This is a genomic window from Enterobacter sp. 22466, from assembly GCF_052044775.1.
GTDB classification, from domain to species: Bacteria; Pseudomonadota; Gammaproteobacteria; order Enterobacterales; family Enterobacteriaceae; genus Enterobacter; species Enterobacter dissolvens.
The window spans coordinates 113427-226531 of sequence record NZ_JBQENX010000005.1 but is presented as its reverse complement, the minus strand read 5'-3'; the positions used below and the strand labels follow the sequence as shown (position 1 = coordinate 226531).

The 113105-nt window shown below is 56.0% G+C and carries 107 protein-coding genes, 1 other RNA gene and 2 pseudogenes (2 of these 110 cut by a window edge); 65 read left to right on the top strand and 45 right to left on the bottom strand.

Annotated features, from left to right (window positions below; genetic code table 11):
* A protein-coding gene (gene mtr, locus ACTJJI_RS15300; protein WP_014833427.1) for a tryptophan permease crosses the window boundary here: on the top strand, window positions 1–1054 show its 3' portion. The gene continues 191 nt to the left of window position 1, outside the view; only the last 1054 of its 1245 coding nucleotides appear in the window; the start codon falls outside the window, past its left edge; the stop codon is at window positions 1052–1054.
* 84 nt (window positions 1055–1138) lie between these two features.
* Here mtr and ACTJJI_RS15295 read toward each other — a convergent pair whose 3' ends face one another.
* From ACTJJI_RS15295 to ubiU, 3 genes are all read right to left on the bottom strand, one after another.
* Window positions 1139–2146: a luciferase-like monooxygenase gene (locus ACTJJI_RS15295; protein WP_440654699.1), complete on the bottom strand. Its 1008-nt coding sequence runs from the start codon at window positions 2144–2146 to the stop codon at window positions 1139–1141.
* 78 nt (window positions 2147–2224) lie between these two features.
* Entirely contained in the window at window positions 2225–3103 is an 879-nt protein-coding gene (locus tag ACTJJI_RS15290; RefSeq protein ID WP_440654697.1) for a U32 family peptidase, read from the bottom strand.
* 7 nt (window positions 3104–3110) lie between these two features.
* Window positions 3111–4106: a ubiquinone anaerobic biosynthesis protein UbiU gene (gene ubiU / locus ACTJJI_RS15285; RefSeq protein WP_014833424.1), complete on the bottom strand. Its 996-nt coding sequence runs from the start codon at window positions 4104–4106 to the stop codon at window positions 3111–3113.
* A gap of 211 nt (window positions 4107–4317) precedes the next feature.
* Here ubiU and ubiT point away from each other — a divergent pair, with 211 nt between their 5' ends.
* Both ubiT and ACTJJI_RS15275 read left to right on the top strand, forming a co-directional pair.
* Window positions 4318–4842, top strand: a complete 525-nt coding sequence (gene ubiT, locus ACTJJI_RS15280) for a ubiquinone anaerobic biosynthesis accessory factor UbiT (protein WP_440654768.1) — start codon at window positions 4318–4320, stop codon at window positions 4840–4842.
* Window positions 4836–5339, top strand: coding sequence for a GNAT family N-acetyltransferase (locus ACTJJI_RS15275; RefSeq protein ID WP_020687336.1), 504 nt, complete (start codon window positions 4836–4838; stop codon window positions 5337–5339). Before ubiT ends, ACTJJI_RS15275 begins: the two co-directional genes overlap by 7 nt.
* On the opposite strand, the gene ACTJJI_RS15270 is transcribed toward ACTJJI_RS15275, so the two are convergent.
* Window positions 5326–5655 (bottom strand): GIY-YIG nuclease family protein, encoded by a 330-nt coding sequence (locus tag ACTJJI_RS15270; protein WP_440654695.1) that lies wholly within the window; start codon window positions 5653–5655, stop codon window positions 5326–5328. The two genes, ACTJJI_RS15275 and ACTJJI_RS15270, sit on opposite strands and share 14 nt — an antisense overlap.
* A gap of 14 nt (window positions 5656–5669) precedes the next feature.
* On the opposite strand from ACTJJI_RS15270, the gene ACTJJI_RS15265 reads away from it, so the two are divergent.
* On the top strand, window positions 5670–6104 hold the full coding sequence (locus ACTJJI_RS15265) for a YhbP family protein (protein WP_014833420.1): 435 nt from the start codon (window positions 5670–5672) through the stop codon (window positions 6102–6104).
* Here the strand turns inward: ACTJJI_RS15265 and ACTJJI_RS15260 are convergent.
* The gene (locus ACTJJI_RS15260) at window positions 6084–6602 is read right to left on the bottom strand and encodes a type 1 glutamine amidotransferase domain-containing protein (protein WP_013098902.1); all 519 of its coding nucleotides are present in this window, start codon (window positions 6600–6602) and stop codon (window positions 6084–6086) included. The genes ACTJJI_RS15265 and ACTJJI_RS15260 overlap by 21 nt on opposite strands.
* 128 nt (window positions 6603–6730) lie before the next feature.
* Here ACTJJI_RS15260 and ACTJJI_RS15255 point away from each other — a divergent pair, with 128 nt between their 5' ends.
* Both ACTJJI_RS15255 and ACTJJI_RS15250 read left to right on the top strand, forming a co-directional pair.
* A complete protein-coding gene (locus ACTJJI_RS15255; protein WP_014833419.1) occupies window positions 6731–7375 on the top strand; it encodes an NAD(P)H-binding protein in 645 nt (214 codons plus the stop codon).
* Between the two features lie 40 nt (window positions 7376–7415).
* Window positions 7416–8453: a permease gene (locus ACTJJI_RS15250; RefSeq protein ID WP_014833418.1), complete on the top strand. Its 1038-nt coding sequence runs from the start codon at window positions 7416–7418 to the stop codon at window positions 8451–8453.
* A gap of 50 nt (window positions 8454–8503) precedes the next feature.
* Here the strand turns inward: ACTJJI_RS15250 and dolP are convergent, their stop codons facing one another.
* From dolP to ACTJJI_RS15230, 4 genes are read right to left on the bottom strand one after another with little or no spacing between them, the layout of a single operon-like run.
* Entirely contained in the window at window positions 8504–9079 is a 576-nt protein-coding gene (dolP, locus tag ACTJJI_RS15245) for a division/outer membrane stress-associated lipid-binding lipoprotein (RefSeq protein WP_014833417.1), read from the bottom strand.
* Window positions 9080–9088: 9 nt separating this feature from the next.
* Window positions 9089–9679, bottom strand: coding sequence for a DnaA initiator-associating protein DiaA (gene diaA / locus ACTJJI_RS15240; protein ID WP_003861754.1), 591 nt, complete (start codon window positions 9677–9679; stop codon window positions 9089–9091).
* A 21-nt stretch (window positions 9680–9700) separates the two neighbouring features.
* Window positions 9701–10096, bottom strand: a complete 396-nt coding sequence (locus tag ACTJJI_RS15235) for a YraN family protein (protein ID WP_440654691.1) — start codon at window positions 10094–10096, stop codon at window positions 9701–9703.
* Window positions 10054–12213: a penicillin-binding protein activator gene (locus ACTJJI_RS15230; protein WP_440654689.1), complete on the bottom strand. Its 2160-nt coding sequence runs from the start codon at window positions 12211–12213 to the stop codon at window positions 10054–10056. Before ACTJJI_RS15230 ends, ACTJJI_RS15235 begins: the two co-directional genes overlap by 43 nt.
* A gap of 62 nt (window positions 12214–12275) precedes the next feature.
* On the opposite strand from ACTJJI_RS15230, the gene rsmI reads away from it, so the two are divergent.
* The gene (gene rsmI / locus ACTJJI_RS15225; protein ID WP_013098896.1) at window positions 12276–13139 is read left to right on the top strand and encodes a 16S rRNA (cytidine(1402)-2'-O)-methyltransferase; all 864 of its coding nucleotides are present in this window, start codon (window positions 12276–12278) and stop codon (window positions 13137–13139) included.
* Window positions 13140–13144: 5 nt separating this feature from the next.
* Complete coding sequence (locus ACTJJI_RS15220; protein ID WP_047361222.1) at window positions 13145–14125, top strand: Fic family protein; 981 nt, start codon at window positions 13145–13147, stop codon at window positions 14123–14125.
* Between the two features lie 20 nt (window positions 14126–14145).
* On the opposite strand, the gene ACTJJI_RS15215 is transcribed toward ACTJJI_RS15220, so the two are convergent.
* The 9 genes from ACTJJI_RS15215 to kbaZ form a co-directional block, all read right to left on the bottom strand.
* Complete coding sequence (locus tag ACTJJI_RS15215) at window positions 14146–16035, bottom strand: enterotoxin (protein ID WP_440654766.1); 1890 nt, start codon at window positions 16033–16035, stop codon at window positions 14146–14148.
* A 20-nt stretch (window positions 16036–16055) separates the two neighbouring features.
* On the bottom strand, window positions 16056–16928 hold the full coding sequence (kbaY, locus tag ACTJJI_RS15210) for a tagatose-bisphosphate aldolase subunit KbaY (protein ID WP_014833411.1): 873 nt from the start codon (window positions 16926–16928) through the stop codon (window positions 16056–16058).
* Window positions 16929–16940: 12 nt separating this feature from the next.
* The gene (locus tag ACTJJI_RS15205) at window positions 16941–18089 is read right to left on the bottom strand and encodes an SIS domain-containing protein (protein WP_440654686.1); all 1149 of its coding nucleotides are present in this window, start codon (window positions 18087–18089) and stop codon (window positions 16941–16943) included.
* A 246-nt stretch (window positions 18090–18335) separates the two neighbouring features.
* Complete coding sequence (gene nagA / locus ACTJJI_RS15200) at window positions 18336–19469, bottom strand: N-acetylglucosamine-6-phosphate deacetylase (protein WP_440654684.1); 1134 nt, start codon at window positions 19467–19469, stop codon at window positions 18336–18338.
* Complete coding sequence (gene agaF, locus ACTJJI_RS15195) at window positions 19466–19900, bottom strand: PTS galactosamine/N-acetylgalactosamine transporter subunit IIA (protein WP_014833408.1); 435 nt, start codon at window positions 19898–19900, stop codon at window positions 19466–19468. Before agaF ends, nagA begins: the two co-directional genes overlap by 4 nt.
* Before the next feature lie 16 nt (window positions 19901–19916).
* On the bottom strand, window positions 19917–20795 hold the full coding sequence (gene agaE, locus ACTJJI_RS15190; protein ID WP_013098890.1) for a PTS N-acetylgalactosamine transporter subunit IID: 879 nt from the start codon (window positions 20793–20795) through the stop codon (window positions 19917–19919).
* Window positions 20785–21564, bottom strand: coding sequence for a PTS N-acetylgalactosamine transporter subunit IIC (gene agaW, locus ACTJJI_RS15185; RefSeq protein WP_440654681.1), 780 nt, complete (start codon window positions 21562–21564; stop codon window positions 20785–20787). Before agaW ends, agaE begins: the two co-directional genes overlap by 11 nt.
* Before the next feature lie 10 nt (window positions 21565–21574).
* Window positions 21575–22048: a PTS N-acetylgalactosamine transporter subunit IIB gene (gene agaV / locus ACTJJI_RS15180; protein ID WP_014833406.1), complete on the bottom strand. Its 474-nt coding sequence runs from the start codon at window positions 22046–22048 to the stop codon at window positions 21575–21577.
* A 19-nt stretch (window positions 22049–22067) separates the two neighbouring features.
* Window positions 22068–23375, bottom strand: coding sequence for a tagatose-bisphosphate aldolase subunit KbaZ (gene kbaZ / locus ACTJJI_RS15175; RefSeq protein ID WP_440654679.1), 1308 nt, complete (start codon window positions 23373–23375; stop codon window positions 22068–22070).
* Window positions 23376–23614: 239 nt separating this feature from the next.
* Here kbaZ and ACTJJI_RS15170 point away from each other — a divergent pair, with 239 nt between their 5' ends.
* Window positions 23615–24424, top strand: coding sequence for a DeoR family transcriptional regulator (locus ACTJJI_RS15170; protein ID WP_047361225.1), 810 nt, complete (start codon window positions 23615–23617; stop codon window positions 24422–24424).
* 99 nt (window positions 24425–24523) lie between these two features.
* On the opposite strand, the gene garD is transcribed toward ACTJJI_RS15170, so the two are convergent.
* Window positions 24524–26095 (bottom strand): galactarate dehydratase, encoded by a 1572-nt coding sequence (gene garD, locus ACTJJI_RS15165; protein ID WP_440654677.1) that lies wholly within the window; start codon window positions 26093–26095, stop codon window positions 24524–24526.
* A gap of 352 nt (window positions 26096–26447) precedes the next feature.
* Between garD and garL the strand changes: the two genes are divergently transcribed.
* The 9 genes from garL to ACTJJI_RS15120 all read left to right on the top strand — a co-directional run bounded on the left by garL (window position 26448) and on the right by ACTJJI_RS15120 (window position 36728).
* Window positions 26448–27218, top strand: coding sequence for a 2-dehydro-3-deoxyglucarate aldolase (gene garL / locus ACTJJI_RS15160; protein WP_013098883.1), 771 nt, complete (start codon window positions 26448–26450; stop codon window positions 27216–27218).
* A 22-nt stretch (window positions 27219–27240) separates the two neighbouring features.
* A complete protein-coding gene (garR, locus tag ACTJJI_RS15155) occupies window positions 27241–28131 on the top strand; it encodes a 2-hydroxy-3-oxopropionate reductase (protein ID WP_440654675.1) in 891 nt (296 codons plus the stop codon).
* A 59-nt stretch (window positions 28132–28190) separates the two neighbouring features.
* An RNA gene (gene rnpB / locus ACTJJI_RS15150) (RNase P RNA component class A) lies at window positions 28191–28568 on the top strand.
* A 676-nt stretch (window positions 28569–29244) separates the two neighbouring features.
* Window positions 29245–30165: a transcriptional regulator TdcA gene (gene tdcA / locus ACTJJI_RS15145; protein ID WP_083020554.1), complete on the top strand. Its 921-nt coding sequence runs from the start codon at window positions 29245–29247 to the stop codon at window positions 30163–30165.
* Window positions 30166–30285: 120 nt separating this feature from the next.
* Complete coding sequence (tdcB, locus tag ACTJJI_RS15140; protein WP_047361524.1) at window positions 30286–31275, top strand: bifunctional threonine ammonia-lyase/L-serine ammonia-lyase TdcB; 990 nt, start codon at window positions 30286–30288, stop codon at window positions 31273–31275.
* Between the two features lie 9 nt (window positions 31276–31284).
* Complete coding sequence (tdcC, locus tag ACTJJI_RS15135) at window positions 31285–32616, top strand: threonine/serine transporter TdcC (RefSeq protein ID WP_096927617.1); 1332 nt, start codon at window positions 31285–31287, stop codon at window positions 32614–32616.
* Window positions 32617–32646: 30 nt separating this feature from the next.
* Window positions 32647–33855 (top strand): propionate kinase, encoded by a 1209-nt coding sequence (tdcD, locus tag ACTJJI_RS15130; protein ID WP_440654672.1) that lies wholly within the window; start codon window positions 32647–32649, stop codon window positions 33853–33855.
* Between the two features lie 15 nt (window positions 33856–33870).
* Window positions 33871–36165 carry a formate C-acetyltransferase gene (pflB, locus tag ACTJJI_RS15125; protein ID WP_440654670.1) on the top strand — a complete coding sequence of 765 codons (2295 nt, stop codon included), beginning with the start codon at window positions 33871–33873 and terminating at the stop codon, window positions 36163–36165.
* 152 nt (window positions 36166–36317) lie between these two features.
* Window positions 36318–36728 carry a Spy/CpxP family protein refolding chaperone gene (locus tag ACTJJI_RS15120; RefSeq protein ID WP_014833398.1) on the top strand — a complete coding sequence of 137 codons (411 nt, stop codon included), beginning with the start codon at window positions 36318–36320 and terminating at the stop codon, window positions 36726–36728.
* Window positions 36729–37041: 313 nt separating this feature from the next.
* Here the strand turns inward: ACTJJI_RS15120 and ACTJJI_RS15115 are convergent, their stop codons facing one another.
* Complete coding sequence (locus ACTJJI_RS15115) at window positions 37042–37743, bottom strand: pirin family protein (RefSeq protein ID WP_013098873.1); 702 nt, start codon at window positions 37741–37743, stop codon at window positions 37042–37044.
* 104 nt (window positions 37744–37847) lie between these two features.
* Between ACTJJI_RS15115 and ACTJJI_RS15110 the strand changes: the two genes are divergently transcribed.
* On the top strand, window positions 37848–38750 hold the full coding sequence (locus ACTJJI_RS15110) for a LysR family transcriptional regulator (protein WP_014833397.1): 903 nt from the start codon (window positions 37848–37850) through the stop codon (window positions 38748–38750).
* A 41-nt stretch (window positions 38751–38791) separates the two neighbouring features.
* Here the strand turns inward: ACTJJI_RS15110 and ACTJJI_RS15105 are convergent, their stop codons facing one another.
* The 11 genes from ACTJJI_RS15105 to ACTJJI_RS15055 all read right to left on the bottom strand — a co-directional run bounded on the left by ACTJJI_RS15105 (window position 38792) and on the right by ACTJJI_RS15055 (window position 46140).
* Window positions 38792–39157, bottom strand: a complete 366-nt coding sequence (locus ACTJJI_RS15105; RefSeq protein WP_014833396.1) for a DUF805 domain-containing protein — start codon at window positions 39155–39157, stop codon at window positions 38792–38794.
* A 105-nt stretch (window positions 39158–39262) separates the two neighbouring features.
* Window positions 39263–40249, bottom strand: coding sequence for a glutathione S-transferase family protein (locus ACTJJI_RS15100; protein ID WP_014833395.1), 987 nt, complete (start codon window positions 40247–40249; stop codon window positions 39263–39265).
* A 72-nt stretch (window positions 40250–40321) separates the two neighbouring features.
* Complete coding sequence (locus ACTJJI_RS15095) at window positions 40322–40714, bottom strand: DoxX family protein (RefSeq protein WP_014833394.1); 393 nt, start codon at window positions 40712–40714, stop codon at window positions 40322–40324.
* Window positions 40715–40992: 278 nt separating this feature from the next.
* Window positions 40993–41289 carry a YqjK-like family protein gene (locus ACTJJI_RS15090; protein WP_013098868.1) on the bottom strand — a complete coding sequence of 99 codons (297 nt, stop codon included), beginning with the start codon at window positions 41287–41289 and terminating at the stop codon, window positions 40993–40995.
* Window positions 41286–41684: a phage holin family protein gene (locus tag ACTJJI_RS15085; protein ID WP_013098867.1), complete on the bottom strand. Its 399-nt coding sequence runs from the start codon at window positions 41682–41684 to the stop codon at window positions 41286–41288. The genes ACTJJI_RS15090 and ACTJJI_RS15085 overlap by 4 nt, the downstream gene beginning before the upstream one ends.
* Window position 41685: 1 nt before the next feature.
* The gene (locus ACTJJI_RS15080) at window positions 41686–41991 is read right to left on the bottom strand and encodes a DUF883 family protein (RefSeq protein WP_014833393.1); all 306 of its coding nucleotides are present in this window, start codon (window positions 41989–41991) and stop codon (window positions 41686–41688) included.
* Window positions 41992–42020: 29 nt separating this feature from the next.
* The gene (locus tag ACTJJI_RS15075) at window positions 42021–42389 is read right to left on the bottom strand and encodes a DUF1090 domain-containing protein (protein ID WP_440654665.1); all 369 of its coding nucleotides are present in this window, start codon (window positions 42387–42389) and stop codon (window positions 42021–42023) included.
* Window positions 42390–42531: 142 nt separating this feature from the next.
* Window positions 42532–42915: an EnvZ/OmpR regulon moderator MzrA gene (gene mzrA, locus ACTJJI_RS15070; protein WP_047361235.1), complete on the bottom strand. Its 384-nt coding sequence runs from the start codon at window positions 42913–42915 to the stop codon at window positions 42532–42534.
* Between the two features lie 2 nt (window positions 42916–42917).
* On the bottom strand, window positions 42918–43580 hold the full coding sequence (yqjA, locus tag ACTJJI_RS15065; protein WP_014833390.1) for a DedA family general envelope maintenance protein YqjA: 663 nt from the start codon (window positions 43578–43580) through the stop codon (window positions 42918–42920).
* A 343-nt stretch (window positions 43581–43923) separates the two neighbouring features.
* Window positions 43924–44700, bottom strand: a complete 777-nt coding sequence (gene exuR, locus ACTJJI_RS15060) for a transcriptional regulator ExuR (RefSeq protein ID WP_440654662.1) — start codon at window positions 44698–44700, stop codon at window positions 43924–43926.
* A gap of 141 nt (window positions 44701–44841) precedes the next feature.
* Complete coding sequence (locus ACTJJI_RS15055) at window positions 44842–46140, bottom strand: MFS transporter (protein ID WP_063427168.1); 1299 nt, start codon at window positions 46138–46140, stop codon at window positions 44842–44844.
* 474 nt (window positions 46141–46614) lie between these two features.
* Here ACTJJI_RS15055 and uxaC point away from each other — a divergent pair, with 474 nt between their 5' ends.
* Both uxaC and ACTJJI_RS15045 read left to right on the top strand, forming a co-directional pair.
* Entirely contained in the window at window positions 46615–48027 is a 1413-nt protein-coding gene (gene uxaC / locus ACTJJI_RS15050; protein WP_014833387.1) for a glucuronate isomerase, read from the top strand.
* A 17-nt stretch (window positions 48028–48044) separates the two neighbouring features.
* On the top strand, window positions 48045–49532 hold the full coding sequence (locus ACTJJI_RS15045; RefSeq protein WP_014833386.1) for a UxaA family hydrolase: 1488 nt from the start codon (window positions 48045–48047) through the stop codon (window positions 49530–49532).
* Between the two features lie 92 nt (window positions 49533–49624).
* Here ACTJJI_RS15045 and sstT read toward each other — a convergent pair whose 3' ends face one another.
* From sstT to ACTJJI_RS15025, 4 genes are all read right to left on the bottom strand, one after another.
* Entirely contained in the window at window positions 49625–50866 is a 1242-nt protein-coding gene (gene sstT, locus ACTJJI_RS15040; RefSeq protein WP_050859766.1) for a serine/threonine transporter SstT, read from the bottom strand.
* 210 nt (window positions 50867–51076) lie between these two features.
* Complete coding sequence (locus tag ACTJJI_RS15035) at window positions 51077–52042, bottom strand: TerC family protein (RefSeq protein ID WP_046887356.1); 966 nt, start codon at window positions 52040–52042, stop codon at window positions 51077–51079.
* Window positions 52043–52294: 252 nt separating this feature from the next.
* Entirely contained in the window at window positions 52295–53293 is a 999-nt protein-coding gene (locus tag ACTJJI_RS15030) for a Gfo/Idh/MocA family protein (protein ID WP_046887357.1), read from the bottom strand.
* Between the two features lie 70 nt (window positions 53294–53363).
* A complete protein-coding gene (locus tag ACTJJI_RS15025) occupies window positions 53364–53867 on the bottom strand; it encodes a YgjP-like metallopeptidase domain-containing protein (protein WP_013098855.1) in 504 nt (167 codons plus the stop codon).
* 85 nt (window positions 53868–53952) lie between these two features.
* Between ACTJJI_RS15025 and rlmG the strand changes: the two genes are divergently transcribed.
* Window positions 53953–55089 (top strand): 23S rRNA (guanine(1835)-N(2))-methyltransferase RlmG, encoded by a 1137-nt coding sequence (rlmG, locus tag ACTJJI_RS15020; protein ID WP_063427161.1) that lies wholly within the window; start codon window positions 53953–53955, stop codon window positions 55087–55089.
* Here the strand turns inward: rlmG and ACTJJI_RS15015 are convergent.
* The 3 genes from ACTJJI_RS15015 to lsrR form a co-directional block, all read right to left on the bottom strand.
* Complete coding sequence (locus ACTJJI_RS15015) at window positions 55086–57107, bottom strand: oxidoreductase (RefSeq protein ID WP_440654657.1); 2022 nt, start codon at window positions 57105–57107, stop codon at window positions 55086–55088. The two genes, rlmG and ACTJJI_RS15015, sit on opposite strands and share 4 nt — an antisense overlap.
* A 165-nt stretch (window positions 57108–57272) precedes the next feature.
* Window positions 57273–58865: an autoinducer-2 kinase gene (gene lsrK, locus ACTJJI_RS15010; protein ID WP_047361242.1), complete on the bottom strand. Its 1593-nt coding sequence runs from the start codon at window positions 58863–58865 to the stop codon at window positions 57273–57275.
* A gap of 35 nt (window positions 58866–58900) precedes the next feature.
* Window positions 58901–59869 (bottom strand): transcriptional regulator LsrR, encoded by a 969-nt coding sequence (gene lsrR, locus ACTJJI_RS15005; protein WP_013098851.1) that lies wholly within the window; start codon window positions 59867–59869, stop codon window positions 58901–58903.
* Between the two features lie 215 nt (window positions 59870–60084).
* On the opposite strand from lsrR, the gene lsrA reads away from it, so the two are divergent.
* The 6 genes from lsrA to lsrG are packed head-to-tail and all read left to right on the top strand — an operon-like array spanning window position 60085 to window position 65770.
* Window positions 60085–61572, top strand: a complete 1488-nt coding sequence (gene lsrA / locus ACTJJI_RS15000; protein ID WP_440654764.1) for an autoinducer 2 ABC transporter ATP-binding protein LsrA — start codon at window positions 60085–60087, stop codon at window positions 61570–61572.
* Window positions 61569–62600 carry an autoinducer 2 ABC transporter permease LsrC gene (lsrC, locus tag ACTJJI_RS14995; RefSeq protein WP_014833378.1) on the top strand — a complete coding sequence of 344 codons (1032 nt, stop codon included), beginning with the start codon at window positions 61569–61571 and terminating at the stop codon, window positions 62598–62600. Before lsrA ends, lsrC begins: the two co-directional genes overlap by 4 nt.
* The gene (gene lsrD, locus ACTJJI_RS14990) at window positions 62601–63578 is read left to right on the top strand and encodes an autoinducer 2 ABC transporter permease LsrD (RefSeq protein WP_232943012.1); all 978 of its coding nucleotides are present in this window, start codon (window positions 62601–62603) and stop codon (window positions 63576–63578) included.
* 1 nt (window position 63579) lies between these two features.
* Window positions 63580–64581, top strand: coding sequence for an autoinducer 2 ABC transporter substrate-binding protein LsrB (gene lsrB / locus ACTJJI_RS14985; RefSeq protein WP_262761899.1), 1002 nt, complete (start codon window positions 63580–63582; stop codon window positions 64579–64581).
* Between the two features lie 11 nt (window positions 64582–64592).
* A complete protein-coding gene (gene lsrF, locus ACTJJI_RS14980) occupies window positions 64593–65480 on the top strand; it encodes a 3-hydroxy-5-phosphonooxypentane-2,4-dione thiolase (protein ID WP_014833375.1) in 888 nt (295 codons plus the stop codon).
* A complete protein-coding gene (gene lsrG, locus ACTJJI_RS14975; RefSeq protein ID WP_013098845.1) occupies window positions 65477–65770 on the top strand; it encodes a (4S)-4-hydroxy-5-phosphonooxypentane-2,3-dione isomerase in 294 nt (97 codons plus the stop codon). Before lsrF ends, lsrG begins: the two co-directional genes overlap by 4 nt.
* A 94-nt stretch (window positions 65771–65864) precedes the next feature.
* On the opposite strand, the gene ACTJJI_RS14970 is transcribed toward lsrG, so the two are convergent.
* A complete protein-coding gene (locus tag ACTJJI_RS14970; RefSeq protein WP_368529300.1) occupies window positions 65865–66713 on the bottom strand; it encodes a dihydrodipicolinate synthase family protein in 849 nt (282 codons plus the stop codon).
* Window positions 66714–66724: 11 nt separating this feature from the next.
* Window positions 66725–67411, bottom strand: a complete 687-nt coding sequence (locus ACTJJI_RS14965) for a B3/B4 domain-containing protein (protein WP_014833373.1) — start codon at window positions 67409–67411, stop codon at window positions 66725–66727.
* A gap of 42 nt (window positions 67412–67453) precedes the next feature.
* Between ACTJJI_RS14965 and ACTJJI_RS14960 the strand changes: the two genes are divergently transcribed.
* The gene (locus ACTJJI_RS14960; protein WP_440654651.1) at window positions 67454–68056 is read left to right on the top strand and encodes a helix-turn-helix domain-containing protein; all 603 of its coding nucleotides are present in this window, start codon (window positions 67454–67456) and stop codon (window positions 68054–68056) included.
* Between the two features lie 35 nt (window positions 68057–68091).
* On the opposite strand, the gene ygjG is transcribed toward ACTJJI_RS14960, so the two are convergent.
* The gene (gene ygjG, locus ACTJJI_RS14955; protein WP_043951702.1) at window positions 68092–69471 is read right to left on the bottom strand and encodes a putrescine aminotransferase; all 1380 of its coding nucleotides are present in this window, start codon (window positions 69469–69471) and stop codon (window positions 68092–68094) included.
* A gap of 433 nt (window positions 69472–69904) precedes the next feature.
* On the opposite strand from ygjG, the gene ACTJJI_RS14950 reads away from it, so the two are divergent.
* The gene (locus ACTJJI_RS14950) at window positions 69905–71425 is read left to right on the top strand and encodes a methyl-accepting chemotaxis protein (RefSeq protein ID WP_440654649.1); all 1521 of its coding nucleotides are present in this window, start codon (window positions 69905–69907) and stop codon (window positions 71423–71425) included.
* 336 nt (window positions 71426–71761) lie between these two features.
* Window positions 71762–73321, top strand: coding sequence for a methyl-accepting chemotaxis protein (locus ACTJJI_RS14945; protein WP_046887368.1), 1560 nt, complete (start codon window positions 71762–71764; stop codon window positions 73319–73321).
* Here ACTJJI_RS14945 and ACTJJI_RS14940 read toward each other — a convergent pair.
* Entirely contained in the window at window positions 73318–73812 is a 495-nt protein-coding gene (locus ACTJJI_RS14940) for a PadR family transcriptional regulator (protein WP_047361255.1), read from the bottom strand. The genes ACTJJI_RS14945 and ACTJJI_RS14940 overlap by 4 nt on opposite strands.
* A 146-nt stretch (window positions 73813–73958) precedes the next feature.
* On the opposite strand from ACTJJI_RS14940, the gene ACTJJI_RS14935 reads away from it, so the two are divergent.
* Window positions 73959–74723, top strand: coding sequence for a siderophore-interacting protein (locus ACTJJI_RS14935; protein ID WP_248041713.1), 765 nt, complete (start codon window positions 73959–73961; stop codon window positions 74721–74723).
* Here ACTJJI_RS14935 and ACTJJI_RS14930 read toward each other — a convergent pair whose 3' ends face one another.
* Window positions 74724–75893, bottom strand: coding sequence for a DNA repair ATPase (locus ACTJJI_RS14930; RefSeq protein WP_014833366.1), 1170 nt, complete (start codon window positions 75891–75893; stop codon window positions 74724–74726). It lies immediately after the preceding gene.
* 260 nt (window positions 75894–76153) lie between these two features.
* Here ACTJJI_RS14930 and ACTJJI_RS14925 point away from each other — a divergent pair, with 260 nt between their 5' ends.
* The 16 genes and pseudogenes from ACTJJI_RS14925 (at window position 76154) to ACTJJI_RS14850 (ending at window position 101280) form a co-directional block, all read left to right on the top strand.
* Window positions 76154–77827, top strand: a complete 1674-nt coding sequence (locus ACTJJI_RS14925; RefSeq protein WP_440654762.1) for a ShlB/FhaC/HecB family hemolysin secretion/activation protein — start codon at window positions 76154–76156, stop codon at window positions 77825–77827.
* Between the two features lie 9 nt (window positions 77828–77836).
* Entirely contained in the window at window positions 77837–87817 is a 9981-nt protein-coding gene (locus ACTJJI_RS14920) for a hemagglutinin repeat-containing protein (protein WP_440654646.1), read from the top strand.
* The gene (locus tag ACTJJI_RS14915) at window positions 87814–88035 is read left to right on the top strand and encodes a hypothetical protein (protein WP_058684337.1); all 222 of its coding nucleotides are present in this window, start codon (window positions 87814–87816) and stop codon (window positions 88033–88035) included. The genes ACTJJI_RS14920 and ACTJJI_RS14915 overlap by 4 nt, the downstream gene beginning before the upstream one ends.
* Before the next feature lie 172 nt (window positions 88036–88207).
* Window positions 88208–88726: pseudogene (locus ACTJJI_RS14910) on the top strand (VENN motif pre-toxin domain-containing protein); the annotation flags it as partial.
* A 456-nt stretch (window positions 88727–89182) separates the two neighbouring features.
* Window positions 89183–89383, top strand: coding sequence for a hypothetical protein (locus ACTJJI_RS14905; protein ID WP_072207571.1), 201 nt, complete (start codon window positions 89183–89185; stop codon window positions 89381–89383).
* Between the two features lie 84 nt (window positions 89384–89467).
* Window positions 89468–90314 (top strand): annotated as a pseudogene (locus ACTJJI_RS14900) (VENN motif pre-toxin domain-containing protein); the annotation flags it as partial.
* 1 nt (window position 90315) lies between these two features.
* On the top strand, window positions 90316–90825 hold the full coding sequence (locus ACTJJI_RS14895; protein ID WP_440654643.1) for a DUF2247 family protein: 510 nt from the start codon (window positions 90316–90318) through the stop codon (window positions 90823–90825).
* Between the two features lie 16 nt (window positions 90826–90841).
* Window positions 90842–91417 (top strand): hypothetical protein, encoded by a 576-nt coding sequence (locus ACTJJI_RS14890; protein ID WP_440654641.1) that lies wholly within the window; start codon window positions 90842–90844, stop codon window positions 91415–91417.
* Window positions 91418–91738: 321 nt separating this feature from the next.
* Window positions 91739–92098 carry an immunity 8 family protein gene (locus tag ACTJJI_RS14885; RefSeq protein ID WP_440654639.1) on the top strand — a complete coding sequence of 120 codons (360 nt, stop codon included), beginning with the start codon at window positions 91739–91741 and terminating at the stop codon, window positions 92096–92098.
* Window positions 92099–92318: 220 nt separating this feature from the next.
* Window positions 92319–92783, top strand: a complete 465-nt coding sequence (locus ACTJJI_RS14880) for a hypothetical protein (protein ID WP_440654637.1) — start codon at window positions 92319–92321, stop codon at window positions 92781–92783.
* A gap of 570 nt (window positions 92784–93353) precedes the next feature.
* Window positions 93354–93713 carry a DUF6911 family protein gene (locus ACTJJI_RS14875; RefSeq protein WP_440654635.1) on the top strand — a complete coding sequence of 120 codons (360 nt, stop codon included), beginning with the start codon at window positions 93354–93356 and terminating at the stop codon, window positions 93711–93713.
* Window positions 93714–93936: 223 nt separating this feature from the next.
* Complete coding sequence (locus tag ACTJJI_RS14870; protein WP_262787858.1) at window positions 93937–94560, top strand: response regulator transcription factor; 624 nt, start codon at window positions 93937–93939, stop codon at window positions 94558–94560.
* A gap of 2 nt (window positions 94561–94562) precedes the next feature.
* Window positions 94563–97790 carry an ATP-binding protein gene (locus ACTJJI_RS14865; protein ID WP_440654633.1) on the top strand — a complete coding sequence of 1076 codons (3228 nt, stop codon included), beginning with the start codon at window positions 94563–94565 and terminating at the stop codon, window positions 97788–97790.
* Window positions 97791–97852: 62 nt separating this feature from the next.
* Complete coding sequence (locus ACTJJI_RS14860) at window positions 97853–98281, top strand: DUF1090 domain-containing protein (RefSeq protein WP_014833354.1); 429 nt, start codon at window positions 97853–97855, stop codon at window positions 98279–98281.
* Window positions 98282–98344: 63 nt separating this feature from the next.
* Window positions 98345–100459 carry a fimbria/pilus outer membrane usher protein gene (locus ACTJJI_RS14855; protein WP_440654631.1) on the top strand — a complete coding sequence of 705 codons (2115 nt, stop codon included), beginning with the start codon at window positions 98345–98347 and terminating at the stop codon, window positions 100457–100459.
* 137 nt (window positions 100460–100596) lie between these two features.
* Window positions 100597–101280, top strand: coding sequence for an outer membrane protein (locus ACTJJI_RS14850; RefSeq protein ID WP_013098813.1), 684 nt, complete (start codon window positions 100597–100599; stop codon window positions 101278–101280).
* 440 nt (window positions 101281–101720) lie between these two features.
* Here the strand turns inward: ACTJJI_RS14850 and ACTJJI_RS14845 are convergent, their stop codons facing one another.
* Together ACTJJI_RS14845 and ACTJJI_RS14840 are read right to left on the bottom strand one after the other, a co-directional pair.
* Complete coding sequence (locus ACTJJI_RS14845) at window positions 101721–102755, bottom strand: phage integrase (protein ID WP_125366513.1); 1035 nt, start codon at window positions 102753–102755, stop codon at window positions 101721–101723.
* Window positions 102755–103330, bottom strand: a complete 576-nt coding sequence (locus ACTJJI_RS14840) for a phage repressor protein CI (protein ID WP_014833351.1) — start codon at window positions 103328–103330, stop codon at window positions 102755–102757. The genes ACTJJI_RS14845 and ACTJJI_RS14840 overlap by 1 nt, the downstream gene beginning before the upstream one ends.
* A 132-nt stretch (window positions 103331–103462) precedes the next feature.
* Between ACTJJI_RS14840 and ACTJJI_RS14835 the strand changes: the two genes are divergently transcribed.
* From ACTJJI_RS14835 to ACTJJI_RS14755, 17 genes are all read left to right on the top strand, one after another.
* A complete protein-coding gene (locus tag ACTJJI_RS14835) occupies window positions 103463–103726 on the top strand; it encodes a hypothetical protein (protein ID WP_014833350.1) in 264 nt (87 codons plus the stop codon).
* 32 nt (window positions 103727–103758) lie between these two features.
* Window positions 103759–104097, top strand: a complete 339-nt coding sequence (locus ACTJJI_RS14830; protein ID WP_014833349.1) for a DUF5347 domain-containing protein — start codon at window positions 103759–103761, stop codon at window positions 104095–104097.
* A gap of 67 nt (window positions 104098–104164) precedes the next feature.
* Complete coding sequence (locus ACTJJI_RS14825; RefSeq protein ID WP_014833348.1) at window positions 104165–104392, top strand: DUF2732 family protein; 228 nt, start codon at window positions 104165–104167, stop codon at window positions 104390–104392.
* Window positions 104392–104613, top strand: a complete 222-nt coding sequence (locus ACTJJI_RS14820) for a TraR/DksA family transcriptional regulator (protein ID WP_014833347.1) — start codon at window positions 104392–104394, stop codon at window positions 104611–104613. Before ACTJJI_RS14825 ends, ACTJJI_RS14820 begins: the two co-directional genes overlap by 1 nt.
* 1 nt (window position 104614) lies before the next feature.
* Window positions 104615–106576 (top strand): replication endonuclease, encoded by a 1962-nt coding sequence (locus tag ACTJJI_RS14815; protein ID WP_440654626.1) that lies wholly within the window; start codon window positions 104615–104617, stop codon window positions 106574–106576.
* Window positions 106577–106685: 109 nt separating this feature from the next.
* A complete protein-coding gene (locus ACTJJI_RS14810; protein WP_014833345.1) occupies window positions 106686–107126 on the top strand; it encodes a DinI-like family protein in 441 nt (146 codons plus the stop codon).
* Window positions 107127–107291: 165 nt separating this feature from the next.
* On the top strand, window positions 107292–107495 hold the full coding sequence (locus ACTJJI_RS14805; RefSeq protein ID WP_046887394.1) for a tail protein X: 204 nt from the start codon (window positions 107292–107294) through the stop codon (window positions 107493–107495).
* Window positions 107486–107707, top strand: coding sequence for an HP1 family phage holin (locus tag ACTJJI_RS14800; RefSeq protein ID WP_014833343.1), 222 nt, complete (start codon window positions 107486–107488; stop codon window positions 107705–107707). Before ACTJJI_RS14805 ends, ACTJJI_RS14800 begins: the two co-directional genes overlap by 10 nt.
* On the top strand, window positions 107691–108200 hold the full coding sequence (locus ACTJJI_RS14795; RefSeq protein ID WP_014833342.1) for a lysozyme: 510 nt from the start codon (window positions 107691–107693) through the stop codon (window positions 108198–108200). The genes ACTJJI_RS14800 and ACTJJI_RS14795 overlap by 17 nt, the downstream gene beginning before the upstream one ends.
* A complete protein-coding gene (gene lysB, locus ACTJJI_RS14790; protein WP_440654623.1) occupies window positions 108197–108610 on the top strand; it encodes an Rz-like lysis system protein LysB in 414 nt (137 codons plus the stop codon). Before ACTJJI_RS14795 ends, lysB begins: the two co-directional genes overlap by 4 nt.
* The gene (gene lysC, locus ACTJJI_RS14785) at window positions 108510–108755 is read left to right on the top strand and encodes an Rz1-like lysis system protein LysC (RefSeq protein WP_194515989.1); all 246 of its coding nucleotides are present in this window, start codon (window positions 108510–108512) and stop codon (window positions 108753–108755) included. Before lysB ends, lysC begins: the two co-directional genes overlap by 101 nt.
* Complete coding sequence (locus tag ACTJJI_RS14780; RefSeq protein ID WP_046887380.1) at window positions 108718–109185, top strand: phage tail protein; 468 nt, start codon at window positions 108718–108720, stop codon at window positions 109183–109185. The genes lysC and ACTJJI_RS14780 overlap by 38 nt, the downstream gene beginning before the upstream one ends.
* Window positions 109186–109311: 126 nt before the next feature.
* Window positions 109312–109953, top strand: a complete 642-nt coding sequence (locus ACTJJI_RS14775) for a phage baseplate assembly protein V (protein ID WP_043951700.1) — start codon at window positions 109312–109314, stop codon at window positions 109951–109953.
* Window positions 109950–110300, top strand: a complete 351-nt coding sequence (locus ACTJJI_RS14770) for a GPW/gp25 family protein (RefSeq protein WP_014833338.1) — start codon at window positions 109950–109952, stop codon at window positions 110298–110300. The genes ACTJJI_RS14775 and ACTJJI_RS14770 overlap by 4 nt, the downstream gene beginning before the upstream one ends.
* A 5-nt stretch (window positions 110301–110305) precedes the next feature.
* Entirely contained in the window at window positions 110306–111214 is a 909-nt protein-coding gene (locus tag ACTJJI_RS14765) for a baseplate assembly protein (RefSeq protein ID WP_440654620.1), read from the top strand.
* On the top strand, window positions 111207–111737 hold the full coding sequence (locus ACTJJI_RS14760; RefSeq protein WP_063427128.1) for a phage tail protein I: 531 nt from the start codon (window positions 111207–111209) through the stop codon (window positions 111735–111737). Before ACTJJI_RS14765 ends, ACTJJI_RS14760 begins: the two co-directional genes overlap by 8 nt.
* An 11-nt stretch (window positions 111738–111748) precedes the next feature.
* On the top strand, window positions 111749–113105 hold the 5' portion of the coding sequence (locus ACTJJI_RS14755) for a phage tail-collar fiber domain-containing protein (protein WP_440654618.1). 848 nt of this gene lie beyond the right edge of the window; only the first 1357 of its 2205 coding nucleotides appear in the window; the start codon lies at window positions 111749–111751; the stop codon falls past the right edge of the window.

Here is a 113105-nt window from a genome sequence, read left to right as displayed (position 1 = left end):
AGCCAACCTGAACTACCGCATTGGCTCCAGCTTCGACACCATCACGAAAGATCTGCTGGGTAAAGGCTGGAACCTGGTGAACGGCCTTTCCATCGCGTTTGTGCTTTACATCCTGACCTACGCGTACATCTCTGCAAGCGGTTCGATTCTGCATCACACCTTTGCGGAGATGTCGCTGAACGTTCCGGCGCGTCTGGCTGGGCTGTGCTTTGCGCTGGGCGTCGCGTTTATTGTCTGGATGAGTACCAAAGCGGTGAGCCGGATGACGGCCATCGTACTGGGCGCAAAGGTCATCACTTTCTTCCTGACCTTCGGTAGCCTGCTGGGGCACGTTACCCCGTCAACGCTGTTTAACGTGGCTGAAACCAATACGTCGTATACGCCGTATCTGCTGATGACCCTGCCGTTCTGTCTGGCGTCGTTTGGCTACCACGGCAACGTGCCAAGTCTGATGAAGTACTACGGCAAAGACCCCCGGACGATTGTAAAGTGCCTGGTCTACGGTACGCTGCTGGCGCTGGGGCTGTATGTGATTTGGCTGCTGGGGACGATGGGCAACATCCCGCGTCCGGAGTTTATCGGCATTGCGCAGAAGGGCGGTAACATTGATGTGCTGGTGCAGGCCCTGAGTGGGGTACTGAACAGCCGCAGTCTGGATCTGCTGCTGGTGGTGTTCTCTAACTTTGCAGTAGCGAGCTCTTTCCTCGGCGTGACGCTGGGCCTGTTTGACTATCTGGCGGATCTGTTTGGTTTTGATGATTCCGCGATGGGGCGCTTTAAAACCGCACTGCTGACCTTCCTGCCACCGATTGTCGGCGGCCTGCTGTGGCCGAACGGGTTCCTGTACGCCATCGGCTATGCCGGTCTGGCGGCTACCATCTGGGCGGCAATTGTGCCAGCGCTGCTGGCGCGTAAATCCCGTCAGCGCTTCGGTAGCCCGAAATTCCGCGTCTGGGGCGGCAAACCGATGATTGCACTGATTCTGGTGTTTGGTATTGGCAACGCGGTGGTGCACGTGCTGTCGAGTTTTAATTTGTTGCCTGTATATCACTAAACACAAAGCCCGGTGGCGCTACGCTTACCGGGCCTACAGGGATTGCGTAGGCCGGATAAGGCGAAGCCGCCATCCGGCCAAAAACTATCCCACCAATTCTTCTTTCACCTGCATCGCTAAATCAAACGAATGCAAACGCGCCTGGTGATCAAATATCTGGCCGTTAACCATAATCTCATCCGCCTGCGTTTCGCGCAGCACCGCTTCCAGCCCGTGACGCACCTTCGCTTTATCTCCCACCAGCGACATGCTCAGCGCCTGCTGAACGCCATACTGCTCGGAGGCGGACCACAGCTGATGCATATTCTCCACCGGTGGCGGCAACTGGCCGGTCTCGCCGCGACGCAGCTTCGCAAACGCCTGCTGCATGGAGGTAAACAGGAATTCCGCATCGCGATTGCTGTCGGCGGCAATGATGTTGATACACACCATCGCGTACGGTTTCTCCAGCCTTTCAGAAGGTTTGAAGTTCGTGCGGTAGAGATGCAGCGCCTGATGCAGCATATCCGGTGCGAAGTGCGAGGCAAACGCAAACGGCAGCCCCAACTGTGCAGCAAGCTGTGCACTGTACAGGCTCGACCCCAGCAGCCATACCGGGATCTTTTCGCCGTAGCCCGGCACCGGGCGCACGTGCGGGTTCGGGTCACGCGCATCGAACCAGTCCACCAGTTCCGCCACATCACGCGGGAAATTGTCGATGTCACCACTCATATGGCGACGCAGGGCGCGCATGGTTGGCTGGTCGCTGCCCGGCGCACGGCCAAGGCCTAAATCAATACGGCCCGGATAGAGGGTATTTAGCGTACCAAACTGCTCGGCGATCACCAGCGGAGCATGGTTTGGCAGCATCACGCCACCGGATCCCAGGTGCAGGGTGGTGGTGTTCGCGGCCAGATAACCAATCAGTACCGAGGTGGCGGCGCTGGCGATACCGACCATGTTGTGGTGCTCTGCCAGCCAGTAACGGTGATAGCCACGCTTTTCGGCCAGTTGAGCCAGATCGAGAGAGTGCGAAAAGGCTTCTCTGGCCGAGGAGCCTTGTGGGATCGGCGCCAGATCCAGCACCGAAAACGGAAGGGTTTTGTCAGTCATAACAGCTCACTTTGTCGACGGTCAATCTTTAATACTGCATTAAATAATGATAACCGTTGTTAACAAAGTGAGCCTTTTTCAGGCCTGCAGCTCCAGTCCGGCCAGCCGTTTCCAGTAGCCGTTACAGTCACTGTTTACCGTCAGCGGCAGCGGTGACGCGCCATTTTCGTTGGCGCGAAAAGCATCCAGCATGGCAAACACGCTGGTGTCCAGCGGTGACAGACGCACCATATCCACCAGCCCGACCATCGACGCCAGCTCGTTACCCAGGTTATAGACATAGCCGCTCATGGTCTGAATGCCGTTCAGGACAAACACCTGCTGGTTCTCCTGTGACAGCATGCTGCGCCCGTTCGGGTACTTGATGCAGCAGGTCTCGCACTCGTCTTTCGGCCGATCTTCAGAGCGGGCAGTAAAGCAGCGGGCAGAGTACGCCAGCGGCAGATGACCATAGCTCAGCACTTCCACTTCAAACTGATTGCGAATGCCAAGCTCTTCACACTGAGCGAGCAGGTTTGCCAGCCAGTCGCGCGACAGCTCTACCGGCATGCACCAGCGCGTCATCCCCTGTTTCAGCAGCAGGCGCAGGGTCACGGCGTTATAGCAGTTCAGCGCATGGCCCGCGACAAACGGCAGCTTACGTTCAGCGCACATGTTCACCACGCCCAGGTCGCTCGCTTCAATCAGGAATTCACCGTTCTCCACATAGCGTTTTAGCTCACCCAGTTCGGAGGACGCCTGCACCAGCGCCAGCGTGGAGAGCACGACCTGTTTGCCGCTCCCGGCCAGGCTTTTCGCCATCTCCAGCCAGTCGCCCACTTTGGTGGCGCGGCGCTTGCTGCATACCGCTTCACCAAGATAAATCACATCGGCGCTGCTGGTTGCGGCCTGTTGATAAAAAGCTTCCAGCGTCTCTTTTGGCCAGTAGTAGAGCACCGGTCCTAATGAATATTTCATGATTATCTCACTGCCATTTACGGTGATACGCGCCAAGCGTGGTTTGTGTGCCTTCAGACATCGCGCCGAGGGTCTCCATCCAGGCCGACTGTGGGGCGTAGTTCTGCGGGTCTGCCATGCAGCGGTCGATAGCCTGACGCCAGACTTTCGCCACCTGACTGACGTAGGCCGGGCTGCGCTGGCGACCTTCAATCTTCACCGAAGCAATATTGGCGGCCAGCAGTTCCGGCAGCAGTTCCAGCGTGTTGAGGCTGGTGGGCTCCTCCAGCGCGTGATAACGCTCACCGTCAACCAGATAGCGGCCTTTGCACAGCGTCGGGTAGCCGGCGTTTTCACCGTCCTGATAGCGGTCAATCAACACTTCATTCAGGCGAGATTCCAGCCCCTGTGGCGTTTGCTGCCAGCGAACAAAGCGGGCAGGCGAGCAGGCGCCAACGGTATTGGGTGATTCACCGGTTAAATACGAGGAGAGATAGCAGCGGCCTTCAGCCATGATGCACAGGCTGCCAAAGGCAAAAACTTCCAGCGGCACTGGCGTGACGCGCGCGAGTTGCTTAACCTGATGAATAGAGAGCACGCGCGGTAAGACCACGCGGGCCACGTCAAAGTGTTGATGATAAAAACGTACCGCCTCTTCGTTGGTGGCAGAGGCCTGAACAGAGACATGGCGCTCAATATGAGGATAGCGTTCTGCCGCATACTCCAGCATGGCGAGGTCGGCCAGAATCAGCGCATCGGCACCCAGCTGTGCTGCCATATCCACCGCGCGCTGCCAGCGGGCATAGCCATCAGGATGGGCAAAGGTATTGATGGCAATATGCAATTTGCGGCGGTGCTGGTGTACGAAGTTAACGGCTTCCTGAAGCTTTTTCTCCGTAAAGTTGAGGCCAGCAAAATGGCGGGCGTTAGTATCATCTTTCAGCCCGATATAGACCGCATCGGCCCCATTTTCGATGGCCGCCTTAAGCGCCGGAAGGTTTCCGGCAGGGCAGAGCAGCTCCATAATTTATCCTGATGTCGTCGAGAGCAAAAATGTTAACGAGCTGGGATTTTAATTAACCCATACGCGACAATTTTTGATTTAAGGCAGCTAATGGCGTATTGATGGCACCAATAATGAGGTACACCGGACGACGGTTTGTTGATTTACGCCGCTATGTTCTCCTCCGGATATGGCAAAATACCCGGACTATCGCTATCAGGGAGTAAAGCTCGTGCTGGATAAACTGCGTTCACGTCTCGTACAATTTGGTCCATCAATGCTGAGCGTGCCGGTAAAACTGGCGCCGTTCGCGCTTAAACGTCAGGTGCTGGAGCAGGTCCTGAGCTGGCAATTCCGCCAGGCGTTGCAGGATGGAGAGCTGGCGTTTCTGGAAGGTCGCTGGTTAAGCATTGAAGTGCGTGATATCGGTCTGCGCTGGTTTACCTCCGTCGAGAATGACCAGCTGATTGTGCGCCAGTCCGCCGACGCGGATGTGAGCTTTAGCGCCGACGCCTGCGATCTGCTGATGATCGCCGCGCGTAAGCAGGATCCGGATACCCTCTTTTTCCAGCGCCGTCTGGTCATTGAAGGCGATACGGAACTGGGTCTGTACGTCAAAAATTTAATGGATGCCATTGAGCTGGAGCAGATGCCAAAAGCGCTGCGCGTGATGTTAATGCAAATGGCAGATTTCGTTGAGGCCGGGCTGAAAACCCCGCCTGACAGTAAACACACTTCAGTAGGTGAGCCATGCTGATTCGAGTCGAAATTGGGATTGATGCACCGGGTATCGATGCGTTGTTACGCCGCTCTTTTGCGAGCGACGCAGAAGCCCAACTGGTCCACGATCTCCGCGAAGACGGCCTGATCACGCTGGGGCTGGTTGCCACCGATGACGAAGGTCAGGTGGTGGGCTACGTTGCCTTCAGCCCGGTAACCGTTCAGGGTGAAGAATTACAGTGGGTAGGAATGGCGCCGCTGGCGGTAGATGAACACTATCGTGGACAAGGGCTGGCACGTCAGCTGGTGTATGAAGGGCTGGACTCGCTCAATGAGTTTGGCTATGCCGCGGTGGTGACGCTGGGCGATCCTGCTTTCTATGGTCGCCTGGGCTTCGAGCCGGCGGCGCAGTACGATCTCCGCTGTCGCTGGCCGGGAACCGAAACTGCCTTCCAGGTGCACCGTCTGGCGGATGACGCGCTCAACGGCGTAAATGGCCTCGTGGAGTATCACGACCATTTTAATCGCTTCTAATCAGGCTTTCACACAGCGCCTCAAACGATCCGTCTCCGGTGACGAGGCGCTCTTTCTGGCGCTTTGTCAGCTGCTTAATGCGGTATTCCACCCTTAACGCCAGCGATCGGTCACCCACGGGGGCTGCAAAGGCGAGCGTTAATACACCTTTCCCCCGCAGCGCTTTTGCCCCTTTTCCCGTTTGATGCTGAAGAAAACGCCGCGCCACATCGGTGGTGATCCCGGTGTAGAGGGCATTATCGGCGGTACGGACAAGGTAGAGAAACCAGCACACGGTAAACAGATTCAGTATGTTAAGGTGAACGCACCATAGCATGAGAGAGAACGAAAATGGAAACTCTGGCTGCCATTAACCGCTGGCTGGCGAAACAGCATGTTGTCACCTGGTGCGTGTATGACGACGGTGAAATGTGGTGCGCAAATGCGTTTTACTATTATGACCCTGATCGCGTTGCGTTTTATGTGATGAGCGAAGATAAAACGCGCCATGCGCAGATGACCGGGCAACAGGCGAAGGTAGCAGGGACAGTTAACGGTCAGCCTAAAACGGTGGCACTGATCCGTGGGGTGCAGTTTAAAGGGGAGATCCGTCGGCTGGACGGTGACGAGAGCGACGCGCGCCGTAAGCACTACACGCGCCGCTTTCCGGTAGCCGCCGCCTTAAAAGCCCCGGTGTGGGAAATCCGCCTTGATGAGCTGAAATTTACCGACAACACACTGGGCTTTGGCAAAAAGCTGCACTGGCTACGCACCGAGCAGGCGTAGCGCTTCGCGGTTAAACGCGGGCAGATCGTCCGGGGTTCGGCTGGTGATCAGCTGGTCTTTGTCGTTGACCACCTCCTGATCGTAAAACTCGGCCCCCGCGTTTTTCAGATCGACAACGATCGGTTTCACGGCAGTGAGTTTACGCCCGCGCACCACATCCGCGCTGATAAGCAGTTGCGGACCGTGGCAGATGGCAAAGACCGGTTTGCCGGTCGAGACGAAATCGCGGGTGAATGTGACGAAGCGCTCGTCCCCGCGCAGGGAATCCGGGGAATGACCGCCGGGTAACAGTAGCGCATCGAAATCTGACGGGCTGACGTTATCAATGGTTTCGTCGATGGTCACGCTGGCCTCGCCCTTGTGGCCTTTCACCGTTTTTCCCGCCTCTTTCTCGATGGTGATGACCTCATGTCCCGCCTTACGGAACGCCTCCGCAGGTGAGGTGAACTCTGAATCTTCAAACTCGTCGGTAATCAGGACTGCGATTTTTTTACCCATGCTTCCTCCGTTGTTTTCGCTTCAGACTGTTTTTTTCCCGTTTGTGGTAAATACTTACCGGTAACAGACTTCTAAGTGTGGTTGACCGTGCTGAGTTCGCAAACGGACTATTCTGTAAAGGGGAAGAGATGAGTCAGGTACTGATTACAGGCGCAACCGGGCTGGTGGGCGATCATCTGCTGCGGCTGCTGATTCAGGATCGCAGGGTGAACTACATCGCGGCCCCGACACGTCGACCGCTGGCTGACATCTCTGGCGTCTTTAATCCTCACGATCCGCAGCTGACTGACGCACTGGCACAGGTGCAGGATCCCATCGATATCGCCTTTTGCTGTCTTGGGACGACGCGGCGCGAGGCGGGCAGTAAAGAGGCGTTTGTCCATGCCGACTACACGCTGGTGGTCGACACGGCGCTGACGGCGAAAAAGCTGGGAGCCACCCATTTTCTGGTGGTCAGCTCGCTGGGTGCCAGCGCCCGTTCGCCGTTCTTTTACAACAAGGTGAAGGGGGAGATGGAAGAGGCACTGATTGCCCAGAAGTGGGAGCGGTTGACTATCGTCCGTCCCTCCATGCTGCTGGGGCATCGCGACGAGCGTCGTTTTAACGAGTCTGTTTTTGCCCCCTTGTTCCGCATTCTGCCTGGTAACTGGAAATCCATTGAGGCGCGCGATGTGGCGCGTGCGATGCTAAACGAGGCACTTTCGCCGTCGCAGGAGGGGGTGAATATCATCCCTTCGGCAAAACTGCGTGAAATCGCTCAAGGCGAGGCGTAAACTCCCCCGGCTAATTAAATAACACTCTCCGGGGAATGCTATGACTGGTCAGTCTTCATCTCAGGCGGCAACACCTGTCCAATGGTGGAAGCCCGCACTCTTCTTTCTCGTGGTCATTATCGGCCTCTGGTATGTGAAATGGCAGCCGTACTACGGTAAAGCCTTCACTGCCGCCGAAACGCACAGCATCGGTAAATCTATTCTCGCCCAGGCTGATTCCAGCCCGCTTCGCGCAGCGTGGGATTATGCCATGGTCTATTTCCTTGCCGTCTGGAAAGCCGCCGTATTAGGTGTCATTCTGGGCTCGTTGATTCAGGTACTTATCCCGCGCCACTGGCTGGTAAAAACCCTGGGGCAGCCGCGCTTTCAGGGCACCCTGCTGGGGACCATTTTCTCCCTGCCGGGCATGATGTGTTCCTGCTGTGCCGCGCCTGTCGCTGCCGGTATGCGTCGCCAGCGAGTCTCAATGGGCGGCGCGCTGGCGTTCTGGATGGGCAACCCGCTGTTAAACCCGGCGACGCTGGTGTTTATGGGCTTTGTGCTGGGCTGGCATTTCGCGTTTATCCGCCTGGTGGCCGGGCTACTGACGGTGCTGGTGGTGGCGACGTTGGTACAAAAATGGGTGAAAGAAACTGCCGTGGAACCTGCGTCTGTCGAGCTTGACGTGAGCGAGCCGCAGGGGAGCTTCTTTGCGCGCTGGGGTAACGCGCTGTGGCAGCTCTTCTGGAGTACCATTCCTGTGTATATCCTGGCGGTGCTGGTGCTCGGGGCCGCACGCGTCTGGCTATTCCCGCATGCCGACGGCGCCATCGACAATACCCTTATGTGGGTCATTGCGATGGCCGTTGCCGGTTGCCTGTTTGTGATCCCAACGGCCGCAGAAATTCCGATTGTGCAGACCATGATGCTGGCCGGCATGGGAACGGCTCCGGCGCTGGCTCTGCTTATCACACTGCCTGCGATCAGCCTGCCGTCGCTTATCATGCTGCGTAAGTCATTCCCGGCGAAAGCGCTGTGGCTGACCGCGGGGCTGGTGGCGTTGAGCGGGGTAATTGTGGGAAGTATTGCGCTTCTGTGAAAAAAAGCCCGGTAGCGCTGGCGCTTACCGGGCCTGGAGTCAGGTGTGACTTACTTGATGTAAGTAAAGGCGGTAGTGACGTGTTTCACGCCGCTCACCCGGCTGGCAATATCGGCCGCCGCTTTGCCTTCACGGTCGGTAACCAGACCCAGCAGGAACACTTCGCCGTTTTCGGTCGTCACTTTCACGTTAGATGATTTCACCTGGTCTGAACCCAGCAGCTGGGAACGGACTTTGGTGGTGATCCACGTATCATTGGAGGCGGTCCCAAGGCTGATTGGCTGCCCCTGACGCACTTCGTTAAAGACTTCCGTGGTACCTTCTACGCCCATCGCGATCTGTTTTGCGCGGCTGGAGAGGTCAGTATTTGGCGCCTGGCCTGTCAGCAGCACTTTGCCCTGGTAAGCCGTCACGTTGATGCGCGCTTCTTTCTTAATTTGCTCGTCTTTCGACAGCGCACTGTTGACGCGCAGCTCCAGCGTGCCGTCATCTACCTGAGTGCCGACGGTGCGTGGATCGGTCGCGGCTTTGGTGCCTACCGCGGCGGTACCCACAACAGCCGCAGCAATACATCCCTGAAGCAGTAATGCAGACATAAGGACTGCGAGGGTCGATAAAGCCTTCATGAGAACTCCTTAATCATCCTGGTGAGGGAAAAGCGTGTTATCGATCAAATCACATAAGCAGTTCACCGTGAGCATATGCATCTCCTGAATGCGTGCGCTACGGTGAGACGGAATGCGGATTTCCACATCCTGCGGCCCCAGCAGACCCGCCAACTCGCCCCCGTCATAGCCGGTTAAGGCAACGATAGTCATATCGCGGGTGACGGCGGCTTCGACGGCTTTGACAATGTCACGGCTATTGCCGCGCGTGGAGATGGCCAGCAGCACATCACCCGCATGGCCCAGGGCACGCACCTGCTTTGCGTAAATCTCGTCATGCAGACGATCGTTAGCAATCGCTGTTAAGACCACATTATCGGTATTAAGTGCAATGGCAGGTAAACTGGGACGTTCTGTTTCAAAACGATTGATCATACTGGCAGCAAAATGCTGTGCGTTGGCGGCGGACGTACCATTGCCACAACAGAGGATTTTGTTGCCATTCAGCAAAGACTGCACCAGCGTCATCGCGGCGCGAGAGATCGCGTCAGGGAGGGCTTCTGCCGCGGCAATCTGAGTCTGGATGCTTTCTGTGAAGCACACTTTAATTCTTTCGAGCACGTTATCCCTTTTAAATCTTAATTATGCGTCTTCGCCAAAAACGTTTTTCAGCCATTCGATCTCGTTTCCGGTGAAGGCTAACACATCGAACCGGCAATCCACAGTATCAAAACTCCCATTATGGCGGGCAAGCCACAAGTGGGCAGTCTGTAATAATTTATGTTGTTTGGCGAGCGTCACGCTGGCGGCAGCACCGCCAAAACGGGAAGACTGTCGGTAGCGTACTTCTACAAACACAATGACCTGACCCTCTTTCATGATCAGATCGATTTCGCCGCCACGTCCGCGAACGTTAGCGGCGATAAAGCGCAGTCCTTTGCCCTCAAGCCAGCGACGCGCTTTTAATTCCCATGCGTCGCCGGTCTCTTTACGGCTTAACTGGCCGGGACGATTTGCCCCTGCTGGTATTTGAGCCATGATAACTTCCTGTTAATCACGCAATCCTGAGTGGCCGTCAGATCGCCGGTGTTACCGTTAAGTTCAAAGCCCGGCACCTGACGCATTTGGGTAAAGTGGTTTGCCAGCGCCCAGGCATCGACACCCATTGCATACAGACGCGCCAGCGAGTAGTCGTTACGGACCGTACTCAGCGCCTGCTGCATCAGCGCCGGATTGCTGCCTGCCAGCATAGGAATTTCACTGTACTGTAGACCGTCCATCTCCAGACGGAAATCCGGGCCCGCGGTACCTTGCGCGCTGCGCGAGCTGGCGTAGAGTGTGGCACCGCTCTGGCTGCCGTTACGCATGGCGATCATCGGTTTGATGAAGGCAATCTCCTGCGGCGTGGCGACGATATAGGCCGCATCCACTTTGCCGCTACCGCCGATTTGCGCATCGGTTGGCGGGGCCGGGATGGTCAGACCGCCAATCGTCACGCTCTGCTGCTGTGGCAGGCTGGCACTCACCGGGCTGCCGTTAAGCGCAATACCCGCGCCGCCGTTAACGCCCGCGCGCAGTTCAGAGACGGAACCGAATTTCTGCTGCAGCACGATGCCGCCGCCCAGCTTCTGCCACTCTTCGGCAAAGGCGTTGGCGACGCGATCGCCCAGCGTACTGCGAGGGATCAGCAGCAGCGGAGACTGTTTCCCCTGCTCGTGAATATGACGCGCCGCATCGCGGGCTTCATCTTCCGGAGAGAGGGCGAAATAGCAGATATTGGCGCGGTTCTGAACCTGCTCAGGCTGGTTGAGCGCCAGCACGTTCAGCGCAGTATTGCTCTTCATCAGCTCTTCCACGTTGTTTTTCAGCAGCGGGCCGACAACGATGCTGGCGCCGTCCTGTTGCACCTGCGCCAGAACCTGATCGAGCGGCTGAGAGCTGGTGTCGTAGATTTTCAGCTCAGCGCCCGGGTTAGCGCTGGTGGTGGCTACGGTCTGTGGCTGAGCGGCAGGTTGTGCTGCGGGCTCAGTGCTCTGCGGTTGAGGCTGCTCCGCTGTTGCAGACTCTGTTGCCGGTGCGGATTGTGTCTCTACCGGAGCCGGAGCCGGAGCCGCAGGCGCGGGTGCTGCGGCTGCAGGTGTGGTCGGAGCTGTCACCGGGTTCTGCATCGTCCCCTGCGCCGGGGTTTGTGCTGTGGTCAGGTCGCTGGTTTCCGCAGCGGAAGGGCTGACAACGTCGTTCACGTTTGCCGCCTGAGCTGCCTGTGCCGGAACCGCGCTACCGGTAACGGGCGTGGTACCGTTCTTCGCCGCTTCAAAACCTTGCTGAATGGTGCGGCCAAATACCGCCGCCTGGCCGTTCAACGGCAGAAGCAGGGCGATTTTGCTGGTAGAGGCAGGCTTAAAGTTCTGCACGTTCACCAGCTGTGTCGGCAGCATTTTCGCGCCCGGGTTTTGCGGGTAACGGGTTTGCCAGTCGGTAATACCGGCTTTCAGCATGTTTGGATCGCTGCGGTTGTTAAACCACATCTGTTGCAGATCCAGCCACCCCTGCAACACGTTTTCATCGGCATTGATGACCAGCGCCTGCGCCTGTTCCTGGGTCATAGAGGCGAGCGCCTGCCAGGTGGCATCAATATTTTTCTGCTTGTCCGCACCGCCGAGCAGCGGCTCCTGGGCGATCAGCGCCCGCAACAGCGTCAGGGAAGGGCGCCCCTGCTCAGCGGTAATGCCCGCCTGCCAGAAACGGGCCTGCTGATTTTTATCCAGCGCGCTCACGTCGATGTCGCCAAGGCTCTTTTTCGCGGCGGCATAATCTTTCAGCGCGACTTTCAGCTCGGCAGAGAGCAGGCTCTGCTCAAGACGCTGGGCATCGTTAAGCTCGTGCGGAAGCTGGTTGAACAGTTCGGCGGCCTGCTGGGTTTTGCCTTCTTTCAGCAGTGCACGAATGGCGAGTAATTGCCAGTTGATCCTGGTATCATTTGAGCTTTGCGACATTTGTTGCAGATAAAAGCCAGAATCAGCCTGAGCGGATCCCTGCAGATGGGCCGTGCTCTGGTCAGGTGCCTGGGTGCCACAGCCTGCAAAGATCAGGGCTGCCAGCAGAAGCGGCACGCTGCGCGTGGCTTTTTTTCGAAGAAACGTTAACGGTACCATACTGTATCCAGTGATTTTTTTTACGCAATGCTCAATATTAAATCGGCAATACGGACGAAACAATGAAACAACACGAAACGGCAGAGAATTCTCAAGGCCAGCTTTATATTGTACCTACTCCTATCGGGAATTTGTCTGATATTACCCAACGTGCGCTGACCGTATTGCAAGCTGTTGATTTAATTGCCGCTGAAGATACCCGGCATACCGGTTTATTGCTGCAACACTTTGCGATTAACGCTCGTCTCTTCGCCCTGCACGATCATAATGAGCAGCAAAAAGCAGAAACGCTGGTGGCGAAGCTCAAAGAGGGGCAGAACATTGCGCTGGTTTCTGACGCCGGTACGCCGCTGATTAACGATCCGGGTTACCATCTGGTGCGCACCTGCCGTGAAGCCGGGATCCGGGTGGTCCCTCTGCCGGGACCGTGTGCTGCGATTGCTGCGTTGAGCGCAGCGGGCCTGCCGTCCGATCGTTTCTGCTATGAAGGTTTCCTGCCCGCCAAATCCAAAGGCCGCCGTGACGTGTTAAAAGAGCTGGAAGCTGAACCGCGTACGCTGATTTTCTACGAATCCACCCATCGCCTGCTGGAAAGTCTGGAAGATATGGTGACCGTCTGGGGAGAGAGCCGCTACGTGGTGCTGGCGCGCGAGCTGACCAAAACCTGGGAAACCATTCACGGCGCCCCGGTCGGCGAACTGCTGGCGTGGGTAAAAGAGGATGAAAACCGTCGCAAGGGCGAGATGGTGCTGATTGTCGAAGGGCATAAAGCGGAGGAGGACGCACTGCCTGCCGATGCGCTGCGTACTCTGGCACTGCTACAGGCTGAATTGCCGCTTAAGAAAGCGGCGGCACTGGCGGCGGAAATCCACGGCGTGAAGAAGAATGCGCTCTATAAATATGCGCTGGAGCAGCAGGGGGAGTAAGTGATATGAGCCGCTACCAGCCTCCTTTCACGATCACACCATCGATTCTCAATCAGGTTGTTGAGATTGGTGAACTATTAGGGCACTGGGCGGCGCATTCAGGAAGAACCTCTCCGTTACTGCGTAAAGAGAACCGAATCCGCACCATCCAGGCTTCTCTGGCCATTGAACATAACTCTCTGACGACCGGACAAGTAACGGCAATCATGGAGGGTAAACGCGTGCTCGCACCTGAAAAAGATATTCAGGAAGTGCGTAACGCGATTCTGGCTTATGAGAAATTGCCTGAATGGAAGCCCTGGACGCTCGAAGACTTACTCAGTGCACACCGGTTATTAATGCTTGGTCTGGTTGATAACCCTGGCAAGCTCAGAATGGGGGACGTAGGCGTATATCGCGGGAATCAGTTGGTCCATATGGCTCCACCCGCTTCCCAAATTAACCGGCTTATTGCTGATCTGCTTGTCTGGTTAAAAGAAACCGAACTCCATCCACTGATTACCAGCTCGGTCTTCCATTACGAATTTGAATTCATCCATCCATTTTCTGATGGGAATGGTCGTATGGGGCGGCTGTGGCAAACGTTGATTTTGAGTCAGTGGCGTTCTGAACTTGCCTGGCTGCCAGTTGAGACACTGATTCATTTTCAGCAGGATCGCTATTATCAGATTTTGGGAGAGTGTGACCGGGCGAGTGATTGCACCGCATTTATAGAGTTTATGCTTCAGAATATGGCTGAAGCGTTGCGGGAGGGCATAGGGGCACCGTCGGTTATGTCGGAAAAAATGTCGGAAGAGATGTCGGAAAAGGAAACGACTATTCTTGAGCTTCTTACCGTTCAACCGCAGATGTCCGCAGCGATGTTAGCATCCATGCTAGGTGTCACTTCCCGCACTGTGGAACGCTATCTCAGCGCCTTGCAAACAAAAGGGAAACTAAAGCGCCTGGGAGCCAGGAAAGGAGGAAGCTGGCAGGTCATGCCTTAACCTGCTCAGCCGATCACGTTTTATTTTTCTGGCATCGCCTCAAACACCAGCGTTTCCAGCGGTTTGAGGGTAATCACCACCGCGTTTTTATACTCTGCCGGTATCGTGGCGTTACTGCCATAGACCGCTTTCAGGCTAAACGGCGTTGCATCTCCGGTCGGGATTTCGAAATCTTTCGCCAAATCCAGATAATAGCTTTGCGGCTTATCCGACGGGTTTCGTAAACCAAAAATGGCTTTGTCTTTATTCCACGATGCCCAGCCGTAGATCTCAAGCGCCGTTGGGTCTCCGCCAATCCAGTGGGTATCCACCAGCACGCTGGCGTTATCCCGGGACCATTTGGCAGCCTGCGCCAGGGTATCCCACTTCGCCTTGTTGAGCATTGAAGGGGTGATATACAGCTCCTGCAACTGGGTGCCGGTGGCGAAGTAGCTCCAGACCTGGTCAGCAAAATCACTGTCCGTTTGCACCTTCTCCAGACCGTAATACGCATTCTCCGCGCTGACGATCCCGTGATACATCAGGGAGTTCAGCGGGAACAGCGGACCTTTACGCACAATAGAGCGATACGTCTCCGCATCGCGATAGGTCATCCACTGCTGCACCGGTGTGCCGGGGCCGTACAGGTTGATATCGTCACCCTGACGCCAGATGGAATCAGCGTAGAACAGCCAGGATGGGCTGGCATTGGTACCGGTCGTCAGGTTGATAAACAGATTCGGATTGGCGCTGCGCATGTTATGCAGCAGTGCAATAGAGGCGTCAAAATCCGAGGCGAACGGGCTGCCTTTGATGTGCGAGTTGGCGTTGCCCATGCCGTCCAGTTTAAACGAGGTAATGTGCTCGCTTTTTATCAGCTTAACGATCTGCTCATTAAAGTTCTTAAAATAGTTCGGGCCAGACAGCGCCAGCTTCCCGTCTACCGTTTCGAAACCATACTCTTTTGCATGCGAGACGCGCGTATCGCGCGGTTTGTTATATCCGCCCCATGGCGAGAGCCACAGGCCAACAGAGCTGTGCAGGCTGTCTGCTTTCTCCCGTACCTTGCCAAAACCTTTGCTGAAAGCCGGGCCGAACAGCCAGCGCCCGGTAAGGTCATCCCAGCCATCGTCAAGCAGGAAAGCATCCAGCGCGACACCCCGCCCGGCAATAAACTCCTTGTTCCATTCGTCCATCCGCCCCAGCACATCCTGCTCGGAGTACGGGGTAAAGAAGCCGATGTCCATCCAGCTGTTGTAGTGTAAGTAAGGCTTATACGGACGCGGACGCACGGCATCGATAAACTGGTTTACGCTACGGCGCAGTTGGCTGGTCTCCGGGAAGGTACCGAAGTAGGTGGTGTAGCTGACCGGGGTTGCCGGCTGAATGGGTGTTTTCAGCTCCACGTTGAGGTTGGTCGTCGCTTCATAGGCGTACGTGTTAACGATGGGTTTATCCGGCAGGATAAAGAACGAGTCTGCAATAATCGGCGAGCTGTTAATTGCCCCGTCTACATAAGGTGCCTGAGCCTGCTTTTTGGTCGGGAAGAAGGTGATTTTCGCCACATCCCGAGGCTGCCCGACGGCGGCGATGGTGTAGTCGATGCTGGCGTATTTGCCCTTCACCAGGTTCAGCTTCACCGTCACGTTAAAGTCAGGATGGGTGAAGTCGACGACAATACCACTGTCCTGTTTTTCGACATGTTTGACCTTAAAATCCGCCGTGTGAATTTTAGTCTCGTCCGGCAGCGTCAGAAAGAACAGCTCCTGCGGCGTCAGCGGATGATTAGCCCTGGTGTCCTTCACCACGACCGTCGAGTTCGCGTCATCAAATGACAGGGCAATGTTGTCGTTATTAAGGGTGTAATTCGCTGCTAACGCGCTATGGGAAACACACAGGGCAAGCATGGATAGGGTGAGGATTTTTTTCATCAGGGTAAGATCCTTTTTCATCAGGCTTCTGCCGGAAGCAGCAAGCGGTTTGCCGAGCCACACACGGTAATCTTGCTTCTGACCACCTCTTTCATGGCATCCATTCCGACCCGCATATAAAAACGTGGATCGTTACCCTGTGGGTTTTCAGCAAACCAGGCTTTCACTGCGTCAGAGAAGGCGATTTTCAGCTCGGTCGCCACGTTGACTTTGCACACACCCAGCGCGATGGTGCGACGTACATCCTCATCCGGCACATCGCTCGCGCCGTGCAGCACCAGCGGCACGGTGACCACTTCGCGGATCTCGGCCAGGCGCTGGAAGTCAATTTTAGGGCGTTTGGTATACAGGCCATGTGCGGTGCCGATGGCGACGGCGAGGCTATCGACGCCGGTCAGTTCGACAAAGCGTTTCGCTTCCTGCGGGTCGGTGAGAAATGCACTCTCCGCGTCGACGCTCATGTCATCTTCCACGCCGCCCAGACGGCCCAGCTCAGCCTCGACGCTACAGTCGTTGAGGTGACAGAAATCGACTACCGATTTCACCAGCTTCACGTTTTGTTCAAACGGATAGTGGCTGCCGTCGATCATCGCGCTACGCACGCCAGCGGTAACCTTGCGACGAATATCGTCGAGAGATTCGTGATGATCGAGATGCAGCGCCAGCGGCATGTCGTAGGTTAATGAATATGCGCTGCACAGGGCGTAGATCTCTTCCAGGGCAATATGTTTGAACGTACCCGGCGTGCCTGCGAGGATCACTGGCGATCGCATCTCGCTACACACTTCGAGGATCGCCTGGATCGTCTCTGCGTTGTGGATGTTAAACGCCGGCACGGCGTAGCCTTTTGCCTGTGCGTCCTGCAGAAGATATTTCGTTGAGATAATGCTCATGATGCGATCCTCTTAAGCCTGCCACGGATGAATAACAACGCCCTGTACCACGCGGTTGACCGTGCCGCTGGCGGATGGCGTATCGGGTGTATTGCCCACGCTGAGGGACTGGGACAGCGCAAAGACCTGGGCGTACATCAGGAAGCAGAACGCCTGTTCCATATCAATGAACGGGCGTGAAGGCGGCAGCAGGATGTGCGGGCCCGCTTCAATCACCGGATCGTTTTCAGCGGCGATGGCGACAACGCGCAGGGCCTGGCGATCGCGACGCAATTCCGCCAGAAGATCCAGATCGTACTGACGCGTATACGGATGGCTGGAGATAAACACCACCACCAGCGTTTCGTTATCTACCAGCGACTTAGGCCCGTGACGGAACCCTGTTGGGGAATCGTAAAATGCCGCCAGCTTGCCCGCGGTCAGTTCCAGTACCTTCAGCGCCGATTCGCGCGCCGCCCCCTGCAGGCCACCGCTTCCCAGGTAGACGATCCGTTTCCAGGGCTCGTTACCAAATACGCCATGGCGGAAATCACCAAGTGAGATGAGGATCGCCTGACAGCGATCGGCCACGTCGCGGAAGGTGTTGCTGTTGATGGTCTCTGGCGCGAATACGGCCAGGCAGCTTGCCATCATGGTGGTGATACTGCTGGTCATCGCGAAACCGCGATCGTGCGTTTCGGCAGGCATCAGCAGGGCACAGGCGTTATCAGTGTCGATAGCGCTCTGATACAGGTTTCCCGCCTCGTTACAGGTGATCGACAGATGGTAGCACTCCGGCACGAACTGATTAGCCAGCTCAACGGCGGCGACGCTTTCAGGGCTGTTACCGGAACGGGCAAATGAGATCAGCAGCAGCGGATGTGCAGGGCTGAAGTAATCCATCGGGTTCGTGACCAGATCGGTTGTCGGTACGGCGGAGATGTTTTTTCCGGTGTGGCTCGCAAGCCATGGCGCAATGATATCGCCTATAAACGCGGACGTGCCCGCGCCGGTCAGTACGATCCGCAGATCGTGCTTACGCAGCAGTGGCGTCAGGAAACTGTCAATCGAGGAACGCAAATTATCGATGTTGTGGAGCGAGCGGAGCCAGCTGGCAGGCTGCTGGCGGATCTCTTCTTCGGTCCAGGTGCCGGTTGTGGCGGTGGGAGTGATCTGTGGCATAACTCAGTCCTTAGTCGTGTGAATTCCACATCAGACGCTGGCAAATGTGTCGCTATCTTTCGTTTCGTTTCACTTGTTCATTTAAGCAGTTAAATAAAATCTATAGAAAAGAAATCGAAAGTTCAACGAAAGAAAAGAAATAAAACGAAAAGTTTGATCACGAAAGGAAAGGGTAAAATTAAGGAAAGGAAAAGAAAGGCCTTACGGTTTGACGCCGTAAAGCCAAAAGGAGACACAATAAAAGGGCTAAAGGGGGAGAGCCTGGCCCTGAATCCAGATCTGCTGAAGGTGTAAACCGTCATCCAGCGCAATAATATTGGCGCGTTTCCCTGGCGTTAAGGAGCCCAGCTGATGATCACTGCCCAGCAGGCGGGCAGGATGCAGCGAAGCCATATGAATAGCCTCTTCTGCTGTCACACCCGCATGTTCCACCATATGCCTGACGGCAGCATCCAGCGACAGCGTGCTTCCCGCCAGCCCGCCAGAGGCGGTTTTCACCACGCCGTGGTGCATTGTGACCTCTTCGCCACAGAGCATATACCGCCCGTCCGGCATACCTGCCGCCTGCATGGCATCGGTAATCAGCACCACGCGGTCCTTCGCACAGCAGCTGCATATACGCATGGCGCCCGAATGAACATGATGACCGTCGGCAATAAGCTCCAGCCACGCCCGTTTGTCCGTCAGCCCGGCACCGACCATACCCGGCGCTCTGTGATGCAGCCCCGTCATACCGTTAAAGCAGTGCACCAGCCCGTCTGCACCGGCGTCAAAGGCGGCAAGGGTTTGCTCGTACGTGGCGCCACTGTGGCCCAGCATCACATGGATACCCCGCTGCTTCAGGTGGCGAATGGCCTGTAGCGCGCCGGGTTTTTCCGGTGCCAGTGCCACTACCTTCAGCGTGTTGTGCGATACCGCAATCAACGCGTCCAGCTCGGCGATATCCAGTTCCCGAAACAGCGCGGGTGGATGCGCCCCTTTGTTCTGCGGGGTAAAGTACGGGCCCTCCAGATAGCTGCCCAGAATCTGCGCGCCAGGGCCGCCTGACTGAAAGCGTCGGGCGATCCGCGTGAGTGCGCCGTGAATCGCCTCCAGCGGCGCGGTGACCGTCGTGGGCAAAAATGCCCCGACGCCTTCACGTGCTTTATGGAGAGCCAAAACATCCAGCGCATCGGGGGCGTCATCCATCACATCCACACCCATGCCACCATGAACGTGAATATCAATGAATGCCGGGCAAAGCTTATCGGCATCGCGGGCGTGAACGCCTGCGGGGATGGGTTCAATCGCTGCGATAATGCCGTCCTCAAAACGAAGCTGGTGGTCATCCAGCCAGCCTTGTTCGGTCAGCACCCGTCGCGCGCGCAGCAGTTGGCTCATATTCCTTCCTCTGCGGGCGCTTCCTCGCGACAGCGGCCAAGCTCATCTACCAGGCTCGTCAGGCCGCGGTGGCCACACTCCAGCGCCTGCAGACGAAACGCTTCGCTGGTTAATCCATCGCGCTCCAGCACCATTTCCAGCAGCAATTGCAGGTTGGTACCGGTGATCACTTCGCTGCCCGGTCTTTTCATGGCGAGCATAGAAGCAACGCGAAACGGGGTCCCGCCCAGCAGATCGGTAAGGAACACTATATCGTGCCGGGCGTCGAGCTCGCTCACCGCCTGCTCAAGCTGTGCGGTCAGCCGCGCGGTGGTGGAAGTTTCAGGAAAATCGATGGCGATAAACTGCGGCTGCTCGCCCAGGATCTGCTTCATAGCCTGCTCAAGCCCGCTGGCAAAACCGCCGTGACCCGTCAAAATAATGCCTAACATCGCAACCTCTTTGCTTTTACAGGAAGTGACAGAATTTACCGACAACACCCAACACCACGGTGATACCAATCAGCCGCAGCGGGCTCCAGCCACGACGCACCAGCCAGAACATGGTCAGGGTGTAGACCAGCGGCAGAAACGCGGGCATCAGCTTATCGATAACGTCAGCCTGCAGTTTGACGACCGCATCCCCGGCTTTGATTTCGAGCGTGGTATTGAGACGAACATAGGTTGCCACCAGCGCACCGATCACCGTCATCCCGACAATGGAAGCCGCATGGCCGACCTTTTTAGTATTGGCTTTGATCAACGGAATGGCTGCGACGCCCATCCGGTAAGCGTAATGCGCCAGGCCAAAGCGCAGGCCGAGATGCACAACGTTAAACAGCACGATAAACACCACCGCACCCAGAATCGAACCTTGCAGCGCCAGGCTGGCGCCGATACCGCCGCAGATCGGCAACAGGGTCAGCCAGAACATGGCGTCACCAATGCCGCCAAGCGGCGCACCGACGGCAATTTTGGTGCTCTGAATACTGTTTACATCCTGTTTGGAGCGTTCCATCGCCAGAATAATGCCGATAACAAAGGTCACCAGGAACGGGTGGGTATTAAAGAACCCCATATGGCCTTTCATGGCGCGTGCCAGATCGCGCTTGTTGGTATGGATCTTTTTCAACGCAGGCAGTAACCCGTAAAGCCAGCCGGAGGCCTGCATACGTTCATAGTTGAATGAGGCCTGCAGCAGCATAGAACGCCAGGCGACGCGGTTGATGTCCTTTTTCGTCAGTTCTGCACCGATGCTCTGGTCTTCGTAGACGTTTTCATTGACGCCGGTCAGCAGCGTCTCTTCGCTTTCAGACACGCCCGGTAATGTTGTGTGATTAGATGCCATCTTCGAATTCCTCTTTCTGGGCCGCTGGTGCCGCCGGTTCAGGTGATTTACGCATCAGGTCTATCAAAGCCATGGCCAGCGCGGCAGCGGCAATCGCCAGCACCGGAAGCTTGAGCCAGGCCGCGGCGACAAAACCGATAATGAAGTAGGGGATGTAGACGTTTTTCATCATGATTTTGAGCAGCACGGCAAAGCCAATGGCAGGCATGATGCCGCCCGCGACGCCAAGGCCGTCAATCAGACGCGCCGGCAGAACATCAATGGCGGTTTTCGCGTGTTCCGCACCAAAGTAAATGGGCAGAAACGCGCACAAGAAATAGAAGAGGCCGAGTGCCAGCAGAGCCAGATAGTTAACCCGTTCAATGCCGTTAGTATCTGCATTAGCCGCCATGCGATCGCAGCGGGACATCACACCGGACATTACCGAGAAGAGGAAGGTAATTCCCATCTGTACCGCGACGGCAAACGGCACGGCGACCCCAACGGCGACATCCGGTTTCACGCCTGTGGAGATGGCAAACGTGGTCCCGACGATGGTGCCGATAATGACGTTTGGCGGCTGTGCGCCCGCGAGCGGTGCCAGACCCATCCAGACCAGCTCTAACGTCCCGCCGGTTAAAATCCCGGTGTGCAGATCGCCAAGGATCAGGCCAACCAGCGGCCCAAGTACGACCGGACGGTGCATGTGTGTTAAGCCATTAAACATATCCAGACCCGCGATAAAGGCGAGAAGCCCCAGCGCGAAAGCCTGCAACAGACTGATTTCCATTGTGAATCCCTCAAAGCAGTTTAAAGAGATCCAAAGCAGTCTCTGTTGGAACGCCCTGAACGAAGCATTCCACCCCGGCCGCTTTCAGGCCGTTGAAGGCGGCGATGTCGTCCGCGTCTACAGATACCGTTTTGGCAATTTGTCGTTTGCCACTGGCGTAGTGCATGTTTCCTACGTTGATACGGGTGATGGGCACGCCCCCTTCAACCAGCTTCAGAAAATCAGCGGGAGATTTACAGACCAGTAGAATTTTCTGGCGATCAGCGGCGCGATGAATGTTGTCGATCACTTTTTGCAAAGACCAGAAACGCACGGCGATCCCCTCCGCGAGCACCATTTCCATCAGGTTCTGTTGAACCGGATCCTCTGCCACCTCGTCATTCGCGACCAGTACCAGGTTCGCCCCCGCGAACCCCACCCATTGCACGCCCACCTGACCGTGGATCAGACGTTCATCAATTCGGCATAAGACAATGTTTGGCATAGCTTTTTCCTCTTTTTAATTATGCATGCTGAGTCGTTACGCCTTCGCAGGCGGCGTGGTACTGCTGAAGTATGTCCTGAATGTGGTTGATGATGAGTTCTCGCGGCGTTGACTTGAGAGCCTCCTCGCGAACTTTGCTGTACTGCAACGGCAGATACTGGCTAATCAGCGGCAACGGTAGCGGTTCGTCCGCCAGGTTACGCACCAAACGTTCAAAGGCATCGTCAATCTGGCTGTCCGGCCAGTAGTAGCGTACGCGGTCAGAGTAGCTGTAGCCGCGCGCCAGGCGGCGTGCGTTGCTGTCGCCATGGTAGTGGCTTTGCCAGTATTCCGGCCGATCGAGCATCACGTTTTCCAGCACGTGACGCAGGCCCGAGCTGGCTTTCGCTGGCAGCAGCTCCTCTTCTATGGCAGCCAGCGCAAAGAGTGCCTCGCGCAGAGCGAAGGTGAGGGCCGGGCCAACTTTTAAAATGGCGAAGTGGTCCTTTACCAGCTGGCGAAGCGCCTGTGGCGTCTGGTAGTCGGTAGAGTGCGCTTCAAAAACCAGCGTATCGTAGGCTTCAACCATGGTGCTCAGGGCATGGGCTTTTTGCGGCTGGTAGTCACAGACGTGCGCATGGTCGAACTCCACGCCAGGCTGAACCACCAGGCCAATAATGCGTGGCCAGATGTCACCTAACCCTTCCTTTTCGAACGCATGACGATGCGCCTCAAGCGTCGCGCGAGCCGCGTCCGGCGTGGTGACTTCAAGCTCGGTAAGCGTTTCGTGTGCCCCACCCGGCACGGGGACTTCAGTGCCAATGACATAGACCAGATCGGATTCACCAAACTGTTCACGGCAGGTCTTCTCGGCGACTTTCGCCAGACGTGCCGCGCGTTCGGCGACAATCGCGTCGGTCAAAGGAACCGGATCATCCTCGCAGGACATACTGCAGTCGAGGTGGACCTTTTTGAACCCGGCTGCGACATAGCTTTTGATAAGATCGTCAGCATTTGCCATCGCTTGCTGCGCGGGCAGGTGTTGCCAGCGGTTTGGCCCCAAGTGGTCGCCGCCGAGGATCAGCTGTGACGCGGGGAAGCCAAGAGAGTCCGCCAGCTTGCGGACGAACCCGTAAAAGTCGGTGGGCGTCATGCCGGTGTAACCGCCAAACTGATCGACCTGGTTTGAGGTGGCTTCAATCAGCAGCGGCGTTTGTTGCGAATGGGCGTAACGAATTGCAGCTTCAAGTACTAATGGATGTGCGGAACAGACGGCATAAATCCCGTTTGAATTCCCCCGTTTATGTTGTTCCACCATATCAGTCAGATGTTTCACTTTCCTCTCCATTTCGGATGGTGATGGTATTCATCTTTCGTTTTGTTTCATTTGATACTGCGTTATGGTGGTATAAAAATAAAACGAAAGATAATAGTTTTCCGATCTGTTTCACAAAAGAAACGCAATGAAAGGTTTCAGCGTCGGGAAGGGGAGGGTAAGAACGGCAGATGGGGCTTGCATTCCCCTAAAAGAAAGGCCTTAATAGGCAAAACGAAATGAAACGAAAGTTTATTTATAAAGGATCGCGTATGAGCAGCACTGATTCCTCCGCGGAAAAGCGCATCACCGGCACCAGTGAAAGGCGAGAGCAGATCATTCAGCGGTTGCGGGCGCAGGGAAGCGTACAGGTTAACGATCTTTCCCATTTATACGGCGTGTCGACAGTAACGATCCGCAACGATCTGGCTTTTCTGGAGAAGCAAGGTATTGCCGTTCGCGCCTATGGCGGCGCGTTGATTTGCGAAGGCAATGTGCCGGGCGCTGAACCCTCCGTAGAAGATAAAAGCTCGCTGAATACTGCCGTGAAGCGCAGCATCGCGAAGGTTGCCGCAGAACTGGTAAAGCCAGGGCATCGCATCATTCTGGATTCGGGTACCACAACGTTTGAAATTGCCCGAATGCTGCGCCAGCACACGGATGTGATTGCCATGACCAATGGCATGAACGTCGCGAACGCTTTGCTGGAAGCGGAAGGAGTGGAACTGCTGATGACAGGCGGGCATCTGCGTCGTCAGTCGCAATCCTTCTATGGCGACCAGGCGGAGCAGTCATTACAGAATTATCACTTCGATCTTTTGTTCCTGGGCGTTGACGCCATCGATCTCGATCGCGGCGTGAGCACGCACAATGAAGACGAGGCGCGCCTCAACCGCCGGATGTGCGAAGTGGCAGAGCGTATTATTGTCGTGACCGACTCCAGCAAATTTAACCGCTCAAGCCTGCATAAAATCATTGATACACAACGGATTGATATGATTATTGTCGACGAAGGCATTCCGGCGGAGAGCCTGGATGGGTTGCGTAAAAGCGGGATCGATGTGGTGCTGGTGAAAGGGTAGTTTCTCCCCTCACCCTAACCCTCTCCCCACAGGGGAGAGGGACTGCTCGGTGCGGTTTTTACCCTCTCCCCTGTGGGGAGAGAGCAGGGTGAGGGGCTATCACGTCACCGGTGCCGGGTTAAACACCGCCAGCTGATTGTGCAGTCCCCACTGGTCCGAGAAGGTTTTCTTCCTGCCGCTCGCCACATCCAGAATAAAGTGGAACAGCTTCCAGCCTACCTCTTCTATACTCTCTTCCCCGGTGGCAATGGTGCCTGCATTAATGTCCATTAGGTCATACCAGCGGTTAGCCAGCTCAGTGCGGGTCGCCATTTTTATCACAGGCACCGCCATCAGGCCGTACGGCGTACCGCGTCCGGAGGTAAAGACCTGCACCGTAATGCCGGAGGCCACCTGCTGGGTGCCGCAAACGAAGTCGCTGGCCGGCGTTGCCGCGTAGATCAGGCCGCGTTTTGTCGGGCGCTGGCCCGGCGAGAGCACTTCCACAATGGCGCTCTGGCCGGATTTGGCGATTGAGCCAAGCGCTTTTTCCACCACGTTCGCCAGTCCCCCTTTTTTGTTGCCCGGAGACGGGTTAGCGCTGCGGTCGGTTTTACCCATATCAAGATAGTTATCGTACCAGGCCATCTCTTCGAGCAGGCGTTTGCCTACCTCTTCGTTGATGGCGCGCGGCGTGAGCAGATGGATGGCGTCACGCACTTCGGTCACTTCGGAGAACATCACCGTGGCCCCGCAGCGAACAAACAGGTCGGAGGCATAACCCACCGCCGGGTTGGCGGTCACGCCGGAAAACGCATCGCTGCCGCCACATTGTGTACCAATCACCAGCTCGGAAGCCGGACAGGTCTCACGTTGACGGGTATTGAGTTTAGCCAGATGACGCTCTGCCACCTGCAGGATATCGTCAACCATCGAACGGAAACCAACGTGGCGTTCGTCCTGCAGCCGTACAATGCTGGCCTCGTCGGCCGGAATGGCTTTGACATCCTCGGTACCCTGCAGCAGGCGCTCAGGCTGTAGTTTTTCACAACCCAGGCCAATCACCATCACTTCGCCACCAAAGTTCGGGTTCAGGGCGATATTGTGGATAGTTCGGATTGGCACCACGGCCGCAGGGGCATTGATCGCCACGCCGCAGCCATAAAGGTGATTCAGCCCCACCACGCCGTCAACGTTCGGGTACTTTGGCAGCAGATCGCGCTCGATGAGTTTCACCACGTAATCCACCACGCCTGCCACACAATGAACGCTGGTGGTAATGCCGAGCAGGTTTTTGGTTCCCACGCTCCCGTCTGCGTTGCGGTAGCCTTCAAAGGTGTACCCCACCAGCGGTGGCAGCGGCTCCGGGACGCGGGTCGCCAGCGGCAGGGTGTTCAACGGTGGGGCTTCTGGCAGCTCAACCAGAGACTCATCAATCCAGCTGCCTTGCGGAATGGCACGGACGGCATAGCCAATGACTTCACCATAACGCACGATTTCACCCTGGGCCGGGATATCCTCCAGCGCCACTTTATGCCCCTGCGGAATATGTTCAATCAGCTCCAGACCATCCGGGAAGCGGGTTCCGGCTTTTAAGCCATTGTCGTTCACAATAATTGCCACATTATCCGTGTCGTGAACTTTTATATAGAACGCCGTCGGCAACGCTTGTCGAATTTCAATGTCGGCCATTGTTCAATATTCTCCAGCAAAGAATCTGATAATTAATACAGCCAATTTTCTTATGGCAAAAATAAAAACGCAGCTTGCGAAAATAGAGCATGTCAGGAGACAGAGCGTGAGAATGTGATCGCGATCGCTCCCGAACCAGTAATGGCTGATTCTGTGCATCAGCGCCCAGTGGTTTGTGCATATGCTCAAAATATTATTGAAACAGAGCGTAACACTTGAGCATTAAAACAATGTGTTGCCGGAAATCGGAGATTATACTGAATGACGATTTTATCACTCCGAAATAGAGAATAAATATAACGCTGGTAATAAATATACTGACCAGGGCTGCGGAATTAAAAAGGTAAATACGATGAATAACGCTATCTTCCCAAATAAATTTAAAGCGGCGCTTGCGGCGCACCAGATTCAGATTGGATGCTGGTCCGCACTGGCAAACCCAATCAGCACCGAAGTGCTGGGTCTGGCGGGGTTCGACTGGCTGGTGCTGGATGGCGAGCATGCGCCGAACGATATCAGCACCTTTATTCCGCAGCTGATGGCGCTCAAAGGCAGCCAGAGCGCGCCGGTGGTCCGCGTCCCCACGAACGAGCCGGTGATCATCAAGCGCCTGCTGGATATCGGCTTCTACAACTTCCTGATCCCGTTTGTTGAAACGCAGGAGGAGGCGGCACAGGCCGTGGCGTCAACACGCTATCCACCGGAAGGGATCCGCGGCGTCTCCGTTTCGCATCGCGCCAACATGTTTGGCACCGTACCGGACTACTTTGCGCAGTCCAACAGCAACATCACCATTCTGGTACAGATTGAGAGTCAGCAGGGTGTTGACAACGTGGATGCCATCGCCGCCACCGAGGGTGTGGACGGCATTTTCGTCGGCCCAAGCGATCTGGCGGCCGCATTTGGGCACCTGGGCAATGCGGGTCACCCGGATGTGCAGCGCGCCATTCAGCACATCTTTGCCCGCGCCAAAGCGCACGGCAAACCGTGTGGCATTCTGGCGCCGGTTGAAGCAGACGCACGCCGCTATCTGGAGTGGGGCGCGACCTTCGTTGCCGTCGGCAGCGACCTCGGCGTATTCCGTTCTGCGACGCAGAAATTAGCGGACGCTTTTAAAAAATAACCATCTTTGAGGAAAACAGATTATGACGCTGAAAGTGGGTTTTATTGGCCTGGGCATTATGGGTAAACCAATGAGTAAAAACCTCATTAAAGCAGGATACTCACTGGTGGTTTCAGACCATAATTCGCAGGCTGTAGCCGAAGTGATGGCGGCTGGCGCAGAAACGGCCACCACAGCCAAAGCCATTGCTGAGCAGTGCGATGTCATTATCACCATGCTGCCAAACTCTCCACATGTAAAAGAGGTCGCGCTGGGTGAGAACGGCATTATCGACGGTGCAAAGCCGGGCCTGGTGTTGATCGACATGAGCTCTATCGCACCGCTGGCCAGCCGGGAAATCAGCGAGGCGCTGAAAGCGAAAGGCGTCAAGATGCTCGATGCCCCGGTGAGCGGCGGTGAACCGAAAGCCATTGACGGCACGTTGTCGGTCATGGTCGGTGGTGACAAGGCGATTTTCGATAAATACTACGACCTGATGAAAGCGATGGCCGGTTCCGTGGTGCATACCGGGGAGATTGGCGCGGGTAACGTGACCAAGCTGGCAAACCAGGTGATTGTGGCGCTGAACATCGCCGCCATGTCGGAGGCGCTCACTCTGGCAACCAAAGCGGGCGTCAACCCGGATCTGGTTTACCAAGCAATCCGCGGTGGGCTGGCGGGCAGCACGGTGCTGGACGCCAAAGCGCCGATGGTGATGGATCGTAACTTCAAACCCGGTTTCCGTATCGACCTGCACATTAAAGATCTGGCTAACGCGCTGGACACTTCTCACGGCGTAGGGGCCCAACTGCCGCTGACCGCCGCCGTCATGGAGATGATGCAGGCGCTGCGCGCCGACGGTCTGGGCACCGCCGACCACAGTGCCATTGCGTGCTACTACGAAAAACTGGCGAAGGTGGAAGTCTCCCGCTAATTTCGTCTTCCCCACTCCTGAGGGTGACAGCGGCGTGCAAACCCACTATACTGCGCGCCGAAGCTGACCAGACAGTCGCCGCTTCGTCGTCGTCCACCCTCGGGTGGAGACGGGCGAAGGGGAGGAAAGTCCGGGCTCCACAGGGCAGGGTGCCAGGTAACGCCTGGGGGGGAACCCACGACCAGTGCAACAGAGAGCAAACCGCCGATGGCCCACGCAAGTGGGATCAGGTAAGGGTGAAAGGGTGCGGTAAGAGCGCACCGCGCGGCTGGTAACAGTCCGTGGCACGGTAAACTCCACCCGGAGCAAGGCCAAATAGGGGTTCACATGGTACGGCCCGTACTGAACCCGGGTAGGCTGCTTGAGCCAGTGAGCGATTGCTGGCCTAGATGAATGACTGTCCACGACAGAACCCGGCTTATCGGTCAGCTTCAACTTCTTTGAAAACCCCGCTTCGGCGGGGTTTTTGCTTAATGAGGTATGTACGCAGCGCCACCCGGCAACTCCCCAAACGACACCAATTCTCATATTTGCGACATTAAGCACATTTCACTATTTTCTTCATTCATAGACGCTCTGCTGTCTAATCCTGATCGTTATCACAAAATTTACCGCTAAAAAATCCTGAATTCTGAGTATGATTAATTTGTTATGAATGTTAACTGGATGATCCCGAATGTTTTCTTATTTGATATGCATATTTTGAAATTAAAAACATTCACCCAAAGAATGTGTGACGTATTCCACTCTTTCCCGAACCTCTGCCAAATTACGCCCGTAAATTTCGAAAAACTGAAAGAATGTTTCACATGCATAATGGTTATTTATTGTTCTTTAATTGCCTGAAAGATAGTCTTTATTGATTTTTTAAACGCAGCAAAATTTATCCGGGTTATCGCCATAAAATAAATTTATTACCGCCATTTTTGTTGATCAATATCAGCGTAATAGCGTATTTGGTTGGTTTTATTTTATTGATTTAAAAGGTTTTTAATGGGGTTTGGTAGTTCCTGGTAAGGGTGCGAAAAGGCAAATTGTGAGTAACAGCACATACCCCCTGAAACAATATTGAGTAGAATTCACCCCGTCATAGGGAAATAAGCGCAGAATATTATGAGCACTATTATTCTACCGAAAACACAGCACCTCGTGGTATTTCAGGAAGTCATTAAAAGTGGCTCCATAGGTTCTGCAGCAAGACAACTGGGTCTGACGCAACCCGCCGTCAGCAAAATTATCAGTGACATCGAATCTTACTTCGGTGTGGAAGTGATGGTGCGTAAAAACACGGGCGTAAAACTAACGGCGGCGGGCCAGGTTCTGCTCTCGTACTCAGAGTCGATCACCCGTGAGATGAAAAACATGGTGAGCGAGATTAACAGCCTCAGTTTCAGCACCGTCATGGACGTCTCGTTTGGTTATCCGTCGCTGATTGGCTTTACGTTCCTTTCTGAAATGATCAAAAAATTCAAGGAAGTGTTCCCGAAAGCGCGGGTCTCCATGTATGAAGCACAGCTCTCTTCTTTCCTTCCCGCCATTCGTGACGGGCGTCTGGACTTTGCCATCGGCACGCTGAGTGATGAAATGCTGCTGCAGGATCTACACGTTGAACCGCTGTTCGAGTCTGAATTTGTGCTGGTGGCCAGCAAATCACGAACGTGCACCGCCCCGACGACACTGGCATCGCTCACCCATGAGCAGTGGGTGATGCCGCAAACCGACATGGGCTACTACAAAGAACTTCTGACCACTCTGCAAGACAACCACATCAGTATTGAAAACATCGTCCAGACCGATTCCGTCGTCACCATTTATAACCTTGTCCTGAATGCCGATTACCTGACGGTGATCCCTCGCGACATGATTGCGCCCTTCGGTTCAGACCAGTTTATTGTACTGCCAGTAGAAGATGAATTACCCGTGGCACGCTATGCCGCCGTGTGGTCAAAAAATTACAGAATTAAAAAATCAGCGTCAGTGTTAGTTGAGCTGGCGAAACAATATGCGTCACTGACCAGTGAACGACGACGATGAATAATTAATTTCCAAATAAGTACTGCCTATTTTTTGAAAAAACACCCCAGAGCTTATTTTAGCTGTGCTCTGATACCCTGACTTTGCCCGAAAAGAATGAATTATTATAACGAGGATATTATGCATATTACCTACGATCTCCCGGTAACCATTGAAGATATTCAGGACGCCAGAAAACGACTGGCAGGAAAGATATATAAAACCGGTATGCCGCGCTCTAATTATCTCAGCGAACGCTGTAAGGGTGAAATCTTTCTGAAGTTTGAAAATATGCAGCGTACCGGTTCCTTCAAAATTCGCGGCGCGTTCAACAAATTAAGCTCGCTGACCGATGCTGAAAGGCGCAAAGGGGTTGTGGCCTGCTCTGCGGGAAACCATGCGCAGGGCGTCTCCCTTTCCTGTGCCATGCTCGGCATCGACGGCAAAGTGGTGATGCCGATGGGCGCGCCAAAATCCAAAGTTGCCGCCACGCGTGACTACTCGGCAGAAGTGGTGCTGCACGGCGAGAACTTCAACGACACGATCGCCAAAGTGAGCGAAATCGTTGAGATGGAAGGGCGTATTTTTATCCCGCCTTACGATGACCCGAAAGTGATCGCCGGTCAGGGCACGATCGGCCTCGAAATTCTCGAAGATTTATACGACGTGGATAACGTCATTGTGCCGATCGGCGGTGGCGGGTTAATTGCCGGCATCGCAACGGCCATAAAATCGATTAACCCGACCATTAATATTATTGGCGTGCAGTCGGAAAACGTTCACGGCATGGCGGCATCGTATCAGGCTGGAGAAATAACAAGCCATCGCGTGACCGGCACATTAGCCGACGGTTGCGATGTTTCTCGTCCGGGAAATTTAACCTTCGAAATTGTTCGCGAATTAGTCGATGACATTGTGCTGGTTAGTGAAGATGACATTCGCAACAGCATGATTGCGTTAATACAGCGCAATAAAGTGGTGACTGAAGGGGCGGGTGCGCTGGCCTGTGCGGCGTTATTAAGCGGCAAGCTCGACCATTATATTCAGGGACGCAAAACCGTCTGCATTATTTCCGGCGGCAATATCGATCTCTCCCGTGTTTCCCAAATTACCGGCTTCGTTGACGCATAAGGATGACCTATGAGCAACACTGAAAGCATTATCGTTGGCCAGACAAAAACGTCCTCCTGGCGTAAGTCAGACACCACCTGGACGCTGGGATTGTTTGGTACCGCCATTGGCGCAGGCGTGCTGTTCTTCCCTATTCGTGCAGGTTTTGGCGGCTTGATCCCTATCCTGCTGATGCTGCTTCTCGCGTTCCCGATTGCGTTCTACTGCCACCGCGCGCTGGCGCGTCTGTGCCTGTCCGGTAGCAACGTTTCCGGCAATATCACCGAAACGGTGGAGGAGCATTTTGGTAAAACAGGCGGAGTGGTCATCACCTTCCTCTACTTCTTCGCCATTTGCCCGCTGCTGTGGATTTACGGCGTCACCATTACCAACACCTTTATGACCTTCTGGGAAAACCAGCTCCAGCTGCCGGCGCTGAACCGCGGGGTGGTGGCGCTGTTCCTGCTGCTGCTGATGGCCTTTGTGATCTGGTTTGGCAAAGATCTGATGGTGAAGGTCATGAGCTTTCTGGTGTTCCCGTTTATCGCCAGTCTGGTGCTGATTTCCCTGTCGCTGATCCCTTACTGGAACTCGGCGGTGATCGACCAGGTCAACCTGAGCGATATCGCCTTCACCGGCCATGACGGCATTCTGGTGACGGTGTGGCTGGGGATCTCCATCATGGTCTTCTCCTTTAACTTCTCGCCTATCGTCTCCTCGTTTGTGGTCTCCAAGCGCGAAGAGTACGAACCGGAGTTCGGGAAAGAGTTTACCGAACAGAAATGTTCCAAAATCATCGGCCGCGCCAGCCTGCTGATGGTGGCCGTGGTGATGTTCTTCGCCTTTAGCTGCCTGTTTACGCTCTCTCCGCAGAACATGGCTGATGCCAAAGCGCAGAACATTCCGGTGCTCTCTTATCTGGCGAACCATTTTGCGTCGATGTCAGGCACCAAATCGACGTTTGCGACGGTGCTGGAATACGGCGCCTCCATCATCGCGCTGGTCGCAATCTTCAAATCTTTCTTCGGCCACTACCTGGGCACGCTGGAAGGGCTTAACGGCCTGATCCTGAAGTTCGGTTACAAGGGCGATAAGAAGAAGGTCTCGGTGGGCAAACTGAACACCATCAGCATGGTCTTCATCATGGGGTCCACCTGGGTCGTCGCGTATGCCAACCCGAACATTCTGGACCTTATTGAGGCTATGGGCGCGCCCATCATCGCGTCTCTGCTGTGTCTGCTGCCGATGTACGCCATCCGCAAAGCCCCGGCCATGGCGAAGTATAAGGGCAGACCCGAGAACATCTTCGTCACCGTTGTCGGCTTGCTGACCATCCTGAATATCGTTTACAAACTATTCTAAATCAATGCTCAGGAAGAGCGGAGTCACACCATGATTGAGTTTCCGGTTGTACTGGTTATTAACTGCGGATCGTCCTCTGTTAAGTTTTCAGTGCTCGATGCCAGCAGCTGCGATGCCCTGATGACGGGCATTGCCGACGGTATCAATACTGAAAACGCCTTTATTTCCGTGAACGGGGGTGAGCCAGCCACACTGGCTCACCACGACTACGAAGGGGCGCTGGCTGCCATCGCCCTGGAGCTGGAGAAGCGTGACCTGATGAGCAGCGTGGCCTTAATTGGCCACCGCATAGCTCACGGTGGCGAACGTTTCAGCGAGTCGACCCTTATCACGGAGCAGGTTATCAACGAGATCCGCCAGGTTTCCTCTCTGGCGCCACTGCATAACTACGCCAACTTAAGCGGTGTGGAAGCCGCAGAGCGCTTGTTCCCGAACGTTCAGCAGGTGGCGGTGTTTGACACCAGTTTCCATCAGACGCTGCCGCCGCAGGCGTATCTGTACGGGTTGCCGTACCGCTACTTTGAGGAGCTGGGCGTGCGGCGCTACGGTTTTCACGGCACTTCCCACCACTACGTTGCCGGGCAGGCGCAGGCGCTTCTCGGGCTTTCACCGGACGACAGCGGGTTAGTGATTGCCCACCTTGGGAATGGCGCGTCGATTTGCGCGGTTCGTAATGGCAAAAGCGTTGATACCTCCATGGGAATGACGCCGCTGGAAGGGCTGATGATGGGCACGCGCTGTGGCGACGTGGATTTTGGTGCGATGGCGTGGATTGCCCAGCAAACCGGCCAGTCGTTCGAGGATCTGGAGCGTGTGGTTAACAAAGAGTCCGGCTTGCTGGGGATCTCCGGGATTTCCGCCGATCTCAGGACGCTGGAAAACGCCTGGCGCGAGGGAAATCCGCGGGCGCAGCTGGCGATAAACACCTTTGTGCACCGCATTGCACGGCATATCGCCGGGCACGCGGCGTCGCTGCATCGTCTGGACGGGGTGGTGTTTACCGGAGGGATTGGCGAGAACTCTACGCTCATCCGCAGGCTGGTAGCAGAACATCTCAAGGTCTTTGGCATCATCCTCGACGAGACCCGCAACGCCCTGCCTGGCAGCGCGGGTGAACGCATCATTAGCGCCGATACGTCCCGCGTGGCCTGCGCGGTTGTCCCTACCAATGAAGAAAAAATGATCGCGCTGGACGCCCTCCGTCTTGGGAAGGTTACCCCGGCTGCGGCTTACGCCTGATAAAGCGAGAATCACATGAAAGTTACAATCGATACGGGCGTCGCGCCCTACAGCGACGCATGGGCCGGGTTTCGCGGTGAAGAATGGAAAAACGCCGTCAACGTCCGCGATTTTATTCAGCATAACTACACCCCTTATGAAAGCGATGAAGCTTTCCTCGCGCAGGCGACGCCAGCAACGACGGCGCTGTGGCAGAAGGTAATGGTCGGCATTCGCCAGGAGAACGCCACCCACGCCCCGGTGGATTTTGACACCAACATTGCCACCACCATTACGGCCCACGGGCCGGGCTACATCGACCAGGATCTGGAGACGATCGTTGGTCTGCAAACCGATAAACCGCTCAAGCGCGCCCTGCACCCGTACGGTGGGATCAACATGATCCGCAGCTCGTTCGAAGCCTATGGTCGGGAGATGGATCCGCAGTTCGAATACCTGTTTACCGACCTGCGCAAAACCCACAACCAGGGCGTGTTTGACGTCTACTCGCCGGAGATGATGCGCTGCCGTAAATCGGGCGTACTGACCGGTTTGCCGGACGGCTACGGGCGCGGGCGCATCATCGGCGACTATCGCCGCGTGGCGCTGTACGGGATCGCTTATCTGGTGCGCGAGCGTGAACTGCAGTTTGCGGATCTGCAGGGGAAACTGGAGCGCGGTGACGATCTGGAAGCCACGATCCGCCTGCGTGAAGAGCTCGCGGAGCATAAGCGCGCGCTGCTGCAGATCCAGCAGATGGCGGCGAACTATGGCTTTGATATCTCGCGTCCGGCGATAAACGCCCAGGAAGCGGTGCAGTGGCTGTACTTTGCCTACCTTGCGGCGGTGAAATCCCAGAACGGTGGGGCGATGTCGCTGGGGCGCACCGCGTCATTCCTCGATATCTACATTGAGCGCGACATGCAGGCCGGGCGCCTGAGCGAGGTACAGGCCCAGGAGCTGATCGACCACTTCATCATGAAGATCCGCATGGTGCGTTTCCTGCGTACGCCGGAGTTCGACACGCTCTTCTCTGGCGATCCGATCTGGGCGACGGAGGTGATCGGTGGAATGGGGCTGGATGGCCGCACGCTGGTGACCAAAAACAGCTTCCGCTATCTGCACACGCTGCACACCATGGGGCCTGCGCCAGAGCCAAACCTGACGATCCTGTGGTCTGAACAACTGCCGATCGCGTTCAAGAAATACGCCGCGCAGGTCTCGATTGTCACCTCGTCGCTGCAGTATGAGAACGACGACCTGATGCGTGCGGACTTCAACAGCGACGACTACGCCATTGCCTGCTGCGTCAGCCCGATGGTGATCGGCAAGCAGATGCAGTTCTTTGGCGCCCGCGCCAACCTGGCGAAAACGTTGCTGTATGCGATCAACGGCGGGGTGGATGAGAAGCTGAAGATCCAGGTCGGGCCGAAAACTGCGCCGCTGCTGGACGAGGTGCTGGACTACGACACCGTGATGGCGAGCCTGGATCACTTTATGAACTGGCTGGCGGTACAGTACATCAGCGCGCTGAATCTCATTCACTACATGCATGATAAGTACAGCTACGAAGCCTCGCTGATGGCGCTGCACGACCGGGACGTCTATCGCACCATGGCCTGCGGCATTGCCGGGCTGTCAGTGGCGGCGGATTCCCTGTCGGCCATTAAATACGCCACGGTGAAACCGGTGCGCGACCATACCGGTCTGGCGGTCGATTTCGTCATTGAAGGGGACTATCCGCAGTACGGCAACAACGACGACCGCGTGGACAGCATCGCCTGCGACCTGGTGGAGCGCTTTATGAAAAAAATTCAGGCGCTGCCAACCTATCGTAACGCGGTGCCTACCCAGTCGATCCTGACCATCACCTCGAACGTAGTGTACGGCCAGAAGACCGGCAACACGCCAGACGGACGCCGGGGCGGCACGCCGTTTGCGCCGGGTGCCAACCCAATGCACGGACGTGACAGAAAAGGGGCGGTGGCATCGTTAACCTCGGTCGCCAAGTTGCCGTTCACCTACGCCAAGGACGGGATCTCTTACACCTTCTCCATCGTGCCGCAGGCGCTGGGCAAGGACGAGCTGGTGCGCAAAACTAACCTTGTGGGGCTTCTGGACGGGTATTTCCACCACGAAACAGCCATCGAGGGCGGGCAGCATCTGAACGTCAACGTCATGAACCGGGAAATGCTGCTGGATGCCATTGAGCACCCGGAAAATTACCCGAACCTGACGATCCGCGTTTCGGGGTATGCGGTGCGCTTTAATGCCCTGACGCGCGAGCAGCAGCAGGATGTGATTTCGCGAACATTTACGCAATCAATCTGACGACATTCAGGTCTCATGCCCCCTCAACGCAGGGGGCATTTTTTTGCCCGCTAAACATACAAAATTGTTTATATAATTACTCACACATATTCATCCGCTCTTGAAAAACAATGTTCCTGCTTTTCCCCATAACAAAATGTAAGGACAGTAAGATGATGAAAATGGCCCGTATTGCTTTGGTTGCAGCGTCGTTGGCGGTGTGCAGCTTTACCGCGCAGGCCGCGAACGTTGAGGCAGCCCCTTCTCCATCGCAGGATCCGCTGGTACAGCACCTGAAGCTCAGCAATGAGCAGGTTAAAAAGATTGACGATCTGCATCAGCAGCTGGAACAAAATGTCAGCAAGATCCCAATGACGGGCGTGAAGGACGGTGCGCTGATCGACATGTTCCAGGCGGGTAAATGGGACGAAAGCACGGTGAAAAGCCAGCTTACCGCCTTCAGCAAAATTGAAGAGCAGACCCGTTATTACCGCGTGAAATATTACTTCGACGTTAGCCAGGTATTGACACCGGAACAGCGTAAGCAGATCAGAACGGATATGGCTAACGCGCTGGCAGAGTGATCTTTACATTCAAAAGCGATTAACATTTAACTGTAGAATTAAGCAATTACAGCGATGCCCTGGTCCGGCTGTAAATCGCTGAGGCATTTCCTTCTGGCCGGGAGCCCGGGTCGTCAGGGCGGTGGCGACTGAGTCGCCCTGACACGTTCACAGGTTTCGTCGTTACAGAGTAGCAATCAACGTAAAGTGAACGGAATGACCACCAGAGCCGTATGTTCCCCCTCACCCCAGCCCTCTCCCTCAAGGGAGAGGGGGCCGTTTGTGCACGCATTATTTTGTGGGGATCCCTCAGCCCTGTAGGTGAGGGCATTCTTTAAACCGGCAAATCAATCAGCAGCGCACGCAGCGGCGTATCGGCCACCAGCGTAATATTCGCTTCATCACGAATAAACGCCCCGTCGCCGCAGGTGAGCGCCTCTTTCTCTTCCGTGTGCGTTACCGCATGCACCGTACCGTGAATCGATTGCAGATAGGCGCGCGGGCCATGAAGCTGGAAGCTCGCCTGTTCACCTTTCTTCAGTTCGATATGGTGCAGCCACACCTGCTGACGCAGTTGCAGGCTGCCTTTGCTCCCGTCCGGAGAAGCGATCAGCTGTTGCTTTTCGCTCTGCAGATCGATTTTTTGCACCAGCGGATTTTCCCGCTCAGGGCAGGCATCCAGCCACAGCTGCATGCGGGTCAGCGTTTTGTCTTTGCTGAGGTTATGCTCGCTGTAGCTGATGCCCGGCTGCGTGGAAATTAATAACGCTTCGCCAGCCTTTGCCTGGACATGATTGCCCTCGCTATCGCGGTATTCTGCCTCGCCTTCCAGGATCAGGTTCAGGATATCGACTTTCGGATACGTACGCGGCTGGAAGGAGGCGCCCGGGGCGAGTACTTCCTGATTTAACACGCGCAATGAAGCGTAACCGAGGAGTTTAGGGTCAAAGTAGTGTCCAAAGGAAAAGGTGTAGCGGGCCTGCAGCCAACCGAAATCGGCTTGTCCGCACTGTTTAGCTGTTCTTGTCGTAATCATAAACTTGACCTCTCTTTACACTAAAACAATGGTAAAGGTATGGACGCTTCATTGTTAGCCAGATATTCTGCCGGGTATGTTCAAATTTCCTGAATGAGAACGAGATGGCTAAAGAGAGAGCATTGACGCTTGAGGCGCTTCGCGTCATGGACGCGATTGACAGGCGCGGCAGCTTTGCCGCCGCGGCAGATGAACTGGGGCGCGTTCCGTCTGCGCTCAGCTATACCATGCAGAAGCTGGAGGAAGAGCTGGACGTGGTACTCTTTGACCGCTCCGGTCATCGAACAAAATTCACTAACGTTGGGCGGATGCTGCTGGAGCGCGGTCGCGTACTGCTGGAAGCGGCCGATAAACTGACAACCGATGCCGAGGCGCTGGCGCGCGGCTGGGAAACCCATCTGACGCTGGTCACTGAGGCTCTGGTGCCTACCGAGGCGCTGTTCCCGCTGGTGGACAGGCTGGCAGACAAAGCGAACACGCAGCTCTCAATCATCACTGAGGTGCTGGCAGGCGCGTGGGAGCGTCTGGAGACGGGCAGGGCGGATATCGTCATTGCGCCGGATATGCACTTCCGGTCATCGTCTGAAATCAACTCCCGCAAACTCTACAGCGTGATGAACGTCTACGTCGCCGCACCCAATCACCCGATTCACCAGGAGGCGGAGCCGCTTTCTGAAGTGACGCGTGTGAAGTATCGCGGCGTGGCGGTCGCGGATACCGCGCGTGAGCGTCCGGTGTTAACGGTACAGTTGCTGGATAAACAGCCGCGTCTGACGGTAACCTCTCTGGAAGATAAGCGCCAGGCATTGCTGGCCGGACTGGGCGTGGCGACCATGCCGTATCCGTTTGTTGAAAAGGATATTGCTGAAGGGCGTCTGCGCGTTGTCAGCCCGGAATATACCAGCGAAGTGGATATCATTATGGCGTGGCGTCGCGACAGCATGGGCGAAGCCAAATCGTGGTGTTTGCGCGAAATTCCAAAGCTCTTTGCGCATCACAACAAGTAAAAGTGTAAGCCCGATGTGCGTAAGCGCCATCGGGCATAAAGTTACGCGCCGATCTTAGGATCCGGACCAAAGCGGTTTTCGCCCGGTGTCCCGCTCTGACAGTTGAAGATTAAAATCACGATCCACCCCACTACCGGGATCAACAGCAGCAGTAACCACCAGGCGGAACGATCCGTGTCGTGAAGCCGGCGGAACTGGACGGCCCACGACGGCAGCAGAATAAAGATGGCATAAATCGATGTAAGGACGCCTTCCCCGCTCGCCCACTCCCAGCCCAGAATTTTATCCACGATGCTCAGCACCAGAGCGAGGATGAAGTTCACCAGAATGAACATCCAGTACTCTTTGCGGCGCGCGCGGCCACCAAATCCAATGTAGTTGCGCAGTACGTTTAAATACCAATCCATTTCCTTGCCTCTTTTATCAGTCAATCACTTGTTTTCTAAGCGATCGAGGTAAGGATAGATGCAGATTGTGAATTAAAAAAGGGCATCTCACGATGCCCTCGATATTTATCCAAAACGAACGTCGCGCCCGTGGGGTTCATTTAGATCCTGCCACGGCCCGATAGAGATAATACCCGTCGGGTTAATGGTTTTGTGGCTGCGGAAATAGTGGGTACGAATATGGTCAAAATCGACCGTTTCGGCAATTCCCGGCATCTGGTAGATGTCGCGCAGGAAACCATACAGGTTCAGATAATCGCTGATGCGATGTTTGTCGCACTTGAAGTGAGTAACATACACCGGATCAAAGCGAACCAGCGTCGTCCACAGGCGGATATCCGCTTCCGTCAGACGATCGCCCGTCAGGTAGCGGTGCTGGCCGAGGATCTGCTCCAGACGCTCAAGAGATTCAAAGACTTTCCCGACCGCTTCGTCGTAGGCTTCCTGGCTGGTGGCAAAACCGGCCTTGTAAACGCCATTGTTAACGTTGTCGTAAATCCAGCTGTTCAGCTCATCGATTTTGTCTCGCAGCTCAACCGGATAGTAATCACCGGCGCGCGCGCCATGGGCATCGAAGGCGGTGTTGAACATGCGGATGATCTCCGCAGACTCATTGCTGACAATCGTCTGGTTTTTCTTGTCCCACAGAACCGGTACGGTGACGCGCCCGGTGTAGTGCGGGTCCGCACGCAGATAAAGCTGGTAGAGGAAGTCATGATGGTAAAGGTCATCACCCGTCGCAGCAGGGAAATCACTGTCGAAGGTCCAGCCGTTTTCCAGCATCAGCGGGTTCACAACCGACACCGGAATTAAGGATTCGAGGCCTTTCAGCTTGCGCACAATCAGCGTGCGGTGTGCCCACGGGCAGGCGAGGGAAACATAAAGGTGATACCGATCTTTCTCGGGGGCAAAGCCACCCTCGCCACTGGGGCCGGGTGCGCCATCGGCGGTGAGCCAGTTACGGAAGGCCGAAACAGAGCGCTTGAAGCGTCCACCGGTGGATTTGGTGTCATACCAGACATCCTGCCAGACGCCGTCTACGAGTTGTCCCATTTTTTTCTCCTCCGTCAGATAGCAAAAGCGAGGAGAGGTCTCCTCGCTTTGTGTTCATTCAGTATAGCGTGCTTACCATTTCTTATTCAGAACGCGGTCGATGCTGTATGCGCCCGGGCCGGTGATAGCCAGCAGCAGGAAGCCACCCGCGATGGTCAGGTTTTTCATGAACATCAGGGAGTTCACACCTTCAGCAAAGTTGCTGTGGAAGATGAACGCCGTCAGCAGGGTGAAGCCCGCGGTAAACAGTGCCGTGGTGCGGGTCAGGAAGCCGAACAGTACTGCCAGGCCGCCGCCGAACTCAAGCAGAATGGTCAGTGGCAGCAGGAATCCCGGAACGCCCATGGCTTCCATGTATTGCTGGGTACCCGCATAACCGGTGATTTTGCCCCAACCTGCAACGATGAACAGAATTGGCATCAGAATACGTGCTACCAGTACACCAACATCTTCTAATTTTTTCATTTTACTCTCCAGGAAACCACATTAGTGGCTGATCATTATTTGTCTGCAAATTCGGTTAGATACCGCGTCTTTGCTGTCGATGGAGAGCATCATAAACGTGACGGTGGGCGATTGTTAGCAAGGAAAACTGTCAATCTTTATCAAAGATATTGAGTAAGGGCAGGTGAGCTAGTGCTTTCACCCCAGCCCTCTCCCACAGGGAGAGGGCGCAAAAACAAAAAACGGTAACCTGAGTTACCGTTTTACTTTTACCTCGACGCCGCCACCCGGCGAGAAGGCTAGCGAAGCTGCTGCTGGCGAATCGTTGCTTTCACCAGGCGCCAGGCACTCCAGGCACCAAAGCCGCGTCGGGCCCAACGGATCAGCATATTCGGATGACGGATCGTCCAGATAGCCATCACACTGCTGCCGACCAGAGCCCAGGAACGGAGGCTCAGGAAGGTGTTCCAGCCACGGTCAAACCGACGCGTCGCGTCAATCCAGTCGCGACGGCTGGCAGACAGATCCAGCCGTTGCTGCTGGATCTGACTTAACAGAAAGGCTTTTCGCTTTTCACGTTCGGCTTTATCGCTCACGGCTTGTCATCCTCCAGCAGAGCGCGATCGTTCGCCAGCTCCTGGCGCGTATGGCGCAGGAAAGTGGACTTACGCGCTTTGCGCATCGTCCAGATACCGCCAATCAGTGCCGCAACCAGCAAAACGACGGTGGTGGCAATCATCGCGTTAAGTCGATATTGCGGGTCGATAGCCCAGATGATTAATACCATCAGGCTCATCAGACCAAACGCGGCGAAGAGCATGGTCAGCCCGAGCATCAGCAGCATCTGGAAGAGGTTGGCTTTCTCCTCTTCCAGTTCTACCACTGCCAGCCGGACGCGCGTTTCGGCAATCCCGACCAGCGTCGTTAAAATACGCTGGCCGATGCCGAGGACGTTGTTAGCAGGCCCTTGTGCGTGACGAGGATCTTCCATATCAACGACGCGTCAGCAGAACACCCAGTACCACACCGACTGCGGCACCAATACCGACACCCGTCCACGGATTATCGCGTACATATTCGTCGGCGCGAGCGGCGGCTTCACGGGTCTGTTTCGCCAGCGCATCACCGGTTTCACCCAGACGATGACGGCTCTCTTTCAGCGCTTGCTCCGCTTTACTGCGCAGTTTGCTGACCTCTTCTTTTGACTTATCTGCGGAGGAGTTCAGCACCTCTTCAAGGGTGTCAGCCAGGGATTTCAGTTCAGCGCGCAGATGTTCAGACGTCGTATCTTTTGACATGATTTTCTCCTGTTGAGATTTCCGTTAACTCAATAATCGCGAGCTTCCAGCGCTTTCAGGTCGTCCTGCGCTTCTTTCAGCTTTCTCTCGCGCTTGGTAATTTTTTCCGCATCCCCTTTCTCTTTCGCTTCCTGCAGGTCGCGACGGCGCTCGGCTATTTCGTCCTTCTGTTCAGCGATTTTTTTCTGGTGATCGGCACGCAGTTTGCTGTCCGAACAGTTAGCTTTGACTTCACTCAGCGCTTTTTTCAGACCCTCAACACGATGCTGATTGTTGTGCTTTTCGGCATAACCGATCTCACGCTTAATATCCTGCTCTTTCTCCTGACAGAGAGAGTTAGCGAAGGATGCAGTGCTTAAAGATAAAAGGGCCAGAGCCAGAGTAATGCGGAATTTCATTATCGAAACCTTCCATTGTGTTGCGGCATACGCCGCTATCCAGACTAAGCGGAGAACATCTGAGGGGTGCTCCGCGTACTTAAGCATAGTAAGTAAACGGGGGATTCACCAAAGTAAGTGAAAAGATTCGGAATCCTGGTAATTATCCAAATCGATGCGACGTATCGCGAATCAGCGACAACCAGGACGCAGGCTGGCTGTCATCGTCCTGCTGAGCAATGATATATCCATGGGGCAGCGTGCGGTCGAGAACCACTTTCGCGGCCGCGCTCTGCGCACGGGAGTCAAACTTGATCAGTAACACATCATTTTGCGGCGTAATGCTTTTAAAGCGGATCCCGTTGGCATCCAGATGATGCCAGACAGAGAAACCATCAGGCACGCTGGCACCCTGATTCACCGGGCGAATGGCCAGCGTAGACTCCTGATGCGAAAGCGCGCTCCAGACCAGAAGCATGGCGCTAATTAGCACCAGCACGGTCAGGGCATACGCACAACGACGCAGGGAGAGCGCTGAGATAACCATTGCTAGCTCCTGGCTCCGTATTTTTTCTTCCACAGGACAACCAACGAACCAATCAGGCCGAAGACCAGCAGAACGACAGGCAGCAGCATCAGGCATGACATCAGTTGATCTTCATACTTCATAAAGACCGGCGTTTTACCCAGCGCATAGCCCAGCGTGGTGAGGATCAGCACCCACAACAAGCCGCTCATCCAGTTAAAGAACTGGAAGCGCGCGCTGCTGAGCCCTGAAAGACCTGCGATGGTTGGCAGCAGGGTACGCACAAAGGCGATAAAACGGCCAATCAGCAGTGCCGAAAGTCCGTGCTTATGGAAAAGATGGTGCGCCCGCTGATGGTAATGGGCGGGAAGATGAGAGAGCCAGTTCTGCACGAGTCGCGTATTGCCAAGCCATCGTCCCTGGATGTAGCTCACCCAGCAGCCGAGGCTGGCGGCGACGGTCAGTAACAAAATAGTTTGCGGGAATGCCATCGCCCCTTTAGCGCACAGCACGCCGACCAGCACCAGCAAACTGTCGCCTGGCAAAAAGGCCGCAGGCAGCAGACCGTTCTCAAGGAACAGGATCATAAACAAGACAAAATAGAGCATGCCAATCATGGAAGGGTTGGCCAGCGTTTCGAAATCCTGAGCCCAGAGGGCATTCAGTAGTTGGGTCAAAAGTTCCATTCAGTGTTCCTGGAAATCGGTTAACGTCACGCCTGTTATCCGGGACAAACAGCACGGCGACATTGTTGTGATTTCATTATGGTCGCTCGCGGACACATTGCGGTGTGGCCAACACTGTTCCCTGTTAATTGGCTGGTTAGCAAGCACTAACTTACAAAATAAGCAATTGAATCCAATTGTAACAAAGCCCAACGTTCTGCGTCACAGAATTTGCAGGGTGTGATGATTTTGGCGTAAGCCCTGGAAGTGAGCGAGGGGATTTACAAAGGCTGACACTATATATGTTTTGCTTACCCATCAGCGCCGGAAGGCGCAGCGAAGCGCCTGCCAGCAGAAAGGGAGTCTATTTTGCCTGACTTGAGGCGGTATCGAGATGAACGACCGGATTATCCGCAAAAAGATAGCGGTCAGCGTTAAATTCAAAGTCGTCACTGGTCTCATTGAACAACATCTGCTTGGTGTTCTCCAGGTGCTGCCACATGGCAAGTTTCGCGGCATGGGGATCTTTACGAATCAGCGCCTTGAGGATTTGGTCGTGATCGTCACACCAGTTATCCACCGTTCGAGAATCGATATGATCGTGCAGTTTTTTCCAGTACGGGTTGTGAACGCGCTGAGTCCACATTTTTTCTACAATTGCGGCCAGCGCGATATTTTGCGTCGCCAGGGCAACCTGAACGTGGAACTGCAGATCCCACTCCGAATCGCGGAAACATTTTTCCTTGCGGGCGTTCTCCTGGATCTCCATCAGTTTCATGATGTCCTGTTTGGTCACCTGGGTTGCCGCAAATTCCGCAATGTTGCTTTCAATGAGCTGGCGGGCCTGGAGCAGCTCAAACGGACCATAGCTGGCAAATTCCAGACTTTCGTCCGCCACAGGAGAGTGTTTAGGCTGATTCGAAATCACATGAATGCCAGAGCCTTTGCGAACCTCAACGTAACCTTCCACTTCCAGCATGATGATCGCTTCACGCACCACGGTGCGGCTCACGCTCTTTTCATCGGCAATGAAGCGCTCAGCGGGGAGTTTGTCACCGACAAGATAGACACCTTGCTCGATGCGATCTTTCAGCTCGGCAGCAAGTTGTTGATATAAACGACGTGGTTCGGTGATTTCCATATGCGCTCCAGGCAGGGTACGGCGGATGATTTGTTATACCACTTTTGCGCACCACTCTCCAGATTTCACCATGAAAAAAGCCGCCCGGCGGCGGCTGGTTTTGAAGGTCGGGTAAGCGTAGCGCCACCCGGCACAGCAATGCTAACTCTGTGTTGCCGGTCCCCCAAGCGACTCTTTCGCCAGTTCGTCCGCTGATTTGCTTTTCAGCACCGTCCAGATAACGACCGCACCCATCAGGTCGAAGATAGCCAGTACCGCGAACAGCGGGCTGAAACCAATCGTGTCCGCCAGCGCACCGACCACCAGCGCGAACAGGGTACTTGCGGTCCAGGCGGCCATCCCGGTCAGGCCGTTGGCCGTCGCCACTTCGTTACGCCCGAAAACGTCAGACGAGAGCGTAATCAGCGCACCGGACAGCGACTGGTGAGCAAAGCCACCGATACACAGCAGGGCAATAGCCACATACGGACTGGTGAAGAGACCGATCATGCCTGGGCCAATCATCAGCACCGCGCCCATCGTCACCACCATTTTGCGGGAAACGATCAGATTCACGCCAAACCAGCGCTGGAACAGCGGCGGCAGGTAACCCCCCACAATACAGCCCAGGTCTGCGAACAGCATCGGCATCCAGGCGAACATGGCGATCTCTTTCAGGTTAAAGCCATAGACCTTGAACATGAACAGCGGGATCCAGGCGTTAAAGGTGCCCCAGGCCGGCTCAGCCAGGAAGCGTGGCAGGGCGATCCCCCAGAACTGACGGGTTCCCAGGATCTGCCAGACGGACATTTTTTTGCCGTTGTTGGTCTGATGCTGTGCTTCCTGACCACCAATGATGTACTCGCGCTCTTCTTCAGAGAGTTTTTTCTGATCGCGTGGGTGTTTATAGAACACCAGCCACGCCATAGCCCAGGCAAAGCTCAGTACGCCAGAGATAATGAACGCCATCTGCCAGCTGTGCATCACAATGGCCCACACCACCAGCGGGGGGGCAATCATCGCCCCGATGGACGAACCGACGTTGAAGTAACCGACCGCAATGGAACGCTCTTTTGCCGGGAACCACTCAGAGCTGGCTTTCAGCCCTGCGGGGATCATCGCCGCTTCCGCCGCACCTACCGCGCCGCGTGCCAGCGCCAGGCCACCCCAGCTCCCTGCCAGCGCTGTTGCCCCGCAGAATACCGCCCAGGCAATGGCGAAGAAGGCATAACCGATTTTGGTCCCGAGAATGTCCAGCACATAGCCGGCAACAGGCTGCATGATGGTGTAAGCCGCGGAGTAAGCGGCAATGATGTAGGAGTATTGCTGCGTGGAGATGTGCAGCTCTTCCATCAACGTGGGCGCGGCGGCTGCCACGGTGTTACGCGTCAGGTAACCCAGCACGGTGCCCAGCGTCACCAGTGCGATCATATACCAACGTAACCCTTTAATTTTACGCATCTAAAACCTCATCGTTATGTTATTTCCGTGCCGGGGCACGGCAACCTCTCAACCGGTTTCGGGGAGGGCTGTGTAACGGGAGGGGCGTAACCGGGAGAACGTCCCGGAACGGCCCGAATCTTGCCATAAGTAAGCGTGCATAAGTCGGTTTCCGTACCGTTAAATCCGATGTCTGCCACCGGTAATGCATTCCGTCAGCTGCGTGTTTGCGACGGCGAAAAGATAACTTGTCATACAACTTTAAAAGGTGAGTGACATCACAAATGTATGATTCTTTGTGGGGACATTATCTGGCGCAGGTAAAGCCAGTGCTGGCGCGGTCTGGAGGAGGGTTTACCTCATTTGGGGTAATTTTTTTGTCCGGGTTTATTGATCCAACTCACGAAAAAAACTTCGGGCTCTGGAAATTGGTGTGATAACTTTGCAGCATCTGAACATAAGCTTTCTGCCGCTCCCGTTACGAGGAAGACGATAATGACACCGTTTATGACCGACGATTTTCTGTTAGACACTGAATTTGCTCGCCGCCTGTACCACGACTACGCAAAAGACCAGCCCATTTTCGACTACCACTGCCATTTACCGCCGCAGCAGGTAGCCGAAAATTACCGTTTCAAAAACCTGTATGACATCTGGCTGAAGGGTGATCACTATAAATGGCGCGCCATGCGCACTAACGGTGTCCCGGAGCGCCTGTGTACTGGCGACGCAAGCGACCGCGAGAAATTTGACGCCTGGGCGGCTACCGTGCCGCAGACCATCGGTAATCCGCTCTATCACTGGACGCACCTCGAACTGCGCCGTCCGTTTGGCATTACCGGCAAGCTGCTTTCACCGGCCACGGCGGATGAGATCTGGGAGCAGTGCAACGACTTGCTGGCACAGGATAACTTCTCCGCGCGCGGCATCATGAAGCAGATGAACGTGAAAATGGTGGGTACCACGGACGATCCAATCGACTCGCTGGAGCACCACGCGGTTATTGCGAAAGATACCGCGTTTGATATCAAAGTGCTGCCAAGCTGGCGTCCGGATAAAGCGTTTAACATTGAACTCGATACGTTTAGCGACTATATGGCGAAGCTGGCTGAAGTCTCCGACACCGACATTCGTCGTTTCGCCGATCTGCAGACCGCGCTGACCAAACGTCTGGACCATTTTGCCGCGCACGGGTGTAAAGTCTCTGACCACGCCCTGGATGTGGTGCTGTTTGCGGAGTCTAACGAAGCCGAGCTGGATAGCATCCTGGCGCGCCGTCTCTCCGGCGAATCCCTGAGCGAGCATGAAGTCGCCCAGTTCAAAACTGCGGTACTGGTGTTCCTCGGTGCAGAATATGCCCGTCGCGGCTGGGTACAGCAGTACCACATTGGCGCGCTGCGTAATAACAACCAGCGTCAGTTCAAACTGCTGGGCGCGGACGTGGGCTTTGACTCCATCAACGACCGTCCGCTGGCCGAAGCGCTCTCTAAACTGCTGAGTAAGCAGAACGAGCAAAATCTGCTGCCAAAAACCATTCTCTACTGCCTGAACCCGCGCGATAACGAAGTGCTGGGCACCATGATTGGCAACTTCCAGGGCGAAGGGATGCCAGGCAAGATGCAGTTCGGCTCCGGCTGGTGGTTCAATGACCAGAAAGATGGCATGGAGCGTCAAATGACGCAGCTGGCACAGCTGGGCCTGTTGAGCCGCTTTGTGGGGATGCTGACCGACAGTCGCAGTTTCCTCTCCTATACCCGCCACGAGTATTTCCGTCGCATTCTCTGCCAGATGATTGGCCGCTGGGTGCACGCAGGCGAAGCACCGGCAGATATCCAGCTGCTGGGTGAAATGGTGAGAAACATCTGCTTCAACAATGCGCGTGACTACTTCGCCATTGAACTGAACTAAGGCCGTTTGAGGTTGATATGCAATACATCAAAATCCATTCGCTGGATAACGTCGCCGTTGCGCTGGCGGATCTGACCGAAGGAACGGACGTCACTTTCGATAATCAGTCGGTTACGTTACGTCAGGCCATTGGACGTGGGCATAAGTTTGCCCTGCTCCCCATTGCGAAAGGGGAGAACGTGGTGAAGTACGGTTTACCGATTGGCCATGCGCTGGAGGATATTGCGCCGGGTGAATACATCCACTCCCACAATACCCGCACCAATCTGAGCGATCTGGACGAGTACAGCTATCAACCTGATTTCCACCCGGAAGAAAAGCAGGCGGCGGATCGTGAGGTACAGATCTACCGCCGCGCCAACGGTGACGTGGGGATCCGCAACGAACTGTGGATCCTCCCGACCGTCGGTTGTGTGAACGGGATCGCGCGTCAAATCCAGACGCGTTTTCTGAAAGAGACCCATGATGCCGAAGGCACTGACGGCGTGCATCTGTTCAGCCACACCTACGGCTGTTCGCAGCTGGGTGATGACCATATTAACACCCGTACCATGCTGCAAAATATGGTGCGTCATCCGAACGCGGGGGCGGTGCTGGTGATTGGCCTGGGCTGCGAGAACAACCAGGTGGATGCCTTCCGGGAGACGCTGGGCGAGTTTGACCCTGACCGTGTGCACTTTATGGTGTGTCAGCATCAGGACGATGAAGTGGAAGCGGGCGTTGAGCAACTGCATCAGCTGTATGAGGTGATGCGTCACGACAAACGCGAGCCGGGCAAACTGAGCGAGCTTAAGTTTGGTCTGGAATGCGGCGGCTCGGACGGTCTTTCCGGCATCACCGCGAACCCCATGCTGGGGCGCTTCTCAGACTATGTGATTGCCAACGGCGGTACCACCGTGCTGACAGAAGTGCCGGAGATGTTCGGTGCTGAGCGTATCCTGATGAGCCACTGCCGTGATGAAGCGACGTTTGAGAAAACGGTCACCATGGTGAATGATTTCAAACAGTACTTCATTGCCCACAACCAGCCGATTTATGAAAACCCGTCTCCGGGCAACAAAGCGGGCGGGATCACCACGCTTGAAGAGAAGTCACTGGGCTGTACGCAGAAAGCAGGGGCCAGCCAGGTGGTGGATGTCCTGCGCTATGGCGAACGCCTGAAAACGCACGGACTTAATCTGCTGAGCGCCCCGGGTAACGACGCGGTTGCCACCAGTGCACTTGCCGGGGCTGGCTGCCATATGGTGCTGTTCAGTACCGGCCGCGGTACGCCGTACGGTGGGTTTGTCCCGACGGTCAAAATTGCCACCAACAGTGAACTGGCGGCGAAGAAAAAGCACTGGATCGACTTCGATGCCGGTCAGCTCATTCACGGCAAAGCGATGCCGCAGCTGCTGACGGAGTTTGTGGATACTATCGTAGCGTTTGCCAACGGCAAACAGACCTGTAACGAGAAGAACGACTTCCGCGAGCTGGCGATCTTTAAGAGTGGGGTGACGCTGTAATCGGTACGGGCTGGTGCCCTCACCCTGACCCTCTCCCACGGGGAGAGGGTACAAACACTAAAAACGGCAACCTCAGGGTTGCCGTTTTGCTGTTAACCTCGCAGGGCGTTCTTCGCTAAACGCGCGTCTTCCGCCTGACAGGCCGCAGCGGTGAACAGCACGTCGGTAGAGGAGTTCAGCGCCGTTTCACAGGAATCCTGCAGCACGCCGATGATAAAGCCGACAGCAACAACCTGCATGGCAATTTCATTCGGGATACCGAACATATTGCACGCCAGCGGGATCAGCAGCAGAGAACCGCCCGCCACGCCGGATGCACCGCACGCACACAGTGATGCCACCACGCTCAGCAGCAGCGCCGTAGGCAGATCCACCGGAATACCCAGCGTATGCACGGCCGCCAGAGTCAGCACGGTAATGGTGATTGCCGCACCCGCCATGTTCACGGTGGCGCCCAGCGGGATCGACACGGAGTAGGTGTCGCGATCGAGGTTCAGCTTTTCAGCCAGCGCCATGTTAACCGGAATGTTGGCTGCAGAGCTGCGGGTAAAGAAGGCATACACGCCGCTTTCACGCAGGCAGGTCAGCACCAGTGGATACGGGTTGCGGCGGATCTGCCAGAACACCAGCAGCGGGTTGATCACCAGCGCCACCAGCAGCATACAGCCTACCAGCACGACCAGTAACTGTGCGTAGCCCCACAGCGCGTCAAAACCGGTGGTTGCCAGCGTGGAAGAGACCAGACCGAAGATCCCGATTGGCGCAAAACGAATCACCAGCTTCACCATGAACGTCACGGCGTTCGAGACATCGTTAACCAGGTTTTTCGTGGTCTCATTACCATGACGCAGCGCGAAGCCCAGACCAATCGCCCAGACCAGGATACCAATGTAGTTTCCGCTCATCAGCGCGGTGATTGGGTTGGAGACCATGCTCATCAACAAACCGCGAAGCACTTCCACAATCCCCGATGGCGGCGTGATATCACCGGCCGCGCTGGTCAGATGCAGCGTGGACGGGAACAGGAAGCTAAATACCACGGCGGTTAAGGCAGCGGAGAAGGTTCCCAGCAGATACAGGAACAGAATCGGGCGAATGTTAGTTTTTTGTCCGTGCTGGTGGTTGGCAATCGACGCCATGACCAGCATCAGAACCAGTACCGGTGCCACGGCTTTCAGTGCGCCAACGAAAAGGGTTCCAAGCAGTCCCGTGGCTTCCGCAGCAGGTTTTGACACCATTGCCAGCAGAATACCCAGTACCAGCCCGACCAGAATTTGTTTTACAAGGCTGCCCTGCGCCAGGCGCGCGAACAGACCGCGTGATTGTGTGCTCATACGTTATTCCTGAGTGAAATTGCGTTCCATCCTGGCTGTGCTCTAAGGCACATTTATGTCCGGATGTAAGTATTTGTTTGCCTGGTTGAGTATCAGGGAAAGCGAGGAAAGGCGGAAGCGTAAAATGCTGGATTTTACGTGTTGCGTCATGTTTTTTAACTATTGTTTAAAGAAAGTGCCGGGTGGCGCAGCGCCACCCGGCAAAACGCACTATGCCTGCTGCTTTTTATCGTTCTGGCGGTTAACCCAGGTATTGATAATCAGCGTCACCAGCAGAATGCCAAACACCACGCCGAGCGAGATGGCGATCGGGATATGGTAGAAATCGACAATCAGCATCTTGATACCGATGAATACCAGGATCACCGACAGACCGTACTTCAGCATTGAGAAGCGCTCAGCCGCGCCTGCCAGCAGGAAGTACATCGCACGCAGACCGAGAATCGCGAACAGGTTTGAGGTCAGCACGATGAACGGGTCAGTGGTGACGGCGAAGATAGCCGGGATACTGTCCACGGCGAAGATCACATCGCTCAGCTCAACCAGAATCAGCACCAGCAGCAGCGGGGTGGCAAACAGCAGGCCGTTCTGACGAACAAAGAAGTGCTCGCTCTCGATCTTGTCGGTCATGCGCAGGTGTCCACGGATCCACTTCACCAGCGGCTTTTCGCCAATGCCGGTTTCGTCTTCCTTCGCCAGCGCCATCTTGATCCCGGTGAACAGCAGGAACGCGCCAAAGACGTACAGCAGCCATTCGAACTGGGTAATCAGCCAGCTTCCGGCGAAGATCATAATGGTACGCAGAACGATCGCCCCCAGCACGCCGTAAACCAGCACACGACGCTGCAGGGCAGCAGGCACGGCAAAGTAGCTGAACAGCATCAGCCAGACGAAGACGTTATCCACCGCCAGCGCTTTTTCAATCAGATAACCGGTGAGGAAGGCGAGTGCCTGAGGATCGGCCACCGCACGGCCTTCGGTCGAGGCCAGATACCACCAGAAGGCGGCGCAGAAGAGCAGAGAGAGGGATACCCACACCAGCGACCAGACGGCGGCTTGCTTGACGCTCATGCCGTGCTCGCCGCGACGGCCCTGCAAAAAGAGGTCGATCGCCAGCATGATAAGCACGACAACCGCGAATCCGCCCCACAACATTGGAGTGCCGACAGAATGCATACTATTTTCCTTACACATAAAAAAACAAAAACGGCTATGGTCAGAAGACGATAGCCGTTAGCTTTTTATGCATAGACCTCGCCTTCCGGCAAGGTCTCACTTACAACCACAAGGGTTGCCCGGCGACCGGATGCGGTTTTGCACGCATCGTAATGACGATCCACCGGCAAGGAAGTTACTCCCCTTTGCTCGTAACAAAATATGTCAGACCATCAGTTTCGTCAATGGTCCACAGTCATTCATTACACAGCTTTACGCGATAGCGTCTGCGCTCACGCCGTCTGCCGGGAAAACCACGCCGGTCTGGCGACGGATTTCCGTTTGCAGTTTGGCCGTGGTGCGGCTTACCGCAAGCCCGGGGTGATTCACCTCGTTGTCTTCCACCAGTCGGGCGAAGACCTCTGCCTCATAGAGCATAGTGTTAATATGCTGAGGCTGCGTCAGCTCCTGCGCTTTACCGCCGCGGGGCACAAAGCTCAGCTTCTGGCATTCGGAGATCTTTTCGATAACCAGCGAGCCGTTTTCACCCTGAATTTCACTTGGCAGGACGGAGTCACTCACTTTGGAGTGCTGCAGCGTGACGCTGAAATCACCGTAATCCAGCACCACGACACCGTGTGCATCCACGCCGCTCTCCAGCAGGCTGGCAGTGGCCGTAACGCCGTGCGGCTCGCCCCACAGGGCAACCGCAGAAGCCAGGCAATAGAAACCAATATCCATAATCGAGCCGTTTGAGAAGGCCGGATTAAAGGTATTCGGGTTCTCGCCGTCCAGATAACGCTGGTAGCGTGACGAGTACTGGCAGTAGTTAATAAAGGCTTTGCGCACTTTGCCAATCTTCGGCAAAGACTGCTGTAACAGCAGGAAATTCGGCAGACTGGCGGTTTTAAACGCTTCGAACAGCACCACCTGGTTGTCGCGGGCGCACTGAATCGCCGCTTCGACTTCCTGAATATTCGACGCCAACGGCTTCTCGCAAATGACATGTTTTTTATGGCTGAGGAAAAGCCGGGTTTGCGGGAAGTGCAGGGCGTTCGGGCTGGCGATGTAGACCGCGTCAATCGCGTCGCTTTGCGCCATCTCATCAAGCGAGGTGAACAGATGTTCAACCAGGTAATCATTCGCGAAAGCCTGCGCCTGTTCAGGGCTGCGGGAATAGACTGCGGTGAGCTTAAATTTGCCGGTTTCGTGGGCGGCGTCGACGAACTGGCGCGTGATCCAGTTCGTACCAATGACTGCGAAACGTATCATAAACGTTTACGTACTCCGTAGCGGGGAACCTTTAGCCACTGTAGCACGTGATTGTTGCAAAACCAGTGCGCTACTGCGCATTACTCTTTAACGATAAATGCGTAAGCCACAAGCGGGTATCAAACTCCAGCTGATGGTACTGCGGCTCCATGTGGCAGCACAGGGAGTAGAACGCCTTGTCATGCTCTTTCTCTTTGAGGTGCGCCAGCTCGTGTACCACGATCATTCGCAGAAAGGCTTCCGGTGCGTTGCGAAAGACGGTGGCGACGCGGATCTCGGCTTTCGCTTTCAGCTTGCCGCCCTGCACGCGGGAGATGGCGGTGTGCAGGCCGAGCGCATTTTTCAGCACGTGGATCTTGTTGTCGTACATCACTTTATTGATCGGCGGCGCGCTCTTCAGATACCGGTTTTTGAGATCCTGCGTATACTGCCAGAGGGCTTTATCGGTCGCGACATCGTGCGTGCCGGGATAGCGTTTTTCCAGCACCGCCCCCAGCTTTTGCTCGGCAATTAACGTGCGTACCTGGGAGAGCAGATGCTCCGGGTAGCCCTGGAGATAAGTCAGCTGGTTCATCAAAACCCCAAAATAAGTTGAAAACGGGTATACTCACGCACCCTTTTCAGGGATAACGCCGAAATTTTACCATTCAGGAGGGCCGATGAGCCACTTAGACAACGGTTTCCGTTCACTCAACCTTAAACGTTTCCCGGAGACGGACGACGTTAACCCGCTTCAGGCGTGGGAAGCGGCGGATGAATATCTGCTGCAACAGTTGGATGACACTGAAATTCGCGGCCCGGTTCTGATCCTGAATGATGCCTTCGGAGCGCTGGGCTGCGCCCTGGCGGCACACACGCCTTACAGCATTGGCGATTCATACTTAAGCGAGCTGGCGACGCGTGAAAACCTGCGTCACAACGATCTCGACGAAGCCAGCGTGAAGTTCCTCGACAGCACCGCAGACTACCCGCAGGCGCCGGGCGTGGTGCTGATTAAAGTGCCAAAAACCATGGCGTTGCTGGAGCAGCAGCTGCGTGCATTACGTAAGGTCGTCACGCCAGAGACGCGCATCATCGCAGGTGCGAAGGCGCGTGATATTCACACCTCAACGCTGGAGCTGTTCGAGAAAGTGCTGGGCCCGACCACCACGACGCTGGCCTGGAAAAAAGCGCGCCTGATCAACTGTACCTTCAGCGCGCCGGAACTGGCTGACGCGCCAGAGACGCTGAGCTGGAAGATGGAAGGCACCGACTGGACCATCCACAACCACGCGAATGTCTTCTCACGCACTGGCCTGGATATCGGCGCACGTTTCTTTATTGAACATCTGCCGGAAAATCTGGAAGGGGAGATTGTGGATCTCGGCTGCGGTAACGGCGTGATTGGCCTGACGCTGCTGGCAAAGAACCCACAAGCCAGCGTGGTCTTTAGCGACGAATCGCCAATGGCGGTGGCGTCGAGCCGTCTGAACGTGGAAACCAACATGCCAGAGGCGCTGGATCGCTGCGAGTTTATGATCAATAACGCGCTGTCCGGCGTAGAACCTTTCCGCTTCAACGCCGTGTTCTGCAACCCACCGTTCCACCAGAAGCATGCCCTGACGGATAACGTCGCGTGGGAGATGTTCCACCATGCGCGCCGCTGCCTGAAAATCAACGGCGAGCTGTATATCGTGGCCAACCGTCACCTGGACTACTTCCACAAGCTGAAGAAAATTTTCGGTAACTGCGTCACCATCGCCACCAATAACAAGTTTGTGGTCTTGAAAGCGGTGAAGCTGGGGCGTCGTCGCTAAATAACCAGTGCAAGCTGGGTGCCCTGCGCAATGGCCCGCCGCGCATCCAGCTCCATCGCCACATCGCACCCGCCGATTAAATGCACCGTTTTACCCGCCTCACGCAGTGGATCCGCCAGATCCCGCTTCGGCTCCTGCCCGGCACACAGAATGACATGATCCACACGCAGCAGCTGCGGCTCACCGCCGATCGTGACGTGCAGGCCGTCATCGTCGATCTTTTGGTAGCTCACCGCCGGGATCATCTTCACGCCGCGCGAGAGCAGGGTGGCGCGGTGGATCCAGCCGGTTGTTTTCCCCAGTCCTTCACCCGGCTTACTCGCTTTGCGCTGCAGCATCACGATCTGCCGTGGGCTTTTCGGCAGCTGTGGCCCTTCCGGGCGCAGGCCGCCGGACTGGCTCAGGCTGGTGTCGATGCCCCATTCCACGCAAAACTCGGCGATGTTCTGGCTGGTGGCCTCGCCCGGCTGGCTTAAATACATGGCGGTATCAAAGCCAATCCCACCGCAGCCGATAATGGCCACGTTTTCCCCAACCGGCGCTTTATCGCGCAGCACATCGAGATAGCTCAGTACTTTAGGATGATCGATGCCCTCGATCGCAGGCGTGCGCGGGGCGATCCCGCTCGCCAGGATCACCTCGTCGTAATCCACAAGATCTGGCGCGCTCACCCACTGGTTGAGCCGCAGATCCACACCCGTTAGCGCGATCATCCGGCGGTAATAGCGCAGCGTTTCATAGAACTCCTCTTTGCCGGGGATCTGTTTGGCAATATTAAACTGCCCGCCAATCTCGCCAGCGGCATCGTACAGCGTCACGCTGTGCCCGCGCGACGCCGCATTTATTGCAAACGCCAGTCCCGCAGGGCCCGCCCCGACAACGGCCAGGCGTTTTGATTTGTCTACCGGGAGCACCGGCATTTTGGTTTCATGGCAGGCGCGGGGGTTAACCAGGCAGGAGGTCACTTTCCCGACGAAGATCTGATCCAGACAGGCCTGGTTACAGCCGATGCAGGTGTTGATCTCATCCGCCCGCCCGCTTTGCGCTTTGGAGAGCACCTCAGCATCCGCCAGGAACGGACGCGCCATCGACACCATATCGGCATCGCCACGTGCGATGACATCATCCGCCACCTGCGGATCGTTAATACGGTTAGTGGTCACCAGCGGAACAGACACTTTGCCTTTCAGCTTGCGCGTAACCCAGGTGAAGGCGGCGCGCGGTACAGGCGTGGCGATAGTCGGGATACGCGCCTCGTGCCAGCCAATCCCGGTATTGATGAGGGTGGCACCGGCGGCTTCAATCGCCTGCGCCAGCTGGACGGTCTCGTCAAACGTCCCGCCACCTTCCACCAAATCCAGCATCGACAGGCGGAAGATAATAATAAAGTCAGCGCCCGCACGTTCACGCACGGCGCGTACCACTTCGACGCCAAAGCGCATGCGTCGCGCATAATCGCCGCCCCATTCGTCGTCACGCTGGTTCGTGCGGGCCGCGAGGAATTCGTTAATCAGATAGCCCTCGGAGCCCATCACCTCGACGCCGTCATAGCCCGCTTCACGCGCCAGCGCCGCACAGCGGGCGAAGTCGTCAATCAGCGCCAGCACTTCATCGTGGCTAAGGGCATGCGGTTTGAAGCGGTTAATCGGTGCCTGAATGGCCGACGGCGCAACCAGATGCGGCTGATAGCTATAACGCCCGGTATGCAGGATTTGCAGGGCAATTTTCCCGCCTTCATTGTGAACGGCATCGGTCACAATGCGGTGGTGCGGCAGCTGTGATACATCGTTAAGTACCGCTCCGCCTTCCATCCCCACCCCTGAGGGCGCTGGAGCCACACCCCCGGTGACGATCAGCGCCACCCCGTGGCGTGCGCGTTCGGCATAGAAGGCCGCCAGACGCTCGGCCCCGTCCGGATGCTCCTCCAGCCCGGTATGCATTGAGCCCATCAACACGCGGTTTTTGAGCGTTGTGAACCCCAGATCGAGGGGGGCGAATAACGACGGGTAGCGGCTCATAGTCTCTTCCAGTGTAAAATTATTGTTATGTGGTCGGATGAGTTACTAATTTAGCCAGCAGGAAGTAAAAGGGAAAAGGGGAATGCAGTGATTGTGATGGGATTCAAATAATGCCCTCACCCTAACCCTCTCCCTAATGGAGAGGGGACTCAATCTCCCTCTCCCTTAGGGAGAGGGGCGGGGTGAGGGGGAACGCACCAGCCCCGGCGCCTGCCACATTGATGTCGTCAGCCCGCTGTCCACCAGCCCGAGCTGGTCGGCGTACACCGCCTGCCACTTCTGCATCATGCCATCGTACAGCGCCCGGTGCTGCGGGTTCGGGGTAAACTCGCGGCTCCATTTCACCAGCCGCTCGCCGGTGGTGGCCATATCCGCAAACAGTCCCGCCCCGGCTCCGGCGGCAATCGCGCAGCCCAGCGCCGTCGCCTCTTTCACTTCCGGTACGCGCACCGGCAAACCGGTGACGTCACTTAAAATCTGGCTCCATAGCGCCCCCTTCGAACCGCCTCCGGCAAACACCAGGCTCTCGAAGTTAACGCCGGAGAAACGTGAGATCTGCGCCAGATTGCAGGCCGAGACAATCGCCGCGTTCTCTTCCAGTGCGCGGAACAGCGTCGCTTTGTTGCACTTTTCCGGGTCGATGGAGAGGTTAATAAACGACGGGGCGGCGTGGTACCACTGCTTAAAATGCATCGCGTCGGAGAAGATGGGCATCACGCCATGCGAACCCGCGGGCACCCGGCTCGCCATCTCCTCGAGCAGGGAATAGGTGTCCATCCCCATACGTTCGGCGATCAGCTTCTCTTCCGCGCAGAAGGCGTCGCGGAACCAGCGCATGGTCAGGCCGGTGAAGAAGCTGATCGACTCCGCCTGCGCCATACCGGGGATGACGTGTGGGTTCACGCGAATATTCATCTCAGGATCGGTGCGCACCTGCGGCAGGTTGACCACCTGCTGCCAGAAGGTGCCACCCAGCACCGCCGTTTGCCCGGCGCGCACCACGCCCAGCCCCAGACAGCCCAGCTGTACGTCGCCACCGCCCATCACCACAGGCGTGCCTTCACGCAGGCCGCTCTGCCGGGCGGCATCATGGGTGATGGCACCCAGAACAGTGCCGGTCTCTTTCACCGGGGAGAGGATATCGGCGCGCAGTCCGGCCATATCCAGCAGCGCTGGCCGCCAGTCGCGGGAGAAGAGATCCAGCATCCCCGTAGTGCCCGCGTTAGACGGGTCGACCGCCAGCTCGCCGGAGAGCTTCGCCGCCAGCCAGTCGCTGATCATGGTAATAGTGGCAGCCTTGCGATAGATATCCGGGCGATGGTGCGCCAGCCACAGCAGACGCGGCATGGCGCTCAGGGCCAGGGTCTGGCCGGAAACGTCGTATACTTCGGATTCAAACTGGTTGTCGTGGATCTCTTTAAGTTCAGCCACCTCGCGGCTGGCGCGGGCGTCGACGTTGGCGCAAGCCCAGATGGCCTCGCCGTTACGGTCATACAGAACAATCCCTTCGCGCATGGAGCAGCAGGCGACGGACTGGATATCTGCCGCGCTCAGGTGCGCGCGATCCAGCGCCTGGTGGATGCACTGGCAGGTGAGCCGCCAGTTGGTCTCAAGGTCGAACTCCATCGAGCCCGGCACATTTTCCACGCTGAGGTGCTTCCACTCGGCCTGACCCACGGCAACCTGGTTGCCCTGCAGATCGAAAATAACGGCACGCACGCTGCCTGTCCCTGCATCTAACGCTAAAAGGTAACTCATGAGTTTGCCTCGTTGTTAGCGCAGGGCTTACCCCGTTACGTCAGGGCCAGCACCGCGCGGGCTGTTGTCTCTTCCGTCACCAGGCCATTGATACGGCGACCTTTCAGTGCGGCGTAAATCGCATCGGCTTTCTCAACACCGCCGGCCACGCCAACGATGGTGGGCAACTGCGCCAGTTCATCAAGCGTGACGCCCAGCAGTTCTTTGTGGATCTCCAGCTCCTCAACGCACTCTCCTTCGGCAGTGAGGAAATAACCGAGAATGTCGCCGACGGCCCCTTTACGGGCATACATCAGCTGTTCACCTTCGCTGATGTAGCCTGAGCGCAATATCGTTGCATCACGGCGCTGGTTCACGGACCCAATCCCGACCACCGCCACGTCGGCGGCCGTTGCGGCGAGGATCACGTCCCGCACGCTGGTTTCGCGTTTTAAGATCCCGGCCACCTCGGCGGAAGAGACGCGAAGCGGGGCGGGGATCATGCTGACGCTGCATGCCGCGTCCAGCTGGCCGATGCCGGTCATATACGGCCCCACGCCGCCGGAAAGGGTGACCAGGCGGATCTGCTGCGAGCTGATAAAGCCGCTTAAGTGCTGCAGGCTGCTCATGGTGGTTTCACCAAATCCCACCGCTAACAGCTGGCCGGGTTCCAGCACGCCCATTAACGACTGCGCGGCACCAATGCCTAACCGCACGTTCATTGGCGGGGTATTCAGCGCTGGCAGCACGCGCACCAGCTTTAGCCCAAAGCGTTGCTGCAGTTCGGTTTCCAGTGCCAGACAGCCCTCATAGCGGGAGTTGATCTGCACGCGGATCACCCCGGACTGGCGACCTTTCTCCAGCAGGCGAGAGATCTTCAGGCGCGGCAGGCCGAGCCGTTCGCCAATGTCGTTTTGCGTCAATCCGTCGTGGTAGTAACACCAGGCCACGCGGGCAACCAGCTCCTCTTCCGCCAGTGCCAGCCCGGCAAACCGACCTTCTTCCGCAGTGCGTTTATCGCTCATAATTGAACTCTTATAAAAATTTAGATCATATGTTCGTGACGGCGCAGGTCGAAAATGTGAGCCACGCGGCAAAACAGATCTTTTAGATAGTTTCTGGTTCAGTTGGATCTTAATCGATAAAACTGTGATCCCTGCACGGTTGTAAATATAGTTCACCGTCTACGCTTTTGAACATTATTAAATCTAAAAATCATTTGTTCAATAGCGGAGCGATGATGACCCCACTTATCGAAGCACGAGCCATCTGCAAGCAGTTTTCCGGGGTGCCGGTTTTGAAAGGCATTGATTTCACGCTGCTTGCGGGCCAGGTGCATGCCTTGATGGGCGGTAATGGCGCGGGCAAATCGACGCTGATGAAGATCATCGCCGGGGTGGAGACGCCGGACAGCGGTGAACTTTCCGTAGCAGGCCATTCATATGCGCGGCTCACGCCCGTGCAGGCGCATAAGTTAGGTATCTATCTGGTGCCGCAGGAACCGCTCCTGTTCCCCAATCTGACGGTGCGGGAAAACATCCTTTTCCGCCTGCCGCGTGAAAGGGAACGAGAGAATCGGCTGACGGAGAAGCTGCAGCAGTTGCAGTGCCAGCTAAATCTCGACGCGATCGCCAGCACGCTGGAAGTGGCGGATCAGCAGATGGTGGAAATCCTGCGCGGTCTGATGCGTAACGCGACGATCCTGATCCTCGACGAACCCACGGCCTCCCTCACGCCGGGTGAAACCGAACGCCTGTTTCGCCAGATCCGCGCCCTGCAGGATCTGGGCGTCGGCATCGTCTTTATCTCGCATAAATTGCCGGAGATCCGCCAGCTGGCAAGCCACGTCTCGGTGATGCGCGACGGTGCCGTGGTGCTCAGCGGGGAAACCGCGCAGTTCGACGATAACGCGCTGATTGCCGCCATGACGCCGGTGAGCCGGGAGAAAGGATTAAGCGATGCGCAAAAACTGTGGCTGGCGCTGCCGGGAAACCGTCGCACCCAGCTGCAGGATTTTCCGGTGCTGCGCGTGGACGAGCTTACCGGGGAGGGTTTTATCGATCTCTCGCTTGAGATCTACGCAGGCGAGATCGTCGGTCTGGCCGGTCTGGTCGGATCCGGGCGCACCGAATTTGCCGAGACGCTCTACGGCCTGCGTGCGGTGCGTGGCGGACGGGTCTGGCTGGAGAATCAGGAGATTACTCACGAGAGCGTGGGCGCCCGGCTGGACAAAGGCCTGGTTTATCTGCCGGAAGACAGGCAGGTGTCCGGCTTGTTCCTGGATGCACCGATCCGCTGGAACACCGTGGCGCTGAACGAGCCGTCTCTCTGGCAGCAACGCAAGCGGGAGTCCGCGGTGGTGGAGCGTTACCACCGGGCGCTGGGGATCAAACTCAACCATGCGGATCAAACCGTGCGCACCCTCTCCGGCGGGAATCAGCAAAAAGTGCTGCTGGCCCGCTGTCTGGAAGCCAACCCCTTACTGCTGATCGTCGATGAACCGACGCGCGGCGTGGACGTGTCGGCACGTGCCGATATCTACCAGCTCATCAAAAGCGTGGCCGCGCAGAACGTGGCGGTGCTGATGATCTCAAGCGATCTCGATGAGTTTCCTGGCCTTGCCGATCGCGTTCTGGTGATGCACCAGGGCGTGCTCAGCGGCGAGTTGCCGCGCCATGCCGTCAGCCTCGATCGGATGATGGCGCTGGCGTTCGGAGGACAATCATGAAGACGTTACTGAAAAACCGCGAGCTGAGCGCGTTTCTCGCCATTCTGGCGCTGTTTGCCGTGCTGGTGGCGCTTAATCCGGCGTACCTGAGCCTTCAGACGCTGGGGATGATCTTCGCCAGCGCGCAAATCCTGATCCTGCTGGCGCTTGGCGCCGCGCTGGTGATGCTGACCCGCAATATTGACGTCTCCGTGGGCTCCACCGTGGGGCTCTCCGCCATCGCGATCGGCGTGGCGCTGAACAATGGCTACAGCCTGCCGGTGTCGATGCTGTTCGCGCTGTCTGTCGGCGCGCTGGCAGGGGCGTTCAACGGGTTTCTGGTGGTGGCGCTGCGCATCCCGGCGATTGTTGCCACCCTCGGTACGCTGGGGCTGTATCGCGGGGCGATGCTGCTCTGGACCGGCGGGAAGTGGATCGAAGGGCTGCCGCCAGCGCTGAAATCCCTCTCAGAACCGGTTGCGGTTGGTATCTCACCGCTCGGCATGGTGGTGCTGTTTTTAGCCGCTGTCGGCGCGTGGACGCTCTCGCGTACCGCCTTCGGCCGGGATTTCTACGCCGTGGGCGATAACCTTGCCGCCGCGCGCCAGCTGGGCGTGGCGGTCAACCGCACGCGGATGATCGCCTTTACCCTCAACGGCATGCTGGCGGCCTGCGCCGGAATTGTCTTTGCTTCCCAGATTGGCTTTGTGCCAAACCAGACCGGCAGCGGGCTGGAGATGAAAGCCATCGCCGCCTGCGTGCTCGGCGGCATTTCGCTGCTGGGCGGGACGGGCACGCTGATTGGCGCACTGCTGGGGGCTTTTTTCCTGACGCAAATCGACACCGTACTGGTGCTGTTTAAGCTCCCGGCGTGGTGGAACGACTTTATCGCCGGGCTGGTGCTGCTGGGCGTGCTGGTGCTCGACGGGCGTCTGCGCCAGGCGTTGGCGCGTCATCAGCGGGCGCTGAAATACGCTCGCTTCCAGCCGGGTAACAGAGGGGGAAAGCACGTCACCCCATTTCCCAAACGCAAAAAAGAGGTGGCGTAAATGAAGCTTAACTGGGAAAGCGCGCTGCTGATCTTACTGGTGCTGGAGATCCTGCTCTTTGGCGCCATTAACCCGCGGATGCTCGACATCAACATGCTGCTGTTCAGCACCAGCGATTTCATCTGCATCGGCATTGTGGCGCTGCCGCTGACGCTGGTGATCATCAGCGGCGGGATCGATATCTCCCTCGGTTCGACCATCGGCCTGTGCGCCATTGCGCTGGGGGTGATGATGCAATCGGGCTGGCCGATGGCGGTCGCCATTCCTCTGACGCTGCTGCTGGGCCTGCTGTGCGGGCTGGTGAATGCGGCGCTGATCCACTACACCGGCATCAGCCCGTTAGTCATTACTCTCGGCACGCTCTACCTCTACGGCGGCGGGGCGCTGCTGCTCTCTGGCATGGCGGGCGCGACGGGCTATGAGGGCATCGGCGGCTTCCCGGACAGCTTTACCGCGTTCGCTAACCTGACCGTGTCAGGTCTGCCCATTCCACTGGTGCTGTTTGCGCTCATTACGCTCTTCTTCTGGCTGATTACCCACCGCGGGCGCTTTGGGCGGCATCTGTTCTTAATCGGCCAGAACCCGCGCGCCGCGCACTATGCGGCGCTGTCGGTCAACGGCATGCCCTACGCGCTGTATGGCCTGGTGGGCGTCGCCTCGGCCATTGCCGCCCTGGTGATGGTCTCTTATTTCGGTTCCGCGCGTTCGGATCTGGGGCGCGATCTGCTGATGCCTGCCCTCACCGCCGCCGTGCTCGGCGGGGCGAATATTTACGGCGGGTCAGGGTCGGTTATCGGTACGGCACTGGCGGCGCTGCTGGTGGGGTACCTGCAGCAGGGTTTACAGATGGTCGGCATCCCCAACCAGGTGTCGAGCGCGCTGTCAGGGGCGCTGTTGGTTGTGGTGGTGATGGGACGTTCGCTGAGTCTGCACCGTGAATGGGTGCGTTCTCTCTTTAGAAAACTATCCGGAGCGTAAGATGAAAACAAAACTGATAGTCCTGGCAATGGCCCTCAGCTTCGCCTCGGCGCAGGCGGCGGACCGCATCGCCTTTATCCCGAAGCTGGTAGGCGTGGGCTTCTTCACCAGCGGCGGCAACGGTGCAAAAGAGGCGGGGAAAACGCTCGGCGTGGACGTCACCTACGACGGCCCCACCGAGCCGAGCGTCTCCGGCCAGGTGCAGCTCATCAATAACTTCGTCAACCAGGGCTATAACGCCATTATCGTCTCCGCCGTGTCGCCGGACGGCCTCTGCCCGGCGCTGAAGCGCGCGATGCAGCGCGGCGTCAAAGTGCTGACCTGGGATTCCGACACCAAACCGGAGTGCCGCAGCATCTACATCAACCAGGGCACCCCGGAGCAGCTCGGTGGCCTGCTGGTGGAGATGGCCGGGAAGCAGGTGACAAAGCCGAATGCCAAAGTGGCGTTTTTTTACTCCAGCCCGACCGTCACCGACCAGAACCAGTGGGTGAAAGAGGCGAAGGCCAAAATCGAGAAAGACCATCCCCAGTGGCAGATCGTGACCACCCAGTTTGGCTATAACGACGCCACCAAATCCCTGCAAACCGCCGAAGGGATCTTAAAAGCGTACCCGGATCTGGATGCGATCATCGCCCCGGACGCCAACGCCCTGCCTGCGGCGGCGCAGGCGGCGGAAAACCTGAAGCGGGAAGGGGTGGCGATTGTCGGATTCAGTACGCCTAACGTCATGCGCCCGTACGTCGAGCGCGGCACGGTTAAAGCCTTTGGCCTGTGGGATGTGGTGCAACAGGGCAAAATTGCGGTCAATGTCGCCGATCGTTTGTTGAAAAAAGGCGATCTTAACGTCGGCGACAGCGTGGAGGTGAAAGATATCGGTACGCTGAAGGTCGAGCCGAACAGCGTCCAGGGCTACCAGTATGAAGCAAAAGGCAACGGCATCGTGCTGCTGCCAGAGCGCGTGGTGTTCACCAAAGAGAACATCAACAAATACGATTTCTGACGGGGGAGCAAATGGCTGATTTAGACGACATCAAAGACGGTAAGGATTTTGGCATCGGTACACCGCAGCAAAACGTACCGTTCACCCTGAAGGGCTGTGGCTCGCTGGACTGGGGCATGCAGTCCCGGCTTTCGCGTATCTTCAACCCAAAAAGCAACCGCACAGTGATGCTGGCCTTTGACCACGGTTACTTCCAGGGGCCGACCACCGGTCTTGAGCGTATCGATCTCTCTATCGCACCGCTGTTCGGCGAAACCGATGTGTTGATGTGTACCCGCGGTATTTTGCGCAGCACCGTCCCGGCCGCCACCAATAAACCGGTGGTCCTGCGCGCCTCGGGAGGGAATTCGATTTTAGGCGAGCTCTCCAACGAGTGCGTGGCGGTGGCGATGGAGGATGCCCTGCGCCTGAACGTCTGCGCGGTGGCGGCGCAGGTGTACATCGGCAGTGAATTCGAGCATCAGTCGATCAACAACATCATCAAGCTGGTGGACGCGGGGGCACGTTACGGGATGCCCGTGCTGGCGGTGACGGGGGTGGGCAAAGAGATGGCACGCGATGCGCGGTACTTCTCGCTCGCCAGCCGGATTGCCGCCGAAATGGGGGCGCAGTTCGTTAAAACCTATTTTGTGGATGACGGTTTTGAAAAAGTGACCGCCAGCTGCCCGGTGCCGATCGTCATCGCCGGGGGGAAAAAGCTGCCGGAGCACGAGGCACTGGAGATGTGCTGGCGCGCGATTGACCAGGGAGCCTCCGGCGTGGACATGGGGCGCAACATCTTCCAGTCCAGCGCGCCGCTCGCCATGCTGAAGGCGGTGAAGAAAGTGGTTCACGAGAACATGAGCGCCCGGGAAGCGTTCCAGTTCTGGCAGGAAGAGAAACAGGGAGAAGCGAAATGAACGTGACGTTAGTGGAGATCAACATCAAACCCGAGCGGGTGGACGAGTTTCTGGAGGTGTTTCGCGCCAACCACGAGGGCGCGATTCAGGAGCCGGGAAACCTGCGTTTTGACGTGTTGCAGGACCCCCGGGTGAAAACCCGGTTCTTTATCTACGAGGCCTATAAAGACGAAGAGGCGGTGCTGGCGCACAAGAAAACGCCGCACTATCTGGCCTGCGTGGATAAGCTCGAAGAATTAATGTCGGAGCCACGCAAAAAACGCAGTTTTGTGGGGCTGCTGCCGGAGTAACGTTTTGCCCGGTGGCGCTGCGCTTACCGGGCCTACAGGGACGAGTTCGTGTTGATTGTGTAGGCCGGGCAAGCGCAGCGCCACCCGGCGTTTTTCAGGCCAGTTCCAGTTCCGCAAGGATCGCTGAAAGCGCCTCGCGCGGCTCTCCCTGAATCGCCTGCAACGGGAACGGCAATCCGGGTGTTGCCACTTTTCCCCTCATTTCCGCCGCTGCCGCGATGACCCTTACGCTACCGTAACGACGGAATAGATCCCATAGCGGCTCTAACCGTTCTGACTCAGTACTCTTCCCCGAACGCGCTATCGCCAGCGCCGCTTTTGGGAAAAACCCCGCGAGAACCGAATACCACACGTCAAACCCGGCCTGCAGGGCGGAGGCTGCCCGCCAGTCACCGGCGATACCCAGTGTGACCGTATCAGGAAGCCGGGCACGTACCTGCGACAGATCCTCCGGCACGCGGCCAAGCTTGATGGAACCCACATTCGGCAGAGACGCGACGGCAAATAGCAATTCATCGCTAAACGCAAAACCGGTCGTGGCAGGGTTATCGTAAATGCACAGCGGTACGGAGAGCTGGCGGGTCACCGTTTCATAGAGCTTAAACACTTCCTCATCCGTTAATCGCTGGTACGACACGGGCGCCAACAGCACGCCGGACACTCCGGCCGTTTGCGCGTCGTCAGCCAGACGCAGAATATCGTCCAGCCGCAGTGCGCCGATGCTGACGATGACCGGTATGCCACCGGCATGCTCCACCGCGCAGCGTGTCACCCGGGCACGCTCTTCAACGGTCAGATAGGCATAGCTCCCCGTCGAGCCAAGAATGCCCAGTGAATCCACGCCTGCCTCAACCACGGAAGAGAGCAGACGCGTAAACGCCTGCTCATCAAACGTGCCGTTTTTCAGGGGCGTTAATGGAAACGCGCTGACTCCACGAAACATTTTTTATTCTCTTACAGTGTCAGTAACTGCCTGTGCGCCACTGCACCCGGCATCAGACGTTGCAGGTTATCCACCAGATCCGCGCCAGCTTCTTCCAGTGCCGTAAGCGGCATTGACGGCAGACTTTCCAGAATAAACCACATGGTTTGCGCCTGACTGTCAAGACGAGTGCGTATCCCCTGGCGCCAGTTCCAGCGACGGCAGGTGACGCCGAGATCGTCGCGCCAGATAACCTCGCCCGGCTCCGGGTACTCCACCACCGGCTGCCCCTCTTTGACGGTATCAAACGGCTCGCTGCCGTCGGCCAGCGTCAGACGTGGCGCCCCCGTGTAAGCCGCAAGATTTTCTCCACCAACCGGGATGGCGTAGCGAATGCTCACCGCGTTGTAGATATCCACCACCGGATCCAGCGGCGGCAGCGAGCCGTCTTTTAAGACCCGCTTACGCAGGGCGGATGCCGAGCAGGGCGTGCGTTTCGGTTTTGCGCCGAAGGCCTTAAACACCTCATCCCAGCCGGAAAGGTGCGCGTCAGCCCACGGAACATCATCATTCAACATTTGCTGGCAGGCCTGCCTGAGCACGGCCGGAGCGACTTCCGGGTGGGTAATCGGCGCAGCGTCAACCACAATGCTCAGCGCCCGAAAGCCCGGGGCAATCGCGGCAAGACGCGGGTCTATTGACGGCGTAACGAGAGACATAAATAATCCTGTATTGACTGTTTTATACCATGGTAGTGACCAATGACTGAAAAAGTCAATATAATGACTGAACAGGGTGCCGATATCGCCCAGGTAAGCCTGGCCGTCGCCAGCCGTATTCGCAACTGGCGTAAAGAGAAAAAACTGTCGCTGGATGAGCTCTCGCGGCGTGCCAGCGTCAGCAAAGGCATGCTGGTGGAGATCGAGAAAGGGGCGGCTAACCCCAGTATCGCGATTCTGTGCAAGCTGGCTGCCGCGCTCGGCGTGTCGGTGGCGGATATTGTGAATGTCTCCAGCGAACCGCGGGTGCATATCATTGAGGACGCGGCGATCCCGGTGCTGTGGCTGGGGGAAAAGGGCGGACGCGCCAGACTGCTGGCAGGAACTGCGGGCCCGTATATGATTGAGCTATGGCAGTGGGAGATGCAGCCGGGAGAGCGATTTACCTCTTCCGGGCATCCGGCGGGCACCTTTGAGCTGTTGCACGTGAACGAAGGCGTTTTATCGCTGACAGTGGGCGAGGCGGTGACGCAGGTTGCTGCCGGGGCATCGGCGGTGGCGAAAACTGAAGCGGCGCACGGTTATGCCAATGAAGGCAATACCGTGCTTCGCTTCACCATGACGGTGGCGGAGTTTCACCGATAAAAAGCAGCCGGTGGCGCTGCGCCACCCGGCGTTTTTTACGCTTCTTCCACACTCACGCGCAGTGCCGCCAGCGCTTTACTCGCCGCCTTCAGCACCTGCTCACACTGCTCAATCGTCAGCGTCAGCGGTGGCTCAATGCGGATGGTTTTGGCGTTGTTGAGCGTGCCAGCCACCAGCACCCGCTGGCGGAACATCTCGCTCGCGAAGCTGTAGCCGATTTCGTTGTCAACAAACTCAATGGCCATCAGCATCCCTTTGCCTCGTGCCTCCTGGATCAGATCCGGGTATTCACGTCCCAACTGACGGAAACCGTCCAGCAGCATGTCGCCTTTCTGCTCTGCCTGCGCAGGCAGGTTTTGCTCCAGCAGCACGTTGATGGTGGCCAGCGCGGCCGCACAGGCCAGCGGGTTACCGCCAAAGGTGGTGGTATGCAGGAACGGGTTGTCGAACAGCACCGAGAAGACCTCTTCGGTGGCGACCGTCGCACCAATCGGCATCACGCCGCCGCCGAGCGCTTTCGCCAGACACAGAATGTCCGGCTGAACGTTCTCGTGCTCGCAGGCGAACATCTTGCCGGTACGTCCCATGCCGGTCTGCACTTCGTCGAGGATCAGCAATGCGCCAAACTCATCGCACAGCTGACGCACGGCAGGCAGATAGCCCTGCGGAGGCAGGATCACGCCGCCTTCACCCTGAATAGGCTCCAGGATCACCGCGGCTACGTCATCACCGGTTTTACGGCATTCGCTGAGCACGGTGCGCATGGCGTTAATGTCGCCGAACGGCACGTGGCGGAAGCCCGGCAGCAGCGGCATAAACGGTTTACGGAAGGTGGATTTGGCGGTCGCTGACAGGGCGCCCAGGGATTTACCGTGGAACGCGCCGCTGGTGGCGACAAAAGTGAATTTCCCGCGCGGCGACTGGTACGCTTTGGCGAGTTTAAGCGCCGCTTCGACCGATTCCGTGCCGCTGTTGCAAAAGAAACTGTACTTCAGTTTGCCGGGCGTTAAGGCTGCCAGCGTTTTCGCGAGCATGGCGCGAAGCGGGTCGAGCAGTTCCTGGCTATGGAGAGGTTGTTTCGCGAGTTGATTCTGTACGGCGGAAACCACTACTGGATTACGGTGCCCCACGTTGAAAATGCCAAAACCACCCAGGCAATCAATAAACTCCTGTCCCTGGGTGTCGACAAGCGTATTCAGACTTCCCGCTTGCCACTCTACGGCTCCGTAATCCCCGCCGGCGGTAACAGATTTGCGATACTCCAGAAAACCTGGATTGACGTGCTCTTTAAAGTAATCGATGACCTCTCGGTTAAGTTGTTTCATCTCCTCATGATCAAGCGTTCGCTTCTCAATGAGATTCAGTGCGTGCGCGGTACAGGCAAGAGCCGAGGCGCTGGAAGGTAACCTGTTCAAAATATGCTCCCGGGGATCGCGTATCACATGATACTGCGTTAAGTATTGCAGGGATTACGCCACTTCAGCGGACTTAACGAAAATCGGGATAAACGCCAGGTTAAAATAATGTTGCGCAATATTTAATCATGCCGATGTTTTCCAAACGGGATTTAGCGGTACGGAAAACGGGCGCAAGAAGACGTGCATGGAGTCAATTGCACCAGGGGGGTGCAGATGGTGCGACTTAAGTGGGCGTTAACAGATCTCCTTTGCAGGTAATTTCATTCCGAAAGTATTTAAAATCAATCAATTATAAAATCTCACAAAAAGTGCGGTTTAAGTGAAATCTGCGATCTCCATCAAGTTTAACAACTAAAGATAAATTGTTTACCGCCGAAAAAACAATAAACCACAAAATTAACATTCAAATAACCTGCAAGGGATGCTCACGATGTCCTCTCCAACCTATGTCACCCAGAATGAATATCTTCTGGAGGATGACACCACCTTAATGTCTACCACAGACGTCCACAGCTATCTGACTCATGCTAATGACACCTTTGTTCAGGTGAGTGGCTATCAGCTTAATGAGCTGATGGGTCAGCCGCATAACCTGGTGCGCCACCCTGATATGCCGAAAGACGCGTTTGCCGATATGTGGTACACCCTGCAACAGGGCGAGCCGTGGAGCGGAATTGTCAAAAACCGCCGTAAAAATGGCGATCACTACTGGGTGCGCGCCAACGCGGTGCCGATGGTGCGCCACGGGAAGGTCACTGGCTATATGTCGATTCGCACCAAAGCGACGGCAGAAGAGATCGCCACCGTGGAGCCACTCTATAAGGCCCTGAATGCCGGACGCTGTAATAAACGGATCCATAAAGGGCTGGTGGTGCGTCAGGGCTGGCTCGGAAAGCTACCGGCGATGCCGCTGCGCTGGCGGGTACGCGGCGTGATGGCGGTGCTCTTTGGCGCGCTCGCCGCCACGCTGGTGGTAACCTCAGCAGGCTGGGTGGCGTTGGTCGCGGCAGCTGTCGTGATGCTGCTCGGCACGTTGTTGTTTGAGCAGCAGATTGTCCGCCCGATAGAGAACGTGGCGCGTCAGGCGCTGAAGGTGGCAACCGGCGAGCGCAATAGCGTGCAGCATCTCAACCGCAGCGACGAGCTGGGACTCACTCTGCGCGCGGTGGGGCAGTTAGGGCTGATGTGTCGCTGGTTAATCCATGATGTTTCAAGTCAGGTGGTGAGCGTGCGCGACGGCAGCGACAAGCTGGCGCAGGGTAATGAGGATCTGAACGACCGCACGCGTCAGACCGTTGCAAACGTGCAGCAGACCGTGGCGACGATGAACCAGATGGCGGCCTCCGTTCAGAGTAACTCTGAAACGGCCACCGAGGTGGACAAACTCTCCGTGGCCGCCAGCAGTGCGGCAACCAAAGGCGGCAACGCGATGCAGACGGTGGTCAAAACCATGGACGATATCGCCGACAGTACCCAGCGTATCGGCTCCATTACCACCCTGATCAATGATATTGCCTTCCAGACCAATATCCTGGCCCTGAATGCGGCAGTAGAAGCGGCACGAGCCGGTGAGCAGGGCAAAGGCTTTGCGGTGGTGGCCGGTGAAGTTCGCCATCTTGCCAGCCGCAGCGCGAACGCCGCCAACGATATCCGTAAGCTGATTGATGCCAGCGCCAGCAAGGTACAGTCCGGATCTGAGCAGGTACACGCCGCAGGGCGCACCATGGATGATATCGTTGAGCAGGTGAAAAACGTCACGCAGCTGATCGCGCAGATTAGCCATTCCACCTCTGAACAGGCTACCGGGCTCTCGGAGTTAACCCGCGCGGTGGCTGAACTGGACAGCATCACGCAGAAAAACGCGGATCTGGTTGAGGAGAGTGCGCAGATCTCCGCGATGGTAAAACACCGTGCCGGACGTCTTCAGGATGCGGTGACGGTACTCCATTGAGTCTGTAATGTTCCAGAAAAGCCGTTTATTCTGTCAGGATTAAACGGCTTCCTTCGCTTCATTTGTGATTATTTCTGCGGTTTAATGTTAATTTTATATTAAATAACTAAAGAAAGTGCCTCAGTTATTTATCCCTGCCTAAGTCATTTTTTCCCGATGCTATTTCAGAAATGCCCCGTCTGGTAGTTGAGTAACGATCGATACGGCCATATTAATAGCCTCTGCCTATCCATTGTGATGGTTATGAAATAAAAAAACGATCAAAGTCATAAAGTTAGCGGTTTCGTTACCGATAACGGTGATCGTCTGAGAAATAATCACATCGATGGAGTAAATATGTTCTTACATGACGTAAAAATCGGCACGAAATTATTTCTGGCGTTTGGATTCTTTATTGTCCTGATGGTGGTGAGCGCGAGTTTGTCTTTAATGAGTCTGAACCGGGCAAACAACGGGATGCAATCCATCATTACCAGTGATTATCCGACCACGGTAAAAGCGAACCAGTTAATCGACAACTTCCAGGAATTTATTAGCACTCAGCAACTCATGCTGCTGGATGAACAGGGGACGTACACGGCGCAGTCGCAGCAGCATCTCAAAGAGATTAGCGAGCACATCACGGTGATCCTCGGCGAGCTGAACAAGGCACTGCAGGATCAACAATCGCAGCAGGTTCTCGCCGAGATACGCGGCGTGCGCCAGCAGTATCTGGACTCGCGGTATCGTATTTTGCAGGCGGTGCAGAACCACGATCGTGCCGGTGCCGTTCAGGAGATGATGACCAACACGCTAAAACTGCAGCAGGCCTATAAAGCCAAAGTGCAGGCGCTGATTGCGATTCAGAATACCGAGATGCAAAACGCCGGCGTGCAGGTGGAGAGTGATTTCAGGAGCAACCGTCTGTTGCTGATCCTCATCACCCTCTTCAGCGTGGCGGCAGGCAGCCTGATTGGCTGGTTTATCGTGCGTTCCATTACCCGTCCGCTGGGCCAGGCCGTGGAGTTTGCGGCGGCGATTGCGGATGGCGATCTCACCGGCAGTATCACCTCGCACGGTAAAGACGAAACCGGCCTGTTGCTGCATGCCCTGATGGAGATGAAAACGCGTCTGCTGGACATTGTGCAGCAGGTGCAGACCGGCTCGGAGAATATCTCCAGCGCCGCCGCGCAGATTGTCGCCGGGAACCAGGATCTGGCCGCGCGCACGGAAGAGCAGGCCAGCTCTGTGGAACAGACCGCGGCCTCGATGGAGCAGATCACCGCGACGGTGAAAAACACCGCTTCGCATACCGGAGAAGCGACCAACCTGTCGGCGGATGCCGCGAAGGTGGTCAAAAACAACGGTGAGATGATGAAGCAGGTGACCAGCAAAATGCGCCTGATTAACGAGACCTCAAACCGGATGTCCGACATCATCGACCTGATCGATGCCATTGCCTTCCAGACCAATATTCTGGCGCTGAACGCGGCGGTGGAAGCGGCCCGGGCGGGCGAGCATGGTCGTGGCTTTGCAGTGGTGGCTGGTGAAGTGCGCCAGCTCGCGCAGAAGAGTGCTTCATCGGCCAGTGAGATCCGTGAGCTGATTGAAAGCTCCACCAGCCAGACGCAGGACGGAATGAACCTGGTTGAGAAGGCGAGCGAGCTGATCAACGGCATGGTGGGCAACGTGGAAGAGATGGATGTGATCCTGCGTGAGATCCGCCAGGCGAGCCACGAGCAGACAGAGGGGATCTCGCAGATTAACAGCGCGATTGGCCTGATTGATGCCACAACCCAGCAAAACTCCGCGCTGGTGGAGGAGTCTGTTGCCGCGGCGGCGTCCCTCAACGAGCAGGCGATGCACCTGAAAGAGCTGGTACGCGTCTTCCGCGTGAGCGCGCACGCACCGGCTTAATCCAGCTGGGAGATCTCCAGCGCCGCGCGGTCGATCACGCCAACGATCTGCTTAAGCTGCGCGTCGCTGAGCGCTCCCTGATTCACCTTCAAATCCAACACCGCTTTGAAGTTTTCCAGGGCCCGCTTCATCTGCGGGTTTTTGCGTAGCTGGAAGCCGACCGCGCGTGCTTTGATCCGCGCCTGAATCTGCTCCAGCTGTTCCTGGTTTTCGTCCAGCCACTGCTGTCCTGTCGCGTTGATGGCAATACGCTTACGCCCATTCTCTTCTTCCGTAATGGTGATAAAGGCCTGATCCTGAAGATAATCCAGCGTCGGGTAAATCACGCCAGGACTCGGGGTATAGTTCCCCTGGGTCAGGTTCTCAATCTCTTTGATCAGCTCGTAACCGTGGCTCGCGTTGCGGGTCAGAATATCCAGAATCACCAGCCGCAGATCGCCGTGACCAAAAAAGCGTGGTCGACGTCCACCGCCATCATGTTCGTTTCGCATAGTGTCTCTCTCAAAATGATATATCTAAACTATATCTAAGATATATTCAGATGCAATCTAAAAGATCTTGCATTCTTGCTGATTAGCAATCATTATCATTTAAAATTAATTTCGATATATCGTATTCACCTGAGAAGGGACTGAACATGGCAACCACCCGCTATCCACAACGCGTGCGTAACGAGCTGCGTTTTCGTGAACTGATCGTGCTCCGTGTTGAGCGTGTAAGCGCTGGTTTTCAGCGCATTGTTTTAGGCGGCGAGGCGCTGGAGGGCTTTAGCTCCCGCGGTTTCGACGACCACACCAAAGTGTTTTTCCCGGCTCCGGGAACAACATTTGTACCGCCGGTGGTCACCGACGACGGCATTGACTGGGGGGACGGCGTGCGTCCGCAAACCCGCGACTACACGCCGCTGTATGACGCCGCGAAGCACGAGCTGGTGCTCGATTTCTTCGTGCATGACGGCGGCGTTGCCAGCCAGTGGGCAGTAGAGGCGAAAGCGGGCGACAGGCTGACGATTGGTGGTCCGCGCGGTTCGCTGGTGGTCGCGGAGGATTACGCCTGGCAGCTGTACGTGTGCGATGAGTCCGGGATGCCGGCGTTGCGTCGCCGCCTGGAAGGCATCGCCAGCTTGCCGAATCGCCCGGAAATTCACGCGGTGGTTACCGTCGGAGATGAATCGTACAAGGACTATCTGGCGCACCTGAGCGCGTTCAACATCACCTGGGTGACAGGCCACAACGAGCAGGCAGTGGCTGAGCATCTGGCGGCGCTGAACGTTCCGGCGGAAGATTACTTTATCTGGCTGACCGGGGAAGGGAAGGTGGTTAAAAACCTGAGCCGTCTGTTTGAGACGGAGGCTATCGATCAGCAGCTGGTGCGTGCCAGCGCGTACTGGCACGCGAAATAGTTACGCTGCCGAATCGAGCTGCGCTTCGCTCACCTGATGTTCGAGCGAGGCGCGGACCTCGTTCAGCGCCTTTTCCTGCTGCGCGAAGTACGCTTCCATATTGCTGAGTGACGACACCAGCAGCCAGGATTCTTCTTTCTCCAGCTCCGCCAGCTCGTTCACTAAGGTGTCGATCTGCTCGCGAACTTGGGCCATTTTTTTGCGGATGCGCTCCAGATCGTTCAGCCTGTCGCTTGCCATCAGCGGCTCGAAGCCCTGCTGCAGGCGCGCCACCAGAGAACGAATGGCTTTGACGTCGCCACGCTGTTTAGCCTGATTGAGCTGCACCATCATCGCGTTGGCTTCTTCTTTCAAATCGTCCGCCACCAGATCCGGGTGACACAGCTTGCTCGCCTGCCGCCAGAGCCGTTTCAGCTCGTCCCGATCCTCTTGTGAAAGATCCTTCCCTTTACGCAGACGCACTTCGGCATCCTGATGCTGCTCGCGGTATTTCTCGTACTCTTCGTTGGCTTCGTCACGCGCCTGACGCGCTGGCTCTTCCTCACGCGTTAAGCCGCTCTCCAGCTCCAGCGCCTCGGCCAGCAGGTTGGCAATCAGGTTACTTTGCTGCTGCAGATGCTTACGCGCCTCGGCTGCCTGTACGGAATCGGCAGGCAGATCGCGCCAGCGCTGGGTGAGTGTTGCCAGCACCTCCACGGCCTGGGCCATGTAGCGCTGACAGCGGCGATAGTCTTCCTCGCGACGACGCGCTTCAGCCTGCTGGCGGCGCAGGTTCAGCTCGGCCAGCGTTTTACGCAGGGCGAGGATCTGCTGCATCAGCGGGCCCAGGCGGGAGAAATAGAGATCGTTAAACTCATCAAGCTGCTGTACGCGCGCGTTACGGCGGTCAATCAGATCGCGCAGTCGCTCTTCCAGTGCTTTCAGTTCCAGTTTGCTCGCGGCGACCTGCGGATCGCGCCAGGGGGTAACGGCACGCTGGCTCTGCAGCCAGGCGGCAATCGCGGCGATGGCTGCGGTGTAATTTTTCTGCTCAAGCGCCACGACGATTGCCTGTAGCTCATCGTCAAACGCTTCATTTTTCAGCCGGGTCAGCTGGCTCTGAATGATGTCGTCATCTTCCAGTTCAATGGCATTTTTAATGATTTCTAGCCGTTTGATCGGTGTGCTCATGATGCCTTTCGCTTTGGCGCTTAAGTATTTGAGTTAAGGTTAGTTGTTGGAAACGCTACAGGAAATAATACACACGGATGATGATCGGCGCGATGGGGGATTTCTTTAGATTTACGCAGTGTCACCCGCTAAATTCTGAAAATGCAGCAAAATAGACCTTAAATTAAATGTGTGTATTTACACTGTTTACTTTTTGACATAAGTTGCGCGTTTTTTGACAGGCAAGTCTGAAAACGGACTTTTAGCAAGGAGTGGCAGTGATGACAGGGAAAACGTCGATACTACAGGTGCTGGCTGGCATGGCCTTGCTGGCAGGTGCTGCGCAGGCGACACCCCTGTCTCCGGCCGACCGTAATACTATTCAGCAGCAACAGCAGCAGCTGCTGGATGAAAACCAGCGCCAGCGTGAAGAGCTGGAGCGCAGCGTGGTATTACCGCGTCCTGTTCAGCCCGACAGTACCGCGACTCCGCAAGGTCCCTGTTTTGTTATCTCGCGTATCGAACTGACGGGTACCACCCTTCTTTCTCCGTTAGCCAAAGATCGCCTGGTTGCGCCGTGGGTGAACCAGTGTCTTGATATGGCGCGTCTCAACGCCCTGACCAACGCCGTCTCTGACTGGTATATCAGCCGGGGGTATATCACCAGCCGCGCATTTTTAACCGAGCAGGATCTCTCTGGTGGCGTACTGCATCTCGCGGTACTGGAAGGCAAACTCCAGCAAATCCGGCTTGAAGGGGTTCCCGCCCGCACGCTGAGCATGACCTTCCCCGGCCTCGAAGGGAAAATTCTTAACCTGCGCGATATCGAACAGGGCATGGAGCAGCTCAATCGCGTACGTCAGACCCCGGTTGAAATAGAAATTTTGCCCGGCGACAGGCAGGGCTATTCTGTCGTTAATCTGACGGCTTCGCCTGAATTCCCGCTCGGCGGTTCAGTGAGTTTCGATAACAGCGGGCAAAAGAGTACCGGTACCGGACAACTCAATGGCGCGCTGTACGGCAATAACCTGCTGGGGCTGGCGGATAAGTGGTTTATCAGCGGCGGGCGCAGCAGCGATTTTTCGAACAGCCATGATGCGCAGAATTTTGCCGCCGGGGTCAGCGTGCCTTATGGCTACGGCTTGCTGGACTACAGCTACAGCTGGAGCAACTACCTCAGCACCATCGACAATAACGGCTGGCTCTGGCGATCGACGGGCGACACTGAAACCCACCGTCTGAATGGCTCCTGGGTGCTGTTCCGCAATGGCGATATCAAAACCGGTGTGTCGGCGGGCATCACCCACCGCATCAACCATAACTATCTCGACGATGTTCTGCTGGCTACCAGCAGCCGCAAACTTTCAAGTTTCTCCCTGGGCCTTAACCACACGCAAAAAATTGCCTCCGGTGTGGCGACTCTGAACCCGACCTTCACTCAGGGTGTGCCGTGGTTTGGCGCCGAAGATGATAACGACAAGCATGGCGATGAGCCGAGAGCCGAGTTTCGCAAATGGAGCGTCAACGGCAGTTTTCAGCGCCCGGTTGCCGACAAGCTGTGGTGGCTGACCAGCGTCTATTTCCAGTGGTCGCCGGACCGGCTGTACGGCAGCGAGCGCCTGACGCTGGGGGGAGAGGCCTCCGTGCGCGGCTTCAAAGAGCAGTACCTCTCCGGTGATAACGGCGGTTACTGGCGAAATGAACTTAATTATTCGCTCTTTACGCTGCCGTGGGTGGGGGATGTTGGCCTGCTGGCGGCAGTTGACGGTGGCTGGCTGAAGAAGGACGGCTTTGACCGTTACGCCTCCGGCACGCTGTGGGGCGCCGCGTTTGGTCTGACGACGGCTCATCGCGGCTATTCTAGCCAGTTTACCGTTGGCACACCGATGGCGTATCCGGACTGGCTGGCACCGGATCACCTCACGATTTACTACCGCGTATCAGTGGCTTTCTAAGGGACAGGGATGATGAAACAGGATCAGGTTCGTTTTTCACAGCGCGCACTGAGCGCGTTACTGAGCGTGCTGCTGGCAACGCAGCCGCTGTCACCCGCGGTGGCGGCATCCATCACCCCGTCCGGCAATACGCAGATCGACAAGGCGGCCAACGGCGTGCCGGTGGTGAACATCGCCACGCCGAACCAGTCCGGTATTTCCCATAACAAATACAACGACTACAACGTCGGGAAAGAGGGGCTGATCCTCAATAACGCGACCGGGCAGCTTAACCAGACTCAGCTTGGCGGGCTTATCCAGAATAACCCCAACCTGAAGGCCGGGCAGGAAGCCAAAGGCATCATCAACGAAGTCACCGGCGCTAACCGCTCGAATTTGCAGGGCTATACCGAAGTGGCCGGCAAGGCGGCGAACGTCATTGTGGCGAATCCCTACGGTATCACCTGTAACGGCTGCGGATTTATCAACACGCCGAATGTGACCCTCACCACGGGTAAACCGGTGCTTGATGCCAGCGGTAAGCTGCAATCTCTTGATGTAACCCAGGGTGCGGTCACCATCGAGGGCGCGGGCCTGAATGGCTCGCAGAGCGATGCGGTGTCGATCATCTCCCGTGCGACGGAGATCAACGCGCAACTGCATGCGAAAGATTTACGTGTCGTTGCAGGGGCGAACCGCGTAGCGGCGGATGGCAGCGTCAGTGCGTTAAAAGGTGAAGGTACCGCCCCGAAGGTCGCGGTGGACACCGGCGCGCTGGGCGGCATGTACGCAAACAGGATCCGTCTGGTCTCCAGTGAAACGGGGGTGGGCGTAAACCTGGGCAACCTTAACGCGCGACAGGGAGATATTGCGCTCAGCAGCGCGGGAAAAGTGGTACTGAAAGACACCCTTGCCAGTGGCAGCACCACGGTCAGCGCGGCAGACGTAACGTTACGCGGGGACCATAAAGCGGGTGGCAACGTCACCGTCTCCGGCCAGACGGCGCTGACGCTTGACCAGGCTCACGTTGCCGCCGATAACAATCTTCAGTTAACAACCCGCGGCACGCTGACGCAAAACGGCGGTGCGTTCACGGCGGCAAATGACGCTACGCTTGCCGCGACCACCCTGATCCAGAGTGCAGATGCCCGGGCAAGCGCGGGCCGTCATCTTGCCGTAAATGCTGAGAAAAACGCGGCGCTTAACGGTTCTGTTGTGGCGGGTCAGCAGTTGTCGGTCAAGGGTGGCGAGCTGGTGCAGCAGGGAAGTCTCAGTGCCGCAGAGATTGCCCTCACCGCGCAGACGCTGACGCAGGAGAGCCGCAGCACAACAAATGCCAGTGGCAACATCGCGCTTACCACGTCTGGCCACAGCCAACTGAAAGGCAGCACCGCCGCCGGACACTCTCTCGCCGTCAGCGCGGGCAGCCTCGCGAACAATGGCACATTAGCCGCCGTGGCGGATGCCCGGATTAACACCGGTAAATTCAGCAATACCGGCACCGTTCAGGGCAACAGTCTGACCGTCTCCGGAACGGATATCACCAGCTCTGGCACGCTGAAGAGCGCCTCCACGCTGGATATCCGCGCACGCAATGCCACGCTTTCCGGTGAGACCGGCGCGAAAGGCAAAACCACCGTAACCGCGAGCGGTAACCTGAACAACAGCGGCGCGCTTATCAGCGATGACACGCTGACGCTGAACGCGGCGCAGATCGTCAACAGCGGTACGCTTTCCGGTGTCCGGGGGGTTACCACCTCAGCAGAGACGTTCACCGCCAGTGCAAAGTCAGTGACCCACAGCGACGGGGACGTGGCGCTGAACAACACCGATACCACGCTGGCAGGTGAAACCAGTGCCGGTGGCGCCGTCACCGTGCAGGGCCGCAGCCTCAACACCACGGCCACGGCACAGACGCAGGGCAACAGCGTCGGCGTGGCCGTGCAAAACGCAAACCTTGAAGGCACTCAGGCTGCCAAAGGCAACCTGACTCTGAAGGCTGACAGCAGCCTCAACCACACGGGGAAATCATCAGCCTCAGGGCTTAAGGTTGAAACCGGCCATCTCAGCAACGGTGGAACCCTGACGGCCTCCTCGCTTGCAATCGACAGCCCTGAGGTCATTAACGGTGGTCTGATCCACGCCGGACAAACGCTGTCGCTGGTCACCCGTCTGCTGAATAACCGCAGCAGCGGCGTGCTGTACAGCCCGGCGGCGCTGTCGCTTTCCCTCTCTGAACTGAACAACGCCGGTATTATCACCAGCGACGCGGCGCTTTCTCTCTCTGGTTCAAATCTGACCAACAGCGGCGAGCTGAGCGGTGCTTCACTGGCAATTGATTACGAGACGCTGAAGAACAGCGCGGGTGGTCTGCTGCTGGCTCACGGGGCCAACCGCATCACGGCACAGTCGGTGTCCAGTGCGGGCAGCATGGTGGGCAACACCCTGACGCTGAATGCCGATCGTCTGGAAAATGCCGGTCTGTTACAGGGCGATAGCGCATTATCACTGACCGCCGGGATCCTGAATTTACTGACAGGCTCCCGCACGCTGACGGAGGGAGAACTCGGCCTTTCAGGTACCACGCTGACTACCGCAGGGCAGCTCCAGGGACAGGATGTCAGCATCCGTGCCTTTGACTGGAATAACCGCGGAAGTTCCCTTGCGACCGGCTCACTTGACGTGACGACCGCCGGAACACTCAGCAATACCGGCGAACTGATGAGCCAGGGCAACGGCACGCTGAATGCGGTCAATACCGTTAACAGCGGCAATATGTTGTCGGCCGGTGACCTTTCGCTTAACGGAAAGACGCTGCGCAACAGCGGTACGCTTCAGGGGAACCGCGTCACCGCGCATCAGGACAACATCACGAACAGCGGAACGCTGACCGGGATTGCCGCCCTGACGCTGGCCGCCCGCCTGGAGATGGCGGCGCCATTACTGACGCTGGTCAATGACGCGTCGGGATCGTTACTGACCGCGGGCGAGTTGTCCGTGACGGGCGGCGATCTGCGTAACGCAGGGCAATGGCAGGGGAAACGGGTACTTATTCATGCGCAGGCGCTTACGAACGGCGGTGCGATCCAGGCAGAAAATTTACTGGATGCGCAAATCGACAGCATCCTTACCGGGACAACGGGCAGCAAAATCACCTCCAATGGAGAACTGGCGCTCTCAGCACTGACGCTGGCAAACAGCGGGCAGTGGATTGCAAAACACCTCACGCTGGGGGCCAGTACCCTGAACAACAGCGGTGAGATCACCGGCGTTGATGCGCTTTCGGTCGCCCTTACGCAGCTGAATAACCAGGCCGGAGGAAAACTGCTCAGTGCAGGCGCGTTGACGCTTGATGCGGACAATGCAACGAACGCCGGGCAAATCCAGGGGAAAGCGACCACGGTTACCGCCGGGCAACTCATTAACAGCGGACGGCTTCAGGGAGAAGCGCTGACGCTGAATGCCTCGGGTGCGCTGAACAATACCGCCAGCGGTGTGCTACTGAGCGAGAATGCGCTGATGGTATCGACAGCCACGCTGAACAATCAGGGCACGCTCCAGGGCGGTGGGGAATCTTCGGTGAAGGCCACCACCCGCGTACAGAACGACGGCAAAATGCTCTCCGGTGGCAAACTCACGCTGACCGCACCGGAACTGGAGAACAGCAGCAGCGGTCTGGTTCAGGCGGCGAGGTTGCTGCTGGATGTGGTGAACGCCGTGAATGGCGGAAATGTCCTCGCAACGACACGCGCAGAACTGCGCGGCAGCTCGCTTGATAACAGCGGCACACTCCAGGGCGCTGATTTGCAGGCAAATTACCAGAGCGTAACCAACAGCGGAACGGTATTAGGTACCACTTCGCTTACGGTAAACGGTGACGTTCTCGATAATACCGTGAGCGGTAAGCTCTACAGCGGGGATAAGCTGCTGCTCGACGTGCGAAATTACAGCGGCCGTGGTGATGTGGTTTCCCTGGGCGATGCCACGCTGAAACTGGTGAATGCGCTCGCTAACACCGGCACCCTGGCTGCAGGTAAAACGCTGTCTGTCTCATCGCAGAATGCCATGACGAACAGCGGCGTAATGCAGGGCAATGCCATTGCCCTCAGTGCTGGCGGCGCGTTAACGAATAACGGTACGCTCACCATCGGGAACGGTAGCAGTACCTTCAACGCGCAGAGCCTGTTGCTCAATGCCTCTGGTTCGCTTCAGGCGGGCGGAGATGTACAGCTTACCTCACGTGAAAACATCACCGTCAGCGGTTTCACCGGTACAGCGGGTAGTCTGATGATGACGGCCGCCGGTACGCTGCTGAACACGGCGCTGATTTATGCGGGCAATAACCTGATGTTATATGCCGACCGTATTCATAACGTCTACGGCGACATTCTGGCCGGTAACAGCCTGTGGATGCAGAAGAATGCAGTCGGGGAGGCAAACGCTGAAGTTATTAACCGCTCCGGTACGATTGAGACCACACGCGGTGATATCACCGTTAATACCGGCCATTTACTCAATGAAGCCGATGGCCTGACTGTCAGCCAGTCTGAACGGGAATACCCGGATGCCATTCCTGCTGCAGATGAACACTACTTTAGTTATGACCTCAACGGCAGACGTTCGGATTTTGTCCTCCTTCTTGAAGACTGGAAAAATGATGGCAGTAAGGTTGTTTTTGACAGGTATGAGCGTTGCGTCGGCAGTGGCGCAAATGGCAGTGGACAGTGTAGCGACAGGGTTGATTATCGCCTCACAGGGGAAGATATCCGGCAATTCCTGCTGAGTGAATCGGTTGTGTCCGTATCGGCCACCGGCAGTTCCGCCCGAATGGCAGCTGGACGCGATATCATAGTTAATGCAGGAACGCTGGATAACCGCGCCAGCCATATTCTTGCGGGACGTAACGCCGTTCTTACGGGAGGAACACTGAATAACCTCTCTGCCGAAGGTGGACGCCGCGTAACCTACGTTCAGGCTGAATACCGTTGTGAGTGGTTTTATCAGGACTGCAACGACAGTAAATGGGAACCTCTGACACACTATGCAGACGGAAGTTGGGGCTGGTTTGATGAGGACTACGGCTGGTATGGCTGGGTGCCTTATCTCCTCGGTGAACGCACAACCGAATTTGTGGCCGATGGCGGAATATACCGCTCAGTCATCAGTGCTGGCGGTAACGTCAGTGCAAACTTTACGAGTGATATCAGCAATACTAACGTCACTGCAAATGCGGGTGAGTTCAGTAATACGATTAAAACCCCAACGCTGAATACACTCACGCCTGAAGCCATTGGTAAGGGTCTTAACAGTGAATTACTGGCTCAAGGTGGCAGTGCAGACATTCGTCTGTCTGAACAACTGGGGAATATTTCCGATGCCCTGAAAGATATCTCCGGCGGTTCATCACTCTCCGACCAAAACGGCAGCAGCGGTAACTATCCGCTGCCGTCCGGCAACAACGGCTATTTTGTCCCCTCCACTGATCCCGATAGTCCGTATCTGATTACGGTGAACCCGAAGCTTGATGACCTCGGCAACATGGACGACAGCCTGTTTAATGGACTGTATGACCTGCTTGGCATAACACCCGGTGCCACACCGCGTGAAACCAACAGCGCGTACACCGATCGGAACCAGTTCCTTGGCTCGTCCTATTTCCTGGACAGGCTCGGCCTGAACCCGGATCGCGACTACCGCTTCCTCGGCGACGCGGCGTTTGATACCCGTTACGTCAGCAACGCGATTCTGAACCAGACCGGTAGCCGCTATATCAACGGCATCGGTTCCGATCTCGATCAGATGCGCTACCTGATGAACAGCGCCGCAGAGCAACAAAAAACGCTGGGGCTGAAATTTGGCGTGGCGCTTACGGCTGAGCAGGTTGCCGCGCTCGATAAAAGCATGCTCTGGTGGGAGTCAGCGACCATCAACGGTCAGACGGTGATGATCCCGAAAGTCTACCTGTCGCCGAAGGATGTCACCGTTCACAGCGGCAGCGTGATTAGCGGCAATAACGTCCAGCTGGCGGGCGGGAACGTCATTAACAGCGGCAGTACCATTGCGGCGCAGAATGGGCTCTCAATCGACAGCAGCAACAGCCTGAGCAACCTCAACGCCGGACTGCTGAGCGCAGGCGGCGGGCTGAACCTGAGCGCGCTGGGGGATATCAATAACATCGGATCCACCATCAGCGGCAAAACGGTAGGGCTGGAGAGCGTCGCGGGCAGCATTAACAACATCACCCGCGCACAGCAGTGGAATGTCGATGCGGGAAATGTGCATTTCAGTGGCACCGAAGTCGGCAAGACGGCCTCCATCACCGCCACCGACGGGCTGACGATGCGCGCCGGACAGGATATCAACGTGACCGGCGCAAACGTCTCGGCGGGTGGCCGCCTGGGTATGGCGGCGGGGAATGATATCAACATCACCGCCAACGAGATCGCGACCAGCGAAGGACGCGCCGGGCGCAACCGCGCGACCACGGAGACGGCGTCCGTCACGCATCAGGGCAGCACCCTGAGCGCGGGCGGTGACCTCACCCTGCAGGCGGGTAACGACGTGAATGCCCGTGCGGCAGCGATAGCGGCGGAAGGCAATGTGGGCATTCAGGCCGGTCGGGATGTGAACCTGCTGGCGGAAGCGTCGATGGAACGCTCCAGCAGCCAGGCGAAGAAAAAAACAGCCATTGACGAATCTGTACGTCAGCAGGGTACGGAGATTGCCAGCGGGGGGAATACGGTGATCCTCGCAGGGCGCGACGTAACCGCGCAGGCAACTGACGTGACAGCGCAGGGCGATATTGGCGTGGCGGCAGGCCGCGACGTAAATCTGACGACGGCGACGGAGAGCGATTACCGCTATCGGGAACAAACTAAAACCAGTAGCGGCTTCCTGAGCAAAAAGACCACCCACACCATCGAGGAAGACAGCGCGACACGGGAGAAAGGCTCGCTGCTGAGCGGCGACAATGTAACGGTGTCGGCGGGTAACAACCTGCGGGTGTTAGGTTCTGCGGTCGCTGGCGACGGCGATGTGGCCCTTTCCGCGGGCAACAATGTGGACATCGTGGCGGCGACCAACACCGACACGGCCTGGCGCTTTAAGGAGACCAAAAAGTCCGGCCTGATGGGCACGGGCGGCATTGGCTTCACCATCGGCAGCAGCAAGTCCACCCACGACCTTCGAGAGCAGGGCACCACCCAGAGCGAGAGCTTCAGCACCGTCGGCTCAACGGGCGGCAACGTCAGCATTGCAGCGGGCAAACAGGCGCATATCGGCGGGGCAGATATCATCGCACAGAAGGATATCAGCCTGACCGGTGACAGCGTGGTGATTGAGCCGGGGCATGACAAACGCACCCGCGATGAGAAATTTGAGCAGAAGAGCAGCGGACTGACGGTAGCGCTGTCCGGGGCGGCGGGGAGTGCGGTGAATAACGCGGTCACCACGGCCCAGAGCGCGAAGCAGAGCAGCGACTCACGTCTGGCGGCACTGCAGGGTACGCAGGCGGCGCTGTCAGGCGTACAGGCCGGACAGGCCGTGGCGCTGGATCAGGTGAAGGGCGACTCTGACAAACGCAATAACAACACCATCGGCGTCAGCGCGTCGATTGGGTCACAGTCGTCCAAATCCTCATCGCACATGGAGAGCGAAACGACCACGGGCAGCTCCCTGAGTGCAGGCAATAACGTCACGATAAAAGCCACCGGAAGCGACATCACCGTGGCGGGAAGCCAGATTAAGGCCGGAAAGGACGTGACGCTTGATGCAGCACGGGACGTCAACCTGATTGCCTCGCAGGACACGCAGCAGACAACGGGTAAAAACAGCAGCAGCGGTGGCAGCCTGGGTGTTGGAGTGGGTGTCGGTTCCGGTGGGGCGGGCATCAGCATCTCGGCGAACGCAAACAGCAGCAAGGGGCACGAGAAGGGCAACGGTGTCTGGCAGAACGAGACCACGGTGGATGCGGGTAACCGCGTGACCATCAACACCGGGCGCGACGCGACGATCGCCGGGGCGCAGGTGAGCGGCGAAACCGTGGTGGCGGATATCGGGCGCGACCTGACGATTGCCAGCACCCAGGACAGCGATCACTACAACAGCAAGCAGAACAGCGTCAGCGGCGGTGCGGGTTACACCTTTGGTGCAGGCGGTTTCTCCGGCAGCATCAATGTCAGCCGCGACAAAATGACCAGCGACTACGACTCGGTGCAGGAGCAGAGCGGGCTGTTTGCAGGCAACGGCGGGTTTGACGTGACGGTGGGCAACCATACGCAGCTCGACGGCGGGGTGATTGCCTCCACGGCGACGGCGGATAAAAACCGTCTAGATACGGGCACGCTGGGCTTTAGCGATATCCACAACCAGGCGGATTTTAAGACGGAGCATCAGGGCGCGGGTATCAGTTCGGGCGGCAGCATCGGCAAGCAGTTTGCCGGGAATATGGCGAACGCTCTGCTGGCCGGAGGCGGTAACAGCGGTCACGCGGAAGGGACAACACAGGCGGCGGTGAGCGAAGGGACGCTCATCATCCGCGATAAGGAGAACCAGAAGCAGGATGTGGTGGACCTGAGCCGCGATGCGGAACATGCGAACGGCAGCATCAGCCCGATATTTGACAAGGAGAAGGAGCAGCAGCGCCTGCAGGAAGTGCAGTTGATTGGTGAGATTGGCTCGCAGGTGGTGGATATTGCGAACACTTATGGAGAGACAGAAGGGCTGAAGGCCGCACGGGATGCGCTGGCGAAAGAGGGCGTGACCGAGCCGGACGCGGATGCCAGCGACGCCCTGAAAAAGGCCTATCAGGATGCCCTGCGAGGGACCGATGCATATAAGACCACGACGGCGAAATACGGGACGGGTAGCGACCTGCAGCGGGGTATCCAGGCGGCGACGGCCGCGCTTCAGGGGCTGGCGGGTAGCGACCTGAAGGCAGCACTGGCGGGGGCATCCGCGCCGGAGCTGGCGTATCGTATTGGTCACGGCATGGGGATCGATAACAATACGGCAGCGAAAACCATTGCGCATGCCATCCTGGGCGGTGCGGTTGCGGCGCTGCAGGGAAACAGTGCAGCAGCGGGTGCGGCCGGAGCGGCGACCGGTGAGCTTGCGGCGAAGGCGATAATGGCGTCGCTGTATCCGGGCAAGACCGCAGGTGAGCTGGATGAGTCGCAGAAGCAGACGATCAGCGCACTGGCGACGATAGCATCGGGGATGGCTGGCGGGCTTGCGGGTGACAGTACAACGTCGGCGGCTGCGGGAGCACAGGCTGGAAAATCGTCGGCGGAGAATAACTCGCTGGCACTGGTTGCCAGAGGCTGCGCTGTTGCAGCGCCGTGCCGGACGAAGGTGGCAGAGCAGTTGCTGGAAATTGGAGTTAAAGCTGGTATTACTGGAGCCGTGGCGAAAACACTTGCCGACAAACTGACCGCTGATGAACTGGATCATCTTGTTACCCTGGAAATGATGGGCAATGATGAGATCACCAGTAAGTATCTCAATTCGTTGCAGGATAAGTACGGTTCCGGGAGTGCTTCGAATCCGAATATCGGCAAGGATCTGACGGATGGTGAGAAAGCAGAACTGGGCGGAGCGGGGTCGGGCACGCCGGGCGGCTGGGAGCCTCAGGATGAGGAGAATGGACGAGATAATGCGCCATCAAATAGTACTGACAAGATTGGTAAATGGTCAGTTGATGAGCTATCAGAGGGAGCAAGATATACAGATCCAGCCTCTAAAAAAGGTGATCTAACTCTGGCCGGAAGAGCGCTTCAAAAGCATGGAAGTCGTCCTGGAAGTGCTTTCCCTTCAGCGAAGGGGAATCCAACAGCAATAAACGAACAGGGACAAAAAATAGTAGATAGTATTTTGAATGATCCCAATAAAACCGTTATTCAAAGCAACACTGGTCGCTATGGTCAAGTAACGGATATATTCTCGTCCAACGGGCAAGGGCTGCGTTATGACGCTCAAGGAAAACTTATAGGCTTTTTGGAACCACCAAAATGAAAAATAGACTTCATGCTCAAATAGCGAGCTTACCAGATCGGGAAAATGTGGTTTACGAAATCTACTTAGATACAGATCAGGTAGCAGAAATATCCAATGAACCAGATGCAGGAATGTGTATAGAGATTTTTAATTGTCCAAATGCCAGAAGCTGGAGTTTTGAGCTTGATGAATTTAACTTTTTGATTGAGCAAGCAAAAAACAACTTATCTGCATAAGAAGATCCCGGCCACCGAGCCGGGATCGTTCTATCAGCCTTTACTCAAAATGCCCGTTACCCCGCTTGTACTCGGGCAGATCGCCGGTATCGTTCAGCGCTCCCGGAAATTGTCGCAGCGAAAGACATAGTGCTGGGCGGCGCGGCCAGAACGCAGCAGACGACAGGAAAGAACAGCTGCAGCGGTGGTAGCGCGTGCCATCCTGGGCGGTGCGGTTGCGGCGCTTCAGGGAAACAGTGCAGCAGCGGGTGCGGCCGGAGCGGCGACCGGTGAGCTTGCGGCGAAGGCGATAGCGGGTATGCTGTACCCTGACGTCAAAGATTTATCGACGCTGAGTGAAGAGCAGAAGCAGACGGTCAGTGCGCTGGCAACGATATCAGCCGGGATGGCTGGCGGGCTTGCTGGAGACAGTACGGGTTCTGCGACTGCGGGTGCGCAGGGCGGGAAGAATGCGGCGGAGAATAACTCGCTGGCACTGGTTGCCAGAGGTTGCGCGGTTGCTGCACCCTGCCGGACGAAGGTCGCAGAGCAGTTGTTGGAAATCGGGGTCAAAGCCGGTATTACTGGCGCCGTGGCGAAAACACTTGCCGACAAACTGACCGCTGATGAACTGGATCATCTTGTTACCCTGGAAATGATGGGCAATGATGAGATCACCAGTAAGTATCTAAATTCGTTGCAGAATAAGTACGGTTCCGGGAGTGCTTCGAATCCGAATATTGGCAAAGATCTGACGGATGGCGAGAAGGCAGAACTGGGCGGTGCGGGTTCTGGCTCGCCGGGAGGCTGGGAGCCGCAGGATGAGGAGAATGCGCGGAACAATGAAGCCCATAGTTCAACGAATGGGAAGAATTTAAATTCTGAATTAGTCGGTAAAGAAATTGCGGGAGGGCATGCTTTTGAGAAACATGTCCTTCAGCAAGGGGAGTTTACTGGCTTGGGTATAAGAACAAGGCCTCAGTTTGCACAACACATTGAAAATGTTATTAAGAATCCTACATCTACCAAAGAGTTGAGTAATGGTCGTTCGGCTTATTGGGATCAATCTACAGGTACTGTTGTAATTCGTAATCCAAAAGCATCTGATGGCGGAACGGCTTTTAGACCGGTAAACGGTAGGGCATACTTTGATAATTTGAGGTGATGAATGGACGTAATATCTGTTGCAGGTAAACAAGCTCAATTAACTATTGGTGAGAATGAGCTATTAATCCTGAATTCAGCTTTGAATGAGATTTGTAATGGTATCTCTGTTCCTGAGTTTGGAACCAGAATAGGGGCTTCTAAAGAAGAAGTCTGTACATTACTTAATGAAATAGGCCGTATTTTAGACAATATGATCGCTTAAAAAGGATCCCGGCCACCGGGCCGGGATCCTTTTATCTGTCAGCCAACCGGCTCGATCACTAGTATTCCTTGTTCCATGCTGACCAGTGCGCTGGCAACGATATCAGCCGGGATGGCTGGCGGGCTTGCTGGAGACAGTACGGGTTCGGCGGTGACCGGGGGGGCAGGCAGGGAAGAATGCGGCTGAGAATAACTCGCTGGCTGGAGATAAGGCCCGTGAAGCGGCTAAGCATGCTGCTGAATCCCTGAAAAATCAGGTCAGGGAAAAGATGGGTGAAGGTACAGCCTCCTCCATCGCAAACGGCATAATCAATGCTCTTGCTGATACCGGCGATGCGGCTTTGGGTTCAGCGGACTATGCTGCTGATGCGGCAATGGCGCTGGCGTCGTGTGCTGTTGGTGACAGTTATTGCAGTAAAGCCATGAGCGACCTGGCCGGGAAGAATCAGGCGGTGGCGGGCAGTGTTAGCGCTCTGATGCAAGGTGAAACCTGGTCAACTGTTGCGGATACGGTTAAACAGGCGGCGGGAGGAAATCAGGCGGCGCTTGAAGCCACTGGCGGGTTACTGGCAGGTATTATGTTGCCGGGTAAGAAATTGCCGAATGCAACATCTTTAGAAACAGCATTAAAAGCTTCAGTTGTTGACAAAATTCTTAACGCAGACCGAGTTGGCAGTGGGTTAAAACCAGATCCTACTCATAGAGGTGCCAGTTACCTCAGCCGTGAACAGTTGATGGATGGCGAGGTTTTCACTATCAAAGGTGGTGATGGTATAGAAAGAAAATTGCTTCAAGCTGAAGGCTCATTTAATGATAAGAAAGGAATATTCGAATATATTTATGATGATAAAGGACATATAACGCACCAAAGATTTATCGAGGGTGGTAGTATCACTGGTGTTCCTAATCAAAAGCAATCGAAGGTAAAATGAGATGAGTATATATCCAATACCATTTGAGTTTATTGAAGGTAAAGTCAAGTTATCTTGGTGTGATATTAAATGGGCTTATGAGCATAATCTTATAAAAGCATATGTTCCTGTAAAAGAAGCAGAAAAAAAAGTGCTGGCGGGGAATTACGCTGATGCTGAGCTTAACTTATCATTTCTTTCACCGGAACAAAAAGAGGATATAATGTCTTGTTTGAATGTAATTTGTTCAAAAGTAGAGGGGGAGGATGAATCAATAATTAAGCGGAAATGGTTGTTTATAACTCTTGGTTGGCTTTGGGATAACAGAAGAAGCTTTTCAGAACCATTGGGAGAAGTTGAGAATGTCTATTCGGATTTTGGCTATCCAGTCGAAATGGAATCATTCATTAAATATATGCCGCCTTCTGATGGATATGATCCATCTATTCATACTTACGAGGAAAACATTGAAAGATTAATGTGTAACTGGGAGTTTTATTTGAAAAAAGAATCCGCTATATTTAAATGTTAAATATGTGGTGATTAAGATGAAGGAGTTGAGGTTAATAAGGATGGGATGTATTAAGATTCACTTTGTTGTTGCTTTGATATTTATAATTACTGCCTGCACACCCGGGCCTGTTGGTACAAAACGTTACCAGCCCTATACTGGTGTCGATTCAGCAATAATATATACACAAGTTAATGAACGTCATCGGGGATTAGTTTTTTTACAACGTTTTGAGAAAAATGGTGACTGTTTTGAAGAGGCTGATATGATATATATCAGCAATAACTTCATGGATGGAGGATTACATCATTTTATGGAAAGTCGTATTCAAGCTAATAAATATTGGTCGCTCTACGTACTGGATAATTCAAGCGGAAGGCAAATATTAAGGAGAACAGCATTCATTCCTGAAGCTGGAAAGCGTTATGTTGGCATTGATTATCAAGGAGTAGTTGAAATTCCACAAGAATTAAAAATTTCTAGCGAAGATAATTTAGATGAGATTTATACTAAATATAAAAATAAACAAGCTATGGCATGGAACTTGCGCAGCGGACAATGTAAAACTTGGATCGGTAAACTAATGGAACCATTAATTTCTAGCAGGAATTAAGAGGGCAAGTATTTCAGGTTAGGCTAGTCAATCTTCTTACATATAATTTGCCCAGTGATGCTATAGGGTCTTTAACAATGTTGGCTAAAAGTGGATATTGGGGTGCAAAACCGCGAATCGGTCGTTGGTTCCGATAGAGTTGGGGTGTCTAATATCTAGCGATGGTGCTGCATAGGTAAGTTCTGATGGATCGAGAATTTACCGCCCACCTTCATCTAAACCAAATAGTCCCCATGCCACGACGGGTGTTCAGGCCAATTTTGAACAAAAACTGACGCCAACGGGAAGATCTATTAGCAATGGACATCTGGATATAACTAAATGAATATTGAATTGAAAGGGATGAGATCGCTGGAACTGGAAGATAGTTTAATAAATTACTGGCCAACCGAGCCTGTCAACTTTGGTTGTTGGGTCAGAGCAATGATCGGACCTAATGATCAAGACGGTGCTGAAGCTTTTGATATGTTGGTATGTACTCCAATTTGGCTTCAAAACGAGCTAGCATCAAATAAGGTTTTGTCTGGTAAAGGAATGATCATTGTCGAAGAATATGATTATGATGAGATCCTTTCTTACGTAGAGAAAAAGGTCATTGCCTGCAATGATAGCGATTGGTCAAAAGCAGCCATCAAATTAAGTCGATTCAGCTTCTGGGAATATGAAGATTATCAGCCTTAAATAGTCGAGCTCCCGGCCATCGGGCCGAGAGCGTTCTGTCAGGCTTTACTCGAAGTTCCCGTATCTGCGCTGGATCACTGACAGATTGTCGACCTTAACGGCCGTGGATATTTCAGGAAGCGGTAAACGCCGAATTAGGCCTGAACTAAGTACGAAAGAGCGGTAAGCGTCAGCAAGCAGAAGGATATTCTCCTTCATTATTTTATCTCAAGGAAAGAAAATGAAAGTAACAACATTCACAGTAACTACTTTACTATTCGTTGTAGCGCTAACGGGTTGTGCCAGCAAAATAAAGCCTGAAACAGTAACCTCTTCCAATGGTAGTTCAATTGAGATTATGGCTGTGTCAGCACAGGCAGATCTTAACAATAATCGTATCGCAGATAATTCACTACGCGTAGTTACTCCGACTCATAACGCTGTAGGAAAAGGGTTGGCCGTTTTGTCTGTGTTAACCGGAAATATAAAACCCAGCAGTTTTGATAAAGAAAATTATAAAGGGGAAATCATCGAGTCGATCAAAAATCCTACTGATACCTACCTCGCTCAAGGTGCAAAGAAAAGTATCAGTAAGTGGATGGACTCCCAATCCAGCGGTTATGTTTATAAAGAACAACTCAATATTGGCCATGCTACCTGGGCATTGATTTTTAAAGATGCTACAGCAACCACTCTCGTTTATTAGTTGAAATATAAGGTGCTTTTCTATAAAAAACCTGAGGGTGGGAATATGTTTTCCGCGTATACTGTAGCTGAATGTTCCCCCGTTCCTGTGGAAGCGAATCTGTCAGAATGGGAACGTGATAATTATAAGAAGGTGACGATTGAAACCCAAAAATATATGGATGCGTGTATCCTGGAATTAAATAATCAACTCCCGCGCTTGCTGAAGAAATAGCATTTGTATAAAAACAGTCCCGGTTTTAAAACCGGGATGTTATCTGTATGAAAATTCGCTTTTGATAAAAATAATTATGGGAATGGCGAAGTAGCTTCGGAAAATATTTTTGAACAATATCATTGAATGATCCCTACCTCCGTGCTGGAAATTCTATATCAATTGTTACATTTACTCTCATTACACGTTGCGGGGCTTGTTAGCAGTTGTCATTCTGATTACCCCGCCCCTCTATGCCCGGTTTACCATAAAATTCCTAAAATGTGTAATTTGCCAGCGACATCACTTTATCCTGCTCTGGATTGTTCATCTTCCATGTTAAAATACGTAGCAAACAACATTGTTAAAGGACAAACGATGAAAATGAAGCTTTCCCTGTTTTGCGCAAATACAGGTTTAAGTAAAAAGGACTTCCCCTTATGGTCAGATGTTTACGATGCGCTTCATCAGCTCAGGACGAATACGGGAAGCGTTAATATTGTAGATGTTGATAATCAAAAAACGCTCAGCATCCATTCGGATGGTATGCATTTCCTGCTCTCATTAATTGAGGGTAAGGATGATAAAACAAACATACAAAGCATCCAGACTGCTTGTTATGAAAGGAAAGAAAGTTCTGTTCCGCCTGTTTTCCTGAGGCACTCACATGACCTGATAAGTGATTTCGAATTTGTGACTGAGGTTTGCAGATCCTTTTTCATCACAGGACAGGTTTAGCGTTTTGTTGCATTAAAACCCTCCTGTAATATCTGGCATTAAAATTCCCAACCCATTTGTATAAATCATTATGCCTAATGAAAAGTAGGATGTGTTCGCGTATTCCGTATTTTTTCTGAATTATTCTCAAACCAGACAAACCTTGTCCTGATTCAACACGTGGTAGGCTATGGTGTACAGCGTGTAATGGAGCCGTTAATGCCTCAGGAAAGAATAAACACCAATGACAAAAATACTGCTTGTGGATGACCATCCGGCAATCTGCTTTGCGCTCAAGGTGCTGCTGGAAAAGAATCCGGATTTTACCGTGACGACATCCTCCGGCGAGAACCTGCTGGCGCTGTTGCATCGGGAACAGCCGTCGCTGCTGATCCTCGATCTGGAACTCAAAAACGCTGACGGGCTGGATCTTCTCCCGCGCATCAAGCACCACTTCCCTGCGCTTAGGGTGCTGGTTTATACCAACCAGCCTGCGGGGATCTACGCACTGCGTACGCTGAAGGCCGGGGCGAGCGGGTTTATCAATAAAAGCCTGGCGCTGGAGCGCGTCGAGCCGGTTTGCCAACTGCTGCTGGACGGCTATCACTGTTTCCCGGAAGAGACATTCACGAAAATCGTCGAGACTACTGAAATACAACATGATACCCGGGCGCTGCTGGCGAGTTTCTCCGATCGTGAAATCGCGGTGCTGAACTATCTGAAGCAGGGCAAAAGCAACAAGGAGATTGCCGACCGGCTGGCGCTCAGCAACAAAACCATCAGCACCTATAAGGCGCGAATGATGAAAAAAAGCGGCTTTGCGCATTTTGAACAACTTTTCGATCTTATTGACACTTCAGAGCCATAGACGTGAGAGCCGTTACCTTTATCCTGTTTTTTTGTATTGCCTTTACCGTGTGCGCCGCGCAACCGGGGGAATCCCTTCGCCTGCTGGCGCGTAGCCATGAAAAGGTGATCGAGCCGGGACTCAGCGGTAGCGAATGGCGCTGGGTGCGCGAACACCGCAAAATCCGTCTGGCGGTCTGGGAGCCGATGATGCCCCCTTACGACATCACCACCGGGTTGAACGATTACGGTGGTATCAATGCGGATTTCACCGGGCTGGTGGCGGAAAACCTCGGCCTGGAGATCGAGGTGGTGCGTTATCCCACCTATGACGATGCCTTGTCAGCATTGCGGGCAGGCAAGGCGGATTTTATGCCTCAGGCAGGGGGTAGCCAGCAAAAACAGGGGCTGATGCTGAGTGTGCCCTACAGCGACAACATCCCGGTTGAAGTGGTGAATACCGATGCCTCGCCCGATGAGCCGGTGAAACGGATCGCCGTTTCGCCTGTCTACAGCAGCAGCGACGTGCTGGCCCGTTATCCGGGGGCTGTCATTGTGAATTTCTCCTCCACGCGGCATGCGCTGGAGGCGCTGGCGTTTCGCAAAATCGATCTGTTCTTCAGCGATGCGATCACCGCGCGCTATCTGGCGAGTCAGTCAAATTTAAGCAATCTCAGTATTCGTCCGGTGGCGGACACGTTCGAGGCGTCGGGATTCTCGTTCGCTGCGATGCCAAAGATGGCGGTCTGGATCGCGATCCTCAACAAGATGCTGATGGCGCTGCCGGAGAACGCGGGCGTGGAGATCCACCGTCGCTGGAGCGGGGGGATCCCGCTCTCCCTGAGCGAAGAGCCACCGCGTTACACCTCGCTCGAACATAAATGGATCAAAGAACATTCCCGGATCCGCGTCGCGGTGGCGCAGGATAACGCCCCCATTGCCTTTTTCAACGAGCGCGGGCAGCTGCGCGGCATCCTGGCGGACCTGCTCACCGCGCTCCGCCTGCGTACCGGGTTTACCTTTGAAATCCGCCGTTATCCCAGCCAGGCCGCCGCCTTCAGGGCCATAAACCGCGGTGAGGCCGAGCTGATTGCAGGTGTCACGCAGGAGGGGATCTGGCAGGCGGATCTCCTCACTACCCGAACCTGGCTGTATAACTCCTGGGTTATGGTTGGACGCGCGCTGCCGGGCAAGGAGGCACTTCAGCCCCGTGTGGTGAGCCTGCGCGGTGAAGCGCCTGATGGCTGGCTTGGCCGACAAAACAGTGGGCAGACGGCGAAGGTCGATACCTGGTGGCAGGGTTTTAACAGCGTGGTGAAGGATAAAAACGACATGATGGTGGTGCCGCTGATCATTGCCAACGCCCAGCTCACCCGCAAAGAATTTGCCTCACTAAAAATTCTCGCCAGCATCGATGCCGAACCGTTGCGCTTTGCCTTTGGCGCATCGCGGCAGGCCTGGCCGCTGATCACCATTCTGAATAAAGCGCTGATCAACATCCCGCCGGAAGATCTCCACGCCCTGACGCGCGGCAGCAACACGGGCAATGCGCTTGCCTCGGTGTCGACGTCGGCGCTGTCGATAACGTGGTTGGTGACGTTCACCGCCGCCGGTTTGGTCTTGCTGGCGCTGGTGGCAGGGTGGATTTACCGTCGGCGGCGCATCCAGCAGGCGCGCATCCGTAAGCTTATTCAGACGCTGCGTACGGCGAAACATCGCGCAGAGCGAGCCCGTCGGGGAAAAAGCGCTTTTCTGGCGACCATGAGCCATGAAATTCGCACGCCCGTCAGCGCCATTATCGGCATGCTGGAACTGGTGATGAAACGTCCTGACCATGCCCCGCAAAACCCGCAGTCGATACGGGTCGCCTGGGACGCGGCGCAGTCGCTGTTGCTGCTTATCGGGAATATCCTGGATGTGGAGCGTATTGCGTCCGGCCGTCTGGTGCTCCGCCCGGAGCGCGCCTCGCTTCGAAACCTGATTGAAGGAACGGTGTCGCAGTTTGAGGGGCTGGCGGCGCAGAAATCATTGAAGCTGCTGCTGGAAATGGATACCGCCCTGAAGGGGGACGTATTGATCGATGTGATGCGTTTTCGCCAGATCGTCACCAACCTGCTGGGCAACGCCATTAAATTCACCGACCACGGTCAGGTGATGCTGCGCGCGCAGCCGCAATGGCAGGACGTCGAGTTTATGCTGCGGGCGCAGCCGCAATGGCAGGACGGCGAGTTTATGCTGCTGGAGCTGGCAATAGCAGACACCGGCGAGGGGATTGATATCGCGACGCAACAGCGTCTGTTCCAGCCTTTTAGTCAGGGTGAGAGCCGTACCCGGGCGCAGGGCAGCGGGCTGGGGCTCTATATCTGTCGCCAGCTCGCGGACATGATGGAAGGGGATCTCACGCTGAATAGCGTGCAAGGTGAGGGGACGACGGTCACGGTGACGCTCAGGCTGCCCGTTATGGCCGCCCTGCCAGAGAAAGAGGTCGGGCATGCTGTCCCTTCCGGCGAACGGGCTGCGTTGACCATTATGGTGGTAGACGATAATCCGGTCGGACGGATGCTGCTTACCCAGCAGCTTGAGTGGCTGGGGCATGCGGTCACCCAGTACGACAGCCCGAAAATGCTGATCGAGCGCCTGGCAACCCGACAGCCGGACGTGGTGATCACCGACTGCAACATGCCCGAAATGAGCGGCTATGCCCTGTCGCGCATCGTCAATGAACGTTACCCGGATGTCACGGTGTTTGGCATGACGGCGGACGCGCGTGAATCCGTGCGGGATGAGGCGCGGGAAGCGGGCATGCGCGACTGTATCTTCAAGCCGGTCACGCTGGTTGCGCTGGAAAATCTGCTCGCCCCTCTTGCTCCATCCGAAAAATCACCGGATGCGTTACCTTGTTCCATCACGCTACCCCCAGCACTGCTGGACGGTGAGCATCTGGCAACGTTTCTGGATCTGCAGATAAGCGTGCTGGAGGAGACGCTGCGTGATATCGCGCTGTGGCGGAAGGACCCCGGTATACCCTTGAAGGACGCGCTGCACCGTCTGCGGGGCGGCATTCAACTGCTCGGTATGCCGGCGCTGGAAGCGCGCTGTCTGGAGCAGGAACAGGCTGCCGACAGCGGCGGCATCCGTCAGCTTGAGGAGGACATTCTGGTATTGAGGAGCGTATTACAGCGCTGGCGCGAGACGGGACTACAACCGGGCGAGACCGTCCTACAGCAGAATGAGGACGGGCGTACAGCGTAAGCTTCCCCTCCATCGGGGTACGCTTTTAGTCGGGGAAGTTCACATATAAAGGAGATATCCCGATGAAAAAACTCGTATCCGCACTGGCCGTTATCGCATCTGTTGGTATGTTCACCACCGCCCAGGCGGCAGAAAGCTGCTCTGCGAAAGCCGCGGCACTGGAAAAAGAGATCCGTATCGCCCAGCAGTACGGTAATACCTACAAAGTCAACGGCCTGAAAAAAGCGCTGGCCGAAGTGAAAGCGCACTGCACCCCGGCAAGCGTACAGGCTGACGCGCAAAAAGAGGTGAAGAAGCTGGAGAAGAAACTGGCCGAGAAGCGTGAAGATATTGCCGAGGTTCAGGCAGATCTGCGTGAAGCGAAAGCCAAAGGCGACAGCAAGAAAGTGGCGAAATACCAGCGCAAACTGGCTGAAAAACAGAGCGATCTGAGCAGCATTCAGCAAGAGCTGAGCCGTGCTCGCGCTGCGCTCGCCTCCCTGCAGAAATAACGCTTTTTTGTAAAACAGGTGAGGGGGCGTGAGCCTCCTCACCTTTTTGCGCTGCCTGCCATCATGATGCGACTCCATCTTCTCTTTTTTGTGCTGCTTTTCGCCATGGCAGAGAGCCGCGCGGCCACCCAAAAGACGTGGGTGATCCTTAATAACCTCTACAAAGGGGCGATTTCGTTTGAGGTGTCTGCCTCGGGACCTTGCCTTAGTCAGCCTTTGATGGAGGAGTGGGGCGTGCGTGACGCGGTGCTTTCACGTCTGGTCTGGGATGCCAAAGGTTGCCTGACGCCGCAGTCTGCGGAGCAGTTCAACCTCAAATACTGGTACCGCCCACAAGCGCAACTGCTGACGCTTCTCTTCCCGCCAGACGCCATTAGCCCACAGCAGAACGGCGTCAGTACCAGTCGCTGGGATGATGGCATCAACGCACTGTTTATTAACTATCGTCTGGATGCGGATAACAGCCAGGCGCAGTACGACTGGGAGCATTCCGGTACTGACGCCACGCTGAGCCTGGACAATGGCCTTAATGTGGGTCCCTGGCGTTTGCGTTATCAAAACACCTTCTGGCGTGAAAAAGAGGGGCAACACGGTTCGTACACCAATGCGATGTCGCTCTGGCGCAGCATCACGCCGCTGCGTTCGCGTGTGACCCTGGGCGACGGCAATACCTCTTCAAATATGTTCGACAGCCTGGCGTTTCGCGGTGCATCACTCGCCAGTGACGAGGCGATGTACCCGGATAGCTGGCGACCCTATTCGCCCTGGATCAACGGCTATGCCCGCACAGAGGCGGAAGTCACCATTCATCAGAACGGGGTACGTGTTTACCGTATTCATGTCCCGCCCGGGCCGTTTACCATTCGCGATTTTTATCCGCCGGACCCAAACGGCAACCTGGAAATGACGATTCAGGAGAGCGATGGTACAGAGCGTACCCGCCTGCTGCCCTATTCCAGTATGCCCAATCTGGTGCATCAGGGACTCTTTAGCTACGAACTGGCCGCCGGTCGGTATAAGCCTTTTCACGGTATCGACAGGGACAAGGATCGCTTCTGGCAGAGTACGGTCTCGTGGGGGATTGCACCGCAGGTCACCGTGTTTGCCGGGCTGCAGCAAGGGGAGCACTATTTCAGCCAGGTCGCGGGTTTTGGCGGTAACCTGGGGCTGTGGGGGGCGTTTTCCGGCGATGTCAGCGCGGCTCGCTATACGCAAGAGGCGGAGACGCTACGGGGCAAGGTGTGGCGTCTGCGCTATGCCAAAGCGTTCTTCACGACCGAAACCAGCCTCACCGCCCAGCTCCAGTGGTATCCACGTGGTGAGCATTACCGGTCGCTGGAAGAAAAAATTACGCGGGCGGAATTGCTGAGGTACGGCTGGGACGATGACGTCACCCGGCGGGCGCTGCGTGGACAGCTGGAGCTCAACCAGAATCTTGGCGAGGATTCCAGCCTGAGCCTGTCCTGGCACGGGTTGAAGTCACGTGAACCTGACGCGGGCAACACGGGTGCGACACTGAGCCTGAATACAACCTTACACAACGTGGATGTAAGCGTGTACGGCGTATACGAGCGCTACGGTAAAAATCCGGATGAAACCACCGTGGGTATCAACATCAGCGTGCCTTTATCCCTTTGGGGGGCGACGAGTAATGTCGGCTATATCACCGAGCTCGCCAGCCGGGGGGAAGATAGCCATGGGGTGAATGTGTATGGTTCAGCGTTAAGTGATTACAGTCTGCGTTACGATCTGCAGGCGACGCATACCGTACACCGCAATGATGAGCTCTCTGCGAATCTGGGCTATCAGTACAACGCGGGCGAGCTGAACCTCAGTATGGTACGCGGGGGAACGCGCCGCGATTATCATGCCGACACCAGCGGCAGCATTCTGGTGCATGCTGACGGCGTGACGCTGGGTCAACAGCTCGGTAGCACCGCTGCGCTGGTGGACGTGCCGGACTCGCCGGGAATTGGCTTCTATAACCAGTTTGGCTCCACAACCAATGCCAGAGGCGAGCTGCTGGTGAGTTACTTAACGCCATGGCGGGTGAACCGCATTACGGTCGATAGCCTGAGCTTGCCGGAAAACACCGCGCTGGATGTGACGGAACTGGAATCGGTACCCACCGATGGCGCGATCGTCCTGCTGCGTTTTCCCCAACCGGTAACGGATTGAAATTACAATAAACAGGATGAAAAGCGGGACAAATCCCTACGTAAAATTACCAGGTTAAACGCGTATTCATCCTAATAGTTTGCCCTTTCGGGACTGCTTATGATTCGTCTCACTGACTGTTTTTCAATGGAGTGTAGATGAAGATGAAAGCAATTTTAATCGCCCTGCCTGTGGCGATGATCCCGGCTACCGTTCTGGCGGCAAATACGGAAGAAGGGTATTACGGCTCGGCAAAATACCTGCAGATTGAACAGCGTGCGAAAGAGATGGATACCAGCGCGCGTCCGGGTGTCGGACAGTTTGTGGGCGGTAAAGAGAAAGAGCATTTTGGCGGCGCGGCGATTGCCGCAGGCTACCAGTTCGGTAACGGCTGGCGTACCGAAGGTGAATACACCTTTAAACAAAAGACGGAGTACACCAGCGGCTCCAGCACATTCGCGAACAGCTTTAACCACCTGCAGACCGAAACAGAACGTCTGATGCTGAATGTCTACCGCGATTATGAACTCGGCTACGGTGTCTCTGTTTACGGTACCGCAGGGCTTGGCGTGAGCAAGATCAAAGCGGGCGGCTGGCAGGGTAACGCCGGACGTGAATACGCCTCGACCACCCAAAGCAACCTGACCTACGCATTAGGAGCGGGCGTAAGCTACACGCCGGTTGAACGTCTGTATGTCGATTTGGGTTATCGCTATATCGATATGGGCAAGATCGAAAGCGGATATAACAATTTCACTAACGCGCGCGGCTTAAAAGATGAGCAGATGAAAGCGCATATTGTCTCTAACGAATTTACGCTGGGTATGCGTTACGTGTTTTAACCTGTTGTGGCCGTCACTGCTTTAAAACAGGGCCAACACCGTGGGAGTGCGGGGTTGGCTTTTTTATTGCGCAGGTGTGGCATGCTGATTGCCCGAGCCAGATCAGAACCAACGATTATGTTTAACATAGAAATAGGTCACGATGATGATCCATGCCAGGGTAAGAATACCAAAATAGTCAGGGACGAAACGCGCGAATATATAAGCACCAGCAATGATAAGTGCTATAGGGATGTAATAAATATATGATTGTAGAAACCATAGTATTGCTCGTTTCATCTCTTTAATCGCTCATATAAAGCAGCATTGTTTATTTTCATCATGTTTCCTCTACTCAATTAAACCTGCGATCAAGCGATTATGAGTTCCTGATGAAATAACGGAAAATCAATACATTGCGTTATTTATCATTGACATACTTTGCCACTGTTTGCCATCAATTACCCATTATTCGCCATTTCTACCGCCACTTTATCGCCACTCATCGCCAGTGGGTTGAGCTTAACGGCATCCTCTAAATGATCAGGTGCAAAGTGCGCATAACGCATAGTCATTTTAATATCCGTATGCCCAAGCACCCGCTGCAGAACCAGGATATTCCCGCCATTCATCATAAAGTGGCTGGCAAAAGTATGGCGCAGAACGTGGGTCAGTTGCCCGGCGGGTAACTCGATACCTGTCCGCTGCAGCGCAGAGCGGAACGCACCATAGCAATCACTGAACAAACGGCCATTTTTGTTATCAGGCAGAGCGTCATACAGGGCTTTGCTGACAGGAACGGTGCGGTTTTTTCGCCCTTTGGTATTGATATAGGTGATTTTGTACTTCGACAGCTGGCTTTTTTTGAGCCCTTCGGCTTCAGACCAGCGTGCGCCCGTGGCGAGACAAATCCTGACCACGTTTTCCAGATCCGGGTTGTCATGACGCCGACACTCGGCCAGCAACCGGGCAATTTGCTCCTGCGTCAGCCAGGCCATTTCCATCTCTTCCGTGCGGAAAGGGCGCATATTTTTCAGCGGATTTTCGCCTTTCCATTCCCCCAGACGATTCAGCTCGTTGAATACCGCCCGGAAGTAGGCCAGCTCAAGGTTAAGCGTGCGGGGGGAAACTTCTTTTACCCGGGCAGAACGGGCGTATTCGCCTTTTAGCCGCTTTTCCCGGTAGCGGGAAAACATCTGCGCATCGAAATCCCTCGCGAGCGGTTCGCCCATACACTCAAAAGCATGGTGCATCGCCAACTGGCGTTTAAGACCGTCTTTCAACGTAATGCCGTGAGCGCTATACCAGGCGTCAATCAGCGCTTTTAAGGTGCGGCGGTCCTCTTTTTCCTCCTGCCACGGGTTTTGAACGGTGTACTGTTCAAAGGCCAGCGCTTCGCCTTTGGTGGCGAATTTCTTTCTGATGCGCTTACCCCTTGCCCCGTTGGGGTAGATCTCGCAAAGCCAGCCACCGGCAGGATTTTTACGGACCGCCATCAGTTAACCTCGCTGTAGACACCCACAACACGGCCAATCGTTTTTATCTCCTCGATACCGCATTCAAACGGGATTTTTCCGCCCGCGACGTGGAGTTTTTTACCCGGCAGGAGCGTCAACTCGCGGATGCTGGTGGTGCCTTCAATCTCAACCAGCCAAAGTCCGTCGGTTAACGATGCGTCTTTTTCAACAAAGTGAAGTTTTCCCTCAGCCCGGACGGCGATGCCGCGGGTGAGTTGTTTACTGAAGAAATGGGAGTCGATACTCAAAGTAGTATTTTCTTCCAGTCGACCATCACTGAGAGTGAACGACGCGACAGATACAGGATCGCCCGGCGCAGGCTGACCTTCAAACTGAGAACCTTGCCCGGTCATTAGCCAGCGCAGGCTGGCGCCCGTATCCAGGGCGCACTGCACGGCGAAGTCATAAGAGATAGTGCCGCGTGCGTAGCGGTTCTGCAGCGAGCTGGCGGCAATATTGAAGTGCCGGGCAAGCTGGATTTTTTGCGTAAAACCATATACCTGACAGATTCTATCGAGCAACTCTTCATTATTCACTTGAGAATCTAAAATCAAAATATATTCCTTTGGGTGTTTACTAATACTCAATTGGGTATTAGTATCATTGCAAATTCGGGCAATCAGCGGCAGACGTTGGCAAACAGAGGCTAAAGATTGCAGTCATTATCAAAATGGGAATCATGCAACATGGCTTCTGAAATCGCAATCATCAAAGTGCCAGCCCCTGTGGTGACGCTGCAGCAATTCGCCGCGCTGGAAGGTGTTTCTGAACGCACTGCCTACCGCTGGACGACCGGCGATAACCCCCGGGTCCCCATTGAGCCGCGCACTATCCGCAAGGGCTGCAAAAAAGCTGGTGGCCCCATCCGTATCTATTACGCGCGCTGGAAAGAGGAGCAGCTACGTAAGGCGTTAGGCCATTCCCGCTTCCAGCTTGTTATCGGTGAATAGTTCACGTTGCGGGAAACGAAGCGAGGGGCGATATGGCGATAGAAGCTGCTCAGGCAAGCGTTCCGCTCAGCGTTGGGGCGCGTCTGTCCGGACTTAACCACGTGGCTGAACTGCGCGCCAGGTTCTGGGGCGATAGCGAGAAAGAGCTGACGCGGTTTTTTGCAGCGCTGCGTGATAAGCGCGATCCCTGTTTTGCAGAGAACACCCGCGCGCTGGCTGCCATCTTCTTCCTGGCGAAATTACCCGCTACCCGTCATGCGTGCGAGATCGGTGAACTGACGACTGACGAGAAAAGGGCGCTGATTACCGCCATGAACCATTTTCGTGCAGTCGTGAGCTTATTTCCCGAACGGCTGACCCTGCCGATGTAACCCCACCCAAACGTAATGGCGTAAACCCGCCGGGCATTCTATTGCCTGAATGTAAGGAGAACGAGTAATGCGAAATAGCGAAAACCGCACGTCCCCGATCGAGGGAGAAAAACTGGTACGTCTGCTGGCGCAGGCAAAGACCGAGGAGCGAAGAGCACGTGCGCTCGCGGTTTCACAGCGCCTTGAGGCGCTGGCCAGCCACATTTACAAAACCGGTATGAGCGGTGAAGACGTGGCTGAACTGCTGTGCCACGAAGCGGCCCGTTACGAGCGTGAATCCCAGGAGCTGCACTGATGGCTGATTTTATCGATCTGGTGCAGGAGCGTGAACTGGCAGAACGCGAGCGCCACATTAACAGCGCGCGCCGTCGACCTGTGTCGCCATCGCGTTTTCTCTGCGAAGCGTGCGACGCCCCGATCCCCGAGGCGCGCCGTATTGCCGTCCCCGGCGTGGCCATGTGCGTTACCTGCCAGGAAATGACGGAGCTGAAAAACAAACACTATCGGGGAGGGTGAATTGGCTATCTCCTGTGCTTATCCGTGGAATGCGCCACGGACGGCCATTGCCAGCCCCTATCTCACACACTCTCAACTGCAGCGTCGCGATCGTCTGTTCGCGGCGCTGCTGCAAGCCAGAAAAGCCCTCTCTCTGCAGCCTGAATGCGTCCGTTCCGAAGTGTGGCGTACGGTTGACGCCATCGAACAGCAGCAGGGCACGCCGCGAGCCAATGCGTTTCTGATCCGCTTCTGTAAAGGGGTCTTACCGCGCCTGCAGCGGGTTGCTGAGCAATACAGCCGGGTTGGCGTGCACGAGAGCGTCTCCGCGGCGGTTTTTGATGGCCACTTTGACACGCCGCAACTGCAATACCTCGCCTCGCGGATGGTGGATATGGTCGCCCGCTTCAACCGCCTTCCGGATATGTCCCGTGCGGATATCGATCTGCTGGGGGCTGACATCGCCCGCTTTATTCGCGCCGAGCTGGCAAATATGGACGATGCCGGCATGGGTGAATATCAAACGCTGCATGCCTGGTATCAACGCGCCGGTGTCATTACCCGTCAGTTTAATGTGGTCCCTCCCCACTGGGAGCGCGTGTCGAAAACCGTCTTTTGCAAAGAGGACGTTGCCCCGGCGGTGATCCGTATGTTTTCAGAGGCCTGGTGGCGCGGTCGTCTGCGTCGGATGGCGGCCGCCTGGCGGGAGCATCTGCAGATCGCCATCGGTCACGTCAGCAAAAAGAAATCTGCCTATGCGAGCAAACGGTGCATCGCCGAGTGGCGCGAGCAGAAGCGCCGTACGCGTGAGTTCCTGAAGGGGCTGGAGCTTGAAGATGAAGAGGGTAACCGTATCAGCCTGATTGAAAAATACGATGGCTCGGTGGCCAACCCCGCAATACGCCGCTGCGAACTGATGACCCGTATTCGCGGGTTTGAAAATATCTGCCATGAGCTGGGCTATGCAGGCGAGTTCTACACCTTAACCGCCCCCGCTAAATATCACGCGACCGTGCAGACCGGTTACCGTAACGGCAAGTGGAACGGCGCCAGCCCGGCGGACACGCAACACTACCTTAACCGGCTCTGGGCGCGCATCCGGGCGAAACTGCACCGGGAGGGGATGCGTATTTTCGGGATCCGTGTTGCTGAACCTCATCATGACGGTACGCCCCACTGGCATATGCTGCTGTTCATGCAACCGGAGGATGTCGGGCGCGTTCGACGCATCATGGATGACTATGCCTGCGAAGAGGATGCCGCTGAGTTACAACGCGACAGGGCTAAAAAAGCCCGCTTTCACGCCGAAGCCATTGACCCGGAGAAGGGAAGCGCTACCGGCTATATCGCCAAATATATCGCGAAGAATATCGATGGCTATGCGCTTGAGGGCGAAACGGATGATGAAAATGGCGAGCTGCTGAAAGAGACCGCTCCCGCCGTTTCCGCCTGGGCGGCCCGCTGGCACATCCGTCAGTTTCAGTTTATTGGCGGTGCGCCGGTGACGGTCTACCGGGAGTTGCGCCGTCTCACCGAGCGCGAGACGGCGTATGGCCTGAGCGTGGAGTTTGCCGCCGTGCATGACGCGGCGGACGCCGGAGACTGGGCGGGGTATGTGAACGCCCAGGGCGGGCCGTTTGTCCGTCGTGACGATCTGCAGGTACGTACGCTCTACGAATCGAAAGAAGAATATAACCAGTACGGCGAGGAAACCGTCTGTATCCGCGGGGTCTACGATGCGGCCGTTGGGACTGGGTCACCGGTGTTAACCCGCCTCAAACAGTGGAAGATTGTCCCGAAGCGGGCCGTTGACCTTAAGGGCGCCACCGCGCCCTCTTGGAGTTCTGTCAATAACTGTACGCCGGGCGATTTTTCTCAACTGCACCGCCACCGCGAATTGCCCCCGCCATTCCAGGAAAAGACCCGTTCAATCCTTGAACGTACCGGGCATTTAACGCGTCAGCTGGCCGCGGTGATGCGCTAATCTCCATCGATATCATGCACATACCGCATACGGTTCTGATTTTTTGCTTCACTCTTTTTATGAATACGTGCTACTGTATGTTTATACAGTATCTCGTGGTGGAGGTTGTGTGGACAGAGAGTTGAATGAGCAAGTCATGATTGAACGAGTCGAGATGATTGCGCGACTGACGACAGAAGGAACATGTCAGGAGAGAGATCGTGAAATTGCCCTGAATCTTATTGCTGAGATAGCGAGAGGGAATTTAATCAAAAACAACGCGTTTACCGTTGTTTTCTCGGCATCGCCTGTTCCGGAACGAATCAAAAAAGAGAGCCATGTGCGGGTAAATATCACCCTCGATAAAGATCAGCACATTGGTCCGTCGGTGGTGGAAGCCTTCCAGTGCGAACTCACCCGCAGGATAAGGCCGCTGTTCCCGTCAACGCGGGTGACGGTGAAAGAAGGCTCCATGACGGGCGTCGAGCTGCTGGGCATCAACGGCGAGGCCGAGCGCGAAGCGTTAGACAACATTCTTCGGGAAGTCTGGGAAGACGAGAGCTGGCGCTAGCGTCTGCCCTTTCCCCGGCAACAACCTTCATTCAGATTTGAGCCGCGTTCTGTCGTACGCGGACAGCCTGTTGTGCCCGCGATTGTCCATCCGCCTGCGGTAGCGGAAAGGGCGCTGGCTCTGGAAACTCTACAGTACCTGGAAATCCGGATGTTGGAGTGTCTGATGAAGATCTATGCAATGCAGGGAGATACGCTTGATGCCATCTGTGCGCGTTATTACGGGCGCACGGCAGGCGTAGTCGAACCCGTTTTGAAAGCCAATCCTGGCCTTGCTGAGTGGGGCGTTGTCTTACCCCATGGCACGGCAGTAGACATGCCAGAGGTTGATAGCGCACCCAGAAAAGAATCCGTGAACCTATGGGACTGAGTCTGGAGAAAGTCACCACGTTTATTGCCTACTGGCTGGCCGTGGCGCTGGCCTGGTTCGGGGCGATGTCTCCTGAAAAAGTGGCGCTGTACGTGGGAAGCCTCTGCGCCATCTTTACCGCGCTGACGAATTACTGGTTTAAGCGAAAAACCTGGCGCTATCTCAACTCTCTGGGCCTCGATAAGAAGAGTATTCGTGAACTCAATCATTAAGCGTTGCAGCGTCGCCAGCGTCCTTGCCCTGGCGGTGCTCATGCCTGACTTTCGATTACTGCACACCTCGCCTGAAGGGCTGGCGTTAATTGCCGATCTCGAAGGCTGCCGTCTTTCGCCCTACCGCTGTAGCGCGGGCGTATGGACGTCAGGCATTGGCCATACGGCAGGCGTTGTACCGACGCAGGCGATCACCGAGCGTGACGCGGCGGCGAACCTGATCGCCGACGTTCTGAATGTTGAGAAACGGCTTGCCGCATGCGCGCCGGTGGAGATGCCACCCCGGGTCTATGACGCGCTGGTCAGTTTTGCCTTTAACGTGGGAACCGGTGCCGCCTGCCGTTCGACGCTGGTGGCGTTTATTCATCACAAACAGTGGCCGCAGGCCTGCGATCAGCTGACCCGCTGGGTGTATGTCAACGGGAAGAAGAACGCCGGGCTGGAAAACCGTCGGGCCCGTGAAAAGGCCTGGTGTATGCAGGGGGGAAGATGAGAACGCTCCTGCTGATGCTGGCTGTGCTGATGGCCATTACCCTGTGGTTTCGTCATGACAATCTGAACCTGTCCCGCGGCTTTGCCAAAGCCAACCAGATCGCCACTGAACAAAAAAACACGATTCACGCGCTGAACCATCAGCTGGCCGTGTCGCAACGGATGGCCAGCGAAAATGAAAACGCGCAGGTCAGGCTCCGCGATGCGCTTGCCGTTACCGCTGAGGAGATGGCAAGGCGCGAAGCGGCTATCGGGAGATTGATGAATGAAAATGAAGCACTACGCCGCTGGTATCACGCTCAGCTGCCTGATGTTGTCCGCAGGTTGCACACCCGCGCCGCCTGCGCCTCCGCCGCACATTGTTTACAACGCTTGCCCAAAGGTGAGCACCTGCCCGATGCCGGCAAGTGAGCCTGTCACAAACGGCGATCTGAGTGCCGATATTCGCAGGCTTGAGCACGCCCTTATCGCCTGCGCCTTGCAGGTTGAAACCATTAAAGACTGTCAGGATAAACTCGATGCACAAACTCAAAAGCCTGCGTCAGGCATTAATTGACGCTGTACCACAACTGCGCGCAAACCCGGAGCGCTTACAGATGTCCGTCGGGAGCGGTAACATCGATGCGCGTCTGGCGGCCTCGCTCTCGTTCGAAAAACAATATGAACTGAAGGCGAACGTCAGCGGTTTTTCCGGTGACAGCGAGGGGATTTTCGTCCCGGTGCTGGCCTGGCTTCGGGAAAACCAGCCGGATATTTTTACCCTCGATGAGGGACGAAAAAAGGGATATCTCTTTCAGGTTGTCTTAAATGACGATGAAACCTCAGATATCAGCTTCAGCCTGCAGTTAACCGAGCGGATTCTGGTGTCCGAGAATGAAGGAACCTTGCTTGCCACCTATTCTCCGGAGCCGCCGCTGCCAGAGCCCGTCACGCGTCCGATGGAGTTATACGTCAACGGTGAACTGGTCAGCCGGTGGGAGGCCTGACGTTCCCGTGCTCATGGCCAGTCCGCAGCCCTGTCGGCTGGCCAGACGGCACCCCTGCTTGTTGTTTCATCCCGCATAAAACCCCGCCTCGTTGCTGCCGATCGCCCTGAGCGGCATTCTCTTCTTATGAATACGCTAACTTCCATGCACGGCATCGCTCGCGCGATCCGCAATCTTATTCGTCTCGGTGTTGTGACCGATGTCGACCTCAAACGAGGGCTCTGCCGCGTCCAGTCCGGGGGGATGAAAACCACCTGGCTGAACTGGCTGACCTGCCGCGCAGGCCGCTCGCGCGTCTGGTGGGCGCCGTCCGAGGGTGAACAGGTCTTGCTGCTGGCTATCGGCGGTGAGCTGGATACCGCCTTCGTGTTGCCAGGCATTTTCTCTGACGACCATCCGGCGCCGTCTGAGTCGCCTGACGCGCTCCACGTCTCGTTTCCTGATGGGGCGGTTATCGAATACGAGCCCGGCAACGGTGCGCTGACGGCGACTGGCATCAAAACGGCAACCATCACCGCATCGGAATCGCTGACCGCGACCGTTCCGGTGGTACAGGTGAAAGCTGAGAGCCGTATCACGCTGGATACGCCTGAAGTGGTGTGTACCAACAAGTTGATTACCGCCTCTCTTGAGGTGCAGAAGGGCGGGGTGATGGCCGGAAATATCGAACACGCCGGCGGTAAATTCACCTCCAATGGGGTGCAGGTGGACAACCATGCCCACGGCAGTGTGCAAAGCGGCGGAAGCTGGACTAAGGGGACGCAATGACGGTGCGCTACACGGGAATGAACAGTCAGACCGGGCTCAGCATTACAGAGGCGGAACACATCAGGCAAAGCGTGCGCGACATTCTGGTTACGCCAGTTGGCTCACGTGTTATGCGCCGGGAGTACGGCTCCTTGCTGGCGGCGATGATCGACAGGCCCCAGAGTCCGGCGCTGCGCCTGCAGATTATGGCCGCATGTTATTCCGCGATCCAGAAATGGGAACCGCGGATCAGCCTGACGGCGATTGCTTTCGAACGGTCGGAGAGTGACGGGACGCTGTACGTCGATATCACCGGCACGCGACCGGCTTCCGATCGCTCCTTTTCTCTCACTATTTCACTGAGTTAAACGCTATGGCTATTGTTGATCTGAGCCAGCTCGCCGCGCCTGATGTCGTGGAGGAGGTGGATTATGAAACGCTGCTGGCAGAACGAAAGGCCACCTTTGTCTCACTCTTTCCTGAGGCGGAGCAAGAGGCTATCGCACGCACGCTGACCCTGGAGTCAGAGCCGATTGTGAAGCTGCTGCAGGAAGACGCGTATCGGGAAGTTATCTGGCGTCAGCGCGTCAACGAGGCCGCGCGAGCGGTCATGCTGGCCTACGCCGCTGGCAGCGATCTCGACCAGATTGGGGCAAACGCTAACCTTCAGCGTCTGGTGATTACGCCTGCCGACGACACGACCTTTCCGCCCACGCCGGCTGTGATGGAGTCTGATACCGACTTTCGTCTGCGTATCCAGCAGGCACCGGAAGGGCTGAGCGTGGCCGGTTCGACTGGCGCTTATCAGTTCCATGGTCGCAGCGCGGATGGTCGGGTGGCGGATATTTCCGTGATAAGCCCTCAGCCCGCGAACGTCACGGTTTCCGTGCTCTCCCGGGAGAATAACGGCGTGGCGTCTGAAGAGCTGCTTACCCTCGTTCGCAATGCGCTGAACGATGAGGACGTCAGGCCAGTCGCCGATCGCGTGACCGTCCAGTCGGCCAAAATTGTCGACTACACCATTGCGGCCTCGCTGTTCCTCTTCCCTGGCCCGGAAAGCGAACCGGTGCTCAACGCGGCCAGAGCCCGGCTGCAGGCCTATATCACGGCGCAGCATCGGCTGGGACGCGATATTCGCAAGTCTGCCATTTACGCCGCTCTTCACGTTGAAGGAGTGCAGCGCGTGGAACTGACCGCTCCGGCAGCCGATATCGTGCTCGATGAAACTCAGGCCTCATGGTGCAGCCAGTACAGCGTAACCGTGGGGGGAAGCGATGAGTGATACCCGTCTTTTACCGGTTGGATCGTCGTCTCTTGAGGTGGCGGCCGCGCGCGCCTGTGCGGAGATAGAAAAAACGCCGGTACCGCTGCGCCATCTCTGGAGCGCGGATACCTGCCCGGCGAATTTGCTGCCGTGGCTGGCATGGGCATTTTCGGTCGATCGCTGGGACGAGAACTGGCCGGAGGCCACCAAACGGGACGTGATCCGCGCGGCGTGGTTTATCCATGCCCACAAGGGAACCATCGGCGCCGTGCGCCGCGTCGTGGAGCCGCTTGGTTATCTGATTAACGTCACCGAGTGGTGGCAAACCAACGATCCGCCCGGCACCTTCCGCCTTGATATCGGCGTATTAGACACCGGTATCACCGAGGAAATGTATTACGAGATGGAAAGGCTTATCGCTGATGCGAAGCCTGCCAGCCGCCACCTTATCGGCCTGAATATCATCCAGGACATCCCGGGTTATCTCTTTACCGGTGCCCTGAGCTATGACGGCGACATCATTACGGTTTACCCCGGATAAGTGAGAGCACAATGACAGTGAAATTTAAAACGGTTATCACCAAAGCCGGTGCAGAAAAACTGGCTGCAGCAACCGTCCCCAACGGGAAGAAAGTGAACTTCACCGCAATGGCGGTCGGCGACGGCGGCGGTGCGTTGCCCGTTCCGGATGCCAGCCAGACAAAGCTGGTGAATGAAGTCTGGCGCCACGCGCTGAACAAAATCAGCCAGGACAAGAAGAACAAAAACTACGTTGTGGCGGAGCTGCTGATCCCGCCAGAAGTGGGCGGTTTCTGGATGCGTGAGATGGGCCTTTATGACGATACCGGGACGCTGATTGCCGTCGGGAATATGGCTGAAAGCTATAAGCCCGCGCTGGAGGAGGGGTCAGGACGCGCGCAGACGCTTCGCATGGTTATCATGGTGAGCGATATTTCCTCCGTCGAGTTGACGATTGACACCTCCACGGTAATGGCCACGCAGGAATACGTCGACGGGAAGCTGACGGAGCATGAGCAGTCGCGCCGCCATCCGGACGCCACGCTGACCGCAAAGGGCTTTACCCAGTTAAGCAGTGCCACCGACAGCACGTCTGAGGTGCTTGCCGCAACGCCGAAAGCGGTGAAGGCGGCGTACGACCTGGCGAACGGGAAGTATACCGCAGCGGATGCAACCACGGCGCGTAAGGGGATTGTTCAACTGAGTAGCGCCACTGACAGTGTGTCTGAGGTGCTGGCGGCAACGCCGAAGGCGGTGAAGACTGCGTACGATCTGGCAAACGCCAAGTACACCGCGGTGGATGCCACTACGGCGTGCAAGGGGCTTGTCCAGCTCAGCAGTGCGATTGACAGTACATCTGAGACACTTGCCGCAACGTCGAGAGCAGTTAAGGCCGCGAATGATAATGCCAACGGGCGCGTGCCGTCAGGACGCAAGATTAATGGTCATGCGTTGACTGAGGATTTTAATATCAGCGCGCAGGATATTTTTAATGGTCAGGCTTTTGGTATTGGTAATGCCGCCGATTTGAATGCCTACACGACACCGGGGCTGTACTACCAGCCAGCAAACGCGCAGGCACAGACAGATAAAAATTATCCCGAGGCCAATGCTGGCTCGCTTGAAGTTTATAAGCATGCAGGTATTACACAGATTTACCGTATTTATAATAATTCCCGCTCATACATTCGCACGTTATATGCTGGGGTGTGGTCGGGATGGGCTAAGCAATATGACGCTGCAAATAAGCCAGGGCCGGATGACATTGGTGCTGTCGCAAAATCAGGCGACATAATGTCAGGTACACTTATCCAAGATTCTGTTCAGCAAGGGGTATATAATTACACGGCACTGGCGACAGGCACTACAGGAGTTAAAAACTTTCTTAGAA

What these genes read in the sequence shown, in the direction of transcription:
- ACTJJI_RS15295 (WP_440654699.1), bottom strand. Translation starts at nt 2,146, where the DNA reads ATGACTGACAAAACCCTTCCGTTTTCGGTGCTGGATCTGGCGCCGATC.
- ACTJJI_RS15290 (WP_440654697.1), bottom strand. Translation starts at nt 3,103, where the DNA reads ATGAAATATTCATTAGGACCGGTGCTCTACTACTGGCCAAAAGAGACG.
- ubiU (WP_014833424.1), bottom strand. Translation starts at nt 4,106, where the DNA reads ATGGAGCTGCTCTGCCCTGCCGGAAACCTTCCGGCGCTTAAGGCGGCC.
- ACTJJI_RS15275 (WP_020687336.1), top strand. Translation starts at nt 4,836, where the DNA reads ATGCTGATTCGAGTCGAAATTGGGATTGATGCACCGGGTATCGATGCG.
- ACTJJI_RS15270 (WP_440654695.1), bottom strand. Translation starts at nt 5,655, where the DNA reads ATGCTATGGTGCGTTCACCTTAACATACTGAATCTGTTTACCGTGTGC.
- ACTJJI_RS15265 (WP_014833420.1), top strand. Translation starts at nt 5,670, where the DNA reads ATGGAAACTCTGGCTGCCATTAACCGCTGGCTGGCGAAACAGCATGTT.
- ACTJJI_RS15260 (WP_013098902.1), bottom strand. Translation starts at nt 6,602, where the DNA reads ATGGGTAAAAAAATCGCAGTCCTGATTACCGACGAGTTTGAAGATTCA.
- ACTJJI_RS15255 (WP_014833419.1), top strand. Translation starts at nt 6,731, where the DNA reads ATGAGTCAGGTACTGATTACAGGCGCAACCGGGCTGGTGGGCGATCAT.
- ACTJJI_RS15250 (WP_014833418.1), top strand. Translation starts at nt 7,416, where the DNA reads ATGACTGGTCAGTCTTCATCTCAGGCGGCAACACCTGTCCAATGGTGG.
- dolP (WP_014833417.1), bottom strand. Translation starts at nt 9,079, where the DNA reads ATGAAGGCTTTATCGACCCTCGCAGTCCTTATGTCTGCATTACTGCTT.
- ACTJJI_RS15235 (WP_440654691.1), bottom strand. Translation starts at nt 10,096, where the DNA reads ATGGCTCAAATACCAGCAGGGGCAAATCGTCCCGGCCAGTTAAGCCGT.
- ACTJJI_RS15230 (WP_440654689.1), bottom strand. Translation starts at nt 12,213, where the DNA reads ATGGTACCGTTAACGTTTCTTCGAAAAAAAGCCACGCGCAGCGTGCCG.
- rsmI (WP_013098896.1), top strand. Translation starts at nt 12,276, where the DNA reads ATGAAACAACACGAAACGGCAGAGAATTCTCAAGGCCAGCTTTATATT.
- ACTJJI_RS15220 (WP_047361222.1), top strand. Translation starts at nt 13,145, where the DNA reads ATGAGCCGCTACCAGCCTCCTTTCACGATCACACCATCGATTCTCAAT.
- ACTJJI_RS15215 (WP_440654766.1), bottom strand. Translation starts at nt 16,035, where the DNA reads ATGAAAAAAATCCTCACCCTATCCATGCTTGCCCTGTGTGTTTCCCAT.
- kbaY (WP_014833411.1), bottom strand. Translation starts at nt 16,928, where the DNA reads ATGAGCATTATCTCAACGAAATATCTTCTGCAGGACGCACAGGCAAAA.
- ACTJJI_RS15205 (WP_440654686.1), bottom strand. Translation starts at nt 18,089, where the DNA reads ATGCCACAGATCACTCCCACCGCCACAACCGGCACCTGGACCGAAGAA.
- nagA (WP_440654684.1), bottom strand. Translation starts at nt 19,469, where the DNA reads ATGAGCCAACTGCTGCGCGCGCGACGGGTGCTGACCGAACAAGGCTGG.
- agaF (WP_014833408.1), bottom strand. Translation starts at nt 19,900, where the DNA reads ATGTTAGGCATTATTTTGACGGGTCACGGCGGTTTTGCCAGCGGGCTT.
- agaE (WP_013098890.1), bottom strand. Translation starts at nt 20,795, where the DNA reads ATGGCATCTAATCACACAACATTACCGGGCGTGTCTGAAAGCGAAGAG.
- agaW (WP_440654681.1), bottom strand. Translation starts at nt 21,564, where the DNA reads ATGGAAATCAGTCTGTTGCAGGCTTTCGCGCTGGGGCTTCTCGCCTTT.
- agaV (WP_014833406.1), bottom strand. Translation starts at nt 22,048, where the DNA reads ATGCCAAACATTGTCTTATGCCGAATTGATGAACGTCTGATCCACGGT.
- kbaZ (WP_440654679.1), bottom strand. Translation starts at nt 23,375, where the DNA reads ATGGAGAGGAAAGTGAAACATCTGACTGATATGGTGGAACAACATAAA.
- ACTJJI_RS15170 (WP_047361225.1), top strand. Translation starts at nt 23,615, where the DNA reads ATGAGCAGCACTGATTCCTCCGCGGAAAAGCGCATCACCGGCACCAGT.
- garD (WP_440654677.1), bottom strand. Translation starts at nt 26,095, where the DNA reads ATGGCCGACATTGAAATTCGACAAGCGTTGCCGACGGCGTTCTATATA.
- garL (WP_013098883.1), top strand. Translation starts at nt 26,448, where the DNA reads ATGAATAACGCTATCTTCCCAAATAAATTTAAAGCGGCGCTTGCGGCG.
- garR (WP_440654675.1), top strand. Translation starts at nt 27,241, where the DNA reads ATGACGCTGAAAGTGGGTTTTATTGGCCTGGGCATTATGGGTAAACCA.
- tdcA (WP_083020554.1), top strand. Translation starts at nt 29,245, where the DNA reads ATGAGCACTATTATTCTACCGAAAACACAGCACCTCGTGGTATTTCAG.
- tdcB (WP_047361524.1), top strand. Translation starts at nt 30,286, where the DNA reads ATGCATATTACCTACGATCTCCCGGTAACCATTGAAGATATTCAGGAC.
- tdcC (WP_096927617.1), top strand. Translation starts at nt 31,285, where the DNA reads ATGAGCAACACTGAAAGCATTATCGTTGGCCAGACAAAAACGTCCTCC.
- tdcD (WP_440654672.1), top strand. Translation starts at nt 32,647, where the DNA reads ATGATTGAGTTTCCGGTTGTACTGGTTATTAACTGCGGATCGTCCTCT.
- pflB (WP_440654670.1), top strand. Translation starts at nt 33,871, where the DNA reads ATGAAAGTTACAATCGATACGGGCGTCGCGCCCTACAGCGACGCATGG.
- ACTJJI_RS15120 (WP_014833398.1), top strand. Translation starts at nt 36,318, where the DNA reads ATGATGAAAATGGCCCGTATTGCTTTGGTTGCAGCGTCGTTGGCGGTG.
- ACTJJI_RS15115 (WP_013098873.1), bottom strand. Translation starts at nt 37,743, where the DNA reads ATGATTACGACAAGAACAGCTAAACAGTGCGGACAAGCCGATTTCGGT.
- ACTJJI_RS15110 (WP_014833397.1), top strand. Translation starts at nt 37,848, where the DNA reads ATGGCTAAAGAGAGAGCATTGACGCTTGAGGCGCTTCGCGTCATGGAC.
- ACTJJI_RS15105 (WP_014833396.1), bottom strand. Translation starts at nt 39,157, where the DNA reads ATGGATTGGTATTTAAACGTACTGCGCAACTACATTGGATTTGGTGGC.
- ACTJJI_RS15100 (WP_014833395.1), bottom strand. Translation starts at nt 40,249, where the DNA reads ATGGGACAACTCGTAGACGGCGTCTGGCAGGATGTCTGGTATGACACC.
- ACTJJI_RS15095 (WP_014833394.1), bottom strand. Translation starts at nt 40,714, where the DNA reads ATGAAAAAATTAGAAGATGTTGGTGTACTGGTAGCACGTATTCTGATG.
- ACTJJI_RS15085 (WP_013098867.1), bottom strand. Translation starts at nt 41,684, where the DNA reads ATGGAAGATCCTCGTCACGCACAAGGGCCTGCTAACAACGTCCTCGGC.
- ACTJJI_RS15080 (WP_014833393.1), bottom strand. Translation starts at nt 41,991, where the DNA reads ATGTCAAAAGATACGACGTCTGAACATCTGCGCGCTGAACTGAAATCC.
- ACTJJI_RS15075 (WP_440654665.1), bottom strand. Translation starts at nt 42,389, where the DNA reads ATGAAATTCCGCATTACTCTGGCTCTGGCCCTTTTATCTTTAAGCACT.
- mzrA (WP_047361235.1), bottom strand. Translation starts at nt 42,915, where the DNA reads ATGGTTATCTCAGCGCTCTCCCTGCGTCGTTGTGCGTATGCCCTGACC.
- yqjA (WP_014833390.1), bottom strand. Translation starts at nt 43,580, where the DNA reads ATGGAACTTTTGACCCAACTACTGAATGCCCTCTGGGCTCAGGATTTC.
- exuR (WP_440654662.1), bottom strand. Translation starts at nt 44,700, where the DNA reads ATGGAAATCACCGAACCACGTCGTTTATATCAACAACTTGCTGCCGAG.
- ACTJJI_RS15055 (WP_063427168.1), bottom strand. Translation starts at nt 46,140, where the DNA reads ATGCGTAAAATTAAAGGGTTACGTTGGTATATGATCGCACTGGTGACG.
- uxaC (WP_014833387.1), top strand. Translation starts at nt 46,615, where the DNA reads ATGACACCGTTTATGACCGACGATTTTCTGTTAGACACTGAATTTGCT.
- ACTJJI_RS15045 (WP_014833386.1), top strand. Translation starts at nt 48,045, where the DNA reads ATGCAATACATCAAAATCCATTCGCTGGATAACGTCGCCGTTGCGCTG.
- sstT (WP_050859766.1), bottom strand. Translation starts at nt 50,866, where the DNA reads ATGAGCACACAATCACGCGGTCTGTTCGCGCGCCTGGCGCAGGGCAGC.
- ACTJJI_RS15035 (WP_046887356.1), bottom strand. Translation starts at nt 52,042, where the DNA reads ATGCATTCTGTCGGCACTCCAATGTTGTGGGGCGGATTCGCGGTTGTC.
- ACTJJI_RS15030 (WP_046887357.1), bottom strand. Translation starts at nt 53,293, where the DNA reads ATGATACGTTTCGCAGTCATTGGTACGAACTGGATCACGCGCCAGTTC.
- ACTJJI_RS15025 (WP_013098855.1), bottom strand. Translation starts at nt 53,867, where the DNA reads ATGAACCAGCTGACTTATCTCCAGGGCTACCCGGAGCATCTGCTCTCC.
- rlmG (WP_063427161.1), top strand. Translation starts at nt 53,953, where the DNA reads ATGAGCCACTTAGACAACGGTTTCCGTTCACTCAACCTTAAACGTTTC.
- ACTJJI_RS15015 (WP_440654657.1), bottom strand. Translation starts at nt 57,107, where the DNA reads ATGAGCCGCTACCCGTCGTTATTCGCCCCCCTCGATCTGGGGTTCACA.
- lsrK (WP_047361242.1), bottom strand. Translation starts at nt 58,865, where the DNA reads ATGAGTTACCTTTTAGCGTTAGATGCAGGGACAGGCAGCGTGCGTGCC.
- lsrR (WP_013098851.1), bottom strand. Translation starts at nt 59,869, where the DNA reads ATGAGCGATAAACGCACTGCGGAAGAAGGTCGGTTTGCCGGGCTGGCA.
- lsrA (WP_440654764.1), top strand. Translation starts at nt 60,085, where the DNA reads ATGACCCCACTTATCGAAGCACGAGCCATCTGCAAGCAGTTTTCCGGG.
- lsrC (WP_014833378.1), top strand. Translation starts at nt 61,569, where the DNA reads ATGAAGACGTTACTGAAAAACCGCGAGCTGAGCGCGTTTCTCGCCATT.
- lsrD (WP_232943012.1), top strand. Translation starts at nt 62,601, where the DNA reads ATGAAGCTTAACTGGGAAAGCGCGCTGCTGATCTTACTGGTGCTGGAG.
- lsrB (WP_262761899.1), top strand. Translation starts at nt 63,580, where the DNA reads ATGAAAACAAAACTGATAGTCCTGGCAATGGCCCTCAGCTTCGCCTCG.
- lsrF (WP_014833375.1), top strand. Translation starts at nt 64,593, where the DNA reads ATGGCTGATTTAGACGACATCAAAGACGGTAAGGATTTTGGCATCGGT.
- lsrG (WP_013098845.1), top strand. Translation starts at nt 65,477, where the DNA reads ATGAACGTGACGTTAGTGGAGATCAACATCAAACCCGAGCGGGTGGAC.
- ACTJJI_RS14970 (WP_368529300.1), bottom strand. Translation starts at nt 66,713, where the DNA reads ATGTTTCGTGGAGTCAGCGCGTTTCCATTAACGCCCCTGAAAAACGGC.
- ACTJJI_RS14965 (WP_014833373.1), bottom strand. Translation starts at nt 67,411, where the DNA reads ATGTCTCTCGTTACGCCGTCAATAGACCCGCGTCTTGCCGCGATTGCC.
- ACTJJI_RS14960 (WP_440654651.1), top strand. Translation starts at nt 67,454, where the DNA reads ATGACTGAAAAAGTCAATATAATGACTGAACAGGGTGCCGATATCGCC.
- ACTJJI_RS14950 (WP_440654649.1), top strand. Translation starts at nt 69,905, where the DNA reads ATGTCCTCTCCAACCTATGTCACCCAGAATGAATATCTTCTGGAGGAT.
- ACTJJI_RS14945 (WP_046887368.1), top strand. Translation starts at nt 71,762, where the DNA reads ATGTTCTTACATGACGTAAAAATCGGCACGAAATTATTTCTGGCGTTT.
- ACTJJI_RS14940 (WP_047361255.1), bottom strand. Translation starts at nt 73,812, where the DNA reads ATGCGAAACGAACATGATGGCGGTGGACGTCGACCACGCTTTTTTGGT.
- ACTJJI_RS14935 (WP_248041713.1), top strand. Translation starts at nt 73,959, where the DNA reads ATGGCAACCACCCGCTATCCACAACGCGTGCGTAACGAGCTGCGTTTT.
- ACTJJI_RS14930 (WP_014833366.1), bottom strand. Translation starts at nt 75,893, where the DNA reads ATGAGCACACCGATCAAACGGCTAGAAATCATTAAAAATGCCATTGAA.
- ACTJJI_RS14925 (WP_440654762.1), top strand. Translation starts at nt 76,154, where the DNA reads ATGACAGGGAAAACGTCGATACTACAGGTGCTGGCTGGCATGGCCTTG.
- ACTJJI_RS14920 (WP_440654646.1), top strand. Translation starts at nt 77,837, where the DNA reads ATGATGAAACAGGATCAGGTTCGTTTTTCACAGCGCGCACTGAGCGCG.
- ACTJJI_RS14915 (WP_058684337.1), top strand. Translation starts at nt 87,814, where the DNA reads ATGAAAAATAGACTTCATGCTCAAATAGCGAGCTTACCAGATCGGGAA.
- ACTJJI_RS14905 (WP_072207571.1), top strand. Translation starts at nt 89,183, where the DNA reads ATGGACGTAATATCTGTTGCAGGTAAACAAGCTCAATTAACTATTGGT.
- ACTJJI_RS14895 (WP_440654643.1), top strand. Translation starts at nt 90,316, where the DNA reads ATGAGTATATATCCAATACCATTTGAGTTTATTGAAGGTAAAGTCAAG.
- ACTJJI_RS14890 (WP_440654641.1), top strand. Translation starts at nt 90,842, where the DNA reads ATGAAGGAGTTGAGGTTAATAAGGATGGGATGTATTAAGATTCACTTT.
- ACTJJI_RS14885 (WP_440654639.1), top strand. Translation starts at nt 91,739, where the DNA reads ATGAATATTGAATTGAAAGGGATGAGATCGCTGGAACTGGAAGATAGT.
- ACTJJI_RS14880 (WP_440654637.1), top strand. Translation starts at nt 92,319, where the DNA reads ATGAAAGTAACAACATTCACAGTAACTACTTTACTATTCGTTGTAGCG.
- ACTJJI_RS14875 (WP_440654635.1), top strand. Translation starts at nt 93,354, where the DNA reads ATGAAAATGAAGCTTTCCCTGTTTTGCGCAAATACAGGTTTAAGTAAA.
- ACTJJI_RS14870 (WP_262787858.1), top strand. Translation starts at nt 93,937, where the DNA reads ATGACAAAAATACTGCTTGTGGATGACCATCCGGCAATCTGCTTTGCG.
- ACTJJI_RS14860 (WP_014833354.1), top strand. Translation starts at nt 97,853, where the DNA reads ATGAAAAAACTCGTATCCGCACTGGCCGTTATCGCATCTGTTGGTATG.
- ACTJJI_RS14855 (WP_440654631.1), top strand. Translation starts at nt 98,345, where the DNA reads ATGATGCGACTCCATCTTCTCTTTTTTGTGCTGCTTTTCGCCATGGCA.
- ACTJJI_RS14850 (WP_013098813.1), top strand. Translation starts at nt 100,597, where the DNA reads ATGAAGATGAAAGCAATTTTAATCGCCCTGCCTGTGGCGATGATCCCG.
- ACTJJI_RS14845 (WP_125366513.1), bottom strand. Translation starts at nt 102,755, where the DNA reads ATGGCGGTCCGTAAAAATCCTGCCGGTGGCTGGCTTTGCGAGATCTAC.
- ACTJJI_RS14835 (WP_014833350.1), top strand. Translation starts at nt 103,463, where the DNA reads ATGGCTTCTGAAATCGCAATCATCAAAGTGCCAGCCCCTGTGGTGACG.
- ACTJJI_RS14830 (WP_014833349.1), top strand. Translation starts at nt 103,759, where the DNA reads ATGGCGATAGAAGCTGCTCAGGCAAGCGTTCCGCTCAGCGTTGGGGCG.
- ACTJJI_RS14825 (WP_014833348.1), top strand. Translation starts at nt 104,165, where the DNA reads ATGCGAAATAGCGAAAACCGCACGTCCCCGATCGAGGGAGAAAAACTG.
- ACTJJI_RS14820 (WP_014833347.1), top strand. Translation starts at nt 104,392, where the DNA reads ATGGCTGATTTTATCGATCTGGTGCAGGAGCGTGAACTGGCAGAACGC.
- ACTJJI_RS14805 (WP_046887394.1), top strand. Translation starts at nt 107,292, where the DNA reads ATGAAGATCTATGCAATGCAGGGAGATACGCTTGATGCCATCTGTGCG.
- ACTJJI_RS14800 (WP_014833343.1), top strand. Translation starts at nt 107,486, where the DNA reads ATGGGACTGAGTCTGGAGAAAGTCACCACGTTTATTGCCTACTGGCTG.
- lysB (WP_440654623.1), top strand. Translation starts at nt 108,197, where the DNA reads ATGAGAACGCTCCTGCTGATGCTGGCTGTGCTGATGGCCATTACCCTG.
- lysC (WP_194515989.1), top strand. Translation starts at nt 108,510, where the DNA reads ATGTTGTCCGCAGGTTGCACACCCGCGCCGCCTGCGCCTCCGCCGCAC.
- ACTJJI_RS14780 (WP_046887380.1), top strand. Translation starts at nt 108,718, where the DNA reads ATGCACAAACTCAAAAGCCTGCGTCAGGCATTAATTGACGCTGTACCA.
- ACTJJI_RS14775 (WP_043951700.1), top strand. Translation starts at nt 109,312, where the DNA reads ATGAATACGCTAACTTCCATGCACGGCATCGCTCGCGCGATCCGCAAT.
- ACTJJI_RS14770 (WP_014833338.1), top strand. Translation starts at nt 109,950, where the DNA reads ATGACGGTGCGCTACACGGGAATGAACAGTCAGACCGGGCTCAGCATT.
- ACTJJI_RS14765 (WP_440654620.1), top strand. Translation starts at nt 110,306, where the DNA reads ATGGCTATTGTTGATCTGAGCCAGCTCGCCGCGCCTGATGTCGTGGAG.
- ACTJJI_RS14760 (WP_063427128.1), top strand. Translation starts at nt 111,207, where the DNA reads ATGAGTGATACCCGTCTTTTACCGGTTGGATCGTCGTCTCTTGAGGTG.